Raw genomic sequence first — 115343 nt, 5'->3', positions numbered from 1 at the left:
TCAACTCTGTTTCAGACCTGAACGAATCCGATTACGAGTGCATTAGAGAAATCGAAAAAGTTCTGATAGCACATAATAAGACCGAACGATTTTCTCTTCAGCTTTTGCATAAGCATTTCGAACTGCAAGAAGGCGAAGTATGTCTGGAACAAACAAATGAAAAACAGAGAACTCAAACGGTACAGGTCATTCAAGAATCTGACATACCGGATGATGTAGATTCAATTGAAACTGAGTGGTACTTTGGTAACAACCCTTCATCTACACGCTGTGCAAGAAAGTGTGTCAAATTTTCGGGCGGCGCGCACTATGATGAACACGTTTTTGGAAATAAATAACGCTTAATCTGCACCATACTATATCAAAGCTCATAGTCAATGAGCTTCATCTGACAAAAAGTAGCACCATGGAAAGTAAACCCATAGGTTTGATTTTTCAATGCACTAGGTGAACTCTCCATGTACCTCCATTGCGCTATTCCATAACTAGAACACTCAAATTGTTTGGCAAGTTCACCACTTGAGCAAACACAGCTTTTTTATAAGAAGGCTTTCATTACAATTCTTTACATAAAAGGGATAGAAGATAGATTTTTTTAGAGACCAAAGCGCTCACTCTGAGTAGAATATCGCCAATTTTTTATCCTTAACAAGTAAATTAATGAACAAATTAAAATCTTTATTCATTATTACAATCGCCCTGTTGATCAGTGCGTGTAATACAATCTACGTGCCTCCTATTGATGACTATCAACCTAAAAATCAACCCAAAGTAGCTTTGGTTATCGACGTGAGTGATGAGCTAACGCATACACATATCGGTACGACTATTTTCAACAACTTCACAAAACAATATGAAGTTGACGTAAAAATGAAGCAGCATATTTTTGAGACCCTAAAAAAGAAACTCGAAGAAGGCGCAAATGCTGAGGTTGTGTTATTGGACAGCACGTTAAGCAACCAGCGAGCTTCTAGCGGTTTTGTATTTATCAAAGATAAACAATGGCAATTTAATCCAAGTCTCGAGGCTGAAAGAAATGAGTTAACGGCCAAAGGCATAGATGTCGTAATTTCAATTACCGAAACACAAACGCTAGTCGATATGAACTGCACTCAATATGGTTGTACAAACTTTTATGCTGAAGGACACGGTTTATACACGCGCAGCTTTTTTGGCTTAGACAACTACTATGCCGCGGCAAGTTATGACGTGTCTGCAGAGTTTATCTCACAACCAATTGATATGGGCGTTATGAAGAGCATGCTCGATCTTCACTCAATGCATGGCAGAGTGACAAAATTAGATTTAGCAGACCCAGCAGATCATCAATCACTTGATAAAGCATTTTTTGAGCCTGTTCAAAATGGTCTCACCGGGTATTTCGAAAACTTGGGTAGCATCATTAATAAGTACCTGAGTGGCGAATTTGAGACCTCCAAAAAGAAATAAAACCTCATAAAGATGAGAATACATGCACTGTGTATTCTCATCGTCATAAAATAAAGAGGTGGCGCAAATTAAGCTTTTGCGTCACCCTCTTTAAACACCTAAAATTAAAATTAAATAAAACACCTAAATGTCCGCATACAGTTACAAAAGGGCTAATTATGAGAGTTCTGATACTAATTATGTTCATGACAGGCTTGAGTGCTTGTAACTTAACGACCAAAAATACTGGTGGGAAGATCCCAAAAGAATATAAAGCAACAGACATATCAATTCATATCAAAGAGTACAACCCACACGACCTTTCACTAAAACTGGCTGACAGGCACATCGAAAATAGTTCATTTGTAGTAAGTAATTACTCTTCAGTACCTGATTATGAGCCAGGGCTCATTGGCGGATTAGGTGTCGTCATGCTCGACTCCCACTATGAACTACACTTGCCAAAAACACTCGAATCTCGATTAGCCGATAACTTCGCGCTATCAACGACTCTTTTTAATCAAATGCAAAAGATGAAAGTGCCGAGTAAGGTCACGTCACTCGCTCCCATTGAATCATCTGGCCTAAATCTCATACTCGAACCATATGCCTTAATTTCAGTCAATCAATCAAGGTTAATCTTTAGTCCACAACTTATCGCCTCTTTATATGATCAAAAAGGTAAATTCGTATGGCGGAACTTCTATGGTTTCAAAGGCAAGTCAATCGAGATGAAAAACACATGGAAGGACGCTGAATTGCAGTCATACTTCAATGATGCCTATAAGCAAATCGCGACTGAACTAAAAGCGCACATACAAGGGAAAGAATACCACCGAGATATGCTTGGATTAGACAAAAAGCTAGAAATTGAAATCAATTTCGAACATGAACATGAAAAATAAACTGTTGTAGTAAGTACGGTGAAAAAGGCTGCGCCAACGATTTCATGGCAATCAATAACGCAGCCTTTACTTAAATCTGTTGATGCAGTTATCAGTGATGTAATTATCTTAAGCTCATTTTTTATCAATTAAGATATTGATAACTAGGTCTTCACTGGAGGCTCACCGCTTAAAAAACGACCATCATTTCTTTTTTACGTACGGTACAACACCTTAATGATATGCCAACCAAATTTGGTTTTGACCAGCTGCGGAACAAGGACTTCGCAAGAGAAGCAGACTTTATCAAACTGAGGTACCATAGTACCGCGCCTAAACTCACCCAAATCTCCACCCTTTTTTCCTGACGGACAGGTTGAGTGCTTCTTTGCCAAGGTTTGAAACTTAGCCCCTTTTTTTAATTGTTTTAGAATATCTTCCGCTTGCTCTTTATGCTTTACCAAGATGTGTAAAGCATGTGCTGTACTAGCCATATGACCTTCTACTCGCTGTCTACATTATCAATTGCAATAATACACCAAAGCCCAATGAATAAAGAGTCGATAACTACCAAGTAATAAAAAACTATCACCGCACACAGTGTTTATGCTGATCTAACTGCTATCAACGTCGTATAACACAAACAATCACAGTTATTCACTCTACAACGCGCCCTTAATACACTGTATTCTGGTGATATGAGTGTAAATAGTGATTAGAGAAATTAAAAATCTTAACTTAGCGATACATGACCTATAAGACGATTAAGCCATGCGAATACGCCATAAACGCTGTACACACTGCAAACAAAATAAAGAGGTTATGTATCGATGTCGCTACGACAACAATATCCAATGGCACTTTATTTGTGGGCCCTGCTTGCTGATCATTAAAAAAGAATTTGCTCAAACATATCAATACGGCGGTACTTGGAAAGCTCGTAAAAAATAGCCAACAATCTGAAGTAACACATATTTCATGGTTACATTAATAAAAGTAAGAGGTTCAGTACTACGTGCTGTTCTGCTCGCAATGCGTGTTGTATTGATTGCTTAATGGTATTTGAAGAAACTCAGCTGTTCAGAACTCTTCACGCCTACAGCACATGGATCCTGACGTTCGTCAGGACGACGAAAACGCATATCAATCACGTCAATAACACTGGACCCTGATGTTCATCAGGGTGACGAAAGCGTATATCAATCATGTCTATAACACCGGTTCCTGATGTTAATCAGGACGACGAAAGCGCATATCAATCATGTCTATAACATCGGTTCCTGATGTTCATCAGGACGACGAAAGCGGATACCAATCACGTCAATAACACTGGACCCTGATGTTCATCAAGACGACGAAAGCGCATATCAATCATGTCTATAACACCGGTTCCTGATGTTAATCAGGACGACGAAAGCGCATATCAATCATGTCTATAACATCGGTTCCTGATGTTCATCAGGACGACGAAAGCGTATATTTATCACGTCTAAAACACTGGATCCTAACATTCGTCAGGATGACGGGGCGGATACCAATCACGTCCAATAACACTGGACCCTGATGTTCATCAAGACGACGAAAGCGCATATCAATCATGTCAATAACACCGGTTCCTGATGTTAATCAGGACGACGAAAGCGCATATCAATCATGTCTATAACATCGGTTCCTGATGTTCATCAGGACGACGAAAGCATATATCAAAAGTACTCAATTGATAAAACTTTTCACAGCAAAATCTTGCATATTCTGGAGGAAACGGAGTAAGACTAACGGTGTTTTAATATCACCATTAGTCCAAATATTAGGCTTTTGACCTTAGGATAAATATTCGACCTATTTACCGATATTACAAATATAACAACTTGCTAGTCGAGTATGATCGATATATATACCACCACCTACTTGAGGCGTAGCACCCGCAGGAAGTGCTGCTCTATCTTTAGAAAGGTTTTTAATTTGTTTGCTTTTTAGTTTTAATTTCATTTCAATTTCCTTTTTATTATTTATTTTGCAGCAAAACAGTAACACCTGTTTTATTTTTAATCAACAAAACAAATGAACAACATGTAAAGATTGAAATATTACTCTTAAGACATGCACCACCTTACAAAGATGTCGACACAGTCAAATTGCAAAATTAACAACAAAATTTAGATTTAAAACCTCTTTTTAAATCACAGCTAGAGAATACATAATATGAACACCCTATACTCAAAGGTACCACTCCAACAGTTGAAATAAAAAAATCTATAATCTATTCGACATTTGATAACTACATAAAAAATCAAAATAAAACTTCTAACACATTAAGTTTCATCGCGTATTTCACATTCAAATCACATACAAAGTGATACCTTTAGACATTAATATAAATATAAGTATAAAAATGACAAAATATTACCTAACCCTGCTCTTAACCTTTTTGATTTGGCCTTTCACACATGTAAAAGCACAAGACAACAACACATTCAGACAACAAATTGAACAAACCATTCAAGAGCAAAAAATTGCAGGAATCACTTGGACCCTGTTAAATGAAGGGCAGATTCAAATTGGTAGCACCGGTTTGGCAAATATCGAGAAAGGCTTTGTAATGCACGACAGTCAAAAAATGCAAATTGGATCTGTAACAAAAGCCGTTTTGGCTGTGGGCATTCTACAATTAGTCAGTGAAGGAAAATTGTCTTTAGATACCCAAATAAGGACATTGCTCCCTGAGCTTGCCATTAAGAACCCTTGGCGAGATAACTCCCCAATATTAGTAAGGCACCTACTAAATCATACTTCAGGGTTAGATAGTGTGCGCATGTGGCAGTACCTAAATACTCAGGTCACGCCAGATACACCGCTTATTAACGCATTTAATAACGGCGATAAAAGTCTACTCACAGCTAGATTCAAACCGGGCTCACAAGAATCTTATTCGAATATGGGTTACCAACTTTTGGCAATGATCATAGAAAGTATCACAAATACACGCTATGAAACCTACCTTGATGAACACTTACTAAAACCGTTAGGCATGCATGACAGCACGTTTACTTTCCAAACACAAAGTGCAATACCAACCCCAACAAGCTTAGCAATGGGGTATCATGATTTAATGACAGCGCAAGCGTCTCCACCATTTTTATTAAGAGGTGCAGGCCAATTTACAACCACCGCGACTGATATGGGTAAATTTATGGCCCTTATACTCGCTGGCGGAACTGTGCATGGTAAAACATTTATTTTACCGGAGTTACTCCCTTTACTTGCGGGTGCTCATGAAACAAATGCGCATAAAGCTGGCCTTAAAATAGGTCATGGACTGGTGTTTTCAAATCGAGACCGTCACGGAGTCATGGGGCACTGTAGGCCAGGAACAACGTTTGGTTTTAGGGCGCATATGTGTGTATTTCCCGACGAAAACAAAGCATTTTTTTACGCGCTTAACACTGATAGTGAAACTGCAAACTATGCTCATTTTGATAAACTTTTTATCGATCAGCTTAAAGTCAAACCCGCTAACATCACTGAGGCAGTCAAAGAGGCTATGCCCCTAAAAGACAAAACGGGGATCTATTTTTTAGCGCCTAACAGTATGGCAGAATTCGCATTTGTTGACTGGATAACCAATTTTGTATGGCTTAGTCAAACAAAAAACAGCTTGGTTATTCACAGTTTACAAAGTAAAGACAAAGTCATTGTTCCTGTAGGCATGCAACTATTTAGAGACATCACTCGCAGCAATGCCACTTATGTTTTTTATCAAAATGATGAAAATCAGCCAATGCTTAGTTATGGTCATAGAACATATCAAAAAGGCAGCGTACTCAACTTAGTACTCGTTTGGTCTAGCATACTACTCGGTCTCATAGGCTTAATGGGCTTATTGCTTGTGGGCATCGCCACCATGATTAGAGATAAGCATAATAGATATGCCAATATAAAACCGAGCTTTTATAATTTAATTATGCTTGCCTTACCCATTACTTTATATACACAACAAAGCTTTATGCAATTTGGAGAGCTCACAGCAGCGTCATTCTGCCTTGCGATAATCTCTGGGTTATTACCTCTTAGTCTTATTTGGTCGGCTTACAAAACCAAAGCGTTTCTAAAACAAAACAAAATATACTGGCTTGATATGGCATGCTTGATCTGTGCTTTACAATTTTGCATTGTGTTATTGCTTAATCAACAGCTACCAATCATTTTCTGGCAATAGGGTCGTTGTTAGTTCGAGACTAACTCAAACGCCCCACACCTAATGACTTGGCAATAATAGCTAAGTTACTTTAAGCCCCGATTTAATCGGGGTACTTATCCATAATGACCTGTACGTCATCAATATGCTCAATAAACACATCCACTAACTGAGGGTCAAAGTGCCGCCCTTTCTCTTTGACCAACAGGGCCAAGACTTCATCCATGCTCCATGCATCTTTATAACATCGTTTATGCGATAAAGCGTCGAACACATCCACCAAGGCCACTATCCGGCCGTATATATGAATGTCTTCACCAGACAAACCATTGGGATAACCAGACCCATCAAACTTCTCATGATGTTCTCCCGCCACAATGGCAGCTGCCTTTAACGTTGGGCGTTTTGAGCGAGAAAAAATCTCCTGACCGACAGACACATGGGTTTTCATAATGTGCCACTGCTCATCATCTAGTTTGCCGGGTTTTAGTAAAACGGAGTCGGGGATCGCCACTTTACCGACATCATGCATTGGAGCTGCCATAAATAACTCTTGAGCTTGCGCATTTGGCAGCCCTATCCATAAAGCAAGTGCTCTCGATAAATGGGCAACCCGTTTAACATGATTGGCCGCTTCTTTTGAGCGACTTTCGACGACTTCCCCTAGCGTTTCAATAATTTCAGATTGGGTATCATATATTTCCTTATCTAGCTCCAAATTATCAAAAGCCACGGTGATATTGTTAGAGAAAAGCTCAAGGAGTTTGGTATCTAGCTCATCGATGGCGGTGATCCCTTGTAAGTAAATAAGATTTTCTTCTGCGTTATACGTCTTAAAATACCCCACAAAGCAGTCATGTTCGATGAGCGATTTTTGTTGCTCGCAGGCTTTTTCCAGTAGAGCCAATATATGCTCAGGTAAATCAAGATAATCTGCTGTGTTAAAACCGTACTCTCCATTGCCCGCAAGATATTCAAAGCGCCCTTGCGACTTTCGCACAGCAAAGTTATTACTCTGTGCTGATGGTTTGTTTGCGTGTAATAGCGTCGATATTTGTACCAATAGGCCGCTGGCAAACTCACGCAAGCTCCGAATACGAAATAAACTGGTAGTCGAGTCGATTACCTGCTCCAATCCTTGGCGGTGAGTTTCGAGCTTCTTTCTTGCAGTTTCAATATCTTGAATATCTCTATATCCTCTCAACCCGGTATAGACCACCGTAAAAAGCTTGTCGCTACTGAGGTGAGTTTTATCTTTGTAATCATTAATATCATAATTCACAATGACGGTTCTTTCGGGTGCCTGGCCGGGCTGTCCCGTTCTTAAAATAATGCGTGTCAGGTGATTATTTAGCACCTTCCTAATAAACTCTGCGACCTGTAACCCTGCATCATCCGTCTCCATGACCACATCGAGTAATACCAGCGCAATATCACCGTGCTCTGCCATGACTTTTTTCGCCTCCTCACCAGAATAGGCGCTGACAAAATCAATGGACTTACCGTCAAACTCAAAATCACTCAGGGTAATTTTAGTGACTGTATGAACATCCGGCTCATCATCAACAATCAGGACTTTCCATGCACCTTGCTTTTCAACTTTAGGTTTTTTGGACTTTTTAAACAGTGCCATTTGATTCACCTATGCATGCAGGTTGTACGTTTATCGGAACTTTGATCGTAAATGTGGTGCCGCAATTGAGGGTTGAATCGACAGAGATAGCGCCCTGCATTTTTTGCGTCACAATATTAAAAATAATATTCATACCTAATCCAGACCCGCCGTTTCCTCGATTAGTCGTATAAAATGGGTCAAAGACCTTTTTCTTGGCTGTTTCTGTCATGCCTTTGCCATCATCGGAAAACAAAACCACCAAGTCTTGTCCGTCTTGCGTAAATGTAATCACCACTTCTCCATGTACTTGTGGCTCATAGGCATGGATCAACGTATTTTGAATTAAATTAGTAAAAATCTGCGCCCATGACCCGGGGAAGTTTTTAATCAAAAAAACTTCCCGCTCCGTATCGATACGAAACGCGATGTTGGATTGCTTTAACTGACTATTTAAGCTGGTCATGGTGTCTTTTAAATACTGCACAATATCAAACTCTCTGACCTCTTCAGCGGATTGGTCCACCGCAACAAGCTTAAAACTCCTTACTAAATTTGCAGCCCGCTCTAGGCTACTTTCTATGGTATTGGTCAGCGCGGTAGAGTCTTTAATAAACTTTACAAAGTCATCTTCTTCTAACTCGCCCTGCTCGTACTTTTTGTGTAAATTTTCTAGGGTACTCTTGAAGTGAGAAACCCCTGTTAAACTGGTTCCAACTGGCGTATTGATTTCGTGCGCTACACCTGCGACCAGTCCACCCAAGGACGCCATTTTCTCAGATTCAATCAATTGATTTTGCGCTTTTTTAAGCTCATCTAATGATGTTTTTAATGCCGCCTCTGATTGATGGCGCACCTCAATTTCATTTTTCAACTGTGCTTGCTGTGCATGTAATTGGTCAACCGATTGCTGCAACTCTAAGGTGCGTTCACTGACGATTTTTTCGAGGTTTTTATTAAGGCTATCGAGTTGCTCAAACGAGCTGGCTGTTTTGTGCATCATATCGTTCAATGCACTTTGCAACATGCCCAGCTCATCATTTGGATTCTGAGCAATATTGATATGGGAGCTTTTCATGTCATCAGCTTTAATATTGCTGGCTTGGAACGCGAGTTTGCCCAAAGGTGCAGACAACAACTTCCGAAAGACAATGGTCACTAACACAAAGATGGCTGCGGTTTTTATCAAGGCATTAATTATCAGTAAAAATATACCTGATTGCATGCTGTCATAAATATAGCCTTCATCAGCGTATAATTTGACCGTGCCGATTTTATTTTCCATCCCACCTGATTTCATCATCAGCGGAAACTGATAAAAAGCCTGAGGATCGGTATTAATCGCTCTGTCGGGGATATCACCTCTGGTCAGGATAAACTTTTTATCGTCTTGCAGGACAATACCTGCAATATGAGGCAAGTTGATAATGCTTTGCGCTGTGATGTCTAATTGTGTGTAGTCTAAATTCCACAGATCAGAGGCCAGAATATTGCCAAAAGTACTCTCAGATGCTTTTAACACTGCCTGCGATTCTTTTTTTGTATTTATGAAATCAATGTACAAATGCACGCAAGTAACAACTGCGGTGAGTAGTAGATAAATTGATAAAACAATACTAAGAAGTCTGATTGAAATAGAGTTTTTTACCATGCACTCGCGCTCTACGCGCCAAAAAGTAACTCGACATAGTTAAAATTAGTTGTAATTTTTGAAAATCACAAGCAAGGCACCAGCAAGTGCTCAAAAGTAAATAATCAGATGAACACCCCGTAATTTCAAAAGATGCACTACGCTAATAGTATTGGGTAACAACAATGAGAGACCAATGTACAAGCTCATACTTATTTGGTTATTGCTGGTAAGCTACGCATCTATTGCCACTGAGACAATACGCGTTCGGGGCAGCCAGTCTGAGCATGATAGTACTCACAATTACTATGTTGGGCTCATTGAACTGGCTTTCGATAAACTAAAAAAACCAATTCAGATTCAATTTTCACCTTATATGGTGCAAGACAGAGCACTCTTTGAACTACAGTCTAATCGGTTAATTGACTTGTACTGGGCAGGTACCAATCAGCAACGAGAATCTGAGTTGGGCGTGGTGCCTATCCCCCTGATTAAAGGACTGCTCGGATATCGCGTGTTTACTATCCATCAAGATAATGAACAGTTATTTTCTCAAATCAAATCTATCAAATCGCTAAAAAATATGACTTTGTGCCAGGGGCAACACTGGCCTGATACAGACATCATGCTGGCCGCTGGCCTGAGCGTGATCACCAATGTTGTATATGAGAACATGTTTAAGCAAGTCTATGCCGATAGATGTAAAGCCTTTCCAAGAGGGATCAACGAGGCCTTCTCGGAAGTAGAAAGCCGACAAAAAATCATGCCCAAGTTAATGGTCTTTGATGAGGTTATTTTGCACTATCGGTTCCCTATGTATTTTTTTACCCACAAAGATAACACGCAACTTATTAATGACTTACAATCGGGCTTGATGCTGGCAATCAAAGATGGCAGCTTTGATAAATATATGCAAACTCACCCTACGACTCAGCACCTATTCCCTCTGAGCAAATGGGACAATAAAACGATATTAACCATAGATAACCCGTTTTTATCTCAATCAACACCGGTTGATGACAAAGCGCTGTGGATAGAATTGGGTAAAAAACAGTCGCGGTAAGCAAGCGGTATGCGCTTTAAAGGTGAGCGCAGGGGTGGATTAGCTATGTACGTAAGCCAAAAAGAGCATATCCTGAATGCATAGTTTAGCGGTATGCGCCTCTTAAAATACTCAGCAACGGTGTCATGATATCAACTCTGCGCATACCATCTATACAGTAAATTGCTCACATATTGATAGACATTGGACAATACTTGGCATACTCAAAGAAGCGAATTAGGTCCTAATGACTGGGTATTGTTAATTCCCACAAGGGATAGATGCGCAATACCCAGCAAAAAATTGACACCTTAGGCGGCATTTATCTCGAATAAAAATATTTTGCCTACTACTTTCAAAGGCTAGCAAAGCAATTTTGTGTAACTTAATAAGTTTGGTTTGAAAAATGCATTAAAAATTTACTAAGTACAAACTTGCTATTGAGTGATGTCACCACCATGAATGAAAGCACAAATACCGTGTATGTTTTGAGCGGCTACGCAAAATACTCGACCACAGATCAAAGTAAATACAAACTCGGCAATAAACACTCTATCGGTCTACTCACCACCGATAAAAACTACGAAGAGAATATCCATACCCTTAAAAACTTTATTAAAAATTTAGGGTGGGACTCCATCACATTTTGTATGGTTGAGGAAGTTGACGACATCAATACCTTGTCCAATGATGTTTTAATATCGAGCTTTCAGCGCGCCCAAAAGAACGGTCAATCTTTAGTCGTCAATGACCACCCGATTACTGTGCATTAGTGCAAAATACATCTTAATTCGTGCAAAGAGTTTATGACTGCGAGCGCAGCAAGGACATTCTCTTTGCGCAAGGTGAAATGAGCCGTTTTAACCAAAATCTAAATATGACTCTCTATAACCCAAAAGACCAAAGCAATTGATTTTTATATTCATTGCTCTCTTTTCACCAATAGTGCTTACCGTATAGCAATTTTGCTGATTAATAAAAAATAGAACCAAATGAATGTTAATATATGATTATTATGGATAAATTTTCTATCCATTTTCTATTTAGCTAAAAATAGGTTTTAAATAAGACCCAATTAACATTGGCATTTAAGATGCTGTAAAACTAAAACAGGGCCTCTTATTTATGAAACTTAAAACACTCACACATGTTATTTCTCTTATGTTGATAACAGGTTGCACAACACAAATAGAACGCATAGAAAACCCTGAACTTCAAAAGAATAAAAAAGGCGCTTATACCAACTTATTCCCAAGTCATTTTACCGATAATGGTCCCCACCATATCAATGATGATTTAGATCTCCTTAAGCCTGAAGAAAAAAAGGTGATTGAAAGAGCATTTTTAGACCCAGTCCCTTCGCATAAATACAGTAAGAGCTATGGTTACAACTTCAATGATTTAGTGTATTCAAATATTAAAATTAGCCCAAATAGAAGGGGTGAATTAACTTGGTTAGGCCATGCCAGCTTTTTAATCCAACAAATGAATAATGACGCCTTAGTTACCGATCCAGTGTTTCACGAATTCGATGGCTTTTTAGGTTGGCTTGGACAGCAATTGAGCACCTCATTTGTTCGACTAGGAGAAGCCCCTGTCAACGCTAAAGAGCTGGATTTTGTATCTGGCGTGCTGATCTCTCATGACCACTTTGATCACTTAAGTAACACCACGCTTAATGAATTCAGTAAAAATACACAATTATATTTGCCTTTGGACAGTGCCAGCGATATTGATTACGAAAATGGGCCAATAACCGAAATGGACTGGTACACTCATACTCAACACAATAAAACACAAGTGCACTTTTTACCAAGTAACCATAACTCCTCTAGAGGAATGTTTGATACCGATCACAGCTTGTGGGGGAGCTGGATGCTAGATGATGGAAAATACAAAGTATATTTTGCTGGTGATACCGGTTACAGCGATGTATTCAAAGATATACGAAAAAAAATGGGCCCAATGGACGTTTGCTTGATGCCAATCGTCGCCTATCATGAAAGTAAAAGGCGGGTACACATGTCACCAGAAGATGCTATAAAAGCTGCCGATGATTTAGGCTGTAAGGTATTTATTCCATGGGGCTATGGCACATGGACTTTAGGGTGTGAACATGTCCATGAACCTCTTAGAAGACTCGCGTTGGCAGCAGAGCAAACGCCACCCAACTTCATTATAAAAACGCTAAAAATGGGTGAAAGCGTTAACTACCACACCCTACTTAACACAGCCAAAAATTAATTAAAAACCGTCATATTTTGATGACTTAGTAAACCTCTAAGTCATCAAAATACCCAACTTCACTCAGCTCAATACGGTGTTTCTCAATCCAAAATTGTGAGGCATGTATTTTGATATAATTTTGATATTCAATGACTTTAAGTTCATTCATATACGGCTTCATTTGATAAAGTAACAGAGCACTATGTAGGGCGTTATTATGCTCATAGCTTAATCTCGCACTATCAAATGCCTGCTTCGCAGCTTGTATTGCTCCGCTGAAATCTTGCTGTGCTCGTAATACCCTCGCTTTTTGGTTAAGGTTAAAGCTACTTTCTGGCTGCGTTTTGAAAAGACCAATGGCCTCTTTCCACCTCTTTTGTTCAATATACCAAGACAGTAAATCTTCAATACTGCTTTCATAAATCCACTGATATTTGGCAAGCTTTTTTAGACCAAGTAATTTTAAAAAATAAGATTCCGCTTCAACCTTATTCGGTGAAAATAACGCCAAGTGATAATGAATAACCGCAAAGTGTGCTTGTTCAATTTCATGCGCGATCAACAGCGATTTAGCAGTATTTAAGTATTGATAACGATTTACCAAGTCGCCTAGTTTATGAGATAAAATCGACCCCGTCGTTTGCGCTTTAACCTCTGACAATACATCATCACTTTGCCTCGCATGCTCACTCGCGTTACTAATATGATGTTGTAGCTGGCTAGTATTATGCTGCGCATAAGCCAACCACGCCAAGGCTAACTCTATATTATGAGCAACCTTTGAATAGGGCGTTTCAACTAATAATGCCAATGCTTGTTTATAGTATCGTTCGGCATGTTGGTAAGCCTGTTGCTGATGAAAAATGCCGCCTTTAAGGTATAAAGCTAATGCAGTATAGGGTGAACTTTTTTGCAGCTTGGATTCAATAAGCAGCTTTTCAATCAATGCCCTAGCAACATCAAAGTTTTGATGGGTTATTTCTTGCTTTATCAAATGGTAAATAACTGATAAATCATCTGGTTGGTGCTCTAAAAGCAATTGTAGTTTTGCCGCCAATAATGCTGAGTTGGGCTCATTGAGGTATCCCGATTTTTGTACATTAACAATGGTTTTATCAAGAGCATTCGTCATTAACGCTTCATTTTTTGCAAAAATATAACCGTGCCACTCACGCTCTGCACCCAGCAACTTATATTCAACCACCATTTGCTCATCTAATTGCGATACATACCCGGATAGTAATATTGCTGTATTCTTGATCTGGGCCTGCTCTCTAACCTTATCCGAATAGCGAAATACAGCGTCTGTATCTATAGTAGCTAAATCACGATCATCGCTTTGAAAAGCCTTATTGCGAGTGAGCAAAGTGTCAATACGATCAACTTGTAACTCATCCAAAGCATCTGAAAATGAAAAGGGAATAACGTAAACCTGACCTTTCGATTGCTTATTAGAAAGAGAATCGTCAGAAGAAAATCCAAAAAACAAAACAAAAATAATAACTAAGAGCAACGTAATAACAGAATAAAGATAATATGACGATGTATACCATTTATTCATTAACTGAACTGGGGCTTTTTCCTCACTTTTCAGTTCCTTGGGCTCAAATGACAACTGCCACACGTAACCCTTTTTAGAAAATGTTGTTATCGCATCATTTCCAAAAACACGGCGAAGATGACTAATATTTTGAAAAACAACCTGTTCAGAAACAACCTGTTCGCCCCAAACCTCATCGAGGATCCTGTCTTTACTTAGAATTTTATCTTTATTTTTAATAAATAAAGCTAATAACTTAGCTTCATTACTTTTTAAATCTATCGGCTTATCGTTGTGGTAGAGCGTAAAAGTATCATCATCAAAATAATACTTTTCAAAATAATAGTGCATAAGTAATCATTATTTTTATCGTATATGACTTATCAAAAAGGCAGGAAGTACCCTGTGGACTCCGCATTATTAACAATCAAACAATAAATTACTAGGATAATTATTAAGTTAGTAGTGATTATTAAATTAGTGGTAGAGAGAAAAGTAAACCTTAAAAACAAAGATCCTGATCTGCGTCAGTATGACAAATTATGAATGCATAACCTATAAAGGGCGTCAGGCCCCTTTGTTCACATCTCGTATTGCTTCAAAATCGCGAGCATATCATCTGGAATGGCCGCTTTTTGCCCTGTTTTCATATTAAACATCACCACAGTGGCATACCCCGTAGTGCAGACTACTTGCTGCGACTCACTAAATGCCTCATAGCGCATAGTAAAACGGTCTTCTTTGATGTCAGTAATGTATGAGCCAATATAAAGAGTGTCAGGGAAAGTAACAGGTCGTTTGTATTGCGCGTAGGTATCACGTAGAACAGGACTATGACTGGGCTCAGATAAAATAGAGAGCAACCCGGTTTGCTTTAAAAAATCAATCCGCGCGGTTTCAAAATAACGGAAATACGACACGTTATTCACATGCCCCAACGCATCCATTTCACCCCAAACCACATTAATTTTCGTGTTAATTGCAAACTTTTCGAAAAACTCCTGCATGATCTTGCCTCAAATTATGATTATTTAATTCGAGAGTAGCAACTCATCGTACCAGCCGCAAGATGAATACGTGCAAAGGGTTAATGACTGCGAGCGCAGCGAGGACATTCTCTTTGCGCAAGGTGAAATGAGCCATTTTAGCCACACTTACTACTTTAAACGGTCTTGTGCGGAGCAAGATTACTTTTGCGCAAGGTGAAATGAGCTATTTTAACCACAGCCTAATTGCAGCGACCAATCTCAGCCCCCTCACTCTCCCTTCTCCAAATACCTATTTGCATGCCTTAAACTGTGTAAATCATCAAAGCGAACGCCATGTTTTGCCATCACTGGACGTATTTTTTGACTGATCACTTGTCGAATATAAAAGGGCTGGTTTGGCACAAAATGATGAATGGTATGTGTGCGACCAAAATCAAAACAAAATAATTGAAACGGTAAAAACCAGCGGCTGGTGATCACATGGGTTTGCTCCAATACATTTGTCACACCACCATAATAATGCATAGAAGAAGTGAGCAGGTTCAGTGATGCTGAGCGGAGCATATTCGGTAATATCAGTACCACCATTAAAAACTCAGCCACCGCCACTAGCTCTACTCCCCATGCTGGCAAGGTGAATGACATCACAAATTGCAGCGTATAATAAGCTAGCATCCCATACAAAACCCCAAAGTAAGCAATTGCTAACGGCGCGCCAGCATTAAAGACTCGAAAAAACTTAAAGCCACGAATTTCTTTACTAAAGCGCTTTGAATTTATAAGCAGCCCTAACAGGGCATCGAGGATAACCACAGCCCGTAAAAAAGGCGATTGAATGCCATTGCCCACCAAACGCTCTTCTAAGTCCTGCGAAGTACCAGACACTTTATGATGGTGCAGATGTATCTTCCTGCGATACCAAGGGTTCACCGTGTTTGGCCGTATCAGCCACACACTTAACATCATAAAATTATGTACAAACGGGCGCTGGCTAAAATACTGCTTGTGGAGCAAATCATGCTCAAGCTCATGAGCAATGGAGGTGATCAAAGCCACTAAAATAATGCACACCCACGCCGGTATTGCCGCAACATAATACAGCGTCGCAACGCCCATGAATGCACACAATGACAACAGCAAAATGACTATGGCAATACCGTTTTGCCATTTAAGAATAGGGTAACGCGCCCTAAGCGCTGCCTCTTCAGCTTTTATCGCCGTCACGATTGCATTGATGTTCTGCTTCGCAGTTAATTTTGACATGAATAGCTGTGCTAAATGGTTGATACCAAGATGATACATTAAATGGGGGGTGATGGGATCAGAGTGAGTGGGTGAGTATGTGGGGTGTTATTTAAAGACTATATTGGGTGATGATAGAGGAAATAGATCAATCTGAACTCTGCGATGCTTAGGGCTTATATTCTTTACGATGTTACAATAAAGTAGGCACAAGAATAGTGCTTAGATAATTTGAAGCTGTTCAAAGTAAATGAATGAAAGTTAAACCAAATGTTCAACTATTAAGAGAGGTAAGGAATGCAAACTCTATTAAACCAAAAAGACTGCAAACAGATTAGCGGAGGTGGTCCTTACAGACCAGCAAAACCAAAAGTTCAGGCAATCGTTAAGGTTAGGTAATTATTTCTCAACCTTAAATTAAAGGCATCATTGTAAATGATGCTTCATTTACTCAAACTATCTACCCCGCCGCCATGTCTGCGCAGCGATCTGACTACAAACTCCATCTGTTTTTTCTTAATCCAAAATAATTAGGAAAAATTTTAAACAACTACTCTTGTATTATTTTTTAACCACCCTTATATATTAGTAAGCTCATTTTGCAGTAGAGCTATTCCTTTAAAAATCAACCTACAGGAGTAGTTTATGGCAGATATTGTCAAAGTAAAAAAAGCATTCAACTTATTCTCTTCCAACCTTGGTAAAGAACTTCAAATCGCGACTTTGGAAAGCCTTACGGGTTGGAAGAAGAGCACAATCAACACATACTTTAATAAAAAATGGAAAGGCCAGATTCTGACAAGAGAAAGACCTGGCGTATTTAAAGTAGTCATGGATGCTAAAATGAACTTTGATAATTTCTTCGACTTGCACACACAAGTTGATAAAGGAGTTAGGTAAGCACAAATCTATGAGGTCAGCGTTGTTGGTCAATAATGTGGTTTAAGCTTAATGACCTCATTCAAATATTCACCATATGTGTTTTCGGGCTTTGTCATTTTAATTGGCATCGAGTAGTTTTGAAGGGGTTAGAATATTCTAGCCCTTTTGTTCAAAGGCTTCTGTTAACACTCAAACTGCTCTTAAACTGATAGCTATAATAAATATGGATCCTGACATTCGTTAGGATGACGAGGGGCAGATTGCAGTTGAAACCTAGAGCATCTAATTAGGGTAAGAATCATCTATATCCCAACCCAAGCAAACAAACCTACAGACTACTCCACTCCCCCTTCTATCACGCCTGAAAATAAGCAATTGATGAGTAATGCGCTCGCATGGATGCGAGCCAAGCCACGCTGGCACATGGATGAGCCTTCGTGGCGGTTACGTTCACATCAATTGATTATTTGAAGAAACAGCGTGATAGTTAGGGCGCCGAGGGGTTCCAAGGGGAGGCCGGCGTCAGCCGCCCCTTGGTTGTCGTCGCCAACGCGACAAAATGTTTAATTGGAGGCTGCTGTCGACATATAAGCTGTTGTTAAACTGATTGCACTTGCACACATGGATCCTGACGTTCGTCAGGGTCACGAGGGTAAGATTGCACCTGAACCCAGCATCTCTGCAAAATGGATCCTGACCTCCGTCAGGATGACGAGGGCGAGATTGCACCTGAACCCAGCATCTCTGCAAAATGGATCCTGACCTTCGTCAGGATGACGAGGGGCAGATTGCAGTTGAAACCTAGAGCATCTCATCAAGGTAAGAATCATCTATATCCCAACTAAAGCAAAAAAATCTACAGACAACGCCCACTCCCTCTTCTATCACGCCTGAAAATAAGCAATTGATGAGTAATGTGCTCGCATGGATGCGAGCCAAGCCACTCTGGCACATGGATGTGCCAGAGTGGCGGTTACGTTCACATCAATTGATTATTTGAAGAAACAGCGTGATAACGGGGCGCCGAGGGGTTCCAAGACGAAGGTCGCACCCGAGAGGCCAGCGTCAGCCGCCCCTTGGTTGTCGTCGCCAACGCGACAAAATGTATAGTTGGAGGTTGCTATTACCAACAAATGCATGATTAAAACTAACAGCACAGAAAAATAGGTCCTGACGTTCGTCAGGATGACGAAGGCGAGATTGCAGCTGAACCCAGCATCTCCGCAAAATGAGTCCTGACGTTCGTCAGGATGGCAAGGGCAAGATTGCACCTGAATCCAGCATCTCTGCAAAATGGATCCTGACCTTCGTCAGGATGACAAGGGCAAGATTGCACCTGAATCCAGCATCTCTGCAAAATGGATCCTAACCTCCGTCAGGATTGTGAAAATAAGAACCCCAAAACCCGCCCACAAAAAAACCGCCTTAATCTCTTAAGGCGGTTTTCAAATTAAAATCCATGTCAGGATTTCTCCCGACAATCAGATATCAATTACTCTGCATATGTCTCAACAGCTGGACATGAACAGATCAGGTTACGGTCACCGTATACGTCATCGATACGGGTTACCGTTGGCCAGAACTTGTCTTTTGCAACAGCAGGTACAGGGAATGCAGCATAGAAACGGTCATATGCACGCTCCCACTCGTTTCCTAATACGTCAGCTTGTGTGTGCGGAGCAAATACAAGTGGGTTGTTCTCTACAGACCACTCGCCAGACTCAACCTTTGCAATCTCTTTACGGATTGAAATCATCGCTTCGATAAAGCGGTCGATTTCAACCTTAGACTCAGACTCAGTAGGCTCAATCATTAACGTGCCTGCAACTGGGAATGACATCGTTGGTGCGTGGAAACCGTAGTCCATAAGACGCTTAGCTACATCCATTTCAGTGATGCCAGATGCATCTTTAAGTGGACGTAAGTCAACGATACACTCGTGCGCAACACGGTCGTTACGGCCGCGATATAGCACTGGGTAGTGGTCCGCTAGTTTCGCCGTTAGGTAGTTCGCGTTAACAATCGCAATTTCAGTCGCTTGCTTAAGACCTTCGCTGCCCATCATCGCGATGTATGCCCATGAGATAGGTAAAATCGCCGCTGAGCCGTAAGGTGCAGCAGATACCGCGCCGTTGCCTTCTGTTGTGCCCGCAACATTGATAACGCTGTGGTTAGGCATAAATGGGGCAAGGTGCGATTTAACACCGATAGGACCAACACCAGGACCGCCACCACCGTGTGGGATACAGAATGTTTTGTGTAGGTTTAAGTGCGATACGTCAGAGCCGATGAAGCCAGGGCTTGTCACACCTACTTGCGCGTTCATGTTCGCGCCGTCCATGTATACTTGACCGCCATGCTGGTGAACGATGTCACATACTTCACGGATAGTCTCTTCGTATACACCGTGTGTAGACGGGTAAGTAACCATGATACAAGATAGGTTCTCAGACACTTCTTCTGCTTTCGCACGTAAGTCGTCAAGGTCGATGTTACCTTTGTCATCACAGCCAACAACCACAACTTTCATGCTTGCCATTTGCGCTGACGCAGGGTTAGTACCGTGCGCAGAGCTTGGGATCAAACAGACATTACGGTGCGCGTCGCCACGTGATTCATGGTATTTACGAATCGCGATAAGACCCGCGTACTCGCCTTGTGCACCTGAGTTTGGCTGTAGTGATACTGCATCGTAGCCTGTGATATCTACAAGCCAGTCGTGCAGCTCAGTCATCATCGTTTGATAACCTTGTGCTTGCTCAAGTGGACAGAATGGGTGAAGCTCAGCGAATTCAGGCCAGGTTACTGGGATCATCTCCGCTGTCGCGTTTAGCTTCATAGTACAAGAGCCCAAAGAGATCATTGAGTGGTTCAATGCTAAATCTTTGTTCTCTAAACGCTTGATGTAACGCAGCATTTCAGTTTCGCTGTGATACTCATTAAAGTTTGGATGGGTTAGGATCTCGTCATCACGTACCAAGCTTGCTGGGATACCTGTGATGTCGTTTGCCGCAACCTCTGCGTCAAGCGCAGCCACATCAAGACCGTGGCCTTCGCCAAGGATGATGTCAAATAATTCTGTGATGTCAGCGCGTGTCGTTGTCTCATTCAGTGCAATTGAGTACTCGCCTGCGTGGTTAATTGCAAAGTTCACTTCATTTGCAACAGCACGTGCAACGACTGCGTTTTTGTCTGCATCTTCAGCCACAACTGTGATGGTATCAAACCAAGTGTCGTGCTTCAGTGCAACGCCTTTTGACTTAAGGCCAGTCGCCAAGATGCTTGCAAAGCGGTTGATGCGCTGTGCAATAGTTTTAAGACCTTGAGGACCGTGGTACACCGCGTAGAATGCAGCCATGTTAGCCAGCAATACCTGCGCTGTACAAATGTTTGAGTTCGCTTTTTCACGACGGATGTGCTGCTCACGCGTCTGCATCGCCATACGCAGTGCATCGTTACCTAAACGGTCTTTAGAAACACCAATGATACGACCAGGTAGTGAACGCTTGTACTTGTCGCGTGTTGCGAAGAAGGCTGCGTGTGGGCCACCGTAACCCATAGGTACACCAAAGCGCTGTGCTGAACCAAGTACCACATCTGCGCCTAGTTTACCTGGGGCTTTTAATAGCATTAAGCTCATGATGTCTGCAGCAACACAGGCAATCGCTTTTTTGTCTTGTACTTGTGCGATTAGGTCAGTGACATCAACCACTTCACCTGATGTTGACGGGTACTGGAATAGTGCACCGAAGATTTCGTGATTTACCACATCGCTTGCAGGTGCGACAACTACGTCAAAACCAAACTGTTCAGCACGTGTGCTGACTACGTCAATCGTTTGAGTGTGTACGTCATCTGCAATGAAGAAAGTATTTGCTTTTTTCGCTTTTGCTACACGCTTAGATAGGGCCATTGCCTCTGCCGCTGCGGTAGACTCATCAAGCAAAGATGCACTTGCCAAGTCTAGGCCTGTGACATCCATAGTTAGAGTTTGGAAGTTAAGAAGAGACTCCAAACGCCCCTGTGCGATCTCTGGCTGGTAAGGCGTATACGCTGTGTACCAACCTGGGTTTTCTAACACATTACGTAAAATGACATTAGGTACGTGTGTTGGGTGATAACCTTGGCCAATGTATGATTTAAATACTTTGTTTTGACCAGCTACTGACTTTAGGTAGCTCAGCGTTTCAACTTCTGTACGGCTTTCACCAATCTTAAGACCTGTTTCTAAACGAATAGAGTCAGGTACCGTTTGACCGATCAGCTCTTCAACACTTGATACTCCAAGCTCAGCAAGCATTTCGCTTACTTGTGCGGCATTCGGGCCGATATGGCGACGAATAAAGTCTTGCTTTTGCTCTAACTGTTCAAGAGATTTGGCGTTTGACATTAGTCCAGATTCCTATGATCCAAATAAAATGGGTGTTCCTGCATTGATGCCTAGCAATGTTGCCAGACAAAGGCCTTGGTAACGCAGTCACAAATAATGCTTTGAGAGTAAACCAAACCAAAGCGGTTTGATTTAACAACAAAAGCCCCAAAAAATGGGGCTTTTAGTCATTCAACGAATTAGTCTTCGTCGATTGAATTTGAATAACCTTCAGCGTCAAGTAGGTTTTCAAGCTCAGACTCGTCAGACGCCTTCACTTTGAATAACCAACCGTCACCGTATGGGTCGTTGTTTACAGACTCAGGAGAGTCTTCTAGCTCTTCGTTGATTTCAACGATAGTACCAGTGATTGGTGCGTAGATATCAGAAGCCGCTTTTACAGACTCAGCAACTGCACAATCTTCGCCAGCATCTACTTCGTCATCCACGTCAGGTAGGTCAACAAATACCATGTCGCCTAGAAGTTCTTGTGCATGCTCAGTAATACCTACAGTGAATACACCGTCGCCTTCAGCGCGAACCCATTCGTGTGAAGATGCGTATTTTAACTCGCTAGGAATGTTGCTCATTTTTTGTTCCTTTGGTCGTTTTAATTGGGCAACCGCCCATTATTCTACTCGTTACAATGATTTTAGATCACTGACTGACCGTTGCGTACGAAGCAAGGCTTCACTACTTTAACGTCTACCAGCTTTTTGCGCATTTCAACTTGTGCCGTTTCCCCAGTTGAACGAGGTACACGTGCCAATGCTACGCTGAAACCTAAAGTCGGAGAGAATGTACCAGAAGTGATAACACCTTCGCCACCTTCTACGATAACTTTAGAGCCACCGCGTAAAACGCCTTTGCTCTCAAGCACCAAGCCAACTAGCTTATCAGTGCTCTTGTCAGCACGTTGTTGCTCAACCACTTTACGACCGATGAAGTCACGATCTTCTGGTTCCCAAGCAATGGTCCAAGCCATGTTAGCAGCCAGTGGAGATACAGTTTCATCCATATCAGAGCCGTACAAGTTCATGCCTGCTTCTAAACGTAGCGTATCACGTGCACCTAAGCCAGCCGGACGCACGCCCGCGTCTAGCAGTTGCTGCCAAAGCTCAGCAGCATCGTCGTTATGCACAACAATCTCGTAGCCAGCTTCGCCAGTGTAACCTGTTGTTGCAATAAATAGTTTTCCAGCTTGCGCACCAAAGAATGGCTTCATACCTTCAACAGCAGCACGCTGCTCGTCGTTTAAGATAGTTGCTGTTTTTTCTTTTGCATTTGGACCTTGAACGGCAATCATCGCGTACTCTGGACGCTCAGTCACTGTCACGTCAAAATCAGCCGCGACTGCGCCGATGTGCGCAAGATCTTTTTCGCGCGTTGCTGAGTTAACAACTAAACGATAATCTGTTTCTGTGAAGAAGTAGATGATAAGGTCGTCAATTACGCCGCCTTGCTCATTCAACATGCCTGTGTAAAGCGCTTTACCTGCAACCGTTAGCTTAGCAACATCGTTTGCCACTAGCTTGCGTAAAAACGCCTGTGCGTCAGCACCTTTTACATCAACAATGGTCATGTGAGATACGTCGAACATACCTGCATCTTGACGCACTGCGTGGTGCTCTTCGATTTGTGAGCCATAGTTGATTGGCATTTCCCAACCGTGGAAATCAACCATTTTAGCGCCAGCTTCTAGGTGCTTAGCATGTAGTACTGTTTTAGAAGTCATACTTGTCCTTCACTTTTTTGGTTTATGTAAGCAAGTTAAGTTGCTCACATATAATCGAGCACATAGTCTCGATGGGGTTAATCATGAGCTGATAATCAGCTCAAATGCACGGAATTAGTTAATGCAAAAACCTGCATCGCTTAACTTCTTTTGCCATAGTGATAGTGGCTCTGGCTGCGCGATGAGTTGATGCTGCTGCACACCGTCTTGCAATAGCGTGGTGATGAATACATCGCCACTTTGCTTGCCATAGCAAGCCTGCAGATCAGAAATACCTAAGCCCGGTGTGAGCGAAAAATGGGTTAACAATGACTCAAATGCTGCCGCACCACTGAGTTGTGCAATGGCCAAATCATCACGGCGCATCAATTCGATGTCATAGTCCTGCTCATGTTGGTCAACCAGCGCTTGCAATGTATGTGCTGCGTCTTGGTCCAAAATGAAGCGATAAGCGGTTTCACTAAAGTAATAAACTGCATAACGATGGCCATTTGCAAACGACCCTTGAATGCCTAAACCCGGTGCAATTAACTTGTTTAAGTTAATGTCAAGCTCTTGATTAAGAAAAGGAGTTGTTTCAAAGCCACTAAAATCCAATACCACCTGACCGGCCAATGCTCTGTAGGCATTTGCAGCAGGTACCGTCCCTTGACGATGCTTGGCAAAAATTATTGGAGAAAACGTCATACAACCACCTTAGTGAAATGAAGATAGGCAAAAGTATAGGGGGGGTGAATGGCAACAACAAATTGTAATTATTTATCAATTGATAAATAATATTAATGTATTCGAGTTTTATAAATAGCTTTTTTAAATATGAAGAACTTATCAATTGATGGCCTACGGACACTCGTCACGGTTGTAGAGGTCGGAGGTTTTGCCAAAGCAGGCGAACTACTGGGCTTATCGCAACCCGCGGTGAGTTTACAGATCCGCCGCTTAGAAGACTTGCTTGGCTGTAAGCTGTTTAAAAAGCAGGGTCAGCGCCAAGTGCTCAATCAATATGGCGAGCTACTACTGCCCCAAGCCAAACAAATGCTGCAATACAATGATGCTATTTTACAGCAGTTTACGTCTGAAAGTGTCACAGGACGTATACGCCTTGGGATCCCCAGTGAATTTGCCGCACGCATTCTGCCCGCTATTATTGGTGACTTTGTCTCTCTTTACCCTGATGTAGCGTTAGAGGTAAAGTCCAGACTAAGTAAGCATTTACTTTCAGTATCAAGGCAAGATCAATTTGACTTGGTATTGGCACTCAATGAAGAGCTTGAGTCTGTTAGTCACCCAATCTTTATGCGTGACCAACTGGTCTGGGTCGGTGACTTAAACCTCGCAAAAAAAGAAGTCATCACGTTAGTGGCTGCACCGGAGGGCTGTATTTACCGTCGCCGTGCCATCGAAGCGCTACAGCAAAGCGGGCGTTCTTTTCGCATCGTCTACAGCAATGCCGATTTAACCGGATTAACCGCTGCACTCAAAGAGGGCTTAGGGATCACTGTGCTGGCAAAAAATACCGTACCTGGAGAGCTGACCTATCAAGAACATACTCCAGAGCTGCCAAAACTTGGGGAGATTGGGATTAGCTTAATTAAAAATACTCAGGAGTCTGCCCATGCGGTGAACAAACTCGCTGAGTTTATCGCGCTACGTTTAGCGTAACGCTAGTGCCCGACCGCTTGCTTTACAAATAAGCTTTTTATTGGGCCTAGGTTATCCACTAGGCTCAACCCTAAGCCGCGGATCAGTTTTTTAGCTGGGTGTGCGCCCTCAAATAAATCTTTTAAGCCCTGCATCATGGCGATGTGCTTTTGCGCATCAAGCTTACGCGCGCGCTCATATTCTCGCAGCACTTTATGTACGGCGAACTCTTGGCTTTGCTCACCGAGTGCTTTAATCAAGTGCGCGGCATCTTTTAAACCTAAATTCATGCCAAGCCCTGCCAGTGGATGAATGGTGTGTGCTGCGTCGCCCATTAACACCACACGGCCTTTAAGCCACTGCTGGGCATAGCGCATGGTCAGCGGAAATACCGCTCGCTCACTTTGCACTTCACACAATCCACATTGCATATCGATGGCTGCAGATAAAGATTTATTAAACTCACTGGGACTTTGCGCCATTAACTGCTCAGCATGCTCAGGCGAGGTAGACCACACAATAGAATGCATATGCGCTTCAGCCAGTGGCAAAAACGCCAATGGACCCGTTGGTAAAAAGACCTGACGTGCAGTACTCTGATGCGTGCAATCCGTTTTTACTGTCGCCACAATGGCATGGTGATCGTAATCCCAAAAGCTCAACGGCATATCAAATAACCTGCGTACACCTGAGTTCGCACCATCTGCTGCCACCAGCAATTTACTCATCACGGGCATGCCTGAGTCCATCGTTATCAACACATCCGTTTCAGTTTGATGAATGGTCTGATAACGGCTATCAAACGCCAAAGTGACATGGTCAAAGGTCTGCAATTTATTGTAGAGCGCGTAGCGGATCCCATCGTTTTCGATGATATGACCAAGTTGTGGCAGCTGCAAAGACTGCGCATCAAAGGCGATTTTACCAAAACTATCTGCATCTCTGACATCCATCGCGGTATAAGGCGTAGCGCGGCTGGCAAAAATATCCTGCCATACATCGAGTGATTCAAATAACTGCTGACTGGCCAAACTAATTGCGCTAACGCGCATACTGTAGTCCTCAGCCATAGGCTTCGGGGCATTACCCGCATCTAGCACCATCACCGATATATCTTGTTGTGCTAACCCAAGTGCCAACGTTAAACCGACACAGCCACCGCCAACAATACATACTTGCACTTGCTGCATGAGAGCTCCTTTTATTGCACTCGACCCATTAGCTGTCTGGCCAATGGTGCTTTTAAAGTAGGGAAAAGACTGATCATCATCAAACCGCAGCTGCGTCCAAACGCCACACTGCGCGACTCATTGGAAAAGAGCCGTACCAAACCATCGGTGAGCGTCATCACCCGACCAATATCGTGATCTCTGGCAACCTTATACGCCTGCGTAAATGCATGATTGCCCCATGTTACAATGTCCGAGGCCTGTAGTTGCGATACTAGACATTGAATGTCACGCATGCCCAAGTTGAAGCCTTGCCCAGCGATGGGGTGAATGGCGTGCGCGGCATTACCAATGACCACTACGCGGTGATGCACAACACTGGAGATCCGTCCGTGTACTAAGGGATAGCGACTGCGCTTTCCGACAGCTTCAAACACACCACCTCGATAGCCAAACTCTTGCTGCAATCTTGCTAGAAAGGCGGTGTCATCAAGTGCGAGTACCTCTTCCAATGCACCTTTGTTCATGCACCATGCAACTGAGAAGCGGTCGTCACTCATAGGCAACAGTGCAATGGGTCCTTGTGATGTAAAACGCTCAAACGCTTGTCCTTGATGACCCGGTGACACTTTTACATTGGCAATTAATGCCCCTTGCTCATAAGGGAAACTATCAAATTCTAAATTTAATAAATTCCGCGTAGGCGAGTGCGCACCATCGGCTATCACCAAGAGTTTTGCTTGCAAAACAGGTGATTGCTCCGCATCGAGTTCAACTTCAACATGTTCGGTGTGCTGCGTTAGTGATTGTACCTTAGCAGGGCAAAACAAGGTGATATCTTGGCTTTGTAATTGCTGATGCAAAAACTGTCCGTATGGGTTTACCTCCACGACATAGCCTAGCGCATCGACTTGATATTCCTCTGGCGTGATGGACGCTTTACCAAAGTGCCCTCTATCAGAGACATTAACTTGCGAGATCCGTTCGCTAAAAGGCCATGTTTTATTGAACAGATTCAATTTGCTCAAGTAATCAACCGATTGCTCAGCCAGCGCGATGCTGCGATCGTCAAAGCTCGGGTGGCTGTGTGCCTTTGGGGCAAACGCTTCCACCACCGCAATACGGCAATTGGGGATTTGTTTTTTTATACTGACGGCAGCAGTGGCACCCGCCATGCCACCGCCGACGATAAGGACGTCGAATTGTTGCAAGCCTGATACTCCCAAATCTTGCAGTTAGGCTTTTTGCATCAGTGCTTCAATCTCAGCGATAGATTTTGGCACATCAACAGTTAAGTTTTCATGGCCATCTTGAGTGATCAGTAAATCATCCTCAATGCGCACACCAATGCCTTTGTATTTTTCTGGTACTTCAGCATCTTCGTCAAAATATAAACCCGGCTCTATAGTCAACACCATGCCCGCCTCAAACGGTCTGTCTGCCTCATCCAGTTTATATTCACCGACATCATGTACGTCTAAACCAAGCCAGTGGCCCACTCCGTGCATATAAAATGCCTTGCACGCTTGTGTTTCTATTAGCTCTTCTAAAGTGCCAGAGAGAATGCCAAGCTCAATCAAGCCTTCTGTTAATACACGCACAACCTGCTTATTGGCTTTAACCAGCGTGCCGCCGGGCTTCACTTCTTCAAATGCAGCCAACTGAGATTTTAATACCAGATTATAAATCTCTGTCTGTGCTTCACTAAACTGTCCGCTGACAGGAAAAGTACGTGTAATATCCGCAGCATACCCTTCCAATTCACAGCCTGAGTCGATCAAGATCAAATCGCCCTGCGTTAATATGTCGCTGTTTTCGGTGTAGTGTAATATGTTGGCGTTATTGCCTGAGCCAACAATGGTGCCATACGCTGGGTATCTCGCTCCATTCATCGCGTAGTGGTGATGAATTTCAGCTTCTAATTGATACTCAGTGGCGTCTGCCTTGGCAAACTGCATCGCGCGAATATGCGCTTGTGCACTGATCTTTGCGGCTTTGCGCATTACAGCGATTTCGTCTGCGGATTTAAACAAACGCATTTCATGTACGAGCGGACGAATATCTTTAATGGTCTCAGGGGCTCTATACCCTTTTTTAGGTGCGCCGCGCAGCGTGCTCAGTAAACGCCACACTTTATCATCAAAATCTGGATAAGTACCTTGGCCAAAATACAGTGTCGCGGTGCCATTCACTAAATTTAGCAGCTCATCATCAAGCTCTGTCAGTGCATGAGTATCATCCATGGCAAACAAGGTTTTCGCTTGCTCAAAACCGACACGTCTACCGTGCCAAATTTCAGCCAACTTATCTTTGTTACGACAAAACAAGGTGCTCAGCCCCTTACCTGCTTTATCTTTGCTCAGCACCAGTACCGCATCCGGCTCTTTAAAGCCGGTTAAGTAAAAGAAGTCACTGTCTTGGCGAAATGGAAACTCGGTATCACGACTACGTGTAATTTCAGCCGCCGCCGGAATAATGGCCACTGAGTTATTATCTAGGTTGTTTAGTAGTCGCGCGCGACGTGCTACAAACTCTTCATTTTTTATCATAATTAATGCACTGTTTTTGATGTCGCGCCATTTCCTTGCTCTCGGCCCATCTCCGCAAAGCATAATAGCGCAGAAACTCGAATATACTCGACCACTTCATGAAATGCTTGCTGGTCTTCCTCTGTATCATCGAAATGCGTATCAAGGCGAGTGATCTCGCTGAAGTCGCTGATCACTTCTTTTACATCAGCTGACAGCTTGCCGTAATCTTTTTGCTTTAAGCCAAATCCAAGTAAAAACCCAGATACCCAAGATACTAAGGCATTAGCTTGATCAATAAGGGCTTCATCATCATTTGGTAAGTACACTTCAAAGGTGTGTTCAGGATCATTAAAGCGCTCTACCACAAGCTTGTATAACTCAGCTAAAAAGTCTTTAAGTTCAACGCCAAATGCTTGGCCATCGTTGAATACGTCGCTGAGTAAACCTAGGTATTCTTTATCATCAATACTCAATCCACAGGCTAAAATACCGCTGATGGTGCCATGCACTTCTGCCGGTGCGACAAAGATGCCGTGTTTTTCGAGTAATAACTGGGCTTGTTGGTAATCTTTTAATTCGATCATAAGGCTTAATTCTCATTCACTTGATAAGGTTAATGCTACCACTCGAAGTATAGCAACTACAATGCATTGTCTTATTCTGTAGGAAAAAACCCCGCAATTGAGGGGGGTCAGAAGCACTAGTAATTTACCCGACAAGCAACATTAGGTTCTTGCCTGTATGGAAAAAAAGCAAAACCTGCACAGACAATGCTCAGAAGATGGATTTGCCGGTAAATAAGCAAGATTTTTTCATTTTAAGGTTTAAGCATTCGATGTTGTCTTATATACTAAAGTTGTTCCCTAGCTCGCTGGACCGTGGATTATGTCCCTGAGCCGATAAACTTTTTTTAGGAATGCAGTTTATCCACTTTTGCGCAAGCTTGGCATGTACCGAGAAGCCTACGGTGGGTTGTTGCTTTCCGCCTTGAACCTTAGGGTTCAAGGACTTATATCCGCATCCACGCAGCCGGGGACACCTACCATACTATCAAAGTAATCTACTTACCCTTTGCGTTTACCCAATTTAGAATAATAAAAAACCCACAGAACACAGTCCTATGGGCTTATTATATATGCTGTTTAGTTATCTCTTAAATTGTCGATTTGCGCTTCACAGGCTGTGCATACATAGACAAAACAAACTCTTTTAGCTCATTTGGCAATGTTTCAATACTTTGATTGAAACGTGCAGTTTCTTCGGTGCTGCTGTTTGTTTTATCACCCGCTGCGAGGTAATTACTTGAATGCAGATAGTAATTATCAATGATCTGCTTATCGATGATCTGCGCCAGCTCCTCAGGGGTTTCAAAATCATCTTCGATCGGCGTACCAAACGCGACATGTACATTCCCTTTGTCTGCACTAAAACCATCAATAATACTCTTGATGTCTTCCCCTTCCTCTTTTTGATATTCACCAAATTGCTGTTTATGGTAAAGCTCTTTTGCTTTAGCTAACGCACATGGTTCATATTGATAAGAGATCGAAACGGGGACTACTTTGAGTTTACGAACATAATCAGCAAAAGGCTCTTTCAAACGTCGACCTTGTAACTGCAACATTTTCAACAGCGCAGGATCGGTATAATCAATGCCGTCTTTTGCTCGGCCTTCTTTTTGGGCAATCCAAATTGAATTACCTGATTGCAGTGAATCATAAATATAGCCAGATAGCTGAGATAACGCTTTGAGCATTTCTTTTGGCGCTTTTGCTGAACGCTTCACAATAAAGCTCTTATTTAAACGCATGAGCTCTGTAATGTAAGGCACTTGCAACAAGTTATCACCAATGGCAATACGCACCGTTGGCAAATTGTTTTGGTGTAGGCCCCAGTTCACTAACGCAGGATCGAGTACAATATCTCGGTGATTTGAAATAAACAAATACGCGGCATCTTTGTCTAAACGTTCTAGTCCTGAATACGTGACTTTCGATGTCGTACGCTCAACCAGCATAGACAGATATTGCGCCACCTCATTTTGTACGGCCTCTACATTATTGACCGTTTTCCATTTAGACTTTAATTTTGCTTTTACCAAAGGCCTGCTGATGGCAGAGAAGGCTGCCAGCCACTTTGGTAAGTTATGCTCAGCAATTACATCTAAAAACTGCTCATCGGCCAATAACCTCGCTAGGGCTGCGGGCACTTCATCATCATTATATGGTCTGATATCTGCGTATTTATCCACTAAATTACTCTTACTGATCTAGGCGTGTGACAAAAAAACGGCTCATTCTATCTCGCTCTTTATTCGGATGCTAAGAATATCAAGTCTGACCACACCAAGTGGTGTAACGTTCCTTCATATCAATTGCAAACAAGCGCAGCATTAGCACCACCAACAATAGCGCCATGAGCTGACTAACCCAGCTTGGTAACACTTGATGCTCATGCCCTGCCATGGCTGACACTTCAAAGCCAAAATGAGAGACTAGGTAATCCGTTAAAAAGCCAAACACTATAGCGACACCTATCACAGCTGTGATATAGGCTGCAACAGCGCGACGTCCCAGCTCTTTTGCAACCACCCCAATGGTGGCCACATTGGTTGCAGGACCTGCCAACATAAACACGAGCACCGCACCAGGTGATACTCCTGCTAAGAGTAAACCCGCAGCTATCGGTGTTGAGGCAGTAGCACAAATGTACATAGGAATACTGATCAAAATAACCACTATCATGGCCAAAATGCCATCTCCCCACTGTGCTAGAAACGCGGTTGGCACAAATGTTTGGACTAATGCAGCGAAGAATATACCAATTAAAAGCCAAACCATAGTATCAGATAACAGCTTGTTACAACTAAATTTAAGTGCCTGCCAAAGCTTGTTTGTAAGGCGGCTCTGACTAGAGGCATTTGAAGCGCAGCAAGTGCTTACTTCTGGTTTTTCTTTTTTATTGTCAGATGCACAACAGCTCGACTGTTCGCTTGCAAGTGCTGGGGCATCTTGTTTATTAGCTTGCATCACCTGCTCTGAACCACCGCATGAAGATGATGTCGCCTTGGCAACAACTGATTCTGTACTACAACAAGCAGTGCTTTTCTCATTTGGCGCCTCAGACTTTGTAGCACATGTTGACGCAGGCACTGGAGGCGCTTTACTACAACACGTAGCATGATTAGTAGGCGCATTTTCTGATATGCCTTTATCAGCCTCAACCTGATGCTCTCGTCCCACTAACAACCCTGCCGTAATTGCACTGGTGACTGCAGCGATGGGCCTGATAATGGCCATAAATGGTCCAAGTAACGCATAAGATACCGAAATAGAATCTACGCCAGTTTCAGGTGTCGACACCAAAAATGCGGTAGTGGCACTTTTAGATCCTCCTGCTCGTCTCAGTCCTATCGCAGCCGGAATGACACCACAAGAACACAGTGGCATCGGCGCACCAATGAGCGCCGCTTTTATGGTGGTCCACAACCCTTCTTTACCTAAGTGACGCTGTAAAAAGTCTTTAGGAATAAACACATTCAACAGCCCAGCCAACAATAACCCTAACATTAACCAAGGTGCTGAAATGACAAATAACTGCCAAAAATTACTGATGAGTGTCATCTAAATCCTCCAATGCAGTCAAAATTGAGCATGTATTTGCTGGTTCATCACCACCACAACATTGATCGGCTAATAATGTTAATGAACGTTCAAACATGCTCAACTCTGCTATCTTCTCTCTAACCCAATCTCGTTTTTGCAGCGTGAGTATCTTAACCTCTTCACAGCTGTGCATTTGCTTTTCAATTTTAATACTTAATAATTCTTGAATATCTTTGAGATTGAACCCAACTTCCTTTGCTCTCACAATAAAGCGCATTCTTTCTACCGCTTGTTTATCATATAGACGATATCCCGCAGCACTTCTTTCACTCGCCGCCAATATTCCCTGCTGCTCATAGTACCTTAATGTATCGGTAGACACTTCTAGAAGCTTGGCAAGCTGTCCGATTCGAAACATTGTCATTGCTTTCCACCCAATAGTACAAACCCTTCAACCAATCTGTATACCATCATATTTACCCACAACCATATTAGGTAAAATATAAACACTAAAAGTGATACACTGGCTTTCGCAAATTTGCTGAACGAACACAAATGAACTCTGCAAATGGTGTTGTGAATAAGATATTTTTAATTTTCCGCATTAAAAAAGACCCTAAAATCTATCATCACCGTTTCGTCAAATTCATCACTAATACTGAGTATAAACCTTGGAGTTTACTCCAAAGTCAATAACGAGATAAAAATATGAATATTGTTGTTTTAGATGCCGCGACCTTAGCTGGCGTCGACCTTTCTCCACTTCATGCTTTTGGGACAGTGACCACCTACGAACACACGACGCCCAATGAAGTCGACAGCCGTATTCAGCAGGCCAATATTGTTATTTCGAATAAAGTACAGTTATCAGCTGTGCACTTTGCTACCGCCACAGAGTTGAAGCTAATTTGTGTCGCAGCGACGGGCACCAATAATATCGACTTAGTCGCAGCAAAAGATGCAGGCATTGCTGTTACTAATGTCGCTGGCTACTCTACACCTTCTGTCGTGCAACACACGTTTACATTGCTTGGTAATTTGATGAGTAATATACATAGATACGCGGCAGACACACAGCAAGGTGCTTGGCAGAAAAGTCCGATGTTTTGTCGTCTAGACTACAGTATTAATGATATTGCAGATAAAAAGTTTGTGATTGTCGGGTATGGTAACCTCGGTCAAGCAACCGCGAAAGTCGCAGAGGCATTCGGTGCCAAGGTCATTATTGCAGAGCGCCCCAACAGCAAGGCAACACGCAGCGGGCGAGTAGCTTTCGAAGAGGCAATGCAAATCGCAGATATCGTCTCCATACATTGCCCACTGACACCACAAACCGAAAACCTGTTTAACGCGCATACACTGGCGCTTTTACCTAAGCATGCCATTTTAATTAATACAGCACGTGGCGGCATTGTGAATGAGCAAGCTTTGGCTGATGCTCTTGCAACCAAGCAAATCGCAGCTGCAGGCGTTGACGTACTATCCATTGAGCCGGCCACAAGTGATAATCCGCTTGTCACTTATAAAGGTGACAATTTAATGCTAACACCACACACAGCTTGGGCAAGTTATGAGTCTATCACTCGTTTAATTCAGGGTATCGCAGACAATATCACCAGTTATCTGAACGGCAGACAGCATAACCGCGTCGTATAACACATAAATACTTTCCTAAATAAGGCCACAGATCAACACTGTGGCTTTATTCACTACATTTTCTTCATTATTATTACTTTTTAGTGATAAAGCGTACTACCTCAAATTCTAAAAATCATAACTCACTGATTTTAAAAAACAAAAAATTGGCAAAGCAATTGCAGAGTTAAACCAAGTAAAAAATATAATTAAACTTGATGGTTACCCTAACCATCGGGTCATGAGGATAACAGAATGAAGAAACTACTCGTTGCTACTGCGCTTTTAAGCACTACATTATTGTCTGGTTGTATTGTGGCAGTCTCTGATGGAGAAGTACGCCACCACAGCAGTTGGACAAGCACTCACCAAGAAAACAGAGAAAAAATCAGTAAACTTGAGCTTGGCACAAGCTATAAAGCAGTGACCAGTAAGTTTGGCACACCTGATTTTAATGAAGCGGTCTCTAAAAACGGCCATACCTATCAAGTGCTTTATTTTGCCACAAACAGAAAACACTCTGATGGTCAAATTACCAAAGATGAGTGCACACCATTAGTATTTAAAGATGATCAGCTTATTGGATTTGGCCAAGCCGCTGTAGATAGTTATTTATAAACAGATTTGACATACTTCCCTGCTAAAGCCGCATACCGCGGCTTTTTTTATTCAGCGATTCACTAAAACGACACGCTCTTGCTGATGATGCGCTTGCAATAGAGCTTCGTCGGCTAACTCCAAGCTGTCATTTTGATCGCCAGAAAAATCCTCTTGTACATGCACAACCCCTATACTGATGGTGACATGTGCGCAGATCGGTGAGCTCGGATGTGGAATAGACAATGCATCAACAGCCTGATGCATCGCCGATGCCAATGACATAGCTTGATCTGCATTGCGCTTATTTATCAATGCAACAAATCGCACACCATCGTATCTTGCCACAAATCCGTCTACTTTTTGCGTCATGCTCTCCAGCACTTTTGCAACTTTAACCAAACATTCATCTCCAGCACTAAACCCACAGCTATCGTTGTACTCCTTAAAATAGTCGATATCTACGAGCAAAACTGACAATGGGACTTGCTGGTCACGACTTTGGTACCATAGTTGAGCCAGTGTCTCGTCCAGCGCTCTGCGGTTCGGTACTTCGGTCAGGCCATCAATATTTGCCAAGCGCTCCAATAAGTCATTTTTTTGCTTGATCGCTAAATGTATTTTCACACGCGCTTTAACGATATTTGGGCTAAATGGTTTCACAATGTAATCTACCGCGCCGAGCAGTAGCCCTCTTGCTTCATCTTGGTAGCTGTTGCTTGCAGAGATAACAATCACGGGAATTTGGTAACAGCTCGGATCAGCCTTAAGTTGCAGTAAAAAATCAAGCCCTTCATCATCAGGCATGAGGATATCAACAATGATCAAATCAATATGTGTTTGTAGCAGCCGCTCAAAAGCCTTATCGCTGTTAGCACAGCTAATTACCAAGTGCTCATCAGATAAGGTGTTTTCTAGAACCACCCGATTTAAAGGATCACCATCTAAGACTAAAATATTGGCCGACTTTTGCATTTAACTTCCTTTTGTTTCCAATAAAATAAACTGCTTAGCTTGCTCTATGAGTGAAATCAACCCATCTCTTAAAGCGTTGTTCAATGAGGTATCAGCTGTACGTTCAGCAGATGTACTAGCCACCTTTTTAATGCGGGAATTTGCTTCAACTATCTTGGCATAATCCGCCAATCGCGCGAGCCCTATTCCACCCGATGCCCCTTTGATACTGTGTGCAATTTCAGCCAACTGAAGATTACTTTGTACGCCACTCAGATCGCTCACATATTCATCACATAGTTTAGCAAACTTCTCCAACATTGTTTTTACTAAGGTTGGATTGTTCATCAGTTGTGCCAAGGCAAAGGCTTTATCAAAAACACTCAGCTGCTGAGTCACATAAGGTTGCAATGCACTGCACAAATTCTCAGGAGAAATCGGCTTTACAAGAAATGCGTTTACACCATGAGCAAATGCTTTTTCCTTTTCATGTTCATGGGCATTTGCTGTTAAAGCGACGATAGGTAAAACCTCTTTATTTAACTCTGAACGGAGCAATTTAGTTGCTTGATAGCCATCAATATGCGGCATATAAATATCCATTAACACCATATCCGGCTTTAGTTTCTGACATATCTGTAAAATATCTTGCGCGCTTGGAAGGGCGACAACCACTGCACCATGTTGCTCCAACACCGTTTTTGAAATATCCAAGTTCAATGCATTGTCATCCACGACTAAACAAAGCGCATTTGCTAAACGTTCATTGCTCTGAACTTCAGTCACTCGCTGCTCAAGTGGAGATAAACATAACGACTGATAAAAAGTATGCTGTGGGATTTTTAAAATATTGAGCGATGTCGCCTGTGCAAGCCCGTTTGATAAATCACTCGGTACCACCAGCCCTGAGCAGTTTGAATGTTCTGTATCGCTATAGTGGTGGCATAAATAACTCAGCTCTTCTGTGTCATCACAAGCAACATAAGTAAAATTGTCTAACTGCTCTAATGCTTCACCAAAATTGGCAAAGTGCGTAATGTGATAATCGCTCAGATAATCTGGCAAAGAGGCTGTAGACACCAAACAGATTTTGTTTTTAACCGCGACTTGAGGCCTATTTTGTGTTCGTAGCATCAACTCAAATTCAAAAGTACTGCCCCCGCCCTCTTCACTGTGGATCTCTATTTTCCCTCCCAGTAAAGTGACTTGCTGTTTGACTATCGCAAGACCTAAGCCGATCCCTTCATATTCTCGTGAGCTTGACTCATTGCCTTGCGTAAACGCATCAAATAGTCGTGCTTGGTCATCTTCTTTAATCCCAGGACCCGTATCAAAGACGCAGAAAGAGAGCCACTGCTCCCCATCTTTGCTCCATTTAGAAGCCAAACGTAATCCTACTTCTCCACGATGTGTAAACTTGACAGCATTACCTAATAAGTTCACCAAGATTTGTTTAATTCGTGCTTCATCACCAATGAACTCAGGCCATACATCTGGTGCTACTTGCAGAGTTAAATTCAACTTTTTCGCATCACTCAAAGGCTGAATAAGTGCACTTAAGCTATTAATTAAGTTCAATATCGTAAATGGCTTATTACGTATCTTTGCCCGCCCACTCTCCAGACGAGCAAAGCTCAATATGTCACTCAACATCGTCAATAATTGCTTCGCTGCGGTCTCTATGTGCGTCAACTTTTCGCTATCTTGCGTACGAGTCAAAGCTGGCTTTAAAATGCCAACTAAACCCAATATGGCGTTTAATGGTGTGCGGATCTCGTGGCTAATATTGGCAATAAAGCGGCTTTTTGCGCGATTTGCTCTCTCCGCCTCTATTTTGGCTTTTGTAAGCGCCGTCACATTTTGCACATGGATAACAAAATACTTTGGCAACTTTTTCTTGTCCCATACCAGTGACACACTTAGCTGCAACCAGAGCGAAGACTCACTTTGCGATAGACTTAATACTTTGACGCCTTTACGCTCCTCAAGAAGCTGGTTTAATACAGTATTGAGCGTATCAAGCTCATCTTGGGCAAAAAGCGCACTTAAATGCTGGCCGGCTTCCACACCATTCAATAGCTTTCGTACAGCACGATTAAATTCTAAAATAATACACTCTGTAGATACCAATAGGATCCCATTTGGCGCATGTTTAATTGCCGCTTTAAAATTCTGCTCTGAGGCACGCAGCGCTATCATGGCTTGCTGTTGTTCACTGATATCACGTGCTATCCCTAAACTCCCGATCCGGCTTCCCTGATCATCAAATAATGGGGATACGCTCACCAAATAAGCTTTACCATCAAAATCTAAGATTTCAGTTAATGGAATACTATGTCGCTCCATAGCTTGTTCAAGCTCTAGTAGCTCCAAATATTTTTGGCTAATTTCTTGATGTTCTTTAGCAACTAGCTCACTTTGCGGTACATCAATAAACCGCTCAAACGCATGATTACAACCAATGAATGAACCATCAATATTTTTGAAATAGATGAGATCTGGCACCGAGTTTAGTACCGTGTTAAGCAGCGCGGCTTGACGTTCTTTCGCTTCAAAACTACGTGACAGTGCTTTTCTTTGCCGCTGAACTTGTTCGTCTAAACGCGCATTATGAGTTTCCATTTGCTCAAACAGCGTCTGCCTTTGCACTACCACTTGTTTTATCTCTTTAAACCAAGGTTGCCAATCATTTGGTACTGGATAATTTAGCGTATTAGACTCAGCTAAATCTTGCTTTGTCAGATAATGTACGAAGTGTTTGAGCGGACGAATAAATATTTGCCCGTTTAACCATAAAAATGAGAAAAAAGTAAATACAATAAAGAGCGCTAAAAAGCCAAGCTCAACCAATACTTCATGCAGTACTGTGGCAATAAACGCATCTTCTGATTGCTGAAATCTCAGTCGGTACGGTGCATTCTGAATTTCACCAACCAGTTCAACGCCATCGCGCCAAGGACGCGCACGTTCAGGAGCATTCGGCTTAGTTAAAACCACTGGTTGACTGCTTTGCACGAGGACCTGCTCATTGATATCAACAAGCGCGAGCGTCCCTGCGTCAAAAGTGAGCTTATCTAATAAAGCAATGACCTTATCTGCATTATAAATCAATATAATATGAGACTTTCCCCCACTATTGACCGGCTGAGCAATGCTAAAGTAGGTATTGCCAAATAATCTGGCTTGTTTACTGTCCGGATTCGCTAACCCCCCTTTTCTTGGGCTGAACCGCCCCTCAACGATGGCGGTTAAAAGGTGGCTTTGTGTCTCATCGCGACGTTTGACGAATGCAAACCCATGTTCATTAAAATAAGCCACCGCTTCCAACTCGGTGATCAATGCCAATGCTGTATCAAAACTAGGCCCTAAAGCCATGACATGCAACCAATGCTCTAACACGTTTGGAGATGCTTTATATGTGCCGAGTCCGACTAATTCACCACCTTGATCGGGTAAGCGGTGATAATAATAGCCTAACTGCTGCTGAACTTGTCGTTGTACGTCGCGAGGTAATTGATACTTAATCGGGATATCTAATCCCCGCTTAATACTACCAATCACAGTACTGGCTGCGCTGGCTGCTTGATCTACTTGTGCCAAAACGGCTGTAAACTGCACCTGATAGACAGCGTATTGTCGTTCTAGCTTAATATTAAATAAATGAAAGCACAGTACTACGGCAAGGATCAAAGGAATTAATAACGCAACACAGATAGATTTTCGATAAGTTTTGAGTGGCTGAAACTCTGACATAATGTCCATTCAATGGCCTGTTTTGGTTCTTTCCATCTTTTTTTCAAAGGTTAGCGAGCGGAGTTCAGATAAGCAAGTGATTCACATCGCAACCCTCTATTTGTATATGAAAAAACCAGTGTATACCCGATACACTGGTTGGCCTTGATCAGCTATGTATTACAAATTTTCTTCAGCAAATGATGCTAAACGACTTCTTACCACACCATTGAGGTTAATTGTTGCACTGCCTTCGAAGTCTTTAAAACGCTCCACAATATAAGTAAGTCCCGAGGTCACAGGTGTTAAGTAATTACTGTCTATTTGTGCCAAGTTTCCAGTACAGATAAGCTTGGTCCCTTCACCACATCGCGTAATAATGGTCTTAAGCTGTGAAGCCGTTAAGTTTTGACTTTCGTCTAAAATCACCACTGCATTTTGAATGCTACGACCACGCATAAAGTTAACTGACTTGAACTGGATATTGGCCTTTTCCATTATATAATTGCGACTTGAAATCGGACTTTCATCATGTTTGTGCAATACCTCAAGCGTATCGGTAATTGCCGCTAACCAAGGCGCCATTTTCTCTTCCTCGGTGCCCGGTAAAAAGCCGATGCTTTCCGCGATTTCTGGGGTATTTCTGGTCACAATCACCTTATCATATATCCCCTTTTCTATAATCATTTCTAGCGCACTGGCTAATGCCAATAGCGTTTTACCGCAACCAGCAGGACCTGTTAATACCACTAGCTCGATATTGGGATCTAATAGAGCATCCAATGCCATCCCTTGATAAACATTTTTAGGTTTCACCCCCCATGCCTGTTGATGCAGTAATCGTTCGACACTAATGTCTTTTAACGTCACATGCGCTTCATCATAGCCAACCACACGTGCCGCAAAGTGCTCACCGTCATCTAGTAAGTATTCGTTGTAAAATACTTCTGGCATCCGAGATTTAGGTACTTTGTGTAAACTGTATCTACCTTGCTGCTCTGTTTGGCACTCACCCACACTTGTCCAAAAGTCTCCCTCAAATTTGTTGTAACCAGAGGTTAATAAGTTAATGTCATCAATCAACTGATCTGTTCGATAGTCTTCCACAAACTTCAACCCCACCCCCTTTGCTTTGAGGCGCATATTAATGTCTTTGGTTACCAGAGTTACTTTTTTTTCTGTGTATTGTTTTTGAAGTTGTAGCGCACAGTTGATAATACTGTGGTCGTTTTCATTGCCAGGCAACCCAGAAATACTGTCGGGGTATAAATGGTCATTGACAATAATAAGCTTACCACTGCTGGCTGGTTTATTAGGATCTCGCTGTACTTTCGGTAAATCAACACCTTCTAACATTTGCTCTGGGGTCGCATCGGTCAGTACATCATCTAAACTGCGAATCGCCACACGCGCATCTCGGCTCACATCACGTTTTCTATCTTTGATGTGGTCAAGTTCTTCTAACACAGTCATGGGGATCACAACATCATGTTCTTGGAAGGAAAGGTAAGCGAGGGGTTCGTGAAGTAAAACGTTAGTATCTAATACATAAATTTTCCGGTCGAGGTCATCTTTTCCCATAGTGCATTCCTATTCGTCTGCAATTTCTATGATTGAACTGTGTATTGCTCGCCACACAATACATCGCTCTCACTTAATTTTAGTCTATTTGTCACAAAAGTCGTTTTCATGACAAAAAACCTTTTGCTTAAATGTCCCCATTTATTTCCAAAGTCACTCTATTGGCACTTTTTAAAATCATTCAATTCGTATATTTTATCTCCAACAATAGCGATGTTTGACTATGCTTAATAGCCACTATTGCACAATAAAAAACAATCAACGGTGAACAAACAGCAATTATGAAACAGTTATCTTGTAAAACCTGCGCAACACCTCGCGGTAAGGCACATTTATTGTGTTTTTACAATCTTGAACAAGGCTTTGCTTCTCGGTAACATAGCCGCCTTTTTTCTGCGAAGATGAGAAAACCATGAATTTTTCCTTAGGTCAGCGCTGGATAAGCGATACCGAATCAGATTTGGGTTTAGGGGCCATTGTCGCCTTAGAAGGTAGGCAAGTAACCATTCTGTTTCCCGCCAGTGGAGAAAACCGCGTTTATTCTGTACAAGAAGCACCGGTGACTCGAGTAGCATTTAATCCTGGGGATGTGATCCGCAGTGTTGAAGAATGGGAAATGCGTGTAGAGAGCATCGAAGAGCAAGGGGATCTGCTTTGCTATCATGGTGTTCGTCTAGACACAGAAGAAACGGTCAGCCTAAAAGAAACCTTTTTAGATCATTTCATTAAGTTTAATAAGCCACAGGACAGACTATTTGCAGGTCAAGTGGATAGATTTGATCGCTATACACTACGTTACCAAACATGGCAGCATCAATTTAACCGTCAACAATCTCATCTCAAAGGCTTGATCGGTCAACGTGCCAGCTTAATTCCGCACCAGTTGTATATCGCTGATGAAGTTGGGCAACGTTTTGCACCGCGTGTTTTACTGTCTGATGAAGTGGGCTTGGGTAAAACCATCGAAGCCGGTATGATCTTGCATCAGCAGATCCTGACAGGACGTGCTAGCCGAGTGCTAATTGCAGTACCAGAAAGCTTGCAACATCAGTGGTTAGTAGAGATGTTGCGCCGTTTCAACTTACGTTTCTCCATCTTTGATGAAGAGCGCTGTGATGAAGCTTTTGCAGATTCACCCAATGTGTTTGAAACCGAGCAGTTGGTTTTGGTCAGTCTTGAATTTATCACCAAAAAACGTCGCTGGTTTGAACAAGCAACGCTTGCAGATTGGGATCTGCTTGTCGTTGATGAAGCGCACCACCTTACCGTGGAAAAAGATAAGCCAAGTACTGAATATCAGCGTATTGCTGAACTTAGCCAAGATATCCCGGGCCTCATCTTATTGACCGCGACGCCTGATCAATTAGGCCATCGTAGTCATTTTGCCCGTTTACAGTTATTAGACCCTGATAGATTCTATGACTATGATGCGTTTGTTGCAGAAGAAAGTAATTATAAAGAAATTGCCGATGCGGCGAATCAACTGCTGCAAGATGCGCAGTTAGATGACAAAGCCACAGCGACCATTACTGAGCTTCTAAAAGAAACTGATATCTCAGAACTTCTTAAACGTGTTGCTGCAAAAGAGCAAGAGGCAAAACAAGAGCTATTAGGCATGTTACTTGACCGTCATGGTACAGGCCGTATCTTGTTCCGTAATAGCCGCAGTGGTATTGATGGTTACCCTGGTCGTAAAGTGCATGCACATCCAGTTGACATGCCAAAGCAATACAAAACGGCGATGTCGGTACTTGGAAGTATGGGCGGCATACAAACTGCTGAAAAAAGCGCATTACGCGCCTTATTCCCTGAAAAAATCTTCCAAGAGTTTGAAGGCGAAAGCGCCAGCTGGACCCAGTTTGATCCGCGCGTTAATTGGTTAATTGAGAAGCTGAAAGAACTAAAGCACGAAAAAGTACTTTTGATCTGTGCCGAAGCACAAACAGCAATAAGTCTTGAGCAAACCTTACGCGAGCGTGAAGGTATTCGTTCAGCGGTCTTCCATGAAGGCATGTCAATTATCGAACGAGACCGTGCAGCCGCTTACTTCGCTGACGAATATGACAGTGCACAGGTGCTGTTATGTTCTGAAATAGGCTCTGAAGGTCGTAACTTCCAATTTTCACACCATCTGGTGCTGTTCGATCTACCACTGAATCCAGACTTGTTAGAGCAACGTATCGGTCGACTTGATCGTATTGGTCAGCAGCATGACGTGAATATTCATGTGCCTTACTTTGCGAATACCGCACAGGAAGTATTACTGCGTTGGTATAACGAGGCATTGGATGCATTTGAAACCACCAGCACGACCGGTCAGCTACTATACAAAGAGTTCTCTGAAGATTTACTTGAATTTATCGCTGCACATAACTGTGATGAAGAAGAGCTTGATCCTTTACTTGAGCAAGTGGCTAAGCAAAACACAGTGCTGCGAGCAAAAATGGAGCAAGGTCGAGACAGACTACTTGAACTACACTCGAGCGGCCAAGGCCGTGCAGAGCAAATAGTCAGTGAAATTGAAACGCTTGATGATGACGTTATCTTGCCAACTTATATGATTAATGTGTTTGATATTTTTGGTGTGAACCAAGAAGACAAAGGCGAAAACACCATTATTCTGAAGCCTACAGAGCACATGCTAAATCCATCATTCCCGAGCTTAAAGGACGATGGAATTACAGTGACATTTGATCGCTCCACCTCATTATCTCAAGAAGATGCGCAATTTGTCAGTTGGGATCACCCGATGGTAGAAGGCGTCATGGACATGATCTGTGATGATGATTTTGGCTGTGCATCTGTGGCGTTACTGAAAAACAACAAACTGCCTGTCGGTACGTTCTTTGTTGAGCTGATTTATGTGGCAGAAACCTCTGCACCTAAAGCGCTGCAAGTGGGCCGCTTCTTACCACCGACACCGATTCGTGTATTAATGGATAAAGCAGGCAATAATCTGGCTGAAAACGTCGCCTTTGACGCATTTAATCAGCAACTGTCTGCTGTCGGCCGTCAAACAGCCAGCAAGCTAGCCAACGCATTACAATCAGGGATCCACCCGCTTATTGCCAAGGCGACAGATATTGCAAATCAGCAATTAGATACGTTGCAAAGTCAGGCTCAAGCAGATATGCAAACCCGCTTAGACGAAGAGCAAACTCGTCTAAATGCACTTAAAGCGATTAATCCAAACATCCGTGAGGAAGAGATTAAAGTGTTTGATAAGCAAAAAGCACAGCTCAGTGAGCACATCTCTAAAGCACAGGTAAAACTGGATGCGATCCGTTTAATTGTGGTTGCTAACCAGTAATTACTCTTTTTTAAGTATGCAATAAAAAGACATTTTTATTGCATACTTACTATTCTATCACTACTTTTTCTGATTTTTAATTATTAATTTCATATTATATTCTTAGTTCTTGTAAATATATCTCCTCCTTGATAGCGTGGTTAAGATTTAATCAATCAAGGAAACGATAATGAAAATAAAAAAAGTAAATCTCCTCTTGGCGCTGAATATCTTTTTGTTAACGATAATCTGCACAAAGTTATACGCTTCGAACATACCTTCCCCACAAGGCAACTATTTTTTAATTGGTACTGACGTTGACCAAGTCTACAAATTGAACTTCAAGCCTAATAACCAAGTCATTGTGGCTGATGATTTTAAAGTTTCTGCCCAGTGGCAATGGCAGTCCCAGCAACAGATAATGGCAGACTTCTCTCAGCCGCAAACTCGATATCAAATACCGATGTCAGAGAATGAGACTCATATTCACCAATTAATAGGGCTGAGCTTTAATCCCAACACGCAAGAACCCAATGAATACACACAGCATATGCAAGTTTGGCATAAAGAAGCACAAATGGTTGTACAGACCTATACACTCCCAAGCCAAGGAGTTTTAGTAAAACAACGACAACTGAAAAAGTGGCAGACACAGCTGGTCGATACAACTTGGGAAATCGCTAATATTGATGAAGTCACACATGCAGACACACCTTGGTTTAGAGGTAATAGCTCAGTTTCAGTGACTTTTCATGAAAACGGTAAAGGTACAGTCAATCATTGGGATGACACACAAAGTGACTTAACATGGAAACTGAAAGGAAAAAAACTTGTTCTTCACTACCATCACAACGAACAAAACGTGAAATTGGTTATTCGCGTATTAGAGAATATTGATGATATTGGACTGCGCTTTGTTGCAAAACAGGTAAATAAAAAATCCAAGCAAGCAAAGTGGATCACTGGCTACATGATTGAAAAGCAGGATATTGCACTCACTTACGAACAAATTGTTGGCCAATGGCGCAAGTCTAATGGTCGCTTTCATGACTACTACTCAGACCAAATTGCAGTTGCGAGCGTTGCCAACACAGCCTCAAAATGGAAGCTCAACCACCTAAATCAACTTGTTAGAGAAAAGCTAGATCATCCAGAGCAAGGAACTGTACTTAATTGTCCCGACAATAGCTGTTATGTTAGTTGTGAATTCTTTTATGAGCTGCTCGCTAAAAAAGGCAATACACTCTACATTGCTTACCATTATAATTCAGAGTTTTATCCACAAGGCCCGTTAAAATTTCAAGGTAAATGGATACTAAAAGTTGAGTATGACGAAGCATTTGGCATAAAAGATTTTTCTAGAAATATCTTTTCAGTCACGACTATGAACTTAGAGTACCAAGGTCAAAGCCACCCATATCTATTTAGTCGTTTACCAGACGAGAACGGTGATCTAGTTAATCAAGTGACCTCACCGGAAGGTACAGGCACCTTTTCCTTTATAGAAGGTAAATTACACACATTCATTAACCAACAGGAAAGCATTTTTGAGATAACGCAATTTGAGAGAGATGGACTTTCAGTCTGTCAATATCAACCGGGTGAAAATTGTTCAATAGGTAAACAAGCGATATTCAAATTTACTCATGAGGCAGGGCCATACCCAGTTGCTCAATAACTAAGTGGGGCGTTACTTGCCCCTTTTTTAACTTAAAACCACTAAAGCGATTATCGATTGCAATCCTAAGCAAATGGCATTAGTCCAAATAATTGCAGGACGTTTAAACCTCAAACCGTACAGTAACCAAAACAGAAATACGACGACATAGCCAAATAAAAAGCTCATCGATAAAGTACTCTCACCATCACGATTCAACTCACTCAGTAGTTGACCAAGTAACGCAAATGCGCCAATACCACCAAATAATACACCTGCCATATCCCAATAACGCTCATCACTCATCAAAAAGTGTGTCCAAGTGACTCTCAACATGCTTGCCTCCCTAGCAAAAGCCTCGCATTCCAGTTTGTATAGTCATTTATTCTGGCAACAATATTGGGATGTGATAGCTGACAGAACCGTCCGACTACCACCACGTCACACCCGGCAGATAATGCTCCTTGTACGCCAGCATCTGAGTCTTCAAACACCACACATTCTCGACAGGGCAAGCCCAGCTTATTTGCAGCCGCGGTGAAAGGCTCTGGATCTGGTTTACCTTGTTGGACGTCTTCCGCCCCGATTAAATGCGTGGGTATAGGTAGGTGGCATGTTTGCATCCTCTTCAATGCATTATCACGATCCGCTGAAGTCGCTAACGCCCACGGTAAGTTCAACTGCTGTAAATGAGTCAGGAAGGCCTGTGCCCCTGTAATCTCTTCAACATACTTCGCAAAAGCAGCCTCAGCACCTTCCAAGTGCTTAACTTCCTGATGAAGATCTAAATGTGGCAAGTATTGCTTTACATAATCTTCGAAGCGGACTCCCCGGCCATCTATTAATACTTGCTCAATATCGAGTTGATGCATTTTACACCAAGGTGCAATGGCTTTGGCAATGGCGGTATCAGAATCGACAAGTGTGCCATCCATATCAAAAATAGCACCTTTATACTTAGACAAATTACAGTAAGACTCCATATTTCCCTCCTTAAAAACAGGCAATAAAATGCAAATAGAAACTTAAAAGCGCAAAAAAATGCAATATCATGCAAATAATACGCTTGCGATCCCGATAAGATCAAGTAAAATTCGGCAAAAAAACGCAGGAACATGCAAAATGCTATTGGCGGAACGACATCAATTGATCTTAGAACAACTTAATCTGCATGGCAGGATCACATCTGTGGAGTTGGCTAAATCACTGGCTGTTAGTGAAGACACGATCAGGCGAGATCTCAACAAGCTAGGTGAATTAAAACTGTTAAACCGTGTTCATGGCGGTGCTTTGGTGATGCAAGAAGAGACACCTGATTATTTTGACCGATTAAACACGCCAGATCCCTCAAAAAAGCGCTTTTTGGAACCCGCACTTAATATGCTAGAAGCGGGACAAACCATCGTCATAGATTCTGGCGAAACGTGCCGCTACCTCGCACAAAATTTACCCGCTAATTTACCTTTAACCGTTGTCACAGGCTGCCCACTCATTGTTCAGGATCTCATGCAACAACCTCAGGTAAACGTGATCCAAATTGGCGGTAAAATGTTTAAACCAGCTATGCGTACCGTGGGCCACAGTGCAATTGAAATGCTCAAACAGATCCGCTTTGATATTGTTTTTATGGGGATCTGTGCATTTCACGCCAAACACGGTTTTTGCGTCAACTACCTTGAAGAAGCTGAAGTATTACGTGCAACCATTGAACAAGCCGATCGCACCGTTTTAATGGGCCCCCATGATAAACTTGATAAAACCAAAACCTACCAGATTGTGCCTGCACATAAGATAAATCACGTGATAACAGATGAGGGGATACGCCAAGATGTACAAACAAGTATCCAATCACTTGGAATTGAATTAACCATTGTACCAAGCAGCTAGGGTTTACTTGGCCTTTTGATCGTAGCCAGTTAGAATACGCACGTTTTCGATCAAATTTGGAATTTTGCAGTGCTCTTAAATTACAACCCACCAACCGATCCCTACCTTGGCCTCTTATATCAGGATGAGCATATGTTGGTGATCAACAAACCAAGTGGCTTGTTGACAGTACCTGGCAAAGATCCAAAACATGCGGACAGCGTCATTAACCGCATCAACCGTGTTTTTCCAACCGCAAAAATCGTGCACCGTTTAGATATGGCGACATCAGGCATATTGTGTTTAGCAATGCACAAAGAAGCACATCGGTTTTTAAGTATTCAATTTCAAGACAGACTAACCAAGAAGCGTTATGTCGCACGGGTACATGGCAAACTAGAGCGCACAGAAGGTTCAGTTGACCTGCCACTCATCTGTGATTGGCCTAATCGCCCCAAGCAAAAAGTCTGTCATGAGGCTGGCAAGCCATCACTGACCCACTATGAAGTACTTGAATACGAGCCACATGCAACACGTGTTTCACTTACGCCCATTACTGGTCGCTCGCACCAACTGCGGGTGCATATGCAATCACTGGGTCATGTTATTCTAGGTGATAGGCTATATGCGACAGGTCATGCCCTCAAAGCCGCAGAGCGTTTGCAGCTACATGCACAAATGTTGGAGATCTGCCACCCAGTCAGTGGCGAGATGATGCAATTTAATGCGCCAGATCCTTTTTAGGCTCTGGCACATTTCCCTATTTTTGATTAAACAGATCTAATGCACTGGCCGTCATGGCACGTACCCCAGTTTTTAAAGCCAATGGATAATCTGGCGCAAACTTACTTGAATGCAATGAAGGCAAACTAGTGCCCTGTTTTTGCGCATCAGCATATGCTTGTGGCTCTACGCCCCCTAACCAAAAAATGGTGATTGGAATATTATCATCTGTACGCCCGTAAAGACCAAAATCTTCACCCGCCATCACAGGTTCTGCTTTCACCACATTCTCAGCACCCAACTCATTTTTAATACTCGCTGTTACCGCATTAGCAAGAGCAGGTGCATTATAAGTTGATGGAATGCTCTCCGACTCGTGCACATGCACAACCGGTGCTTGTTCTGGTGGCAACCCTGCGCTTAAAGCCACGCCTTTGGTAAGGCGTTTTAATGCTGCTATCTGCTGATCTCTCACTTCTCTGTCGTAAGATCGTAACGTCAACTGTAACTTCACTTCGTTAGAAATAATATTGTGCTTGGATCCACCATGAATAGATCCCACCGTGATCACCGAAGGTTTAAGCGGTGAGACCTCTCGACTGGTAATGGTCTGGATCCCGAGAACAATGCGTGACGCTAACACGATGGGATCAATTGTTGTATGGGGATAGGCACCATGACCACCTTGACCCTTAACCGTTATATCTACGGAATCAACATTGGCTAAGGCATAACCTGGGGAGATCGCAACTTTTCCCGCAGGTAATGATGCACTAACATGCAAGCCAAGCACATGATCAGGCTTAGCAAATTTGCTAAACAAACCTTCTTTTAACATTGCTTTAGCCCCAGCACCTACCTCTTCTGCTGGCTGCGCCACCATCATTAATGTGCCTTGCCACTGTTGTTTGCGTTTGACTAGTTGCTCAGCCGCGCCAATGAAGCTGGTCATATGAATATCATGCCCACAGCCATGCATCACCCCCACCAGATTATTGTTAGCATCTTTAACTCGGATTTTTGAGGCATAAGGCTTTCCAGTTTGCTCAATAATCGGCAATCCATCCGTATCTGCTCGGATCATTACCGTAGGCCCATCCCCATTTTTCATTAAACCAACGACTCCGTAGCCACCCACTCGTTCGGTGACTTCAAAGCCCAATGCTGTGAGCTCGTCAGCTAACCGTGCGCCGGTTTGCTTTTCTTGCATTGAAAGCTCAGGGTTTTGATGTAGGTGTAAATACAAGGCTTCTAATTTAGGAAGCGACTGACTAATTGTGGATTCTAAATTACTGGCAACCGCTTGATGTGCGCAGCACAAAAACGCCATTGATGTGAGCAATGTTTTCATAACGTTATTATTATTCAATTGAAAAAGTCGTTCCAGCTTGTAAGCAATTGGTGATAAATGCAACTATTTATGCCGCTCATTTTGACCAAAAATGATCATAATCTGTGTACTTTTACGCTTTCATTTTGATGTGCCTTTGCTAAGCTTAAACTCTACACAAGGGGTTTTTATACTGTGAAAACAATAAATATCAAAGAGTTGCAACCTGGTATGTTTGTTGTTGGTGTGATCAAGCAAGCCGGACATATACGCGTCAAAAATCAGGGTTGGGTGAGAGATGAAAAAGGGATCAATAACCTGATCCATTCAGGTGTATTAGAAGTCGAAATCGATCCTGACAAAACTTTAGATCAATCCCAGCCTGAACCTGAAGTAACCGACGAAGTGACCACAACCGCCAAACCTGATCCTTGGCATAAAGCCGTACCCGTTGAAGCCGAACTTGGCCAAGCCGTCAAAATGTATGAGCAAGCCAAGCAACTACAAGAAAAGGCTTTCTCTGATATCAAAGAGGGTCGAAAAGTAAATATCGCAGAATTCAAAGAAACCGCCTCTGGGTTTATTGATTCTGTCTTTAGAAATCAAGATGCGCTTGCCTGTATCGCGCGGATCCGAGAAAAAGATGGCTATCTTTTAGAGCATTCTCTAAACGTCTCTATTTTGATGAGCATATTTGCCAAACACCTTGGTTTTGAACGTGCACTCATAGAAGAACTTGCGACCGGTGCACTTTTACATGATATTGGAAAAATTAAGATCCCTGACGAAATACTGCAAAAACCAGACAAGCTCAGTGAAAATGAATTCGCTATCATGCGTGAACACGCTAAATACAGTCACGATATTGTTAAAGACAGCGGCTTGGGTGAAATCGCTGCAGAAATCGCGGGCTTTCATCATGAACGCCTTGATGGTACAGGCTACCCTTACGCTAAACAAGGGGATGAATTGTCACAATATGTGCGTATGATTTCGATTGTCGATGTCTATGATGCCCTAACCGCAGATAGAGTCTACAAGGTAGGTATGACGCCCATAAAAGCATTTAAAAAGCTCAAAGCTGGTTGCCCTGATCAATTTGATGGCGATCTACTTAACCAGTTTATACACTGTATTGGCATGTATCCGGTCGGCACCTTAGTTAAGCTTAAAAGTCATCGAGTGGGTATCGTTGCAGCCAGCAATCCAACTTCTCCTCTGCAGCCTGTAGTAAAAGTATTTTATAACGCAAAAAACATGTTTCATGTCGAAGTGAGAGATGTCGATTTGAGTGATAAACGCATCGACGATGAATTAGAGGCTGCTGTCAAACCTGAAGAGTTTGGTTTAGATTTAATTAAATTTTTCCGCCACTCTATGCTCCCTTAGCGCCCGAAAGCGCTAAGTTCTAATAATGCCTGTTATGGGATCCAATCCTGCATAGCATTCAAGGTAAACTCAATACCATCAAAATCAAATAAAGCTTGCTCTGGCGTGATTTCTACAATCGTCAAAGCCCCCAAGTTATCTCCCTCATACAACTCGCGATTATTCACTTTTATCCAGCGCTTATCAGGCTCTGTGGCATAAATATGGGCTTGATATCGCAAAGATGGAATACTGTTTTGCAATTTAGGCGGCAAGAGCTCAACAGGTGTTGCTTGTGCAGTCTCTTTACTACTAGAAACCACATCACCTTCTTCATCGGAATCTATGGTAAAGGTAGGACGAGTCTCTTCGACAGCCGCTGCAAACGCTTTTTTTAATTCATCTGATACACCCGCAAGCTCATTATCTTGACGGCTTTGTGGCTGATTAAATTGGTTTGCTTGCTGCGTACCTGTGTATTGCTGAGGCATAGCCGAATTATAAACTTGTCCAGAGTTTGGCGCAGTGAATGACTGCTGTGGATAGGTCATATTCGGCTGAGCAAATTGCCCTGTTGCCGCAAACTGCTGAGTTTGTGGCATCTGGTTTTGTATTGGCACATTCACAATTTGGCCCTGACTATTTACGGGGACCAGCTGCTGAGAATACACAGCACGGCCACTGGCATCAAAGCCCACTTGTACTGACATCCACTGATAATGGATTTGATTTTGCACCATAGGCTGCTGCATTAACACTGGCTGCTGTAATTGATTTGTCATAACAGGCGCATTGGCAACAATATTACTGTTTGCAGGTACACTGTGTGTGGCTATAGATTGTGTAGTTTCAGGCTCTACCTGAATACTGTCAGACGTACTTGTGACAACTTGTGTCTCTGTAACACCTGTATTTGTCTCAACCTCAGGCGCAGCCTCAACAGCCACTTGCGCCTGTTCATTATCGGCTGATTGTACTGATTGACCAAGAAAATACCCTGCGCTCAGTGCACAAACACTGATAAGTCCACCGCCTAAGCCCAAGCTCAGCCGTTTATAAAATGCGACCTGTGCAGATTGACGTGCTTGTACATACTCTTGCTCAGATTTAGATTGTTGTTGTGATTGTTTTAATGCATTAACAAGATAAGACATGACACACCATTAAAAAATATAGGAAAGACCAAAACCGCAGGCAAACATTGCGGCCACCCACCCCGACACTAACATCGGCACATTGAGCTTTTTGGTTTGTTGTTCAGGGATCAAATTAAGTGGCAACGCTTCTTTTGCAGCTTGTTGCGCTATGTGTTTGGTTACTTCTTGCTGCTGAGCAGAATAAGCCCCCAATAAGCACCTATCTGCTAATAGATTAATCAGTCTTGGGATCCCTGCGGTCACTTGGTGAATATAAGCAATCGACTCATTGCTAAAGAGGTGATTTTGGCAGCCAGCTTTATTGAGGCGATGCTTGATATAAGAAAATACTTGAGACTCTGTCAGCGGAAGTAAGTGGTACCTCGCCGTGATCCGTTGCGCTAACTGGCGCAGCTCATTGCGTTGCAATAACTGCTGAAGTTCAGGCTGACCAACCAACACAATCTGCAATAGCTTTTTATGATCCGTCTCTAAATTGGTTAATAAACGAAGCTGCTCTAAGACTTCTGCAGCCAAGTGCTGCGCTTCATCAATAATCAGCATGGTGTGCCCACCTTGCTCATGATTGTCTAACAAACGTTTTTTGATCACATCGGTCAATGACTTGAGCGTTGCATCTTTCGCATCATACTCAATATCTAGTTCATCACAAATACTGGCTAACAATTCCATTTCTGACAACGCTGGGTTTAACACAAATGCGACCTGAGTTGACTCAGGTAACTGCGCTAACATACTGCGCGTCACCGTGGTTTTACCTGTACCCACTTCCCCTGTCAATAATACAAAGCCGCCCGCATCACCAAGTCCATATGTTAAATGTGCCAACGCTTCTTTGTGGCGATCACTTAAAAATAGAAACTCTGGATTTGGCGCAATTGAAAACGGTTTTTCCGTTAAACCAAAATAGCGTAAATACACGATCTGTCTCTTTATTGTTAGAATGCTGCCTATAATGGCAAAAAATCACTTTAAGTTAAAACATTGTTTGCTTAATCAACACTGAATTTTTCACAAATTTGGGAACAAACATTTTAAACTCAAGGTGATAGTGTCATAGTAAAACATGAAATAATGATGTATTGGGATAACTATGAAGGTGTATTTGGTCGGTGGTGCCGTGCGAGATGAGCTACTCGGCAGACCTATTTTAGAGCGAGACTATGTCGTCGTGGGCGCAACAATCAGGGATATGCTAAAACTAGGCTATCAACAAGTTGGCAAAGACTTTCCTGTGTTCTTACACCCTGAGAGTAAAGATGAGCATGCCTTAGCCCGCACTGAGCGCAAACAAGGGCAAGGCTATACCGGCTTTATTTGTGATTTTGCACCAACCATTACCCTAGAAGATGATCTGATCCGCCGTGATTTGACCGTCAATGCCATAGCGCAGGATGATCATGGAAACTTGATCGATCCCTATCAGGGGAAAAGAGATCTGGACAATAAGATCTTGCGCCATGTCAGTGATGCCTTCAGCGAAGATCCTCTGAGGATCTTACGTGTTGCACGATTCGCCGCACGCTATCACTATCTCGGGTTTACCATTGCCGATGAAACTATGCAGTTGATGGCTGCGATGGTTCAAGCTGGCGAGCTTAAAACCCTCACCAAAGAGCGTGTATGGATGGAAATAGAGAAGTCACTTAAAGATGGGGCTATCCATATTTTTGCCAATGTCCTTGCAGATCTAGATGCGCTGCCATTTGTTACACCTTGGCAAACCAAGTGGGATCAAAGCACCGCAAAGACATTAGCGGATCAGCTCAAACGCTTAGATCCAAACAACGACACCTATTTGCGATCTGCGTTTAGTCTTTGGCAGTATCAAGCGGATCTGAGCGAGTATCTTCTCGAGCAAGATCATAAGATCCCAAAAGCCTATGCCGATAGCTTACGTGACTTACAAGCGAGCTTGCCATTACTGCAATCCAGTGAATGGCAAGCGGACACCGTCATGACCATTCTAAATCAACTCGATGCATGGCGTCGCCCAGAGCGACTAAGCGTATTTATTAGCACGGCACGTGTCATAGATGACAACTGCGCCGCCAAGACCGTTGAACTCAACAAAGCATATAAAGCAGCCAGTAATGTTAAAGCACAAGAGGTCATCGAATTGGGCGCCAAAGGGCCGGAAATTAAAATAGAAATGGATAAGCTGAAATTAAAACGTATTAAGGCCCTTCTCAATCATTAACCATCGCTGAGATAGCCTTATTTAGGCTAACTCAACTCTCCATTTTTCAATTAGTTGCCTAATGGCTGTTTTTTGCGTAAAAATAGCCACCATCTGTCGTATTAAGGAAAAGTGATGTCAGCAGAGGCACTTAGGCGTATTGAGCAAGAAAAACAAGAAAAAACAGGTAGGCTAAATTTAAATGGTCTTGGCTTAACAGCGTTGCCTGAGGAATTATTTGAACTGGTCTGGTTAAAAGAGTTGTGTTTAGGGGTTGAGTTCGCTCATGAGTTAAAGCACAACCAGGGAACATTTATCTCACGCGCATTGTTTGACGATTTAAAGCACCATGATATGTCTGACGGAGAATCCTCATTTGATGAACTGCCAGAGCAAATACAACATTTATCTCAGCTAGAAGTTCTGATTGCGGAGCACTGCTTCGAGGCTGTGAACCTCAGTTTAATCTCAGAGCTCACGTCACTGCGTGTTTTAGTACTGGGAGACTCAAAGTTATTAAGCCAATACGAATCGGTGCAATTGCCTAATCTGGCAGTGCTGTCACTTGTTCGCAACTCCTTTTTTAATTCAGCCATGTTATGCCAGCTTACTGAGCTAAGATATTTAGATTTGTGCGGCAATGTAGACATTCAATTGACACACCTGCAACATCGACACCATTTAGAGTGGCTTGAACTTTCACATCTCGATGAATTAGACCTTAGTGAGTTATCAGGCAGTCATAATTTACAATACCTAAAATTGTCTGATTGCCCGAAGCTTAAGTCCAATTTTCCCTATTTGCCACGATTACGATGTCTCATACAGGAAGACTGCCAATTCGAGCAAACACAGCAAAGTTGGAATTTACCGTCAATAGAAATACTCGAATTAGATGATTGTGCTATTGATAGCCTTGATATGTTGCGTGAATTAACAACCCTGATACACCTTGACATCTCACACAACCCTATTGAAAACCTAAGTTCATTGGAGAACTTGACAAATGTGCGCACGTTAGACCTAACAAGCTGTACCATTGAGAATATATCCCCTATTTATGAACTTAACCGTATTCAAAAATTAAAGTTGTCCGATAACCTCATCTCTGATTTGACAGGCATAGAGCAACTACAAAACCTAAAATATCTTGACTTAGATGACAATAATATTTGTGATATCACACCGCTTGCAAAGCTTACCGACCTAGAACGCCTATACCTAGAGAGTAATCTCATAAAAGATATCACGCCAATTGGGAAAATTAAAAAGCTAGAAAGCCTCAGAGTCGGTAAGAACCATTTTTTAAAAGAGCATGATTTAACCCTAGAGCCATGGGACAACCACCTAGATGCCATTAAAAACTTACTGCTGCAAACCACAGAAAGCCACAGTCAAATAAAGCTGCCTTGCAAGGTATTATTTTTAGGCAACCACAGTGCTGGTAAATCGAGCTTGGCGAATTATTTGCAGAAGCAAAGCCTCACTGAAAAGACCCAATCGACCCATATTCTCTCCATTCAGCACTATACCTGTGTAGATAATCGCGCAGCGTCACAGCAAGCGACACAAAACTCACTGCCTGATGCCATTTTTTATGACTTTGGTGGCCAAGATTATTACCATGGCGTGTATCGGGTATTTATGCAGCAAAAAGCCCTCACTTGCTTACTGTGGAAGCAAGACTGCAATGGCAATCATCAAGTAAAAGATAGCCGTGGCTATGAGACTCAGCATTTCTCACTGGAGTATTGGCTTGCTCAGTGGCGCGGTATGACAGCACCTGATCGCAAGGTAGAGACGCCTTTATTGTTAGTGCAAACCCATGCTGACCAAGACCCAAAACAGTTAGTCACCTCTGAACCACAATCTCTGACCCAGCACCAGTTTTATATCTCCCTAAATGGCAAGGGGGACACATCTGTCAATCAGGCCAGCCTAAACTACTTACACACCACATTAGACACATTTATCGAGCAAAGCCGCCGCACGGTAAAAGGAGATAAATGGTATCAAGACTTTATCGCATATGTGTTGGACCGACAGCAAAAACGCACAAGCAATGCCCATACGTATTCCTTGTTGGGCAATTTGGTTAAGCATTATCAAGCCGGCTCTGATAATGACAAACTGCACCTGCAAACAGAGCTGAAAAAATGGCACGATCAAGGGCTAGTTTTGTACTACCCCAGTATCAATGCAAACAAGGTGTGGCTTAATCCGCAAGCCCTGACTCAGTTTATCCATAATCACATTTTAAGCCTTAAAACATTTGAAAACTCTCAGGGAAGGATACGTAAAAAACAATTCGATAAACTAATAAAACAACATAAAATCGATAAAGACGTTGTCGAACTGCTCAAAAAAGAAAAAGTCATCTTTGACCATACACACACCGATGAAATCATCATCCCTAACTATCTCCCACTGGCCAAAGAAGAGGGTGACCACTATGCACTGTTTACCTTTGGTATGGAGTATGCTAGTGCCTTTACTTTAAAGTTTGCGCAATTTATCCCCATGGGGCTCATCAACCAACTCATTTGTTACTTTGGCCCCTTACCCGAAAGCAAATTGTTTTGGCGCAACCAGTTACTGTTTACCTTAGGTGTCAACAAAAATGACGATGGGACAAAAAACACAGATCACGCCAGCAAGGTGCTGATAAAAGTAGAGTACCATCCACATATTGAAATCAAGGTCTATATCAGTGGCCACAACAAGGTACGCTCGCAGCATATTCGCTATCTGTATTTTGTGATTATGGCTATGTATTGGGATTTGGATATTCAAACAGATCTCAAGCGCTTTGATAGTTTGTTTAAGCAACTTAAGCAAGGTAATAGCAAAAAGCGCACACTTGAACTCGATGAAGTGACACAACAACAATTCGAACACATTAAAACCGTTTTTGAAACGCCACCTAAAGACTTACAACTATCTTTGGATAACCGTTACTTTGTGCCAGTAACTGAGCTCGCTGAGCACTCCAATTCTACGCAAATCTCGGCCATCGATACGCAAAAAAATGCAACAAAAAACTTAGATGTAGAACCCTTTCAACCATTTACACTAAAAGGACTGAATAAAGTGCTCAAAGTATTTATATCTTATTGCCACGATGACATCGCACAGCGTCAAGAGCTTGAGTTATACCTCACCAACTTAGTGCGCAATAAACAGATTGAGATTTGGCAAGATGGCTTAATTCAACCTGGGGACGTATGGCACACAGAGATTGTCACGGCCCTTGAGGAAGCCGATGTGGTGATTATGCTTATCAGCCAAGCCTTTATTGCATCAGGCTATGTGCATGATGTCGAAGTGCCCAAAGCACTTAAAAACTTACAAGACGGTAGCACTAAGATCTTTCCAGTATTATTGAAAGACTGTGACTTCGCCGACTGGCATGTGTGGCCAGAAAAAATTCATACCAACTTAGAAAACAAAGAAGCTGTCGCTATGTCGCAATATCAGTTCTTTCCGCAAGACGAACGCAATCGCTTAAAGCCCATCAATCAATGGGATTACCCTGAGCAAGCATGGACAGGGCTAACTCAGGCATTAAAACAATTAATCAAAGACTTAAATAACGCATAGTCAGCATAAATAACCGCAATGGCAGCCCAGCCTTCGTTGGGCTGATGATTTTACAGTGCACTGTGTACGTATCTTGCTTAACTTAAGCGCTAAACTAACTGGAGTAAGGATACGAGATGAAAATTGATAGTGTATATGCCCCCTACACACCAACGAGACATACAGTTAAGACAAAAGCACAACACGGCAACTCACTGCCGCAAAACACCACACAACCGCCAAGCAGTGTAAAAGCCATTGATATGAACAATATCGGCATCAATGAGCTCAATGCATTAATTCAGACAACAGGTGACGATAGACTGCTGTTCAGACTCCCTCATGACACCTTTAAATTGGTTAATGGTGAACTGCAAGGTTCTGGAAGTAGTAATTTTTTAGCACAAATTGAAAACGAAATCGCCTTTGAGCAAAGCAGAGGGAAGCTAGAAAGCTTTCTAGCGGTGCTAAAAGAGTATCAAGGCTATCCGCTGCAATCGAATCTCACAGTAACCGTCTGACCAATACTAAGTAGATCGATTGTAAGCAGCTGAACGTATTTATCAATATCTTGGCGTTAATTTTACACAATGATAAAGCTGCTCTAATAAACAAAAAAACCCGACAATTGCCGGGTTTTTTCAATTCAAAAAGAAGTGTGAATTACTTCTTCTTAACCGCTTTTTTATTTGGCAGGTCAGTGATTGAACCTTCGAAAATTTCAGCAGCAAGACCGATTGACTCGTTCAGTGTTGGGTGAGCGTGGATAGTTAGTGCAACGTCTTCTGCGTCTGCACCCATCTCTACCGCTAGGCCGATTTCACCAAGCATTTCACCTGCGTTGATACCAACCATTGCACCACCGATAACACGGCCTGACTCTTTATCAAAGATAAGCTTAGTTTGACCTTCAGTACGTGCTGAAGCAATTGCACGGCCAGATGCTGCCCACGGGAATACCGCAGTTTCAATCTTAAGACCTTGCTCTTTCGCTTCTTTCTCAGTTACACCAACCCATGCAATTTCTGGATCTGTGTAAGCGATTGAAGGGATACACTTAGGATCGAAGTAGTGCTTCTTACCAGAGATAACCTCTGCAGCAACGTGTGCTTCGTGTACCGCTTTGTGCGCAAGCATAGGCTGACCAACGATGTCACCAATCGCAAAGATGTGATCAACGTTTGTTTTCATTTGCTTGTCAGTGTTGATGAAGCCACGCTCGTCAACAGCAACGCCAGCTTTGTCAGCGTCAAGTAGCTTACCGTTTGGTGTACGACCAACAGCAACCAATACTTTGTCGTAACGTACTTGGCCTTCAGGTGCTTGCTTACCTTCGAATGAAACGTAGATACCGTCTTCTTTCGCTTCAACAGCAACTACTTTCGTAGAAAGCATTACGTTGAACTTGTTCTTAACGTACTTCTGGTAAACCTTGATGATGTCTTTGTCAGCAGCAGGTACTAGCTGATCAGCAAATTCAACAACGTCGATATCAGAACCTAGCGCACGGTAAACAGTACCCATCTCAAGACCGATGATACCACCACCTAGTACAAGTAGTTTGCCAGGGACGTCTTTAAGCTCAAGTGCACCTGTTGAATCAATGATACGCTCATCTTGTGGGATGAACGGAAGGCTGACTGGTTGTGAACCTGCTGCGATGATTGCATTGTCAAACGTCACAGTCTTAGTGCCGTCAGCGCCTTCAACAGCGATGGTGTTAGAACCTGTGAATTTACCGTAACCGTTAACTACGTTAACTTTACGCATTTTAGACATACCAGCTAGGCCGCCAGTAAGTTGACCGATTACAGACTCTTTCCAAGTACGGATTTTGTCTAAATCGATTTGTGGAGCACCGAAAGTAACACCGTGAGAAGCCATTTCAGCTGCATCGTCGATAACCTTAGCGACGTGAAGAAGTGCTTTTGAAGGAATACAACCTACGTTCAAGCAAACACCACCTAGGGTATCGCGAGATTCAATCAATGTAACATCTAAACCTAGGTCTGCTGCACGGAATGCTGCAGAGTAACCACCAGGACCACCGCCTAGTACAACAACTTGAGTTTTGATTTCGTTGCTCATGTTATTACCTTAACTATTATTCGAACGGGACTCTACTCAACTGAGTATCCGCACCCAATTTGCCTGCCGGTCGCCAAATTAGGGCAAATCCAACAGAGAGAGTTTTTTGTGCGCGAAAGTGTATCATTCGCACTCACTAATGTCCCGTCCAATTATCAGACAGGACACTAAAAATACAACAAAACCGCACAACTTAGGTTGGGCGGTTTTGATTCTTCTTACATTACTAGCTGACGAATATCGCTCAGGTAGTTTGCAAGTGTCACAGTAAAGCGTGCTGCAAGCGCCCCGTCAATTACACGGTGGTCGTATGAACAGCTTAGCGGCACCATTAAGCGCGGCTCAAACTCTTTACCATTCCATTTCGGCTTCATCTCAGACTTAGACACACCTAAGATAGCCACTTCTGGTGCATTCACGATTGGCGTGAATGACGTGCCACCGATACCACCAAGGCTTGAGATTGTGAAACAACCGCCTTGCATGTCAGCAGCAGTCAACTTGCCGTCACGTGCTTTCTTAGAGACTTCCATCAGCTCGCGAGAAAGCTCAATGATGCCTTTTTTGTTCACGTCTTTGAATACAGGAACAACCAAACCGTTTGGCGTATCAACCGCCACACCGATGTTCACGTATTTCTTCAGAATTAGGCTCTCACCGTCTTCTGATAATGAAGAATTAAACGTTGGGAACTCTTCAAGTGCTTTTGCAGCCGCTTTCATTACGAAGACCAATGGCGTGATTTTCACACCCATTTTCTTCTTCTCAGCTAGCACATTTTGCTCTTTACGGAATGCTTCAAGCGTTGTGATGTCTGCTTCGTCAAACTGTGTAACGTGAGGGATTTGTACCCAGTTACGGTGTAGGTTTGCGCCAGAGATCTTTTGAATGCGAGATAGCTTCTTCTCTTCAACTTCACCAAACTTGCTGAAGTCTACTTTCGGCCAAGGAATTAGACCAAGCTCGCCACCACCAGTGTTGCCACCTTTAGATAGCTGACCTGATTCAACTTGCTTCACTAACTCTTTCACATAGTTTTGAACGTCTTCTTTAACAACACGGTTCTTACGACCGGTTGCTTTAACGCGCGCTAGGTTTACACCAAACTCACGTGCTAGACGGCGCACAACTGGTGATGCGTGTGCGTACTGATCGTTCGCAACAAATTCATCTTTTTGTGCAGATGCAGGGGCAGCTGCCGGAGCAGGTTTTGCTGCAGTAGCCGTGGCTGGCGCAGCTGTTGGTGCTGGTGTAGCTACAGGAGCTGCTGCCGCAGGTGCACTGCCCGCTGTTTCAAATACGAAGATTAAAGATCCTGTCGATACTTTATCGCCAGCGTTTACTTTAATCTCTTTCACAGTACCTGCAAATGGTGCCGGTACTTCCATAGAAGCCTTGTCGCCCTCTACAGTGATAAGAGATTGCTCTTCTTCGATTGAATCACCGACTGATACCATGATTTCAGTGACTTCAACTTCGTCACCGCCGATATCTGGTACATGTACTTCTTTCGCTTCTGCTACCGCAGCTGGTGCTGCCGCTGGTGCTGCCGCTGGTGCAGGTGCTGCTTCAACAGGTGCCGCTGCTGGCGCACTGCCTGCAACTTCAAATACGAATACCAAAGAGCCTGTTGATACTTTACCGCCAACTTCAACTTTGATTTCTTTCACCGTACCTGCAAATGGTGCTGGTACTTCCATAGAAGCCTTATCGCCTTCTACGTTCAAGATTGACTGGTCAGCTTCAACTGCGTCGCCCACAGCAACCATGATCTCAGTCACTTCAACTTCGTCGCCACCGATATCTGGTACGTGTACTTCTTTAAGCTCTGCCGCAGCTGGTGCCGCAGGTGCTGGCGCTGCAGAAGGAGCCGCTGGCGCTTCTGCCGCAGCAGGCGCTTCTGCACCAGCTGCGTCAAAAATCATAATCAAAGAACCTGTTGAAACTTTATCACCTTCAACAACTTTGATTTCTTTAACAGTACCCGCAGCTGCTGCTGGTACTTCCATTGAAGCCTTATCGCCTTCAACTGTGATCAATGACTGATCCACTTCAACCGTGTCACCTACGCTTACTAGGAGCTCGGTTACTTCAACCTCATCGGCACCAATATCTGGAACATGAATTTCAATTGACATGTTTTTGCCTCTTATGCGTAAAGTGGGTTAGCTTTTGTTGTGTCGATATCAAATTTCTTGATAGCGTCAGCAACAACTGATTTTTCAACCTTGCCCTGTTGAGCAAGTTCGTTAAGTGCAGCAACAACTACATAACCTGCGTTCACTTCGAAGTGACGACGTAGGTTTTCACGGCTGTCTGAACGACCGTAACCGTCAGTACCTAGTACCTTGTAAGAGCTGCTTGGCATGAATGCACGTACTTGATCTGCATAGTTCTTCATGTAGTCAGTCGCTGCAATCGCAGGAGACTCACCAAGTACAGTTGCAATGTAAGGTACTTTTGCATCCGCTTCTGGGTTAAGCATGTTGAAACGCTCAGCATCTTGACCGTCACGAGCTAGCTCATTGAATGACGTCACAGAGAATACATCTGAACCAATGCCGTACTCTTCGCTTAGGATCTCACCCGCTTTACGTACTTCATTCAAGATTGTGCCTGAACCCATAAGTTGTACGTGTGCTTTCTCACCTGCGTTTGACTCAAGCTTGTAGATACCTTTACGGATACCTTCTTCAGCGCCTTCAGGCATTGCTGGCTGGTGATAGTTTTCGTTCATCAGCGTTAGGTAGTAGAACACGTTTTCTTGCTCTGGACCGTACATACGACGAATACCATCTTGCAAGATAACCGCCACTTCAAATACGAACGTTGGGTCGTAAGAAATACAGTTAGGAATCGTGCCTGCTTGAATGTGCGAGTGGCCATCTTCGTGCTGTAGACCTTCACCGTTTAGCGTTGTACGACCAGCTGTAGCACCTAATAGGAAACCACGTGCTTGTTGGTCACCTGCCATCCACGCCATGTCGCCAACACGTTGGAAACCGAACATAGAGTAGTAGATGTAGAATGGGATCATCGGTAGGTCATTTGTGCTGTATGACGTTGCAGCAGCAACCCATGAAGACATTGCACCTAGCTCGTTAATACCTTCTTGCAGTACCTGACCTGACGTTGCTTCTTTGTAGTAAGAAACGATGTCGCGATCTTGAGGTGTGTAGTTCTGACCGTGTGGGTTATAAATACCGATTTGACGGAATAGACCTTCCATACCGAAAGTACGCGCTTCATCCGCAATGATTGGTACGATGTTTTTGCCAACACCCTTGTCTTTTAACAAGATGTTTAGCGCACGTACGTAACCCATTGTCGTTGAGATATCACGCTTTTGCTCTTCAAGTAGCGGCTTAAACTGCTCCAATTTTGGTAGCTCAAGTGCTTGTGTGAAGTTAGGTAGACGCTGTGGCGTGTAACCGTGTAGCGCTTTACGGCGTGCGTGCAGGTATTCGTACTCTGCAGAGCCTTCTTTAAGCGTAAGGTAAGGTAAGTTTGCAATTTCTTCGTCAGAAACCAGATCTTCTAGACCTAAACGTGAACGCAAGTGCTCAACGCTAGACATGTCCATTTTCTTAACTTGGTGCGCAATGTTTTTACCTTCCGCAGCTTCACCCATGCCATAACCTTTTACCGTTTTAGCTAGGATAACTGTTGGACGACCTTTCTCATCTTGCGCCGCTTTATAAGCTGCGTAAAGTTTAGATGTATCATGACCACCACGCTTAAGTGCAAAGATTTCATCATCTGTCATGTCAGCAACGAGTGCTGCAGTCTCTGGGTAACGACCAAAGAAGTGCTCACGTACATACGCGCCATCTTTCGCTTTGTATGTCTGGTAGTCACCATCGATTGTTTCGTTCATTAGCTGAAGAAGCTTACCAGTTGTGTCTTTCGCTAATAGCGTATCCCAACCAGAACCCCAAACAACTTTGATCACGTTCCAACCAGCACCTTTAAATAGGCCTTCAAGTTCTTGAATGATCTTACCGTTACCCATTACTGGGCCGTCAAGACGCTGTAGGTTACAGTTGATCAGGTAACATAGGTTATCTAGCTTCTCACGCGCTGCAAATGAGATTGCACCACGTGATTCTGGCTCATCCATCTCACCATCACCAAGGAACGCGTATACGCGCTGCTCGTTAGTCTCTTTAAGACCACGACCTTCTAAGTATTTAAGGAAACGAGCTTGATAGATTGATGCGATTGGACCAAGACCCATAGATACTGTTGGGAATTGCCAGAACTCAGGCATCAATTTAGGGTGAGGGTATGAAGAAATACCTTTGCCATCTACTTCTTGACGGAAGTTATCTAACTGCTCTTCAGTTAAACGACCTTCAAGGAACGCACGTGCATAGATACCTGGTGAAATATGACCTTGGTAATAGACTAAATCACCACCGTCTTTCTCGTTTGGCGCACGGAAGAAGTGGTTGAAACACATTTCATAAAATGCTGCTGAAGACTGGTAAGACGCCATATGGCCGCCTAACTCTAGGTCTTTTTTAGACGCACGAAGTACGATCATGATCGCATTCCAACGCACGATAGAGCGGATACGGCGTTCAATCGTGGTATCACCAGGGTAAGCTGGTTCTTGGCCTGCAGGAATGGTATTTACATAGTTTGTAGTAATACCTGTAGGCATATCCACGCCATCTAGGCGGGCTTGCTCTAGCACTTGCTCAAGTAAGAATTGCGCACGTTCTACGCCTTCTTCTTTCACAACTGATTCAAGCGCTTGTAACCACTCTTGGGTTTCTAACGCGTCAACGTCAAACTTATTGACTTCAGACATATGGAGTGTTCCTTATGTTTTAAATGCAAATTTATTCAATGCGCCAATGACGCAATCAAGCATAATTGCTCGATTTTGCTTAAAAGACCGAATTTACCTAACTTATTGCTGCTTAGTGCGACGCAGGCTCCGTTCAATACGAGAACGTTCTCTACCCGCTTCAAGTAATGCTTCTTCGATGAAGGCTAAGTGTGCGTTACTCGCAAGCCTTGCCTTTTCCGGATCCCCTTGGATCACGGCATCCATCAGTACCGCTCGATGCTGTGCAAGCTGCTCACTCACATCTGATTTTTGCACCAACACGGTTAAGTTCTGCAATACATTTTGCTCAAGTAACGTTTGCATTCCTCTCACTAAATGCAGTAACACCACATTATGTGACGCTTCTGCTACAGTGAAATGAAACGCATTGATTGCTTTGGCTTTTAGGGCTAAATCATCCCCTACCTCAGCAATGTTGTCGTAGCTTTGCTTTACTTTATCCATATCATTGTCTGTGCCTCGAAGCGCTGCATAATACGCAGCGATGCCTTCAAGGGCATGACGGAATTCAAGCAAGTCAAACTGAGACTCAGGGTGTTTACTAATCAAGTCGAAAAGTGGATCAGTTAGCCCTTCCTCTAGCTGGTTTTTAACGTACGTACCGCCACCTTGGCGACGCGTCACTAACCCTTTGGCTTCGAGTTTTTGAATCGCCTCTCTTAACGACGGGCGGGATACTTCAAACTGCTTGGCAAGCTCTCGTTCGGGAGGTAGCTTTTCACCGGGAAGCAATGATCCTTCTAAAATCATGTTTTCCAATTGCTCTAAAATCACATCCGAGAGTTTCGCAGCTTTAATCTTCAAAGACATTGATAACACGCCAGTTTGGGTTATATCCACCAGCTAAGTATGAAGCCCCTACATTACTTGTAAGTCTTTAAAACTTAGCAATATTTACTTAATCATTTAGTATATTGTGACCAGCAAGGTAAATTGGTCATACCAAATTTGGACAATAAGTTATCAAAATCAAGCTCGGCTGTCAAAATTACACCTTTTCATCGCTTTTAATATCCTTTTTTTGACATCCATTCAGATTAAACTTTATACAATTAAAATTGATTGCAAAGAAAAATAAAAATGGTCAGACCAGAGTGATTCCGATGATTAATGCGCAGACACGTATTTGAAGGGATGAAAAAGTATTAAAGTAGTTATCTAAAAGGAAGCTAGACCTTGCATAGTAACAAGCAAGTAGCTTCCTCGCTTAAATTAAATTACTTAACGCCGACGTCACATGCCTCAATACCACTACACACGTAATCGCTGATACCGCCAGCGATTACTTTGGTTTTTTGTGCAGAAATCACTTTATCGTTGTTAAGTGTTTTTAAGTTCTTTTTATTTAGCTTGATTTTCATTGTCACTTTCCTTTTCACTATTGTTATGTTTATAGATCTATTTATACATGAATATGACTCATGCCACTTTGATTATGGCTAATACTCTCTAGGCAAAGGTACTGTCATAAAATGCAGTAGTTGCAATAATGACCCTTCGCAAATAGCGGCATCTGCCTGCTCTACCACTTTGGGCTTACCGTGAATGGCTACACCTAAATCTGCCGCTGCCATCATCACTAAATCATTCGCCCCATCACCGATGGCAATCACTTGTCCAGTATCCACGGTGTAGCGCTCACGTAAAGCGTTCAACACTTCCGCTTTTTTCTCAGCATCAACGATATCTCCGATAACACGGCCAGTTAGCCTTTGAGCATCAATTTCTAATGTGTTGGCATAGACGTGATCCAACGACAACCTCTCTTGCAGCGCCTCTGCAAACCAGGTAAACCCGCCCGATGCGATAGCTAACCGCCAATTTTTCGTCTTTAGCACCTCACACAGCTGCTTAATCCCCATCATCAGTGGCAAATCATCTTTAAGTGGTGAAATAAGACTTAATTCGATACCTTGTAACTTTGCTACCCGTTTGTGTAGACTCTCACTAAAAGCTAACTTACCTGCCATTGCTTCCGCGGTAACTGAAGCTACCTCGTCATACACATCTGCTAAACGCGCAATTTCATCAATACATTCAATTTCAATTGCAGTGGAGTCCATATCCATTACCAATAACCCTGGTATATCTAGTTGCGGCAAATTAGGTAGTATAGCCCCTTGGCAGCCTAGCTTTTTTGCAGCATGACGAATATCTGATTTAGGTAACTCACCAGCAGGTAGCCCTGCTTTGATGGCCACACCAATAGGTAAATCAGGATGGGCTTGATAGGCACAGACGGTATGCGGCACGATATGCATTAATGTCAAAGCGTCTAGAAACGCCTTTAGAGTAGTGCCAGCCAAGCGCGCACCAAATAGAACAATATACTGTGCGGTCTTCTCTGTTAACACCTCCCCTTTCTCAGCTTGGGCATTTTCAAATTCATACCACTTTGATAAGGTAAGTTGATCTTCAACAGGGCGGACATCAAGTTGGTCGACATCTATCATATTTTGCATTGGCATTGAGCGCTCCTCATATGGGTATACGCTCTTTTTAACATCTAATGAAAATAATGTCAGCCAACAAGCTGTAACTATGAAAAATACGCAAGCAAATAGTTTTTTAAAATCTTCAAAAAGTAAACGACTGCTGAGGCTCATTATTGCGGCTGGCTGTTTACTTGCACTACTGTGGATAGCCACCAATACCAGCTTTCGCTCTCATCAGTTACTACATACCAACGCCAATCACACAGGACAAAGCCTTATCAAGCAATTTGCACTTAATGCGGCAGAGCCACTGATACGCATGGATACACCTAGACTCAGAACGCTCAGTAATCATTTAGCCAGTGATGAGTACGTGCTATCAGTCGCAATCTATAATCAAAAAGGGCAATTTATTATTGGTAATGATGGCATAACACAAGCCCCCGATTTTACCGGACTACCTGAAGGTCTCGCGGGGATCAATCCAAGTAAAGATGCCATTGTGAGTAAAATTGAAGATAATGAGCGCACGATAGGCTTTGTTAGTATCGAGTACCTGACAGACGCGGCGATGAGTGAGAGTCACAAACACTTCCATCAGTTAGGACGTATCGTGCTGTTGATGCTCATTATTGTTGGCGTTTTTACTTGGCAAATTGGCCGAGCGCTGACACGTCGCGATGTTAAAAAGCACATTATCAGAGACGAACAACAGCAGGATATAAACGATCAGGAATAAGCTTGCATCACCCAGAGTTCTAACAACAACTCTATCAGCCCAATGCAATTAAATCGAAAACACACGACATGACGTCGCGTACAATGCTTGGGCGATTTCATCCTCGGATTCGTTTCTCAACTGGCACACCTGAGCAAAAATATCTATCAAACGCACGGGGACATTTATCTGCCCTTGGAAACCAAAAACCGGCATTGAAGGCGCATCCGTTTCTAATACAAAACTTGAAAGCGGTAAACGACTCACAACCTCTCGGGTTTTTTTGGCTCGTGGATAAGTAATAGTACCACCCAACCCCAACTTAAAACCTAACTTTAAGTAATACTGGGCTTGTTGCAGTGAACCTGAGAATGCGTGGATCACACCACCGAATTGAGGCGGAGTTTGCTTAAAAGCCTGTGCAATTAAATGATGACTTTGACGATGATGTACAATCATCGGCAAACCCAAGCGATTCGCTAATACTATATGGGATTTAAATAGTGCTTGTTGTAGCTCTAGATCATCGCACTGACTATCGATCCCACATTCCCCGATGGCTACCAACTGCTCGCTATTTTGTTCAGCTAAATCAGCCAAGAGTGCCATTTCGTCACGACTGTGAGCGGTGAGAAAGTAAGGGTGCAAACCAAATGAAATATGGCAACTAGGGTGCTTTTGCGAAAACGCTAATAGACTTTTGCTTTGTGCCAATGATATACCAGGCACCACAAACTGTGTTATGCCAGACGCTAGAGCATCTGACATATATTTCGTTAAGTTATCGGCAAGTTCATCAAAGTCTAAGTGACAATGACTGTCGATAAAGCGCATTTACGGATTTAAACGCTCAATAGACCAATTATCATCAGCTTGCTTCACATACATAAAGCGATCATGTAAGCGATGCTCCCCTCCTTGCCAAAACTCTATTTTATGTGGCACAACACAGTATCCGCCCCAAAAATCTGGTAGGGGAATATCCCCCTTGGCAAACTTACTTTTCATGCCTTCAAATGTTTGCATTAATGCCTGTCTAGATGACACTGGTCGCGATTGCTGAGACGCCCACGCTGCCAGCTGACTCTCTTTGGGACGTGACAAAAAGTACTTAGCAACAGCCGCTGTACTTAATGGTTTTGCTTCACCATAAACAATTACTTGACGTTCAATCGCATGCCACGGAAAGTGTAAAGAGATTTTATTATTTGCGGACAAGTCCTGCGCTTTTTTAGAACCTGTATTGGTAAAAAAGACAAACCCATTTTGATCTAGGTTTTTCAGCAGCACAATACGTTGAGAAGGCTGTCCATCTTTATCAACCGTTGCGACCACCATCGCGGTTGGATCTGCACTAAACTTTGCCTCAACCGCTTGTTTCAACCAAATCTCAAATTGCTCAATGGGGTTATCTTGCAACGTTTCTCGGCGCAACCCACCTTGTACATATTCTCTGCGGATGTCATCTAATTTCATCTTGGCGATTCCTTAGCATTTTTAAACAACTTCACTCTGTCACCAAAAGGAGTGATATGTAAATAAAAAGCCGCCTTGATTGGCGGCTTTTATCGCATTAAAAGTATTCGAACTTACATTTGTTCCATTACTTCAATGCCCAATAAATCTAAGCCGGTGTGAAGTGTTTTAGCCACTAAATTACATAGGACTAAGCGACTATCACGCGCTTGCTCTGAAACATCATCTTTCAAAATAGGACAAGCCTCGTAGAAAGACATATATAAGCTCGCAAGCTCATATAGGTAACCACATAATACGTGTGGTGTCGCCTCATTGATCATCAGATCAAGCACTTCTTCTAGTTGTAAAAGCTTCAATGCAAGTGCTTTTTCTTGCGGCTCTGTAATAACGATATTACCAGCTAAAGTATGACTATCAACATTCGCCTTACGGAAGATACTCTTGACACGTGTGTAAGCATATTGAAGGTAAGGAGCCGTTGCGCCTTCAAAGCTCAACATTGTATCCCAGTTAAAGATATAATCGCTGGTGCGATGCTTTGATAAATCAGCATATTTGACCGCACCAATACCTACTTTACGGGCGATCTCTGCACGTGCTTCTTCAGATAACTCTGATGCGCGTTCAGCCAATTTATCCGATGCACGACCAACGGCTTCATCTAGCAAGTCTGCCAATTTAATGGTGCCACCAGTACGAGTTTTAAATGGTTTACCATCATCTCCCATCATGGTGCCAAACAAACTTGGTTCGTAGCTGGTTTTTTCTTTTAGTAAGCCCGCTTTGCGTGCCGTGATCTCAACCTGATTAAAGTGTAGGCCCTGACGCGCATCAACAAAAATCAAAATACGGTCTACACCTAGTTCATTAGAGCGATAATCACACGCAGCTAAATCAGTTGTAGAATATAAGAAACCACCACCTGATTTTTGTACGATGAAGACAGAAGGCTCACCATCTTTATTCGCTAATTCATCAAGGAATACCACTTGTGCACCTTGGTCTTCTACCGCAATGCCTTTTTCTTTGAGCAGTTCGATTACACCATTAAGACGTGCGTTATATGCACTCTCAGCTTTGATGTCTTCACGGCCAAGAGTTACATTCAGCTTTTTGTAGACTTCTTCAGAGTGTTTTACTGATGTATCGATAAAAAGCTGCCACAATTTTTCACAGTGCGCATCACCACCTTGTAATTTAACAACGTAATCACGTGCTTTATCCGCGAAACCTTCCTCATCATCAAAACGTTTTTTCGCATCGCGATAGAAACTTTCTAAATCTGCCAGTGCCACCGCCTCAAGATCAATACCTTGCTCAAGTAAGTCCTCAAGGTGTGCGATCAACATGCCAAACTGCGTGCCCCAGTCTCCCATATGGTTTTGGCGGATCACCTTGTCACCACGGAATTCAAGTGCACGTACAACAGCGTCACCAATAATCGTTGAACGCAGGTGACCAACGTGCATTTCTTTTGCAAGGTTTGGAGAAGAGTAATCAACAACAACCTTATGCGGTTCCTTGTGCTCAGCGACACCTAGCTTAGCGTCTTGATTTGCCGCTTCTAAGCTTGAGGATAAAAACTCAGGCTTTAAGTGAATATTGATAAAACCTGGGCCAGCAATTTCAGTTTTTGCAGCAACATCGTCGATATCTAAGTTATCAATGATCTTCTGTGCAACTTCTCGCGGATTCGTTTTGAGTGCTTTTGCAGCGCCCATTGCGCCATTGATTTGGTAATCACCAAATTGCGGGCGAGTAGATTGTGTAACCGCTGGATTTGTACCTTCTGGAATGCCCGCAGCTTGCATCGCTGCATTGGCTTTTTCAATTAATAAAGTTTTAATATTCATTTGTTATCCTGTGACCCTTGCCAGCCATCAAACCAGCAAGGTTAAATTCAATTTAAGCGCTTATTAGTGTTCACGTGTATGGTGGAACTTAACATCAGGATAGCGTTCCATTGATAAGTTTAAATTTACACGGCTAGGTGCAATGTAAGTTAAGTTATCACCACCATCAAGGGCCAAGTTTGCTTCACATTTGCGTTTAAACTCAGCCATCTTTTTATCGTCGTCGCACGTTACCCAACGGGCTGTTTGTACCGCCACGCTTTCGTAAATTGCATCTACGTTATATTCAGCTTTCAGGCGTGCTACAACCACATCAAACTGAAGCACACCGACGGCACCTACGATTAAGCTGTTATTTTGTAGTGGTCTAAATACCTGTACCGCACCTTCTTCTGACAGCTGTACTAAACCTTTTAGCAACTGCTTTTGCTTCAGCGGATCTTTTAAACGAATGCTACGGAATAATTCCGGTGCGAAATTTGGAATACCACTGAATTTCAGCTTCTCACCTTGCGTGAAGGTATCACCGATTTGGATTGTACCGTGATTATGCAAGCCAATGATGTCACCCGCATAGGCCTCTTGAGCACGCTCACGGTCACCCGCCATAAAGGTTACTGCGTCGGAGATACTGACTTTTTTGCCAATACGTACATGGTCCATCTTCATGCCTTGCGTATATTTACCTGATACAATTCGCATAAAGGCAATACGGTCACGGTGTTTGGGGTCCATATTCGCTTGAATTTTAAATACGAAGCCTGAGAACTTTTCTTCTTCAGCTTTTACTTCACGCTCTTCAGTTTGACGTGGCATTGGCGTTGGCGCCCACTCTGTTAAACCGTCAAGCATATGGTCAACACCAAAGTTACCTAATGCTGTACCAAAGTAAACAGGTGTTAGCTCACCCGATAAAAACAACTCATGATCAAACTCATTTGATGCACCGATCACCAGCTCTAGCTCTTCACGAAGCTGCTCCGCTAACTCATCACCGATTTCGGCGTCTAGATCTGGATTGTCTAACCCCTTAATGATGCGTTTTTCCTGGATGGTATGACCATGGCCCGTTGCATATAAAATCGTTTCATCACGATGAATGTGGTACACGCCTTTAAACTCTTTACCGCAGCCGATTGGCCAAGTGATAGGCGCACACATGATATTTAGTTCTGTTTCGACTTCGTCCATCACTTCCATTGGGTCGCGGATGTCACGGTCAAGTTTGTTCATGAAAGTCACGATTGGCGTGTCACGTAAGCGAGTAACTTCCATTAATTTACGTGTTCTATCCTCAACACCTTTTGCCGCGTCGATTACCATTAGACATGAGTCAACAGCAGTCAGTGTACGATAAGTATCTTCAGAGAAGTCTTCGTGTCCCGGAGTATCTAGTAGGTTTACCAATGCATCATTATACGGGAACTGCATTACCGAGGTAGTTACCGATATACCACGCTCTTTTTCCATTTCCATCCAGTCAGATTTTGCGTGTTGATTTGAACCACGACCTTTTACCGTACCGGCTTTTTGTAACGCCTTTCCGAATAAAAGTACTTTCTCTGTAATGGTGGTTTTACCCGCATCCGGGTGAGAAATAATGGCAAAAGTACGGCGAAGCGATACTTCTTGCTGGATACTGTTGTTTGACATTGAAAACTCTACTTTTGGCTTATCTGAGTGTGACTATTAACTGATAACACTCGGCTGTGAACACATATCCGCATATTGTCTCTGATCCTGACTATTTAAACAACTTATCGGCGTATAATTTGCGGATAAACTACCACATTCTTTACATTCAGGTGCAACGCCCCAATATCACGAGTTTAATCCCTATGCATGCCATACCGCTATCTTCTGTCACATTGGCTCTTTACACTGCTGGTAAAAAGCCACTATACAATTTTGCTTAAATTGTTAGGATAAGCGCTATCAACCAATAATAAAAAAAACAACCATGACACCAAAACTATTTTTAATCCCGAAACCAAAACCAAATGCAACACTTCGCCTCTTTTGTTTTCCATACGCAGGTGGTTCACCGAGTATTTTTATGTCATGGCTTAGCAAACTACCTGAGCATATTGAAATTGTACTGGTTCAGCTTCCGGGGCGTAGCGCTCGATTAATGGAAGTGCCTTATAACAAAATGAACCAAATTATTGATGAACTTATGCAATATAGTGATTTCATCACAGAAAAGCCTTGCGTGTTCTTTGGTCATAGTTTGGGCAGTCGAGTTGCCTATGAGTTGGCACTGACACTGCATAGAAGTCGCCAAGTATTGCCGCTTAAATTGATTGCATCGGGCAGTCGAGCTCCCTACCTTAAAGGAAATAAGGAACCTATATATCATTTACCAGAAGCAGAGTTTATCGCAGAGCTGCGCGACCTCAATGGCACACCCAAAGAAGTATTAGATAATGCGGAACTGATGGAGCTGTTCCTGCCACTGCTCAGAGCAGATTTCGAAATTGCCGATTGTTATCAAGCTGAAGAATATCCATTACCCATCCCCATTAATGTATTATTTGGCCACGATGATATTGAAGTTACACCATCAATGGTTGATGCTTGGCAGAACTTATCTGCTTTACCTATTACCAAACATGCTTTTAATGGGGGGCATTTCTTTATCAATACACATAGTCAACAAGTAATAGATACCGTTTCACAGCTTATCAATACGAATTAATTTTTACTTTTCTAATTGGCCCTTAGGGGCCTTTATTCCCCCACTCCGAATTTGTGCATGATCCCCCTCAATGTAAACTAACTTTAACCCTAAGTCATAGACATGGGTACGGATTAACAACTACTATATAGTTAATGGTTCACATTCACTTTATAAATGTAACCACATACAAATCTAATAAAAGACCAATTGCTAAGTCATCTGACGCATTCAAAGCAAAAGTCTGTACTATCTCATTGATAAAAAGGAAGACAACAAAGTGAGAAACGTATTTGTTTTATCTATGCTGGCACTGGCTCTCAGTGGCTGTAAAAGCTTGGTAGAGAAAGGAGACAATTTATTCCAAGCAGGTATGTATTCCCAGTCAGCTGAATATTACGAACGAGCACTCAAAGAAGACCCACATGATATTGAAGCGCAAAAAGGCTTAATGCAAGCGCGCAATAAGATATTAGATAAAGGCTTAATTGATGTACGCATGCTGCGCTTAGGTGGCAACCCTACTGGCGCTGCGCTCAGGCTGGAGTCTCTACTGCGAAATCAAATCGAATGGCAAATAGAACCATTCGGCCCCATTGCAAATACACAAAATGAAGAAATCGACTATACAACACAGTGGTTAAAAGCTCGCGCGGCACAATTGGGCCAGTCACGTTTTCCTGATCAATTTCGCTTTTTCGAGCATCGCTATGCTTTTCTTATTAGCAACGCACAGTTACATAGCCAATTTTCAACTTACAGAGCCGCTTTGCAGAATAAAGCACATGCTCAGTGCTCCCGCATGTCTACCAAGGTGAATGATGAACGATTTTTTTTGCGTCAGTTTACAGAAAAATACTGTATGGCATGGGATCTACCACAGAGTTTAGAATCGATTTCTCACGACTCAAGTCGCTATTCGAGCATTGAACTCACCCCTCGATTTAAAGTGAATTTACATCGTACCAGCCGACAAGCTAATTCACTCCACACATCCTCTACTAAACTAAAAAAAATATTCAGAGAGAGCCTGTGGTACAGCCCTGTTGGTGAAAAAACATTTAAGCTCAATTTTGATGCCAGTCTTGAACACATTAGAAATGCAAAACTAGTAAGTAGACAAACACATTTTACGCTGACAGAAGAAAAGCAAAGCAAAGTTGACCCTTCTAACACACTCGATATAGAAGTGAAAAAAGCCTATAGCTACCCCGTGACTGAGTTCACTGAACAATTTAGCATTGATGCAAAATATGCAGGGACAGTCGCTCAACAGCAAATAGAATTTCGTGTTGATGACAGTCAAACGCACTATACTCAAAGCCACCAAGCCGACTTCCCACAACTCAATATAAAACCCGTAAAAGCAACCTTTTTGGATGTGGATGCTAAGCTGGATAAGCAGCTAGATATATTGCAGCTAGATTTTAAAACACAACTAGCGCGTATTTGGACCGAAACGCATTGCAATGGTTTAATCGGTACTCAATATGGTGAATATATTTTACGCTGTGGCAAAATAGCGCCAGACAATGAATTTGTAAATAGTTGGTTTAAAAAGCAGTTTGGTTTAAATTACCAAGAAATGGCGGCACTTTACGCACTTTAACTTCCTTTATCAGCAAGGCAATATGGCTGAACAATTGGATTGCCTTGCGCGTAAAATGGCGACGGCTTACCTTTTCGTAGTAATCGCCACAGTGCTATTTTCATTATAAGCTGAGCGGCGACTTGTTTATGTGACCAAGATCCTTTCACTTCATAAGGGATCTCTCCATTTGCAAACTTACAAAAAACACTACCGGAAGGTCGACCAACACACGCATCTAAGTCTTCTTCAATACAACAATCTAACAAACCAACCAACGGCCAACGCGCACTCAAAGTATTCCCCAAAGGCGTATTACAACATTTTGCAAACCAGCGATGAACACCGCCTAAAGTAACCGTCAAACAAGCGATGTTGCTTTTTCCTTGAGTAAAGATGAGCTGGGAAGCGCTCACTTGAAAAACATCAGAGCCACCATACGCATTTAATACATTTGACTGCTTTAGGTGATTCACAAATGCCTGACAATCATCGCAATAACACACCACCCGATTGTGAAACAGTTTATTACCGTAAGAAACTTGTCCACGTACTTTGCCACATTGACATTTAATGTGTAAACACTGCTCCATAACAACTCTCCTATTAATGATTACATTGCACAAGCGAACTGTGACTATTAATCTTCTTATCCTAGCATTGCACAATCAGACAATAAAACGCATGTCACACTTGGCCTAACTACTACTTCATGCTAGTTTGCTGCAAAACAAAATAAATTTGGGAATTACTATGCCAAAGGCCAGTGAAATAAAAAAACATGCTGCGATTGAATACAACGGTCGCGTAATGATCGTACGTGATATTGAACGTTCAGTACCTCAAGGTCGTGCTGGGGGAAGCCTTTACCGTATGCGTATGTACGATGTTGTCAACAATGGTAAAGTAGATGAAACATTTAAAGCCGAAGAAATGCTTAAACTTGCCGATTTAACTCGTCGTCCTGCAATGTTTTCATATATTGATGGTGAAGAATATGTCTTTATGGATGAAGAAGACTACACGCCTTACCACCTAAACAAAGAAGCTATTTCTGAACAGGTTTTATTTATCAACGAAGATACTAAAGGCCTGTCGGTAGTCGTTGTAGAGGGCAGCCCTGTATCTATCGATTTACCTTCAAGTGTCGAGCTTGTAATTGAAGACACAGCGCCGTCTATTAAAGGAGCTTCTGCCAGTGCACGTACTAAACCAGCAACGCTGACGACTGGTCTAATCGTCCAAGTGCCTGAACATATTTCAACCGGTGATAAAATTAAAATCAACACCACCGAAGTTAAATTTATGAGTCGTGCAGACAGCTAATCTAGCCTATCAAAACAGCCGGTTATCCCGGCTTTTTTATTGCTCCCCCCAAACATAATCAATACTTTTTTCTGTTTTATATATTATCAGCTGTAATTAATACTTTGAATTGGTGTTATTTTGTGCCAATAATAAATGGAACGTTCCAAATAAAAACAATCAAGATAATGGGAGTTAATCATGAAACGGTTTGCACTTTGTGCTTTAGCACTGGCTATCCAATCAACATCTATACATGCGCACTCAGGACATACACACCAAACTATACAAACAACAACACTGAGCGAATGGCAGGATAAAACTAGCTACAAAAAAGGTCACCGAGTAACACATCAAGGCGCAATTTATCAAGCAAACTGGTGGACAGAGGGTGATACACCAGCTATTAATAAATCTGGTGCTTGGCAGTTTGTACAGTTCATTAATAGTGAACTCAGTACACCTAACCCTTGGCTACATGCACAGGTTTATACAAAAGGACATATAGTTGCATTTAAAGGAGAGTTGTATAAAGCCAAATGGTGGACGCTCAACGAAGATCCTAATGTAAGCCAAGTATGGGAAAAAGTTGCGCATGATAAGAAGAACGATCCAATTTCACAGATGAGCCTGATAGGCAACAGCATTACATTAAGTGAGCAAAAAGCAGAATCCCCCGCTGGTGAAGCGCTCAATAATGCATTTGATGGCGATCCCCGTACAAAATACGTCACTCTTAAGCCACAAGGCTGGATACAAGTATCCCTTGAGCAGCCGCAAAGCCTTACCAAATATCAATTGACCTCTGCAAATGATGCACCAGGCAGAGATCCACACAATTGGACATTACAAGGCTCTAATGATGGTGAAAACTGGCAAACCATTGACACACAAAATGGCCAAGCTTTTGACAAGCGTTTTGAACAAAAAACTTACATCGTTGACAATGCAAAACCTTATCAGCACTACCGCTTTGATCTGACTCACAAAGGCACTGATGACTGGGGATATGATTTACTTCAAATCGCCGAAATAGACTTATTTACTAACACTCAACTTCCGATTGCTGGCATCAACAGCGAGACCAGTACTGTTTTTGTTGGAGAAATATTAGAGCTAAAAGATGCGAGTCTCAACCAACCAAATAGCTTTGAATGGCAATTTGAGCAAGGAACTCCGGCCACTAGCTTGGCACAAAACCCAGTGGTCACGTTTGACACCCCAGGTGTCAAAAATATCGAACTGGTGTCTTATAACTGGCATGGCCAAAGTGAAGTCGTGAGCCAAAAAGTGAAGGTTGTCGATCCTGCTAATCCATGGCAAGGCTTCGCCTACCCTGAAATTAAATTTGCCCATGAGGATACAGAAAGTGCAGGCTATAAACGTATCCATCGCCTGTTCCCTGATTTAGAAAAAACCATCAATGATGTGACGCTAAAAGTAAACCAGTATCTTTATAAGCACTATGGTGAATCCCCTGAGTTTGACTCAGTGACCTTTAGTCTAAAATGGATGGATACCCTGGCATATCGCGCCGGTTCTGGACGCAATATGGAGATTGCATTTAGTACCAAATACATCACTGAATCTTTAGCGAATGCAACTGACGAAGAGGTCATTTACGAACTATTAGGGGTATTCTGGCATGAGCTGGTGCATGGCTATCAACACTTTCCAACTGGACATATGGCTGATGGCAATGAAACACATGCAATTGTTGAAGGGATAGCTGACCTTGTGCGGATCCGAGCTGGTTTCCATGCGACAAGAAACCCTTCCCCGTCCAAAAATTGGTTAGGTGGTTACACCAACACAGGGTTTTTCTTATCTTGGATCCAAGATAACTATGACGATGACTTTACATATAAAATCAATCAAATGGTACTTACTAGCCAACGTGAAGGTTGGGAATGGACACTAGTAGAAGCGCTCAAACGCATCTTAAATCAAGATATTAATGTGCTGTGGCAAAAATACCAAGCAACTCTAGGAGCAGCGCCAGAAGCACCTGCTATCCCAGAAGATCAAATTAGCTTAGTGCAGCTAGGAACAGACATCACGGCATCCACAGAGCCTGCTGATCCTATCTATGATATTGCTAAAGCAATCGATGGAGACCGTTACACAAAATATCTAACGATAAACGATCAATCAGACATCACATTCTCTACACATGGAACTGGTCAATTAGTTGCTTATCGCTTAACCGTGGGTGATAACCAACCGAGTCGAGATCCAAGCAATTGGACGCTATTGGGTTCACAAGATGGGCACTCTTGGCAGGAAATTGATGTGCAGTCTAACCAAGTATTTGACCAAAGGCTGGAAACACGCGAGTTTTCACTTGCAGCGACGCAGCACTACCAACATTTCCGCTTTAATTTTTTAAATAGTGGCCAGCAAAGCAATGGTGAGTCTTTATTTCAAATTGCTGAGATAGATTTATTAGCTGACAAAAACACAGTCATGCTTCCAATCACACTTGAAAATTTTGTATTGCTCGGTGGGCAAGCCAGTGCGGAGCACGAAGGCTTTAGCCAATGGGGAGAAGGTTATCAAAGCGCTTTTGATGGCAATTTTGACAACAAATATGTCGCGTTAACGGACAAAGGCTGGTTACAGTTTATAGCCGAACAAGCGCACACGTTAAGCGCCTATAGTATTACCAGTGGTAATGATGCGCCTGAACGCGATCCATCCAGTTGGACATTGCTAGGTTCTAATGACGGTATACAATGGCATGCGATAGATGCTCGGGAGTCGGAGCTCTTTACCGCCCGAAATCAGACTCGGACTTTTCGAGTTGATAACACAGCGGCCTACACACACTATCGTATTGAGCTGACCCATACAGCGACCGATGCTAACGGCAACAACCTGCTGCAACTTTCTGAAATAGGATTATATCGCGCGAAATAAAAACCTATGTCGGGCAATGTGGTAACACTTTGCCCTCCTTAAATTACTGTCACTTCAAAATCAATCACAGCCACCCTTAAACAACCCGAACATAGCTCGAGATAGCGCAAATACTTGAGAAATTATGCAAGCCATCATATGATCCTTAATTGCACAATGAATGGACCTTTAGACGGACTGTAACAGGCATATATGGATATCGGGATAGATGAAAACCAGTAAGCTCAGTATCAGGTTACTTTGGTATATCACACCATTGGTAATTTTACCTTTGCTTTTTCTTGGTGGCTTTACACTCACCAATGTAACCAGTTCAACACAAAAACAAGCAAAGCTCATTGTTGGTCGCTTCGTTGAACAGCAACAGCAAAAAATGTTTAATTACATGGAGATATATCAATCTACAACGAAGCTGCTTTCAACCTCTCCCGTACTCAGTGATTTCTTGCTAGCGCCGCCTGATGATAAACAGCTCAAAACACAGCGCCTCGGTGCATTGATGGATGTTTTCGCGAGTTACAGTGAAGCCTACCCAGATATTTTAAGCATCAACCTCGTCGATGCAGACGGTAATAGCCATGCCTTTTATTCCAGCAATTTAAGCTTTGCTCCAGACGCCTATCCATTTTTTGACCAAGTTCTTAAAAGCAATTTACGTCAGCAACAATACATGCTGCCAGCCAAAGAAGGTGGAACACAGCTCTACTTTGTACAGCAAATCTATAGCGTCAACTTTCACCTAAAAAGGCCACAACGACAAGGCTATATTATCGTTCGAGTTGCGCCATCAATTATAAGTAGCAGTATTCTCGAAGCCCCTTATGACAACACTTTAAACTTATTAGTATCTGCACAAGGTGAGGTGCTTTTTTCATCTGATGGTCAATTCTCATCTAGTTACCTCAGCGCTGAAGAAATGGCTCAGGTGAGTTCATTAGCCGATAGAGGCAAATTAGACTCCATCGTTTTACCCTCTGTGGATGGACTTAAGCGCATGACTTACAGTGCACAGCTCAGCGGTGGTTATTATTATATTTCAACGATTCCCAAAAGCATTCTTTATCAATCAGGTAAGGCGATCAGTCTTATCACTGCCCTGATAGTTATTCTGTCCGTTGTCACCTTACCTGTGTTGATATTTATTGTTGTGCGTAACCTACTACTTACGCCAATTGAATTGCTCGGGGAAGCCAGCCATCGGGTTGGTGATGGCGATTTATCAGTATTTTTGCCAGCCCATGACGACGATGAAGTGGGCACGCTATTTGATGACTTTAACCACATGGTAAAGCAGATCCGAGACTTCCAAGGCGAATTAGAAGACTATAAGCTTCACCTCGAAGAAAAAGTAGAAAGCCGAACACGTGCATTGGAAGAAATGAATAGCCAGCTGGAAGTAGCGATTACTGAAGCAGAGCAAGCTAACCAACTGAAAAGCCGTTTCTTAGCTAACATGAGCCATGAAATTCGTACCCCTTTGACTGCAATTATGGGATTTACAGAGCAACTTTTGCACAATCCTGGAGCCAAAAATGCGGACTTACATTTAGACACTATTTTACGTAACTCAAAGCACTTATTAGAACTGATCAATAACATTCTCGACCTATCAAAGATTGAAGCCGAAAAGCTCGAGGTGGAACAAAATGCCATTGAATTTTTACCACTATTAAAAGATATTGAATCTATTATTCAACCACTTGCTGAGGAAAAGCAGCTTGAGTTAACACTGGATTATGCATTCCCATTACCCAAAGCGCTCAATAGTGATGAGACACGCCTAAAACAAATCCTACTGAATATTGCCAGTAACGCCGTTAAATTTACTGAACAAGGATTTATTTCCATTGGGATTAATTTTAACCCACAACAAGACCAATTTATCTTTGTCATTAAAGATACAGGAATTGGTATGTCAGAAAGTGAAATGGAAAGGGTATTTAAACCATTTGAGCAAGCAGATACCACCACAACACGACGATTTGGCGGCACCGGACTTGGGTTATGTATTTCTAAAAACCTAGCACAATTACTCGGTGGAGATGTACAGGTTAGCAGTGAGCAAGGGAATGGTAGCACCTTTACCATTGCTATTTCGGCTAACCACTGCAACCTGGGTATCGAGTGGATTGATTGTGACACCTATATTCAAAATCAAACAAGCAGCGCTCAAAAACTGACAGAGACGCAGTTAGAAGCCACTATATTGCTCGCCGAAGATAATAAAGATAACCAAGAGTTAATTTCATTATTATTAAGCTCTTGGGGCCTTAAACCTGATATTGCAAATAATGGTGCAGAAGCGGTAGAAATGTCACTGATCAATGATTACGACTTAATTTTGATGGATATGCAAATGCCAGTAATGGGGGGTCTAGAAGCAACTGAAATGCTCAGACACGCCGCCTATGATGGGCCGATTGTCGCATTAACTGCTAATATCATGAAAAATGACATTGATACCTATTTGGCTGCCGGGTGTAACGCCACACTTGGCAAGCCCATCGATAGAGAAAAGCTCGGCACGGTGCTACTCGAGTTTCTTGAGCTCGCCAGTGACAATGCCTCGAAGTGGAATAACCTTCTAAAAAGCGAAAAGTTCCTACAAATCAGTCAGAACTATTTAGAAAAACTACCGGAGCAACTCGAGCTCGTAGAATCACTGTATGAGAATCAGGAGTGGGACTCTTTACGTGCACTTGCTCATAGTTTAAAAGGTAGTGCCGGCTGCTTTGGCTTTAGTAATATTCATAGTGCTGCGGGTGAGCTGGAAACGAGCTTACAAGAAAACAACAAAGCACAATGGCAATATACTACTCTACAACTCACCCAAGCAATTCAATATACATTAGATAATGAAGATGTTCAGCTACAAGCTGCGAGATGAGCTAGTTATGTGTTTTGAGATTCTGTAAATTGCATTCCCATTAGAATCGCGTCTTCTTTGCCAGTCTCAGTCGGGTAGTAGTTTTTTCTCCTACCCATCACACTCAAACCAACTTTGTCATATAGCGCGATCGCAGACTGGTTAGATGCTCTGACTTCCAAAAACAAGTTTTCAGCCTGTTCATCCACACACTGTTTTATCAATGCATGCATCAGTTCGGTCGCAATGCCTTTCCCTTGATGGTGTGGGTGTACGCAAATATTCATTAGGGTGTAGTCTGGTCCAGCTCGTTCAGCAATAAAATACCCGATCAGCCCAGCTTCACTATCACGACAAACATTAAAATAACGACCACCGATGCATGAAGAGAGCGTTTTTTCGCTCCATGGGTGGCTGTGGCAAGCGTTTTCAATCTCCATGACTTGGTCAATCGGAAATTGCGCCAATGCCTCACTACGCAGATACAGCATGATATATCACCCGCCATAATTGTTGCTTTTGCTCTGTGCTTAATACTGAGTCAGGTAAGGTCAACGTGTTCCCTTGCAGGGAAATAGACTCACCCGACATAACAACTAAATTATCGATATTAATCGCTAAAGCGATATCTTCAGCGAGACGCACCGGTAAAATCAAAGGTACAGAGGTATTTTGCACGCTTTCTGTATCAGCATGTGTATTGTATTTTGCTTTCAGCTTAAGTGGTGTTAAACCAAGTAATTGAGCATGTATAGGATGCATGATAAAAATACTTTTTTACTGAGTCTAAATGGTCGAAGTAAAAGATTCAATTACGTGGGTAAAGTAAGAAGTGGCAGGGGCGGCAGGACTCGAACCCGCAACCATCGGTTTTGGAGACCGCTGTTCTACCAATTGGAACTACGCCCCTGCAATGTCGACGCATTATAAAGAGCTTTTAGAAAAGGTAAAGAGGAAAAATACATTTTTTTGTTTGTTTGCACTTTTTATAAACAAAAAGGCGAATATTTATTATATTCGCCTTTTTTTCATTCAATTAGCTTGTGCTAATTATCATTATTCCCACTCGATAGTCGCAGGTGGTTTGCCTGAGATATCGTAAACAACGCGAGAAATACCATCAATTTCATTAATGATACGGTTTGATACCAGACCTAAGAAGTCATATGGTAAATGTGACCAACGCGCCGTCATGAAGTCAATTGTTTCTACACAGCGTAATGATACAACCCAGTCGTATTTACGTGCATCACCCATTACGCCTACCGATTTAACCGGAAGGAATACAGTGAATGCTTGAGATACTTTGTGGTAGATGTCTGCTTTATGAAGCTCTTCAATGAAGATAGCATCTGCACGACGCAGTAGATCACAGTATTCTTTCTTGATTTCACCAAGTACACGCACACCTAAACCAGGACCTGGGAATGGGTGACGGTAAAGCATGTCGTAAGGTAAACCTAACTCAAGGCCAATCTTACGTACTTCATCTTTAAACAGCTCACGAAGTGGTTCGACGAGACCCATTTCCATATCGTCAGGTAGACCACCTACATTATGGTGAGACTTGATCACGTGCGCCTTACCTGTTTTAGATGCCGCTGACTCGATGACGTCTGGGTAAATCGTACCTTGCGCTAACCATTTAGCATTTTTCAACTTTTTAGATTCAGCATCGAATACGTCAATGAACGTATGACCAATTGCTTTACGCTTATCTTCAGGATCTGAAAGACCAGCTAGATCATTTAGGAACTGCTCTTCAGCATCCACTTTGATGATATTCAGGCCGAACTTATCGCCAAACATTTCCATTACTTGCTGACCTTCGTTTAAACGAAGTAAACCGTTATCAACAAATACACACGTTAATCTCTTACCAATCGCACGGTGAATAAGCATGGCCACAACAGATGAATCAACACCGCCTGAAAGGCCTAGGATAACTTCGTCATCGCCGACTTTCTCTTTGATACGCTCAACCGCATCTTCAATGATCTGCGAAGGTGTCCAAAGTTTCTCACAGCCACAGATATCAATCGCAAAACGCTCTAACAAACGAGTACCTTGCTGCGTGTGTGTCACTTCTGGGTGGAATTGCACACCATAGAAACGTTTTTCTTCCCAAGACATTGCCGCGTGTGGACACGTATCCGTTTTTGCACTTGTTACAAATGTGTCAGGGACTTCAACTACTTTATCGCCGTGGCTCATCCATACGTCAAGATGACCAATGCCATCTTCAATGTGATCTTCAATCGCTTCGAATAAGGCACAGTTGCCAACTTTTTCAACTTTTGCGTAACCAAACTCTTTCTTATCAGAGCTATGTACTTTACCACCAAGCTGCATCGCCATTGTTTGCATGCCGTAACATACACCAAGTACAGGTACACCTGCCTCGAACACATACTCTGGTGCTCTTGGGCTATTTTCTTCTGTGGTTGACTCTGGACCACCAGACAGGATGATACCCTGAGGGTTGAATTCACGGATCTGCTCTTCCGTTACATCCCACGCCCAAAGTTCACAGTAAACGCCAATCTCACGTACACGACGTGCAATTAACTGCGTGTATTGAGAACCGAAGTCTAAGATCAAAATACGGGAATCATGGATGTCTTTGCTCATTGATAATCTCGTTAGTTAGGAAACGATAAAATTAGTAAAGCACAGCTAACCTGCTTTACCAGAATTAAAAAGGGCTAGCTGCTGCTAGCCCTGACAATTTTGCGGGCTCAACGCACGTTGGCCGGCTTAACCTAAGCGATAGTTAGGCGCTTCTTTGGTAATTTGTACATCGTGTACGTGAGATTCACCCATACCTGCTGATGTAACACGTACAAACTCAGGTTTGATGTTCAGTTCAGCGATTGTTGCACAACCTGTTAAGCCCATTGCACTGCGTATACCACCAATTTGCTGGTGAATGATCGCAGCAATTGGGCCCTTGTATGCAACGCGGCCTTCAATGCCTTCTGGCACAAGCTTGTCTGCTTGGTTGCTCTTCTGGAAGTAACGGTCTGAAGAACCTTCTTTTTGGTTCATCGCACCTAGAGAGCCCATACCACGGTAAGACTTGTAGTAACGGCCTTGATACAGTTCAACTTCACCCGGTGACTCTTCAGTACCAGCAAGCATTGAACCAACCATAACGCACGCTGCACCAGCTACAAGGGCTTTAACAATGTCACCAGAATAGCGAATACCGCCATCGGCAATGACTGGAATATCACGATCTTTTAGCGCTTCAACAGCATCTGAAATCGCAGTGATTTGTGGTACACCACACCCTGTAACAATACGTGTTGTACAAATTGAGCCTGGGCCAATACCTACTTTAACAGCATTTGCACCAGCATCAGCAAGGGCAAGGGCACCTGCGCCTGTTGCAACGTTACCCGCAACAATTTGTAGCTCAGGGTAAGCTGCACGCGTGGCTTTAACGCGGTCAATTACGCCTTGAGAATGGCCATGAGATGTGTCAATTAATAAGATATCCACACCAGCCTCAACCAATGCAGCAATACGCTCATCAGTACCGGCGCCAACACCCACAGCAGCACCAACACGTAAACGACCTTGTGCGTCTTTACATGCGTTCGGCTTTTCTTGTGCTTTTTGATAATCTTTAACAGTGATCATGCCTTTCAGTGCGAAAGCATCGTCAACCACTAAGATTTTCTCAATGCGGTGCTCGTGCATAAGACCAAGGATCTCTTCACGACCTGCGCCCTCTTTCACAGTCACTAAGTCTGCTTTTTTCGTCATCACTGACGAAACTGGCTTATCTAACTGAGTTTCAAAACGCATATCACGACTTGTCACAATGCCTTCTAACTGGTTATCAGCACCCACTACTGGGAAGCCTGAAAACCCTTTTTCTTCAGCAAGGGCAATTGTTTCAGCAATTGTTTTGTCAGCTGTCACTGTGACTGGGAAAGTAACAATACCTGCTTCGTAAGTTTTTACTTTACGAACATTGTCGGCTTGCTCTTCGATGGTCATGTTTTTGTGAATAAAGCCAATGCCGCCTTCTTGCGCTAGGGCAATCGCTAAGCGTGCTTCAGTAACTGTGTCCATTGACGCAGAAACAAGTGGCAGGTTAAGCTCGATATCGCGTGTCAGACGAGTTTTAAGACTCGCTGTGTGCGGTAGAACAGTTGAATGAGCGGGTACTAGTAGTACGTCGTCAAAAGTAAGGGCTTCTTTTGCAATTCTTAGCATGTGTGCGGCTTCTCTCAAGTGAATTCTGAGTATAAGGAATTGCGTGCGCATTTTATCAGCGTTCCTTATGTGAGTAAACAAAATTTAGCAAAAAATGTGCTAAAGTGTCTGTGAATTTTTTATGGAGCTCGGTATGTCGTTGCCACAAAACAACAAAGTTTATACAGTTTCGCGTCTAAATCGCGAAATTCGCGGTTTATTAGAACAAGGTTTCGCTTCTCTAGAATTGACGGGTGAAATTTCAAACTTTGTCGCCCCTGCATCTGGGCATTGGTACTTTTCTTTAAAAGATGAAAAAGCCCAAGTAAAAGCAGCAATGTGGCGAGGGAACAATAGATATTGTAAATACCGCCCTGAAAATGGCGCACAAGTACAAGTCAAAGCACGAGTCTCTGTTTACGAACCTCGTGGTGATTATCAACTCATTGTTGAGCAAATGGCACCCGCGGGCGAAGGCTTACTCAAGCAACAATTTGAAGCGTTGCAAATGCAGCTGGCGGCAGAAGGCCTATTCAACAGCTTCCATAAAAAGTCACTCCCACAGCAAATCAATCGTATTGGTGTTGTGACCTCAGCAACGGGTGCAGCTATCAAAGACATCCTATCGGTTTTGAAACGCCGCGCCCCACAATTAGAGGTCACCATTTATCCGACACTTGTACAAGGAACAGGTGCTGGCGCACAGATCGCTGAGAAAATAGCACTGGCAGATAAACGTAATGAAGTTGATATACTTATTGTTGGTCGCGGTGGAGGCTCGCTGGAGGACCTGTGGTGCTTTAACGAGGAGGTCGTCGCCCGTGCTATTTTTGCCTGCAACCTCCCTATTATAAGTGCTGTAGGCCATGAAATAGATACTACCATCAGTGATTACGTCGCTGATTTGCGCGCCCCCACCCCCTCAGCTGCCGCAGAGTTGGTGAGCCCCGATAGCAACGAACTCATCGGTTATGTGAAAGATAGAAAACAGCGTCTAACTCACGCCTTAAAACGCAAGTTATATGATGAACAACAACATATTGCGCGCTTGCAGCAACGTTTAAGCTTACAGCATCCGCAAAATCAATTGATGCAACAAGTCCAACGAGTCGATGAACTACAGCAACGCTTAATCAGAGCACTACAATATCAACAGCAAAAACAGCATCACAAAGTCAATGTACTAGAACATGCCTTACTCAAATTCCATCCTGAGAAGCGTTTGAATACCGCCAAAGCTAAGCTTGAAAGGCTAACATCAACACTTCACAACACGATGACCCAACAAAATACTAACCAGAAAAATCAGTTGGCTGTCTTAGCGGCAAGACTCGATAGCGTGAGTCCATTAGCCGTTCTATCTCGTGGTTATAGTATCACTCAAAAAGCCAACCATGTTGTAACTTCGATATCAGACGTACAAACAGGTGATGCACTCGTTACCCAATTAGTCGATGGGCAGGTGCACACTAAGGTAACAAACATTACAAAACCCAAAGAGTAAGTTAGTATTCACCACCTAGCTCACTACTTGTTTTTAAACTGAGGTGAATTTGCATTGTGCCTTTGTTTTGCACTGCCGTTACGGTTTTAAATTGCTTCATCCAAGGCATACGTAACAAAGCAGTGTGTACCTGTTGCCAATTCGCAACACCGGAGTGTGGTTGAGCGGTAAAATTCAATTGGCAAACATGTTGCTTACATTGAGAGGTAAGCAAAGTGATGTCATCATGTAACTGGGCTTCGTATAAAAAGTCTTCAGTAAACAACTCCACTTCAGACGCCCACACTTCGTCCCGACTTTGCTGTGCAAAAATCGCCTTTAATCGGTGAGCTACATTAAAAGTCGGCGTAACCGGCCCAGAATTAGATTGAAGCGCAGACAGCTGTGCTTTTAACCTTGCGTTGTCTTCTTTTAAGCGCTGGTTGAGAGCAACAAGCGCCTCACTGTGATGGGTATCGCTAGAAGATAAGTGCACACCTTCATTCACTTCTTGCTCAATAGGCAACCCCTTTAAAGGTCGCTCGTGATTTATTACAGATTGGGGACTCGATGACAAAGTTGATACATCGTCCACGTGTGGCGAGACCGAACGAATGCTATGTATCTCATACAGACCGCATGTCAATAACATACCTGCAATAAATGCACACAGCAAAGAGGTCCGGTGTCGCATCCGCAAGCAAACGCTCTAGAGCATTGCACTCGTATGGGAGTCATTGATACGACTAATGGCATCGTCTAAGAAGTTCTGATCCATACTCTCAGCAGGACATGGACAATTTGGTTTGCCGACGACTTTGGCTGGTACTCCCACCACAGTAGTATGCGGCGCGACGGCCTTAAGTACTACTGAGCCTGCACCAATGCGCGCTCCTTCTCCGACTTCAATGTTACCCAGTACTTTTACACCTGCTCCAATTAACACACCCGCACGTATCTTAGGGTGTCGATCACCTTGCTCATTACCTGTACCGCCAAGCGTGACCGATTGTAATATGGAAACGTTATCTTCAATCACCGCGGTTTCACCGATAACTATACCAGTCGCATGGTCAAGCATAATACCATGGCCGACTTTACAAGCAGGATGGATGTCAACGCCAAAAACTTCAGAGGTGCGGCTTTGAATAAAACGGGCGAGCTCTTTGCGCTGTTGTCGCCATAGGCAGTATGCGAGACGGTGTGCTTGTAATGCATGGAAACCCTTCAAGTTTAAAATCACGTTAAGATAACTATCGGCAGCAGGGTCTCGATCTTTAACAGCTTTGATATCATGGGCGACATGCGTCAGCATTCGGTCACAATCAACGAAGGCCTGATCAAACAATTCTCGTATGGTAAATGCAGACACGACAGCGTCTGACAGCTTATTTGCAACAATGAAACTCAGCGCCGACCCCAGACATTCATGGTTGAGTACACTCGAATATACGTGACTGGCGAGCAGGGGCTCTTTTTGAACCAGCTCTTGTGCTTCTTCTCTCAATTGTTGCCAAATTTCGTGTCTCATAATTTTTACATGCCTGTCATTTACTCACATTTCTTATCTTAGCGCGCATCACCATTTGATAGCACTAGCAAGTGTCGAATTTCTAGTTATTAATTATAACCTAAGGTTCCTATAATGGTGTTTTTTTAACGCATATGCAACTTAATAGGTACAAATAAAAACGCCCCGCAAAAGCGAGGCGTTTAAAAGGTCCACACAGTTTCAAGATTTATTTAAATAAATCCTGTGCAGGGATCACTTCAATGTTTTTAGCAGGTACTGCTAGCTTGTAGCTTTCTATGACCTTATCTTCATCAAGTAAAGCCTGTGGTTTGCTGACATTGTATTTAAGTGGTGACACGGTTTCGTTAGCCAGACGCTGCTTCATGTCTTCTCCATCACCGGTGACAAACACATAATGCATATTCTCTGTTTGAAGGTTTTCGCGGATCACGCGGTTGACATCTTCTAAACTCAAACTCGCTAGCTGTGAACGTACCAAGCTTACAAACTCATCGGTGTTATAAAATTGACTGTCCAGTGCATAGCCAAGCTGTCTATCCTGACTCGCGACTAATTGAGGCACGTAATTATTTAAGAAGTTACGTGTTGCTTCAAAATCTTTTTCACTCATCCCCTGCTTAATCATTTTATCCAGCTCATACACCGCGACACGAGTAGCAAAATGCGCATCATTGTTTGAGCGAAGTGGACGTAACCAAACTTGGAAGATCTGCTCAGAGCGACCTAAGTTCGCATCAGGCATAGTTTGGTACATACCGCGTGGGAAGTATTCTATGTAAGCATAATCGCCATAGTTCATACCGCGAGTTTGACGAATTCGGTCAAATAGGAAAGCGCCTGAATTACGGTGCTCACCAAAGTATGAACGCACTAACCAAAGCGCTGTCCAATCTTTGCTACTGCGTACCGTATCAATGGGGAAACCAAATGACACCGCCGTTGATTTAGCGCTTTTCTCGACTACGGTCGCATGAACCCCTTCTAGTGCAGGCGCATCAGCAACATTTAAACGCTTTTCTTCACCCTTTGGTAAACGCGTTAAGTCTTGTATCAATTTCGCCTTCAAATCATCATTTAGCGCACCTGTTAAACCTAGATTTAACTTCGCTTGAGTGAACTGGCTGTGATAGAAATCCTTCACATCTTGCAATGTGAGCGCTTCTAAATCTGTCAAATCACCTAGATTGAGGCTTTCATAGGCATGGCCTTGATATAGCTTGTGATAAAGCACCTCTTTACCCAGCTCTTCATCATTGGACGACTTTAAGTCTGAATTAATGTTATCAATCAGCTCTTTTTTCAAGCGACTAAAGTCATCTTCTCTAAAACCAGGATTAAGAAGTTGCTCTCCAACTAATGCATACCACTGCTGTGCATTGTCTTTATGCACACGACCACGCAGTGCAATCATCTCTTTGTCTACTTGGTGAGCAAAGCTACCCGCTAGCGGGTACATGGCTTTTTGGATTTCTTTATATGACTTGGTGGCACTGCCCCCTTTAGCAAGCATTGCGGCGGTCAAAGCAGCAACCCCTTTTTTCCCCACCGGATCAGCAGCCGCACCCGTGTAAAATAACCAGTTCACATCAACTAGCGGTGAATTAGACGTTTTATCTAGTACGGTAAAGTGTTGCTCTGTCGGCTGGTTTAGCTTAGCTGTTAGTGCGTTAAGATCCACTTCTTTATCAAAACCAGTGATCTCAGCTTTTGCTGACATCGTTACGGTATTTCGTCCAGAGTCAACGAAGTACTTATTAGCAACTCGGCGGATATCCTCAGGAGTCACAGTGTCTGCCGTTGCATACATTTGATTGATGACCTCAGGGTCACGCTCAAAATGTACATAGCTTGCCAACATCGATGCGATTGCCTTTGACGAATCTAGCTCATTGGCAAAGCTATAACGCTTATTTGATTTCAGTGCCGCTAGCTTACCTTCATCCACCAATTCAGCACGCGCTGTCGCGTAAGTACGGTTAACCGCATCTCGAACAGTAACTAAGTCTTGTTCGTTTTCTACTTTAACGAACACATGTAAAAGACCTGGATCTTTTGTTTCCGCATTGTATGTGATCAACTGTGTCGCAATTTGCTTATCAACCACCAGCTCTTGGTATAGCTTTGAATTTTTCGAGAAATAAAGCTCTGAAATCAAATCTACTGCTGCACGATCTTTTTTCGTCGGCTCCCATGCTGGCCCTTTGTATGACACTAACAACCAATGGCCCGGTTGACCTTCATTGACGACATGCTGGTATCTTGCTGCTTGCTGTTTTGGTTCAGCAGGGATCTCTGCCTGATATTCACCACGTTTCCACTCACCCCAGTGTTTTTTTACCATATCCACTGTCGCTTTAGGCTCTACGTCACCCACAATGATAATGGTTGCATATTCAGGTTTGTAAAAGCGCTCGAAGAATAAATCCGCATAAGCCATTTGATCCGGCATCGCCTCAATGTCTTCAAAAAAGCCCATCGTAGTGTGCTTATAGGTGTGCTCATCAAAGGCATTCTCACGTACAGCCCCAAGCAACTTCCGTAAAGGATTGGCATTGTTTTTAAGGTATTCACCTTTTACCGTCAGCGCTTCTGTGCGAAATTGCTCTTCACTGAAGTGCAGGTTTTGGAAAATATCAGATTGGATTTCAAGGACTTTATCTAAGTGCTCTTTTGAAAAGCTCAGATAATAATTGGTGTAATCATTCGTCGTATAGGCGCGATTATCCACCCCTGAATTTTTAATAATATCTTTGTAAATCACTTCCGGATATTTTTTTGAACCTTTAAACATCATGTGCTCAAAAAAATGTGCAAAGCCAGTTTTGCCGTCTTCTATTTCATTACGCGACCCCACTGAAACCGGGATCTGTAAAGACACCACATCAGGGTAGTCTGTTTTAACCACCATGACACGTAAGCCGTTATCAAGCTCTTCGAGTACGTAATCATGCGCAAATACTTTGTTAGCAACGGTGTCGACATCAGCCACAGCACTGTTCGGTTGGCCATGGGTGTTATTCATATTATTTGCAGCACACCCCGTGAGTGCCAAGGTGACGGCAAGGCTGGTTGCCAGAAGCTTAAATTTCATATGCATCCCTAATGTTTATCGTTTTTTGTCTCTGTATGCCTGTGCACAACACAGGTTTATCTCCTGATTATGCCTTAAAGTCAGTAGAAATCTTGTATATATCGACAAATAACGTAAAAACCTCCCCATAAGCTAACGAAACATTGTGCACCATAATTTGCTTAAATTTCAGTCCTTATGAAAAAAAGTCATATTTAATGAAGTAAATTCAATAAAAAAATCTATCTAGACGTCTAAATGGCTGCTATATTTACTCCATAATGATGAATGAGCGGGAATGAGGACATGGCTTTAACGCTACAAGAGAAAATATTAGACCCTAACCAAGGGGTATATTTGATTGGTACAACTCCACCAAAGCTGGGGACAGACAGTGAGCAGCTGCAAACAATTGCAACTAAACTTTTAGATCGATTGCATGAGATTGAGTATGATGGCGTAGTTATTTACGACATTCAGGATGAAAGTAGCCGTACACAAGTACCTAGGCCTTTTCCTTTTAAACAAACTGTCGATCCTTGTGAGTACAGTAAGTTGGTTCGCGACTTGTCTAAGCTTGACGTGATCACCTATAAAAGCGTCGCACAGCGTGACAGAGAAGAGTTCACACAATGGCTATCTAAGACCAAACAAGACTTTGGTTTGAACAATCTCGTATTAGTTGGTAGCCCCTCTTCCAGCGGCGACATCAAATTAGGTCTGCCTGAGGCTTATCAGACTCTAAATGAGCATTCACAAGACTTTTTCTTGGGCGGTGTTACGATTGCAGAACGACATGCGAATAAACGTAATGAACATGAAAGGCTCATCGATAAAACCACCAAGGGCTGTGAGTATTTTATCTCTCAAGCAGTCTATGATGCACAAGCGACCATTGATTTATTAACCAGTTATGCACGCACTTGTCGTCAACAAGGCATCGAGCCAAAACGAATTATTTTGACTTTCACTCCCTGTGGTGGACAAAAAACGTTAGAGTTCATGGAGTGGCTAGGTATTTCAGTGCCAGAAGCAACAAGGTGGCGCATGCTAGATGCTAACAACACACTTAATGAATCAATCAAGATTTGCCGTGAGAATTTAGATCTCATTTTACGCAGTTGTGCGCATTTAGACATTCCTCTGGGGCTAAACATCGAAAGTTTAACCAACCGTAAAGAAGAAATTGATGCTTCTATTAATTTATATCGCCTGCTCAAAGCGACCATGGAATTAAAGTTAGCTGAAAAGCAAATCGCGTAATCTTTACAAAACACCATTCATCAATTGAAAAGCCCCGATGTGGGGCTTTTTTACTATTTAAATTAGCATTAAATGGGTGATCCTGGCGGCATAGCGAGCGGCGCATAATTTGCGGGCCACTTCCCTTCTTTCAAGAAGTATTGAATATGCTCACCTAGATAAACCGCAAATGTATCAGCTTTACTTGGACTCGAAAATAGCGACTGCTCATTTGAATCTTGAGCGATTTGTCGCAAATAATAACGCAGCTGCGCTTGCACCTCAGGCGCAACCTTATCACTCGCGCTCAAATCTGCCATTCTGTATGCCGTCAAATACTGTACACGCTGATTTAGCTTTTTAGCCATGGTTGATTTTGGGTTAACCTCAAAGACATGCGCATGAACTTGAGACAGTACTTCATCACTCCCCAAATTGGCGTTGTTACGAGCATACTGTTGTGCAACACGGTTTAAACGCTCAGCATTGAGCAGTAGCTTTAAGGTATGTTGCGTCGCCATTTCAGGTAATGCCATAGCATCTAACGTCAAACCAGTTCGACCATGTACACTTTCGCGATTTCTCGACTCACCATAGGCCTTGGGCGGGATCACTGCCAATATAGGCTCTGGAATCGTCAAAGACTCAGGGGACAAGGTTTCAAGTAACGACTGTAGTGCATCAATTTGCTGCGCTTTCGCAACGACCTGTGCACCTTTTACTTTACCTTCACCGCGTACTTCATAATCATAATCTACACCGCCGACCAACTTTACAACAGACTCTACCTGATACCTGTGGAATAAATATAAAGGTACCAACTTTTCTTCTAACTGTGATAAAGCCACCCCTGTTTTGATGTTATTAAGACCAAATTGACCTAGTGCTTGCTTGCGAATTCCCATGACACGACGCAGCTCTGTGATCGGGTCTTCGCCATTATCCCATAAATGGGCTGTCGGGTGAGCGCCGCCTTGCGGTCTTGCATCTGCATCTGAGATATAATCTAACCCCATTTCATTAGTCTGATTAATCACTTGCGCTAATGCCTGCGCTTCATCCGTAGCACGAAAGTCACCATAACCATATTTAACGGCTTGAATATCCCATGCTCCCATACCAGATGCATAGCCCTTACTCACATCAAGCTGTCCATTATTGGTAAATTGCACTAGCGGATGTGGATAATCCATCACGGATGCTCGTCCATCTGCAGATCCAGCAAAGTTATGGGCAATGCCTAGTGTATGGCCGATTTCATGCGCACTGAGCTGACGAATGCGATCCAACGCCATATCATGTAGCTTTTGAGTTACCTCATCTCCCTGCATAAAAGGCGCAGCAAGTGCTTCTGCAATAAGGATATCTTGGCGTACTCTCAACGACCCTAATGTCACATGGCCTTTGATAATTTCACCGGTTAACGGATTAATAATGGAAGCACCGTAAGACCAACCACGAGTGGCTCTGTGAACCCATTGGATCACGTTATAGCGCACATCCATCGGATCTGCGTGCTCGGGCAACATTTTCACTTCAAATGCGCCTTTATAACCTGCCGCTTCAAATGCATCATCCCACCAGCGAGCACCATCAAGGAGTGCTGTTTTAACAGGCTCCGGCACACCAGGATCTAAATAATATACAATCGGTTTAACCGGCTCGGATACTTGCGCAGTCGGGTCTTTTTTCTCCAAGCGATGTCGCGGAATATAACGGACATACATCGATCCACCTAACGGTGCCGAGTAATCTTTATGTTCTATACTCCAAAATCCAGACTGAGGATGAAACTTACGCGGTTGGTAATTATCGTCAGGTAACGCAATCAGTGAATGGCGCTGATGCACAGTAATAGCGTATGGATCAGCCACAGCTTGACGCACATATTTACCTGGATTTGCGCCTTTAAACGTCAATATGGCCTCTAGCTCTGTATTTTGTACAAAGGCTTTTGAGCGTTCAGGGTATACCGCACTGCGACTCGTATCTAGGCTGTAACTACCTTGCTCAGTGGCTTTTAAGCGACGTGATACGCCATGTACATCAGACAATAAGTAAGGTGTATAATCAATTAAAACGCTATCGCTATCTTCTGCAACCACCTTAAAACCATGCAAAATACTTGATGCAAATGCCTCTTTGACACTTTGCTTCTCAGCATGGTTGTCTGCACTGGCTCGATAATACGTATTGTTAGCGCGCAGCATCACTTTGTTACCAAAACGCTCAAACTGCACTAAGTGAGTGCCACCTAACTGACCTCTATCCAAGCCAATGTCATTTGACCCGACACCGTAAGGTAAACTGTGCTGTAGTAAAAAAGGCTGTGCAAATTTATCTACATCTAAGTAAATTTTCCCGCTACTGTGATCTGCATAAAATGAGTAAAACCCTGGGAAATGGTTAAACTTATCAGTAAATTCGTCAATAGACTTAATTGCTGCCTGCGCATGCGTTATCATAGGCAGCAACAAAGCCGAAACGAGATAAGGGGTAAAACGTCTCTTCATCATAATTTTGTCTTTGTTATTTTCATGTTTTGTGATTGTTTTTTGGCTAGTATATAAAATTGTATACAAAAAACAGTGATTCAAGACGAAATTCAGCGCAGTTCGCAGTGCCTCTCTCACATTAAAACCACTGCGACCCGACAAACGTTATCAGGATTTAAAATATGCGTAGATTACCGCCGGTGTTATTTGAAGATGGATGCTCTAGAGAATTAGTGTCTCTGATCCGTACTCTTTTGGCAGCCTGTAAAGAGATTTCATTCCGAGTAGGACAAGGTGCACTATCAGGTGTATTAGGTTCAACCCTAGATGAAAACATCCAAGGTGAGACCCAGAAAAAATTAGACGTCTTATCGAATCAGTTAATCAAAGACATCTTGCTAGAATCTGGTTACGTCAAAGCAATTGCTTCTGAAGAAGAAGATTACACCGTCGCAGGCGATCCAAACGCCAAATATATCGTGTCATTTGATCCGCTAGACGGCTCTTCTAACACAGACATTAACTCATTAGTGGGTACCATATTTTCAATCATGGAAGCCCCTGAAGGCTCAGATGCAGCAGATCCAGCTATTTTTATGCAGCCAGGTAAAAACCAAGTTGCAGCAGGGTATGTACTTTATGGTCCTTCAACAACGTTAGCACTAACTACAGGTAAAGGGACACGTATTTTTACCCTAGACAAGACACATGGCAGCTTCTTATTAACTGAAGATTTCGCCAAAATCCCTGAAGATACGCAAGAATTTGCCATCAATGCATCCAATCAGCGCCATTGGCAACCAGCAATGAAAGACTACATTGCCGACGTATTGGCTGGCACTGACGGCCCTAGAGGTAAGAATTTCAATATGCGCTGGATAGCAGCCATGGTTGGCGACGTGCATCGTGTACTGTGTCGTGGAGGTCTATTTACCTACCCTGCGGATACTAAAAACCCAGAGAAACCTTACAAACTAAGATTACTGTATGAAGCAAACCCGATGGCAATGCTTGTTGAGCAAGCGGGTGGCTTAGCACACACCGGTGAACAACGTATTCTAGACATTGAGCCAAATGCAATCCACCAGCGCGTGGCGGTGATCCTTGGTTCAAAAAATGAAGTCGAAACTTGCTTAAAGTACCACAAGTAAGTTAAATCTTGAGGTCAATCTAGCAGTGCTAATAAGCGTGTTAGTTTGACCTTGTCTATTCCCCCCATAATATCTGGGTCGGACAATGCATAAAGGCTGCCCTCTAAATCTCCAACTAAATATTCTTCACGCTGCAATAAGACACTTGCCCATAACTCCAAATCTGACATGCTGATCTGCTCTTCTATAACGCGTTGTAATACCTGCTTAAAAGTCGACACCGATAAACTATAAATACCAACCTGTTGCTCAGCACTGAGCATGATTGAGATTGCATCATCTCGATGTGTGCCAAACTCGGCAAAACTGGCAACTGCTTCTAAATAATTCACTATACTCTCTCTGAATTGAGCTAACTCGCCTTGGCGATATCGTTTTGAGCACCATTCATATACGCTATCAATTGTGCTTGATTTACCTCATCTATCGCAACATCAGCAACGGTTTGTCCCTCGAATAATATCACTGCACGATCGCACAATGCATCAACTTGCCGTAAATTATGGCTAATTAATACAATGGCAATCCCTTGCGAACTCAGTAGACGGATTAATGATACTAAACGTGCGCATTGCTCTGCCCCCAGTGCTGCTGTCGGTTCATCCATGATAATAATATCAGCCCCTGCATACACGGCCCGAATAATAGCAACAGCCTGCTTTTGGCCACCCGATAATGAATTGACTGGCGAGTGAATATCAGCCAATGTCACCCCCAATCGCTGTAATAGCTTTTGCGCTTTTCTTAACATCGTTTTTTTATCTAGCCAGCCCAGAGCTCGCAATAATCGATTTCGATGCATTACTTCACGGTTTAAAAATAAATTTTCGACGACACTGAGCGCTTGCACCAACGCTAAATCTTGGTGAACGACAGCCACTCCCGCATTTTGAGAATCACGAGGTGAGCTTAAGCTCATCCTCTTTTGAGCGATTTCTATATGTCCACTGTCTGGTTGAGTTAGCCCTGCAAGTATTTTTACAAGTGTCGACTTTCCTGCCCCATTGTCCCCCAGCAAAGCAACAACTTCTCCTCGATTAATCGTAAAATTAACCCCTCTAAGCACATCAAAGCCATCATAGCTTTTACATAATTCACTGACTTTTAGTACGATTTGATCTAAAGCAGAGCGTTTCATCACTTTTTCACCTGTGTAGTCATAGCAACAGCAATAATTAAAATAGCTCCCTTTACCATCACCTGCTCATTACTTGAAAAACCACTGAGGATCAGTGCATTGTTAATGGCACCAATTAACCATACCCCCAACACAACCCCAAAGATATTCACACGCCCACCAAGCAAATTCCCCCCTCCAATGGCCACCGCAGCAATCACCACCATTAGGTCAGATTCACCAATTGAGTATCTTGCACTTTGCATTCTTGCCCCATACAGTACCCCTGCGCAGGCACAAAACACGCCACATAAAGTCATTGCTGTAATTCGTATTCTCGAAACCTTGAGACCCATACGATATGCAGCTGATTGATCTGTGCCCACAGCGATTAAATGGGATCCAAAGCGTAATTTAGTCAGCACAATTTGGGCAAAGAACGCTCCGCTCCCTACCCACAATATGAAGCTAGGCACGCCAAATAAAGCACCATGACCAAACAATTCGATAAATTGCGTATTTACAATAGGTATGGATTGCAGCCCAGAAAACTGCCTTGCGATACCGGTCAGTAACCCAAGCACACCCAAAGTTATAATGAATGGGTGAACCGTCAGATACTCACACAGATAGCCATTAAATGCGCCAATGGCGGCCCCTAGTAATATCGCAACAAAAACGGCGATAATGACACCATAAATTGGCAATAACCACGCAGCGACCAAACCGCATAGCGCCACAATAGCGCCAATTGATAAATCAATACGCCCAATAGACAAAGCAAAGCTCAACCCTATCGCCATCACGATAATAGGCGCGGTTTGCACTAAAATATTCAGCAAATTTATACTCGTAAAAAAGGCCGTATCCGATAGTGTAATAGCAAAAACGAGCAGGAAAAATGCAAACGCATAGTACACTAATGAGTATCTATTTAACTTACTGAACATCATCACCTCTATCGAACAATGAACTCACTGATGGAGACTGTGTCAGCGCTGTTTGCAAGATGACGGGAAGCGGGGTTTGAAATGCAAGGTGCCATGAGGCCTCGATATTTTGGCGAGTGACTAAGTTATAACTGACCTGAGTATATTTTGGCGTGGCCACTCCAATCGCTGCACTCGCGCCAATTCTGGCCATGCGGGTACCGATTTCAAAAGGGCGGTCTGACACCGTGCCATACATACTGCCATGTAATGCCATATCAATCAGGTTATTAGTGCCAAGGTCATGGGTGATTACTTTAATGTCCTTACGATTCGCAATCCTTAATGCCTCAATAACCCCTTCTGCAGCAGCATCCCAAGATACGTAAATCGCTTTAATACTGGGGTTTTGGATAATCATTGCTGCTGTCAGCTGCGCTGTTTGGCTTTTTTTAACAAACCCCTTTTTTACACTCAGTTGTATTTCACTATATTGTTTAAGCGCCTGTACAAACGCATCATCTCGTTGGTTGGTAATGTAGTAATCTGCGTCATGATAAATCATCCCTACCTCTCCTCGGGCAACGATGGCTTGAGCAAGCAATTTTGCAGCGGCTTGCCCCATCCCCTCAATATCAACGCCCACTAAGCCGGCATAGTCTGCGCCATGATTAAAACCAATAATGGGGTTACTCAGCAGTACCAACTGCGACCCTGCTTTACTTAGACGCAAATAACTTGGTTTTGAACTTAACCCATCAATGCTCAGTGACAACACAATGTCAGGTTGTAATACTGCTAAGGTCTCTAAATCACTTATCTGCTTAACGGGATCATAATGCGCTTCAGTCACTGCCAGTAACTCTATGCCCAAACGCTGAAATTCTTTTTTTGCGCCCAAAGTGACCGCGTTTATCCAAGGGCTAGAACCATGCCATGCCATAACGGCGGTAAGTTTTGCCTTTTGTACTTGAGTTTCTTGCTTTTGAGATAAGAGATATTCGGTACTCCCTTGAGCCACCGCCACTGGAGTCATGGCAATAGCACACATCCAAATGGCGATTAACTGCCAACGTAAATACTGGCCCCAGCCATTCGACATTAGGTCGCGGCACTTCATCGAATAGTTCCTTTAATGAAAACCTGAATACGTACATTTGATCAGCACTCTAATGTTTGTCAAATAGTTTTACTTCACCTCCAACAGATGAGATGTCGGCATACGCCTTTTAAACTATTCGAAAATAATGCCATGTGTAATAAGATAGGCACTCTGAAACATGATATCTATATGCATAAACTAAAAAGGGTACACAGTGAAAGGGTCAAACGCTAAACAAAATAAAGCCGTTAACTTACGTTTAGTTTTGACGCAGATTGTCACACTTGGTCCCATTTCACGTGCAGACATTGCACGAAATACATTACTGACCAAACAAACAATTACTAACATGGTCGAAGAGCTGATCGCGATAAACCTCGTTGAAGAAATGGGTATAAAGCGCTCCGAAGGGGCTGGTAAGCCTTCTAAAATGCTGTGTTTAAATAAACATGCCGCGTTTACGTGCGCAATCCGTATTACCCCAGAACTATTAGAGCTGGGGTTGTATTATCTGAATGGCGAATGCCATAGTAAAATAACTAAACAACTCACTTCCCCACTCAGAGCGACAGACATTGGGCATGTTTTGGAGCAGTTCATTGCAACAAATAATGTCAGTATGCAGACCATATTAGCTATCGGTCTTTCTATTAATAACAGTCAAGGCGATGCAATATCTCAACATCAGCTCAACCAAACATTACAAGCTCAGCTGAGTGAGCGACTTCATTTACCAATCGCTTTAGAAACGACTGCATCAGCATGTGCTGCATATCAAATGTTATTCGGAGAAGCAAAAACCGTACATAACTTTGTATATATTCATATAGGTAACAAAGTGGAAGCTGCTGTTGTTTATGACAGGCAAATTATGCTTGGTCAAAACGGCTTAACTGGCGCGATAGGTGATATGTTTGTCACTCCTGAACACAATGACAAAACGGGAGAATGGGGCACACTCAATGAGTTCTCATCTGTAGATTCCTTAGCAACTTTTATTGCAAATAGCCCGGATTCCACTATTCCAATCAGTGCACTAGACCCATCAAAGCATCTACAATGTGCAACCTGGATAAACCAGGCCACTGAGCCACTTCGAATTGCTATTCATACTCTGGAATCTTTACTAAATACCCAAACTATTATTATAGGCAGTGACCTCAGTGAAACATGCTTGGATAAGCTGATCTGCTCACTCAGACCTTTTATTCCCTCAATTGCGCAACTTGGCAAGCGAGATATTGTCAGGCTTATTAAAGTGCCAAATATCAATAGCGTCGCTTTATCTGGCGTCGCCACATTACCTTTACATGCAGCGTTGAGTAATAAGAATATGCAAACACTTTACATACCCAAGCTTTTTCAAGGCACTCCATTGCAAGAGAGTGTTTTTCTGCGCCAAGATTAATACTATTAATCGTATTTAACATCTTGTCGTGATTGGAACATTTTCCAATCCTCCCCACTCACTCCAGGAACCATCATATACCTGTAAATGGGCGTAACCACACTCATTTGCAACCAAAGCTAAAATACAGGCGGTGACCCCTGAGCCACAACTAAATTGTAAGGTAGTTTCATGTGAAATAGCACCTAGTGCTTCCAATTGTCTTGCAATCTCCTCAATAGGCCGTAACAACCCCTGTTCTGTGAGCAAACTGCTATACGGTAAGTTCACGCTATTTGGAATATGACCCTGACGCTTCCCCGAGCGCGGTTCGGCACCTTGTCCTGCAAAGCGTTTTCCCCCTCTGGCATCAATGAGCAAAGTATCTGGACAATCGATACCAGACAAAACTGCATTTTTGTCTATAAAATAGCGTTTTTGTGGGTGTGCTTTAAAATCACCTAATGTCTGGGCACATGCATACTCAGTCACTGTATCTAAGCCACAGAACTGCCAGTACTTTAATCCGCCATCTAAGACAAAGACTTGGTCAAATCCCATTGATTTGAACATCCACCAAGCTCTTGCTGCGCTAAACAAACCTTTATCATCATAGACAACAATGGTATCGGTATTATTAATACCGAGTTGGCGCACTTCAGCTTGAAACACGTTCGATGAACACATCATGTTAGGTAAGGCACTTCCATGATCACTAAAGGTATGACTAATATCAAAACGTAACGCACCAGGAATAATTGCTGTCGGTTGGTAAACACCTTGTTCGCCTGGCTTTATTATTCCAGCATCAAGAATAACCACATCTTGACGATTTTCATAAACCCATTGACTACTTTTTAAGTTTTTTGCCATTTTTGAACACTTATTTAATTAGTTCCGGTTAAATTCTAATAAAGCAAACGCTATACTAGGGAGCTTTAATGTATATCACAAATATAATGTATGGGTAGTAAAGTCATTGTTTCAGGTCAAGTAAGCGGCGCTATTTTAGCCGTATTACCTAAATTTATTGGGGATGCAATTAATACCCTGCCAGCTCTGGAACTATTACAAAACCTGTATCCAACACAACGCATATACGTTTTAGGCAGGCCATTTATGGCCAGCTTATTTTCTCGTGCAGATCATTATGGCGTAGAATTCATACCCGACAAACGCCATTATTATGATGCACCACACAATATTCTTAGCATGTCTCGCATACTTAAAGGCTATAATATCTCAGCAGCCGTATTGTTCAGGGGCTCGCTACGCGACGCACTTTTAATGAAGCTAGCTGGCATAAAAACTATCATAGGTTATGCACAAAATGCTAGAAGCCCTTTATTGAGCCATGCATTAAAACTCAACCCATGTGAACATTATATTTATCGTTACTGCCAGCTGGTTAATGAACCTCATGGCAAGCCCTTTGAAACATTTAATAAACCTACACTCACCCCCCAAAAATTAGAGCAGCCACTAAAAGGTAAGCTAAAAATAGCGCTTTACCTTGGTGGAACAATAAAAGGACATCGGTGTTACCCCCATGATTTATCACTCGCGCTACTCAAACGATTAAGTGCATATCAAGATATACACCTCTATTTGTTAGGGGATAGCGCAGAGCGAGATGAGATGGAAACGCTCACACAAGAATTAGTTAAGCAAAATAAGTCAGTGACGAATTTAGCGGGACGTATGACGCTGGATATATTAGTCGACACAATTGGTAATATGGATGCAATGATCTCGATTGATTCGGGGCCGATGCATATTGCAGCTGCGTGTAACACCCCCTGTGTTGCCATCATTGGTCAAGGTACATCTCCGTGGTCTATCGTCGCGCCAAAACAGCAGAACTTAATCGCACTTCATCACCAATCAATGTCACTGTCTGAATCACAAATGATAAGAGACATTTCGCCGCAAGCTATCAGCCAAGCACTATTTGAACTTATCAAATAAGCCTTTAGTCCCTTAAACCGCTTTATGATATTGACCTAGCCATTGTGTGAAATCATCCGCCTTTAAAGGCCGACTTAAATAATAGCCTTGTGCATAGTCGCATTTCATTTCTTCCAAGAGCTTCAATGACTCTACATCTTCTACGCCTTCAGCAACGACAGAAAACCCAAGTTGATGCCCTAAACTGATTGTTGATCGGACAATACATTGATCTTGATGTGAACCCGCCAACTTTAAAATAAAGACCTTATCGAGTTTCAATTCATCAATGGGTAGCATTTTAAGGCGCCCCAAAGAGGTCTGCCCAACACCATAGTCATCCAGCGAAATATGCACCCCAATTTCTTTGAGTGCAATCAGCGCGGCTATCCCTTTCTCTTCATTTTCGATCATATCCCGCTCTGTCAGTTCAATCGTGATCAGGTTTGCGGGTACGGAGTAAGCATTTAACATGGCCTGCAAATGAGGTATGAAATCGATATCTGCGATATCTTGGGCTGACACATTGATCGCCGCTTTCATCGTTAAGCCTTGCGCTGTCCACACTGATATTTGCGATACAACTGTTTTCAACACCCATTGTGTCAAATCAACAATTAATCCTGATTGCTCTGCGAGATCAATAAATAGCTCTGGTGACACCCAATCTCCATTAGTACGTTTCCAACGGATCAAAGATTCAACCTTATCAACTACACCTGTGCGCATATTCAACTTAGGCTGATAGGTCATAAAAAGCTGGCCATCGTCTGCAACCAATGCTTGCTTTAATTCGTCAACAATTTCCAACCGCTCTAAATAAGCCTCGTCTTCTCCCGTTTGATAGAAATACACATCCTCAACGCCGTGTGAAGCATTGTCAGCAGCAATTAAAGCCCGTCGGATACTGTCGTCAGCATTGTCAGCTTGTTCTGGAATATGCACGACACCAACACTAAAACGTAAGTTGATATCAAAGTTATGCACTGTATAACTGGGATTTAGCTTATTTAAGAAGTTGTCTACGCATTGCTCCATAGTCGAGTCTGGCTTTGCCAAAAGAACAGTTAAAAATTCATCACCACCAAGTCTTACATTCAGCCCTTCAAAGTCAGCTGTCACCTGCTCTATTCGCTCTGCAACCGCTTGTATACAACTATCACCTATACGAGGCCCCAACTTATCATTGATGTGTCTCAATCCCTTAATATCTAACACCAACAAGTAGTAGACTTGCTCTGTCGAAAACAAGGCATCTAGGATAGGTAAAGCTGAGGTGCGATTGTAAAAACCAGTCAGTACATCGTGACTGGCTTGAAAGCGAATTTTCTTCTCACGGGCTTGAATGTCATCGCCCATCTCATGAAAAGCATCCACCAGTTGGCAAATCTCTTTGGTCGGGCGTGTTTCATGCACTTGTGCATTATAATCACCTTTTGCAAATCGCCTTGCCATTACCGTGAGCTGTTGCAATGGCGTTGCTAAATTTCGCGCCAAAAAACCACTGGTGACAAAACCGAATAGCATGGTAATACATGAGAGAAAAACAATAGTAAGTACGAGCTGGTCAAACTCCTCATACTCAGCGCGCAAATCAGCACTGAGGACTAAGCTAACTGGTACTTTAGTCAATGATGGGAGTGCCACTTCTGCATTTACATACAAAGGGTATTCGCCTAACCAACGATTGATTTTCTGCTCATGAAGGTAGGCAAATAAGTCACGGTCTTCTGGCAATTGAATAGAGCTGGCTTTCATTCGCTCACCCTGACTGATAAAACTCATCTCCATGCCTGTTAGGCCTTTTAATTGCTGTGCAATTGGTTCATCAACCACAAAACCGACAATCGTAAATGCAATAGTTCTAGGTGCTTTGACCGGTAGAATAATGGCTTGATATAGTTTTTTATCCAACACCACAAAAGCCGAACGCTCCTCATGAGCCAATAGCTCCTTTACTAAAGGTCTCATATCTTGCGGTAATTCTAGTTGATTCTGGTTAGTGGAAATCAGCTTACCCCGCATATCCAATAACAGCATCAGCTCAGCATTGATCCTTTGGCTATGATTGAACAAGACACTGCTGATTGTAGACGCATCTCTCGTTGCAACAGCTTGTTTAAAACCAAAGTCCTGAGTCAATACGGAAGCAGCAGTCACCAATAGTCTTTCACGAGCAACTAAATATTGCTGGTAGACGCTTTGCGCTTTTTGGATATCTTGTTGAACTTGACGTTCTTTAAACTCACTCGTCGACCACCAAAAACCGGCAAGACTGGCCACAGCGGTTATCAGTACGAGACCGACACACAGTACAATTATTCGGTTTTTAAAACTTGTGCCCATAATGTTCCTTTACCATACCCATGAGTAGATAATTCAAACAAAATAAACCTACCCCAAGGATTTGAATTATCTAACGCTCTCATCGCTACACAGAGATGGCTAACCCAATTTACAGACCGTTATATTTGATAATATCTTTCATTTAATTCATCACTTGCTACTGTTCTGAATGTGTTTGACGTAAATAAAACAACCTTGTTTTTAAAATATAGCTGAACGCTACAATTTCGTATGTACCGTATGTGCAGAAAAATAGGACTTAGCCACATAAGATTATTTTATCATCTTAAGTAAAAGTGACTTAGAAAAGAAAAGCAAGGAATTGCACGACGAATGCCTAACAATCACTTAAGCAGCTGATTGTTAGACACATTTTTAAAGCTAATTAGTCTATGAGACCATATTGCTCATCAAGAATAGAGATTACCTCTGCACGAGGGTCTTGAGGGATAACAAGCCCATTACCCACAATTTTACTCGCAATGCCAACATAAGTGTTAGACACAGACATCATAACTTCTTGCGGTAATTTGTATGATTGCGCTAAAGACTCTCTTTCAGGCATGCGATCTTTATTCAGTAACACGTCACTGTCAGGGACATTGTTGATGAGTAATTGGCGGAAACCTTCTTTCGAGTTTTCAACAATCTTACCATCTCGATAGGCTGGTCCATCCCAAATACGAGAAGAGTCAGGCGTCCCAACTTCATCAATATAAATCAATCGAGTTTCACCATCTGAATCTTCCACATATCCAAACTCAAACTTAGTATCGACGAAGATCTGATCCAGCTTATTCAGCTCTTTGGAAATCAGATTAAAGCCATCACTTAATAACTGCTCATAACGTGTGACATCTTCTGCGGATTTAAAGTTAAATGCATCAAGATTATCAGTGATGTTTTTACGCGTAATATTTACGTCATCTACTTCTGGCACATCTTCCACACCGGAGATGATGCCTTTGGTCGAAGGCGTTATTAGCACTTCTTCTAATTTCTGATGAGCCTGCAAGCCTTCAGGTAGCTGAATACCACAAAAATCCCGAATGCCTTTGCTGTAATCACGCCACATGCTGCCTGTAATGTATTGTCTGGCGATTGCCTCCACTCGAACGGTACTTGCTTTGCGAACGATCCACACGTATGGGTGAGGGATATCAACAATATGATTACCTGCAAGGCCTGCTTCATCAAATAATTTAAACCAGTGGGCTGCGACACTATTTAACGCGATACCTTTACCTGGCACACCATTTAAACCATTTTCACCTTGCCAAATACAGTCGAATGCAGAAATTCGGTCAGAAATAACCATGATCGCAAGCTCTGTTCCTTTAGGAACATCATAGCCTTTTTCTTCGATTAATCTGGCGCTGTCTTGATCGGTTAACCAGTAAACCGAACGTACTTTACCACTATGAACTGCACCTTTAGTGCGAATTGGTAGATCGTCATTGACGTCTAGAACTTTGTAGCTACTCATTGTATCTCCATAGAGAACGGCTGCATCTTGCTAAAGGACGCATAATACAGAGGGGGTTAGAGGGTGGTATGATAATCGAGCACAACGAAAATCACAATTGTTTAACGCATTACAGGACCAACCTAGCGAAACTTAGTTTAGTCTAGACAAATTCTAAGATAACATGACTGAAACTCGGTACTCAGAGATGGTTACATGATCCAAATATCAGATCTCACGTTTAGCTGGCCGGGCCAATCTACCCCGACGCTAAAAATCAATCACCTACATATAGAAAAAGGCGAGCAGCTATTTTTACACGGCCCTAGTGGCAGTGGTAAATCAACCTTACTGGGCCTACTCGCAGGCATTCATACTGCGCAACATGGCGAAATTAAAATTTTGAATGAAAATCTTGCTGCACTGAATGATGCCAAAAGAGATAAATTTAGAGCTGACCATATTGGTACTATTTTCCAGAATTTTAATTTACTTCCTTATTTAAGCCCTATCGATAATGTTTTACTGGGGTGCAACTTTTCAAAACGCCGGCAAGCTAATTTAAAAACGATCAATACCACAGCTGAGGCACAGGCCATAAAACTACTCAATGAATTAGGCATTGATGAAGGGACTCAATATCGCTCTGTGAATGAGCTAAGTATAGGTCAACAACAGCGAGTGGCAGCAGCACGCGCTTTCATCGGTCAACCTGAGCTTATTATTGCCGATGAACCGACCTCTGCTTTAGATGCAGATAATAGAGATATCTTTATTAAACAACTTTTTGAACAAGCCGACCAGTATCAAGCAACCATCTTATTTGTTAGCCATGATGCTAGCCTAGCCTCTTTATTTGATAGAAAAATCAGCTTGAAGGACATAAATGGAGCGAGCCTATGACATTAATTAACCTCGCCTTTAAAAGTATCATCAATCGAAAAGCCAGTGTTCTACTTACATTATTTACCATTGCGATTAGTGTCATGTTGCTGCTGTCGATAGAACGTGTCAGGCAAGAGGCAAAGCAGAGCTTCAGTAGCACAATCTCTGGCACAGATTTAATTGTTGGAGCGCGCACCGGAGATATTCAACTTTTGCTATCGAGTGTTTTCAGAATCGGCCATGCTAATAACGGTTTATCTTGGCAAAGCTATGAATATATCAAAGCGCAAAAAGGTGTGGCATGGACAATCCCAATTAGTTTAGGCGATAGCCATAAAGGCTTTTCTGTACTGGGTAGTGACGAAAACTATTTCGAACATTATCGCTATGGTAGCAAACAAACACTCAGCTTTGAGCACGGCCGGCCTTATCACAATGCTCAAGAAGTCGTCTTAGGCAGTGAAGTGGCAAAACAGCTCCATTATCACCTAGGCCAAGAAATTGTGGTCGCACATGGCATGGGAAACACCAGCTTTCATCATCATGATGACAACCCATTAGTGATTGTTGGTATCTTAAAGCCGACAGGGACACCGGTGGATAAAACATTACATGTCCCGCTAAAGGCAATTGAGCAGATGCATGGTCCAAAACACACAGGTACACACATCATCGGGCGAAAAAGCCATAATGATGCTCACGACCACGACCACGACCACGACCACGACCACGACCACGACCACGACCACGACCATCATAGCCATAATTATGAGGCTTTGAACAGTCAACCTGGTGACTTGGTCGGTAAACCAAAGCAAATCACCGCATTTTTAATGGGCTTTGACTCCCCACTATACACATTGCAAGTCCGTCGCAATATCAATACCTATCAGCCGGAGGCACTCTCAGCCATTATGCCAGGTGTCACTTTAAGAGAGCTGTGGGGCATGCTTGATATTGTCGAGAAAATCTTAATGCTTTTTTCAGGTGTCGTTGTTTTGATAAGCTTACTTGGTATGTTGACAACCTTGTTGTCCTCCCTTAATCAACGCCGTAGAGAGCTTGCAATTCTTAGATCGGTCGGGGCACGGCCACACCACATATTTGCTTTAATGACCAGTGAAGCCGTTCTTATCACTGCACTCGGGTGTATGGTAGGCCTTGCATTATTTTACTCGCTCATTTTAATCGGTAAAGGCGTATTACAAGCCCAGTTTGGCATTTCTATCACATTATCCATGCTTAGTAGCTATGAACTGCTCTTGCTAGGCGTTATTATGGTCTCAGGTACATTTATCGGCGCAATTCCTGCCGTTCGTGCATATTTTTACTCACTCAATGATGGCATGAGTATCAAAGTTTAAGAGGTTTTTATGTTTTCAACTCGAATAGCACCTTGGTTCATTCTAATAGTGACGGTGCTTATGTCTTTATCAATTAATGCGGCACCACCCAAAGAGATTTTTTGGGACGATTTAATTCCTGAAGGCCATGAACAGATCAGCAACCAAGACGCCGCAAGTCATGATGGCGATGATAAGAACTGGGTACAACCCGACTTAGACGCACCGGTTGTAAAAGCACTAGATGGTAAAAACGTAAGCTTGCCTGGTTTCGTTGTGCCTTTAGAAGGAAATAGCGAAGTCATCACTGAATTTTTACTCGTACCTTACTTTGGCGCATGTATCCATGTTCCACCACCTCCGCCTAATCAAATCGTGCATGTAAAAATCAAAAATGGCGTGCCTATTGATAGTTTATATGATGCGATAACGGTAACTGGTACTATCAAAGTAGAGAGCCATAAAAGTGAGCTAGCCCAAACAGGGTACACAATGAAAGCGGTTGGTGTCGCACCGTTCGAACTTTAACTTTTCAAAGAGGAAGTAAGAATACTTCCTCTTTGAAATGGCAAAACCTCATAGTTGACCCCCAACACCATACACACTGCTTATTCAAATTGACTTGTCCATTTTGCTTCCCTTTCTTTTGATAGTGACTTTGCACTGCGTTGGTTGACTAAAAAGCGCTGATAAAGGTAAATTCAAACTTTTTTAGTAAGGTTAAATGAGTTGTTTTAACCAAAGATATTCTACGTACCACTCTAACACGGTCACTGGGATAAAACAGGCAAAAATGGATCCTGAAACGAACTCAGTACGACATGGGGAAACATATAACGAAAGCGCGCAGCGCTGCCATTTTTTTGCGCAAGGTGGTTAACGTGCAAAAGGCTAGCGACAATGAACGCAGTGAGTACGCTCTTTTTGCGCAAGGTGAATATCGTGCGCAAGGTTAGAGACAACGAACACGGTGAGTACGCTCTTTTCACGCAAGGTGAAGTGAGGCGTTTTAACCAAAGGTAATCATAACACAGCACTCAACCTATCCGTCATCCTGAACTTGTATATGGACTCCACTTGTTTGACAACATGTTTTTTAAAATTAAAGATGCTTGCGTATATACGGTTTCTTTTGAGAGCGCTACTCTCTAACCTTTGATTTATTCACACCTTCTGTCCTAAACGCTTCGTTTGTGTATTCTCACTTCAAGTTCAGACAGGTTTTCAGAAGGTTGGTCCTACCTTTTAATTACATTGTTGTCGAACTCTTTTTAAAATGTTTTTAAATCATTGCGGGTTGGTAATTCGTACCTTGTTTTAGCATTGCCCAAGCAGTTCTGATATTTTTATTCACCAGCGCAATACAAGCTCGCTTTACACCTGAACGAGCAACTAACCTTAACAGCCATTGTTGCTTCAATGTCTTGGGCTTTTCCGGCAGGTTAGAAATGTATGACAATACCCCCAAAAATAAACAGGACTTTAGCTGTTTATCTCCAGCACATTTATCAATCCCCAGCATCACAGTTTTACCGCCACTGCTAAATTGTTTTGGGGTGACGCCTAAATATACTGAAGCACATCGTCCATTTTTAAAATGCTTCGTTTGACTCAAACTGGCGATTAGCCCCGCTGCGCCTAAAACACCTACACCTTCAAGCGCAATAACACGTTGGCATTGCTCATTTTGAGAAACAAGCAGCTCTAGGTTTTTAGTAACATCATTTAGGGATTGCTCTATGTGCTGGTACTGAGCTTTTAAGACACTAAGTAATGGCAATAATACCTCTGGTAAATCATTACGCTCAGTTAAAACCCTTTTCAATGCTTTCTTGGAGCGAGGAATAGTGATGCCATATTCATAAAATAGGGCCCTAATATGATTACCGAGTTGTGTCAGCTGTTTATCTAAAAATTTACGACTCACAGTGAGCGTTTGGAGAATTTGCTGTTCTATATTTTTTACTGGAGAAAAGGACATATTTGGTTGTATAGCAGCAATCGCAATCCCGATAGCATCATTGGCATCTGTTTTTTGTTTGCTTATATAAGGCTTAACATGTTTCGGAGACATCCCTCTCACTTCATGACCATAGGATTGCGCAACCCGTCCCCAATAATGAAAGCTGCCACATCCCTCCATTGCCACAATGCTAGGGGAAGAGTTAGCGAGTATTTGGCGAACTTTAGATGGAGACTGTGCTTTATTAAAAACAATTTCGCCATGTTTAGAGACTTTTGCGACTTGGATAATATTTTTTGCCAGATCGAGTGCAATCACGTTACGGTTATTCATATATGGACTCCTTTGTTTTGGTCGACACCACATTACACTGTATGTGAGATGTGGTGGAGTCCATATATCGCTTCAGGGTCTATGGTGCAAAAGGTTAGCGACAGCGAACGCAGTGAGCACGCTCTTTTTGCGCAAGGTGAAGTGACCCATTTTAACAAGAGATAATCAATCCCCCCCTATAAGCGGGGCAACCAACACAAAACAAGCAAAGCATGGATCCTGAAACCAGTTCAGGACGACGTAGTGAAACAGGTTAATGACAACGAACGCAGTGAGTACGCTCTTTTTGCGCAAGGTGATTATCGTGCAAAAGGTTAGCGACAACGAACGAAGTGAGAGCGCTCTTTTTGCGCAAGGTGAAGTAACCCATTTTAACAAGAGATAATCAATACACCCCTATAAGCGCAGCAGCCGAGTAAAAACTAACAAAGTCTGGATCCTGAAACGAGTTCAGGACGACATGGTGAAAAAGGTTAATGGCAACGAACGCAGTGAGAGCGCTCTTTTTGCGCAAGGTGATTATCGTGCAAAAGGTTAGCGACAGCGAACGCAGTGAGAGCGCTCTTTTTGCGCAAGGTGAAATAAGCGAGTTTAACCGCTGCTAAGGGACTTAAATACAAAAAACCCGCTGCATTTCTGCAACGGGTTTCTTTTATTTGGCGCTTGGCGATGTCCTACTTTCACATGGGAAACCCCACACTATCATCGGCGCTATTTCGTTTCACTACTGAGTTCGGCATGGGATCAGGTGGTTCCAAAATGCTATTTTCACCAAGCAAATTCTTTGCTTTTAGTTTTTATTATTTATTTTTTTAAATTGGGCCCTGGCAATGTCCTACTTTCACATGGGAAACCCCACACTATCATCGGCGCTATTTCGTTTCACTACTGAGTTCGGCATGGGGTCAGGTGGTTCCAAAATGCTATGTTTACCAGGAAATTCTGTGTGCAAGATGTTTAAAACACCTTACTAAAATCTGGAAGCGTAATTAAATTCTTATCGTCTACTTTCTATTCTTAACTTCTAACAAGCTTAAAACCACTTTGGCGTTGTATGGTTAAGCCTCACGGGTAATTAGTACGAGTTAGCTCAATGCCTCACAGCACTTCCACATCTCGCCTATCAACGTTGTAGTCTTCAACGGCCCTTCAGTTAACTCTAAGTTAAAGTGAGAACTCATCTCGAGGCTCGCTTCCCGCTTAGATGCTTTCAGCGGTTATCGATTCCGAACGTAGCTACCGGGCAATGCTATTGGCATAACAACCCGAACACCAGCGGTTCGTCCACTCCGGTCCTCTCGTACTAGGAGCAGCCCCTCTCAATTCTCAAACGCCCACGGCAGATAGGGACCGAACTGTCTCACGACGTTCTAAACCCAGCTCGCGTACCACTTTAAATGGCGAACAGCCATACCCTTGGGACCGACTTCAGCCCCAGGATGTGATGAGCCGACATCGAGGTGCCAAACACCGCCGTCGATATGAACTCTTGGGCGGTATCAGCCTGTTATCCCCGGAGTACCTTTTATCCGTTGAGCGATGGCCCTTCCATTCAGAACCACCGGATCACTATGACCTACTTTCGTACCTGCTCGACGTGTCTGTCTCGCAGTTAAGCTGGCTTCTACCATTACACTAACCGTACGATGTCCGACCGTACTTAGCCAACCTTCGTGCTCCTCCGTTACTCTTTGGGAGGAGACCGCCCCAGTCAAACTACCCACCAGGCACTGTCCTCAATCCCGATTAGGGACCTAAGTTAGAACATCAACACTACAAGGGTGGTATTTCAAGGTCGGCTCCACACAATCTAGCGACTGTGCTTCAAAGCCTCCCACCTATCCTACACATGTAGGGTCAATGTTCAGTGCCAAGCTGTAGTAAAGGTTCACGGGGTCTTTCCGTCTAGCCGCGGGTACACAGCATCTTCACTGCGATTTCAATTTCACTGAGTCTCGGGTGGAGACAGCGTGGCCATGGTTACACCATTCGTGCAGGTCGGAACTTACCCGACAAGGAATTTCGCTACCTTAGGACCGTTATAGTTACGGCCGCCGTTTACCGGGGCTTCGATCAAGAGCTTCGACATAAGTCTAACCCCATCAATTAACCTTCCGGCACCGGGCAGGTGTCACACCGTATACGTCATCTTACGATTTTGCACAGTGCTGTGTTTTTAATAAACAGTCCCA

General features: G+C 42.8%; 87 protein-coding genes, 1 tRNA gene, 3 rRNA genes and 1 other RNA gene (2 of these 92 cut by a window edge). 35 read left to right on the top strand and 57 right to left on the bottom strand.

Annotated elements, in window-relative coordinates:
- The 3 genes from S4054249_RS02655 to S4054249_RS02645 all read left to right on the top strand — a co-directional run.
- Positions 1-338 carry the 3' portion of a hypothetical protein gene (locus S4054249_RS02655; RefSeq protein ID WP_046356320.1) on the top strand. The gene continues 49 nt to the left of window position 1, outside the view, so the window shows 338 of its 387 coding nt (coding positions 50-387); its start codon lies beyond the left edge, outside the window; the stop codon is at positions 336-338.
- Between the two features lie 322 nt (positions 339-660).
- Positions 661-1449, top strand: coding sequence for a hypothetical protein (locus S4054249_RS02650; RefSeq protein WP_046356319.1), 789 nt, complete (start codon positions 661-663; stop codon positions 1447-1449).
- A gap of 158 nt (positions 1450-1607) precedes the next feature.
- A complete protein-coding gene (locus S4054249_RS02645) occupies positions 1608-2333 on the top strand; it encodes a hypothetical protein (protein WP_046356318.1) in 726 nt (241 codons plus the stop codon).
- 194 nt (positions 2334-2527) lie between these two features.
- Here S4054249_RS02645 and ppiC read toward each other — a convergent pair whose 3' ends face one another.
- Together ppiC and S4054249_RS26480 are read right to left on the bottom strand one after the other, a co-directional pair.
- Positions 2528-2806: a peptidylprolyl isomerase PpiC gene (gene ppiC, locus S4054249_RS02640; protein WP_046356317.1), complete on the bottom strand. Its 279-nt coding sequence runs from the start codon at positions 2804-2806 to the stop codon at positions 2528-2530.
- A gap of 1345 nt (positions 2807-4151) precedes the next feature.
- Positions 4152-4301, bottom strand: a complete 150-nt coding sequence (locus S4054249_RS26480; protein ID WP_155401382.1) for a hypothetical protein — start codon at positions 4299-4301, stop codon at positions 4152-4154.
- Between the two features lie 403 nt (positions 4302-4704).
- Here S4054249_RS26480 and S4054249_RS02635 point away from each other — a divergent pair, with 403 nt between their 5' ends.
- Positions 4705-6528, top strand: coding sequence for a serine hydrolase domain-containing protein (locus S4054249_RS02635; protein ID WP_046356316.1), 1824 nt, complete (start codon positions 4705-4707; stop codon positions 6526-6528).
- Between the two features lie 82 nt (positions 6529-6610).
- Here S4054249_RS02635 and S4054249_RS02630 read toward each other — a convergent pair whose 3' ends face one another.
- Together S4054249_RS02630 and S4054249_RS02625 are read right to left on the bottom strand one after the other, a co-directional pair.
- Positions 6611-8140: a DUF3369 domain-containing protein gene (locus S4054249_RS02630; RefSeq protein ID WP_046356315.1), complete on the bottom strand. Its 1530-nt coding sequence runs from the start codon at positions 8138-8140 to the stop codon at positions 6611-6613.
- Positions 8127-9641 carry an ATP-binding protein gene (locus S4054249_RS02625; protein ID WP_167354828.1) on the bottom strand — a complete coding sequence of 505 codons (1515 nt, stop codon included), beginning with the start codon at positions 9639-9641 and terminating at the stop codon, positions 8127-8129. Before S4054249_RS02625 ends, S4054249_RS02630 begins: the two co-directional genes overlap by 14 nt.
- Positions 9642-9945: 304 nt before the next feature.
- Here S4054249_RS02625 and S4054249_RS02620 point away from each other — a divergent pair, with 304 nt between their 5' ends.
- From S4054249_RS02620 to S4054249_RS02610, 3 genes are all read left to right on the top strand, one after another.
- The gene (locus S4054249_RS02620; RefSeq protein ID WP_046356313.1) at positions 9946-10812 is read left to right on the top strand and encodes a hypothetical protein; all 867 of its coding nucleotides are present in this window, start codon (positions 9946-9948) and stop codon (positions 10810-10812) included.
- Positions 10813-11249: 437 nt separating this feature from the next.
- Complete coding sequence (locus S4054249_RS02615) at positions 11250-11564, top strand: hypothetical protein (protein WP_039612040.1); 315 nt, start codon at positions 11250-11252, stop codon at positions 11562-11564.
- A gap of 352 nt (positions 11565-11916) precedes the next feature.
- Positions 11917-13035 (top strand): MBL fold metallo-hydrolase, encoded by a 1119-nt coding sequence (locus S4054249_RS02610; protein WP_052960978.1) that lies wholly within the window; start codon positions 11917-11919, stop codon positions 13033-13035.
- 25 nt (positions 13036-13060) lie between these two features.
- Here S4054249_RS02610 and S4054249_RS02605 read toward each other — a convergent pair whose 3' ends face one another.
- The 3 genes from S4054249_RS02605 to S4054249_RS02595 all read right to left on the bottom strand — a co-directional run bounded on the left by S4054249_RS02605 (position 13061) and on the right by S4054249_RS02595 (position 16809).
- Positions 13061-14908, bottom strand: a complete 1848-nt coding sequence (locus tag S4054249_RS02605) for a winged helix-turn-helix domain-containing protein (RefSeq protein WP_052960977.1) — start codon at positions 14906-14908, stop codon at positions 13061-13063.
- 230 nt (positions 14909-15138) lie between these two features.
- Entirely contained in the window at positions 15139-15564 is a 426-nt protein-coding gene (locus S4054249_RS02600) for an acyl-CoA thioesterase (RefSeq protein ID WP_046356312.1), read from the bottom strand.
- A gap of 249 nt (positions 15565-15813) precedes the next feature.
- Complete coding sequence (locus S4054249_RS02595) at positions 15814-16809, bottom strand: fatty acid desaturase (protein ID WP_046356311.1); 996 nt, start codon at positions 16807-16809, stop codon at positions 15814-15816.
- A gap of 624 nt (positions 16810-17433) precedes the next feature.
- Between S4054249_RS02595 and S4054249_RS02590 the strand changes: the two genes are divergently transcribed.
- Positions 17434-17688 carry a hypothetical protein gene (locus S4054249_RS02590; protein ID WP_046356310.1) on the top strand — a complete coding sequence of 85 codons (255 nt, stop codon included), beginning with the start codon at positions 17434-17436 and terminating at the stop codon, positions 17686-17688.
- A 1474-nt stretch (positions 17689-19162) separates the two neighbouring features.
- Here S4054249_RS02590 and gcvP read toward each other — a convergent pair.
- The 4 genes from gcvP to S4054249_RS02570 all read right to left on the bottom strand — a co-directional run bounded on the left by gcvP (position 19163) and on the right by S4054249_RS02570 (position 24461).
- Positions 19163-22060 carry an aminomethyl-transferring glycine dehydrogenase gene (gene gcvP, locus S4054249_RS02585; protein ID WP_046355904.1) on the bottom strand — a complete coding sequence of 966 codons (2898 nt, stop codon included), beginning with the start codon at positions 22058-22060 and terminating at the stop codon, positions 19163-19165.
- A 179-nt stretch (positions 22061-22239) separates the two neighbouring features.
- Positions 22240-22629: a glycine cleavage system protein GcvH gene (gene gcvH / locus S4054249_RS02580; protein WP_046355903.1), complete on the bottom strand. Its 390-nt coding sequence runs from the start codon at positions 22627-22629 to the stop codon at positions 22240-22242.
- Positions 22630-22691: 62 nt separating this feature from the next.
- A complete protein-coding gene (gcvT, locus tag S4054249_RS02575) occupies positions 22692-23774 on the bottom strand; it encodes a glycine cleavage system aminomethyltransferase GcvT (RefSeq protein WP_046355902.1) in 1083 nt (360 codons plus the stop codon).
- Between the two features lie 114 nt (positions 23775-23888).
- On the bottom strand, positions 23889-24461 hold the full coding sequence (locus S4054249_RS02570; RefSeq protein WP_046355901.1) for a hypothetical protein: 573 nt from the start codon (positions 24459-24461) through the stop codon (positions 23889-23891).
- Positions 24462-24590: 129 nt separating this feature from the next.
- Between S4054249_RS02570 and S4054249_RS02565 the strand changes: the two genes are divergently transcribed.
- Positions 24591-25436, top strand: a complete 846-nt coding sequence (locus S4054249_RS02565; protein WP_046355900.1) for a LysR family transcriptional regulator — start codon at positions 24591-24593, stop codon at positions 25434-25436.
- Positions 25437-25438: 2 nt separating this feature from the next.
- Here the strand turns inward: S4054249_RS02565 and S4054249_RS02560 are convergent, their stop codons facing one another.
- The 4 genes from S4054249_RS02560 to S4054249_RS02545 are packed head-to-tail and all read right to left on the bottom strand — an operon-like array spanning position 25439 to position 29699.
- The gene (locus tag S4054249_RS02560) at positions 25439-26605 is read right to left on the bottom strand and encodes an FAD-dependent monooxygenase (RefSeq protein ID WP_046355899.1); all 1167 of its coding nucleotides are present in this window, start codon (positions 26603-26605) and stop codon (positions 25439-25441) included.
- Between the two features lie 11 nt (positions 26606-26616).
- Positions 26617-27795: a 2-octaprenyl-6-methoxyphenyl hydroxylase gene (gene ubiH / locus S4054249_RS02555; protein WP_046355898.1), complete on the bottom strand. Its 1179-nt coding sequence runs from the start codon at positions 27793-27795 to the stop codon at positions 26617-26619.
- Positions 27796-27819: 24 nt separating this feature from the next.
- Positions 27820-29133 (bottom strand): Xaa-Pro aminopeptidase, encoded by a 1314-nt coding sequence (gene pepP, locus S4054249_RS02550; protein WP_046355897.1) that lies wholly within the window; start codon positions 29131-29133, stop codon positions 27820-27822.
- A 2-nt stretch (positions 29134-29135) separates the two neighbouring features.
- Entirely contained in the window at positions 29136-29699 is a 564-nt protein-coding gene (locus tag S4054249_RS02545; RefSeq protein ID WP_046355896.1) for a UPF0149 family protein, read from the bottom strand.
- Between the two features lie 273 nt (positions 29700-29972).
- Here S4054249_RS02545 and ssrS point away from each other — a divergent pair.
- Positions 29973-30155: non-coding RNA, 6S RNA (gene ssrS, locus S4054249_RS02540), on the top strand.
- Between the two features lie 113 nt (positions 30156-30268).
- Here ssrS and S4054249_RS02535 read toward each other — a convergent pair.
- From S4054249_RS02535 to zntR, 3 genes are all read right to left on the bottom strand, one after another.
- Positions 30269-31366 (bottom strand): 1-acyl-sn-glycerol-3-phosphate acyltransferase, encoded by a 1098-nt coding sequence (locus S4054249_RS02535; RefSeq protein ID WP_046355895.1) that lies wholly within the window; start codon positions 31364-31366, stop codon positions 30269-30271.
- A gap of 79 nt (positions 31367-31445) precedes the next feature.
- Positions 31446-32738, bottom strand: coding sequence for an SO_0444 family Cu/Zn efflux transporter (locus tag S4054249_RS02530; protein ID WP_046355894.1), 1293 nt, complete (start codon positions 32736-32738; stop codon positions 31446-31448).
- Positions 32722-33138 (bottom strand): Zn(2+)-responsive transcriptional regulator, encoded by a 417-nt coding sequence (zntR, locus tag S4054249_RS02525; protein WP_046355893.1) that lies wholly within the window; start codon positions 33136-33138, stop codon positions 32722-32724. Before zntR ends, S4054249_RS02530 begins: the two co-directional genes overlap by 17 nt.
- Positions 33139-33428: 290 nt before the next feature.
- Here zntR and S4054249_RS02520 point away from each other — a divergent pair, with 290 nt between their 5' ends.
- Complete coding sequence (locus S4054249_RS02520; RefSeq protein ID WP_046355892.1) at positions 33429-34376, top strand: D-2-hydroxyacid dehydrogenase; 948 nt, start codon at positions 33429-33431, stop codon at positions 34374-34376.
- 234 nt (positions 34377-34610) lie between these two features.
- Positions 34611-34973: a DUF3192 domain-containing protein gene (locus S4054249_RS02515; RefSeq protein WP_046355891.1), complete on the top strand. Its 363-nt coding sequence runs from the start codon at positions 34611-34613 to the stop codon at positions 34971-34973.
- 51 nt (positions 34974-35024) lie between these two features.
- Here the strand turns inward: S4054249_RS02515 and S4054249_RS02510 are convergent, their stop codons facing one another.
- From S4054249_RS02510 to S4054249_RS02500, 3 genes are all read right to left on the bottom strand, one after another.
- Complete coding sequence (locus S4054249_RS02510) at positions 35025-35927, bottom strand: diguanylate cyclase domain-containing protein (protein WP_046355890.1); 903 nt, start codon at positions 35925-35927, stop codon at positions 35025-35027.
- The gene (locus S4054249_RS02505) at positions 35928-39659 is read right to left on the bottom strand and encodes an ATP-binding protein (protein ID WP_167354827.1); all 3732 of its coding nucleotides are present in this window, start codon (positions 39657-39659) and stop codon (positions 35928-35930) included.
- 159 nt (positions 39660-39818) lie between these two features.
- The gene (locus S4054249_RS02500; RefSeq protein WP_046355888.1) at positions 39819-41219 is read right to left on the bottom strand and encodes a PhoH family protein; all 1401 of its coding nucleotides are present in this window, start codon (positions 41217-41219) and stop codon (positions 39819-39821) included.
- Between the two features lie 412 nt (positions 41220-41631).
- Here S4054249_RS02500 and rapA point away from each other — a divergent pair, with 412 nt between their 5' ends.
- Together rapA and S4054249_RS02490 are read left to right on the top strand one after the other, a co-directional pair.
- A complete protein-coding gene (rapA, locus tag S4054249_RS02495) occupies positions 41632-44529 on the top strand; it encodes an RNA polymerase-associated protein RapA (RefSeq protein ID WP_046355887.1) in 2898 nt (965 codons plus the stop codon).
- 169 nt (positions 44530-44698) lie between these two features.
- Positions 44699-46186, top strand: a complete 1488-nt coding sequence (locus S4054249_RS02490; RefSeq protein ID WP_046355886.1) for a hypothetical protein — start codon at positions 44699-44701, stop codon at positions 46184-46186.
- A gap of 27 nt (positions 46187-46213) precedes the next feature.
- Here S4054249_RS02490 and S4054249_RS02485 read toward each other — a convergent pair whose 3' ends face one another.
- Entirely contained in the window at positions 46214-46501 is a 288-nt protein-coding gene (locus S4054249_RS02485) for a hypothetical protein (protein WP_046355885.1), read from the bottom strand.
- The gene (locus S4054249_RS02480; RefSeq protein ID WP_046355884.1) at positions 46495-47148 is read right to left on the bottom strand and encodes an HAD-IA family hydrolase; all 654 of its coding nucleotides are present in this window, start codon (positions 47146-47148) and stop codon (positions 46495-46497) included. Before S4054249_RS02480 ends, S4054249_RS02485 begins: the two co-directional genes overlap by 7 nt.
- 58 nt (positions 47149-47206) lie before the next feature.
- Between S4054249_RS02480 and S4054249_RS02475 the strand changes: the two genes are divergently transcribed.
- Both S4054249_RS02475 and rluA read left to right on the top strand, forming a co-directional pair.
- The gene (locus S4054249_RS02475) at positions 47207-48052 is read left to right on the top strand and encodes a DeoR/GlpR family DNA-binding transcription regulator (RefSeq protein WP_235611265.1); all 846 of its coding nucleotides are present in this window, start codon (positions 47207-47209) and stop codon (positions 48050-48052) included.
- A 69-nt stretch (positions 48053-48121) separates the two neighbouring features.
- Positions 48122-48775, top strand: coding sequence for a bifunctional tRNA pseudouridine(32) synthase/23S rRNA pseudouridine(746) synthase RluA (gene rluA / locus S4054249_RS02470; protein WP_046355883.1), 654 nt, complete (start codon positions 48122-48124; stop codon positions 48773-48775).
- A gap of 16 nt (positions 48776-48791) precedes the next feature.
- Here rluA and S4054249_RS02465 read toward each other — a convergent pair whose 3' ends face one another.
- Entirely contained in the window at positions 48792-50105 is a 1314-nt protein-coding gene (locus S4054249_RS02465; protein ID WP_046355905.1) for an amidohydrolase, read from the bottom strand.
- A gap of 174 nt (positions 50106-50279) precedes the next feature.
- Here S4054249_RS02465 and S4054249_RS02460 point away from each other — a divergent pair, with 174 nt between their 5' ends.
- Positions 50280-51473 carry an HD-GYP domain-containing protein gene (locus tag S4054249_RS02460; RefSeq protein ID WP_046355882.1) on the top strand — a complete coding sequence of 398 codons (1194 nt, stop codon included), beginning with the start codon at positions 50280-50282 and terminating at the stop codon, positions 51471-51473.
- Between the two features lie 32 nt (positions 51474-51505).
- On the opposite strand, the gene S4054249_RS02455 is transcribed toward S4054249_RS02460, so the two are convergent.
- A complete protein-coding gene (locus S4054249_RS02455; RefSeq protein ID WP_046355881.1) occupies positions 51506-52606 on the bottom strand; it encodes a general secretion pathway protein GspB in 1101 nt (366 codons plus the stop codon).
- Positions 52607-52615: 9 nt separating this feature from the next.
- Positions 52616-53530, bottom strand: coding sequence for an ExeA family protein (locus S4054249_RS02450; RefSeq protein ID WP_046355880.1), 915 nt, complete (start codon positions 53528-53530; stop codon positions 52616-52618).
- Positions 53531-53702: 172 nt separating this feature from the next.
- Between S4054249_RS02450 and S4054249_RS02445 the strand changes: the two genes are divergently transcribed.
- From S4054249_RS02445 to S4054249_RS02435, 3 genes are all read left to right on the top strand, one after another.
- Positions 53703-54809, top strand: a complete 1107-nt coding sequence (locus S4054249_RS02445; protein WP_046355879.1) for a tRNA nucleotidyltransferase — start codon at positions 53703-53705, stop codon at positions 54807-54809.
- A 114-nt stretch (positions 54810-54923) separates the two neighbouring features.
- Positions 54924-58388: a leucine-rich repeat domain-containing protein gene (locus S4054249_RS02440; protein ID WP_046355878.1), complete on the top strand. Its 3465-nt coding sequence runs from the start codon at positions 54924-54926 to the stop codon at positions 58386-58388.
- Positions 58389-58504: 116 nt separating this feature from the next.
- Positions 58505-58888 (top strand): hypothetical protein, encoded by a 384-nt coding sequence (locus S4054249_RS02435; RefSeq protein WP_046355877.1) that lies wholly within the window; start codon positions 58505-58507, stop codon positions 58886-58888.
- Positions 58889-59030: 142 nt separating this feature from the next.
- Here S4054249_RS02435 and lpdA read toward each other — a convergent pair whose 3' ends face one another.
- The 6 genes from lpdA to serB form a co-directional block, all read right to left on the bottom strand.
- Positions 59031-60455, bottom strand: coding sequence for a dihydrolipoyl dehydrogenase (gene lpdA / locus S4054249_RS02430; RefSeq protein ID WP_023400801.1), 1425 nt, complete (start codon positions 60453-60455; stop codon positions 59031-59033).
- 218 nt (positions 60456-60673) lie between these two features.
- Complete coding sequence (gene aceF / locus S4054249_RS02425; protein WP_063881436.1) at positions 60674-62593, bottom strand: pyruvate dehydrogenase complex dihydrolipoyllysine-residue acetyltransferase; 1920 nt, start codon at positions 62591-62593, stop codon at positions 60674-60676.
- Between the two features lie 11 nt (positions 62594-62604).
- The gene (gene aceE / locus S4054249_RS02420; protein WP_046357448.1) at positions 62605-65271 is read right to left on the bottom strand and encodes a pyruvate dehydrogenase (acetyl-transferring), homodimeric type; all 2667 of its coding nucleotides are present in this window, start codon (positions 65269-65271) and stop codon (positions 62605-62607) included.
- 102 nt (positions 65272-65373) lie between these two features.
- Positions 65374-66123, bottom strand: coding sequence for a pyruvate dehydrogenase complex transcriptional repressor PdhR (pdhR, locus tag S4054249_RS02415; protein WP_039612079.1), 750 nt, complete (start codon positions 66121-66123; stop codon positions 65374-65376).
- Between the two features lie 407 nt (positions 66124-66530).
- Positions 66531-66674, bottom strand: coding sequence for a hypothetical protein (locus S4054249_RS26475; protein ID WP_155401405.1), 144 nt, complete (start codon positions 66672-66674; stop codon positions 66531-66533).
- A 78-nt stretch (positions 66675-66752) separates the two neighbouring features.
- Positions 66753-67775, bottom strand: coding sequence for a phosphoserine phosphatase SerB (gene serB / locus S4054249_RS02410; RefSeq protein ID WP_046357456.1), 1023 nt, complete (start codon positions 67773-67775; stop codon positions 66753-66755).
- A gap of 79 nt (positions 67776-67854) precedes the next feature.
- Here serB and S4054249_RS02405 point away from each other — a divergent pair, with 79 nt between their 5' ends.
- Entirely contained in the window at positions 67855-68487 is a 633-nt protein-coding gene (locus S4054249_RS02405; protein WP_046357447.1) for an AhpA/YtjB family protein, read from the top strand.
- A gap of 48 nt (positions 68488-68535) precedes the next feature.
- On the opposite strand, the gene S4054249_RS02400 is transcribed toward S4054249_RS02405, so the two are convergent.
- The 4 genes from S4054249_RS02400 to prfC form a co-directional block, all read right to left on the bottom strand.
- The gene (locus S4054249_RS02400; RefSeq protein WP_046357446.1) at positions 68536-69300 is read right to left on the bottom strand and encodes a TatD family hydrolase; all 765 of its coding nucleotides are present in this window, start codon (positions 69298-69300) and stop codon (positions 68536-68538) included.
- Positions 69301-69942: a pyridoxamine 5'-phosphate oxidase gene (gene pdxH, locus S4054249_RS02395; protein WP_046357445.1), complete on the bottom strand. Its 642-nt coding sequence runs from the start codon at positions 69940-69942 to the stop codon at positions 69301-69303.
- A 113-nt stretch (positions 69943-70055) separates the two neighbouring features.
- Complete coding sequence (argS, locus tag S4054249_RS02390) at positions 70056-71798, bottom strand: arginine--tRNA ligase (RefSeq protein ID WP_046357444.1); 1743 nt, start codon at positions 71796-71798, stop codon at positions 70056-70058.
- Positions 71799-71861: 63 nt separating this feature from the next.
- On the bottom strand, positions 71862-73451 hold the full coding sequence (prfC, locus tag S4054249_RS02385; RefSeq protein WP_046357443.1) for a peptide chain release factor 3: 1590 nt from the start codon (positions 73449-73451) through the stop codon (positions 71862-71864).
- A 307-nt stretch (positions 73452-73758) separates the two neighbouring features.
- Here prfC and S4054249_RS02380 point away from each other — a divergent pair, with 307 nt between their 5' ends.
- A complete protein-coding gene (locus S4054249_RS02380; protein ID WP_046357442.1) occupies positions 73759-74496 on the top strand; it encodes a thioesterase II family protein in 738 nt (245 codons plus the stop codon).
- Between the two features lie 259 nt (positions 74497-74755).
- On the top strand, positions 74756-76084 hold the full coding sequence (locus tag S4054249_RS02375; RefSeq protein ID WP_145924970.1) for a tetratricopeptide repeat protein: 1329 nt from the start codon (positions 74756-74758) through the stop codon (positions 76082-76084).
- Here the strand turns inward: S4054249_RS02375 and S4054249_RS02370 are convergent.
- On the bottom strand, positions 76081-76656 hold the full coding sequence (locus S4054249_RS02370) for a DUF6151 family protein (protein WP_052961075.1): 576 nt from the start codon (positions 76654-76656) through the stop codon (positions 76081-76083). The genes S4054249_RS02375 and S4054249_RS02370 overlap by 4 nt on opposite strands.
- A 160-nt stretch (positions 76657-76816) precedes the next feature.
- Here S4054249_RS02370 and efpL point away from each other — a divergent pair, with 160 nt between their 5' ends.
- The 3 genes from efpL (at position 76817) to S4054249_RS02355 (ending at position 83174) form a co-directional block, all read left to right on the top strand.
- Positions 76817-77389 (top strand): elongation factor P-like protein EfpL, encoded by a 573-nt coding sequence (efpL, locus tag S4054249_RS02365; protein WP_046357440.1) that lies wholly within the window; start codon positions 76817-76819, stop codon positions 77387-77389.
- A gap of 180 nt (positions 77390-77569) precedes the next feature.
- Positions 77570-80287 (top strand): basic secretory protein-like protein, encoded by a 2718-nt coding sequence (locus S4054249_RS02360; protein WP_052961074.1) that lies wholly within the window; start codon positions 77570-77572, stop codon positions 80285-80287.
- Between the two features lie 208 nt (positions 80288-80495).
- Positions 80496-83174, top strand: coding sequence for a hybrid sensor histidine kinase/response regulator (locus tag S4054249_RS02355; protein ID WP_046357439.1), 2679 nt, complete (start codon positions 80496-80498; stop codon positions 83172-83174).
- 5 nt (positions 83175-83179) lie between these two features.
- On the opposite strand, the gene rimI is transcribed toward S4054249_RS02355, so the two are convergent.
- The 5 genes from rimI to guaB all read right to left on the bottom strand — a co-directional run bounded on the left by rimI (position 83180) and on the right by guaB (position 87380).
- Positions 83180-83644: a ribosomal protein S18-alanine N-acetyltransferase gene (gene rimI, locus S4054249_RS02350; RefSeq protein WP_080928426.1), complete on the bottom strand. Its 465-nt coding sequence runs from the start codon at positions 83642-83644 to the stop codon at positions 83180-83182.
- Positions 83628-83915, bottom strand: a complete 288-nt coding sequence (locus tag S4054249_RS02345; protein WP_046357438.1) for a hypothetical protein — start codon at positions 83913-83915, stop codon at positions 83628-83630. The genes rimI and S4054249_RS02345 overlap by 17 nt, the downstream gene beginning before the upstream one ends.
- A 71-nt stretch (positions 83916-83986) precedes the next feature.
- A tRNA-Trp gene (locus S4054249_RS02340) sits at positions 83987-84063 on the bottom strand.
- A 146-nt stretch (positions 84064-84209) separates the two neighbouring features.
- Positions 84210-85784, bottom strand: a complete 1575-nt coding sequence (guaA, locus tag S4054249_RS02335) for a glutamine-hydrolyzing GMP synthase (RefSeq protein ID WP_046357437.1) — start codon at positions 85782-85784, stop codon at positions 84210-84212.
- Between the two features lie 126 nt (positions 85785-85910).
- On the bottom strand, positions 85911-87380 hold the full coding sequence (guaB, locus tag S4054249_RS02330; protein WP_046357452.1) for an IMP dehydrogenase: 1470 nt from the start codon (positions 87378-87380) through the stop codon (positions 85911-85913).
- Between the two features lie 133 nt (positions 87381-87513).
- On the opposite strand from guaB, the gene xseA reads away from it, so the two are divergent.
- Positions 87514-88863, top strand: a complete 1350-nt coding sequence (gene xseA, locus S4054249_RS02325) for an exodeoxyribonuclease VII large subunit (protein ID WP_046357436.1) — start codon at positions 87514-87516, stop codon at positions 88861-88863.
- Position 88864: 1 nt separating this feature from the next.
- Here xseA and S4054249_RS02320 read toward each other — a convergent pair whose 3' ends face one another.
- The 3 genes from S4054249_RS02320 to S4054249_RS02310 all read right to left on the bottom strand — a co-directional run bounded on the left by S4054249_RS02320 (position 88865) and on the right by S4054249_RS02310 (position 93467).
- Positions 88865-89536: a hypothetical protein gene (locus S4054249_RS02320; protein WP_145924969.1), complete on the bottom strand. Its 672-nt coding sequence runs from the start codon at positions 89534-89536 to the stop codon at positions 88865-88867.
- A 15-nt stretch (positions 89537-89551) separates the two neighbouring features.
- Positions 89552-90373, bottom strand: coding sequence for a serine O-acetyltransferase (gene cysE, locus S4054249_RS02315; protein ID WP_046357434.1), 822 nt, complete (start codon positions 90371-90373; stop codon positions 89552-89554).
- Positions 90374-90581: 208 nt separating this feature from the next.
- Positions 90582-93467, bottom strand: coding sequence for a M16 family metallopeptidase (locus tag S4054249_RS02310; protein ID WP_046357433.1), 2886 nt, complete (start codon positions 93465-93467; stop codon positions 90582-90584).
- Between the two features lie 285 nt (positions 93468-93752).
- Between S4054249_RS02310 and S4054249_RS02305 the strand changes: the two genes are divergently transcribed.
- A complete protein-coding gene (locus S4054249_RS02305; protein WP_046357432.1) occupies positions 93753-94709 on the top strand; it encodes a methylenetetrahydrofolate reductase in 957 nt (318 codons plus the stop codon).
- A gap of 68 nt (positions 94710-94777) precedes the next feature.
- Here the strand turns inward: S4054249_RS02305 and S4054249_RS02300 are convergent, their stop codons facing one another.
- Positions 94778-97204, bottom strand: a complete 2427-nt coding sequence (locus S4054249_RS02300) for a zinc-dependent metalloprotease (RefSeq protein ID WP_046357451.1) — start codon at positions 97202-97204, stop codon at positions 94778-94780.
- A 161-nt stretch (positions 97205-97365) separates the two neighbouring features.
- Between S4054249_RS02300 and S4054249_RS02295 the strand changes: the two genes are divergently transcribed.
- Positions 97366-98334, top strand: a complete 969-nt coding sequence (locus S4054249_RS02295) for a class 1 fructose-bisphosphatase (protein WP_046357431.1) — start codon at positions 97366-97368, stop codon at positions 98332-98334.
- Between the two features lie 14 nt (positions 98335-98348).
- Here the strand turns inward: S4054249_RS02295 and S4054249_RS02290 are convergent, their stop codons facing one another.
- The 4 genes from S4054249_RS02290 to S4054249_RS02275 all read right to left on the bottom strand — a co-directional run bounded on the left by S4054249_RS02290 (position 98349) and on the right by S4054249_RS02275 (position 101500).
- Positions 98349-98666 carry a hypothetical protein gene (locus S4054249_RS02290; RefSeq protein WP_046357430.1) on the bottom strand — a complete coding sequence of 106 codons (318 nt, stop codon included), beginning with the start codon at positions 98664-98666 and terminating at the stop codon, positions 98349-98351.
- A gap of 20 nt (positions 98667-98686) precedes the next feature.
- Complete coding sequence (locus S4054249_RS02285; RefSeq protein WP_046357429.1) at positions 98687-99472, bottom strand: ATP-binding cassette domain-containing protein; 786 nt, start codon at positions 99470-99472, stop codon at positions 98687-98689.
- Positions 99472-100293 carry an ABC transporter permease gene (locus tag S4054249_RS02280; protein WP_230851785.1) on the bottom strand — a complete coding sequence of 274 codons (822 nt, stop codon included), beginning with the start codon at positions 100291-100293 and terminating at the stop codon, positions 99472-99474. The genes S4054249_RS02285 and S4054249_RS02280 overlap by 1 nt, the downstream gene beginning before the upstream one ends.
- A 97-nt stretch (positions 100294-100390) precedes the next feature.
- Complete coding sequence (locus tag S4054249_RS02275; protein ID WP_145924968.1) at positions 100391-101500, bottom strand: substrate-binding domain-containing protein; 1110 nt, start codon at positions 101498-101500, stop codon at positions 100391-100393.
- Between the two features lie 196 nt (positions 101501-101696).
- Between S4054249_RS02275 and S4054249_RS02270 the strand changes: the two genes are divergently transcribed.
- Positions 101697-102890, top strand: a complete 1194-nt coding sequence (locus S4054249_RS02270) for an ROK family transcriptional regulator (RefSeq protein ID WP_046357427.1) — start codon at positions 101697-101699, stop codon at positions 102888-102890.
- Positions 102891-102905: 15 nt separating this feature from the next.
- Here S4054249_RS02270 and S4054249_RS02265 read toward each other — a convergent pair whose 3' ends face one another.
- Positions 102906-103742 carry a sulfurtransferase gene (locus tag S4054249_RS02265; protein ID WP_046357426.1) on the bottom strand — a complete coding sequence of 279 codons (837 nt, stop codon included), beginning with the start codon at positions 103740-103742 and terminating at the stop codon, positions 102906-102908.
- A gap of 90 nt (positions 103743-103832) precedes the next feature.
- On the opposite strand from S4054249_RS02265, the gene S4054249_RS02260 reads away from it, so the two are divergent.
- Positions 103833-104837 carry a glycosyltransferase family 9 protein gene (locus tag S4054249_RS02260; protein ID WP_046357425.1) on the top strand — a complete coding sequence of 335 codons (1005 nt, stop codon included), beginning with the start codon at positions 103833-103835 and terminating at the stop codon, positions 104835-104837.
- Positions 104838-104849: 12 nt separating this feature from the next.
- Here S4054249_RS02260 and S4054249_RS02255 read toward each other — a convergent pair whose 3' ends face one another.
- Both S4054249_RS02255 and S4054249_RS02250 read right to left on the bottom strand, forming a co-directional pair.
- Complete coding sequence (locus tag S4054249_RS02255) at positions 104850-107162, bottom strand: bifunctional diguanylate cyclase/phosphodiesterase (RefSeq protein WP_046357424.1); 2313 nt, start codon at positions 107160-107162, stop codon at positions 104850-104852.
- A gap of 385 nt (positions 107163-107547) precedes the next feature.
- Entirely contained in the window at positions 107548-108648 is a 1101-nt protein-coding gene (locus S4054249_RS02250) for a phosphoribosylaminoimidazolesuccinocarboxamide synthase (protein WP_046357423.1), read from the bottom strand.
- A gap of 195 nt (positions 108649-108843) precedes the next feature.
- Here S4054249_RS02250 and S4054249_RS02245 point away from each other — a divergent pair, with 195 nt between their 5' ends.
- From S4054249_RS02245 to S4054249_RS27125, 4 genes are all read left to right on the top strand, one after another.
- Complete coding sequence (locus tag S4054249_RS02245; protein WP_046357422.1) at positions 108844-109530, top strand: ABC transporter ATP-binding protein; 687 nt, start codon at positions 108844-108846, stop codon at positions 109528-109530.
- Positions 109527-110876, top strand: coding sequence for an ABC transporter permease (locus S4054249_RS02240; protein WP_046357421.1), 1350 nt, complete (start codon positions 109527-109529; stop codon positions 110874-110876). Before S4054249_RS02245 ends, S4054249_RS02240 begins: the two co-directional genes overlap by 4 nt.
- A 60-nt stretch (positions 110877-110936) precedes the next feature.
- On the top strand, positions 110937-111383 hold the full coding sequence (locus S4054249_RS02235; RefSeq protein ID WP_230851904.1) for a DUF3299 domain-containing protein: 447 nt from the start codon (positions 110937-110939) through the stop codon (positions 111381-111383).
- Positions 111384-111755: 372 nt separating this feature from the next.
- Positions 111756-111878, top strand: a complete 123-nt coding sequence (locus S4054249_RS27125) for a hypothetical protein (protein WP_256370540.1) — start codon at positions 111756-111758, stop codon at positions 111876-111878.
- Positions 111879-112137: 259 nt separating this feature from the next.
- Here the strand turns inward: S4054249_RS27125 and S4054249_RS02230 are convergent, their stop codons facing one another.
- The 4 genes from S4054249_RS02230 to S4054249_RS02215 form a co-directional block, all read right to left on the bottom strand.
- Positions 112138-113151: an IS110 family transposase gene (locus tag S4054249_RS02230; protein WP_069949041.1), complete on the bottom strand. Its 1014-nt coding sequence runs from the start codon at positions 113149-113151 to the stop codon at positions 112138-112140.
- Between the two features lie 661 nt (positions 113152-113812).
- Positions 113813-113927, bottom strand: a 5S ribosomal RNA gene (gene rrf, locus S4054249_RS02225).
- 46 nt (positions 113928-113973) lie between these two features.
- Positions 113974-114088 (bottom strand): 5S ribosomal RNA (gene rrf / locus S4054249_RS02220).
- A gap of 117 nt (positions 114089-114205) precedes the next feature.
- Positions 114206-115343, bottom strand: a 23S ribosomal RNA gene (locus S4054249_RS02215); it runs 1745 nt beyond the window's last position.

The sequence above is a fragment of the Pseudoalteromonas luteoviolacea genome, from assembly GCF_001750165.1.
Classification (GTDB): domain Bacteria; phylum Pseudomonadota; class Gammaproteobacteria; order Enterobacterales; family Alteromonadaceae; genus Pseudoalteromonas; species Pseudoalteromonas luteoviolacea_G.
The sequence above is the reverse complement of the archived record's forward strand: the minus strand, read 5'-3'. Positions and strand labels throughout refer to the sequence as shown.

What these genes read in the sequence shown, in the direction of transcription:
- S4054249_RS02650 (WP_046356319.1), top strand. Translation starts at nt 661, where the DNA reads ATGAACAAATTAAAATCTTTATTCATTATTACAATCGCCCTGTTGATC.
- S4054249_RS02645 (WP_046356318.1), top strand. Translation starts at nt 1,608, where the DNA reads ATGAGAGTTCTGATACTAATTATGTTCATGACAGGCTTGAGTGCTTGT.
- ppiC (WP_046356317.1), bottom strand. Translation starts at nt 2,806, where the DNA reads ATGGCTAGTACAGCACATGCTTTACACATCTTGGTAAAGCATAAAGAG.
- S4054249_RS26480 (WP_155401382.1), bottom strand. Translation starts at nt 4,301, where the DNA reads ATGAAATTAAAACTAAAAAGCAAACAAATTAAAAACCTTTCTAAAGAT.
- S4054249_RS02635 (WP_046356316.1), top strand. Translation starts at nt 4,705, where the DNA reads ATGACAAAATATTACCTAACCCTGCTCTTAACCTTTTTGATTTGGCCT.
- S4054249_RS02630 (WP_046356315.1), bottom strand. Translation starts at nt 8,140, where the DNA reads ATGGCACTGTTTAAAAAGTCCAAAAAACCTAAAGTTGAAAAGCAAGGT.
- S4054249_RS02620 (WP_046356313.1), top strand. Translation starts at nt 9,946, where the DNA reads ATGTACAAGCTCATACTTATTTGGTTATTGCTGGTAAGCTACGCATCT.
- S4054249_RS02615 (WP_039612040.1), top strand. Translation starts at nt 11,250, where the DNA reads ATGAATGAAAGCACAAATACCGTGTATGTTTTGAGCGGCTACGCAAAA.
- S4054249_RS02610 (WP_052960978.1), top strand. Translation starts at nt 11,917, where the DNA reads ATGAAACTTAAAACACTCACACATGTTATTTCTCTTATGTTGATAACA.
- S4054249_RS02605 (WP_052960977.1), bottom strand. Translation starts at nt 14,908, where the DNA reads ATGCACTATTATTTTGAAAAGTATTATTTTGATGATGATACTTTTACG.
- S4054249_RS02600 (WP_046356312.1), bottom strand. Translation starts at nt 15,564, where the DNA reads ATGCAGGAGTTTTTCGAAAAGTTTGCAATTAACACGAAAATTAATGTG.
- S4054249_RS02595 (WP_046356311.1), bottom strand. Translation starts at nt 16,809, where the DNA reads ATGTCAAAATTAACTGCGAAGCAGAACATCAATGCAATCGTGACGGCG.
- S4054249_RS02590 (WP_046356310.1), top strand. Translation starts at nt 17,434, where the DNA reads ATGGCAGATATTGTCAAAGTAAAAAAAGCATTCAACTTATTCTCTTCC.
- gcvP (WP_046355904.1), bottom strand. Translation starts at nt 22,060, where the DNA reads ATGTCAAACGCCAAATCTCTTGAACAGTTAGAGCAAAAGCAAGACTTT.
- gcvH (WP_046355903.1), bottom strand. Translation starts at nt 22,629, where the DNA reads ATGAGCAACATTCCTAGCGAGTTAAAATACGCATCTTCACACGAATGG.
- gcvT (WP_046355902.1), bottom strand. Translation starts at nt 23,774, where the DNA reads ATGACTTCTAAAACAGTACTACATGCTAAGCACCTAGAAGCTGGCGCT.
- S4054249_RS02570 (WP_046355901.1), bottom strand. Translation starts at nt 24,461, where the DNA reads ATGACGTTTTCTCCAATAATTTTTGCCAAGCATCGTCAAGGGACGGTA.
- S4054249_RS02565 (WP_046355900.1), top strand. Translation starts at nt 24,591, where the DNA reads ATGAAGAACTTATCAATTGATGGCCTACGGACACTCGTCACGGTTGTA.
- S4054249_RS02560 (WP_046355899.1), bottom strand. Translation starts at nt 26,605, where the DNA reads ATGCAGCAAGTGCAAGTATGTATTGTTGGCGGTGGCTGTGTCGGTTTA.
- pepP (WP_046355897.1), bottom strand. Translation starts at nt 29,133, where the DNA reads ATGATAAAAAATGAAGAGTTTGTAGCACGTCGCGCGCGACTACTAAAC.
- S4054249_RS02545 (WP_046355896.1), bottom strand. Translation starts at nt 29,699, where the DNA reads ATGATCGAATTAAAAGATTACCAACAAGCCCAGTTATTACTCGAAAAA.
- S4054249_RS02530 (WP_046355894.1), bottom strand. Translation starts at nt 32,738, where the DNA reads ATGACACTCATCAGTAATTTTTGGCAGTTATTTGTCATTTCAGCACCT.
- zntR (WP_046355893.1), bottom strand. Translation starts at nt 33,138, where the DNA reads ATGTTTCGAATCGGACAGCTTGCCAAGCTTCTAGAAGTGTCTACCGAT.
- S4054249_RS02520 (WP_046355892.1), top strand. Translation starts at nt 33,429, where the DNA reads ATGAATATTGTTGTTTTAGATGCCGCGACCTTAGCTGGCGTCGACCTT.
- S4054249_RS02515 (WP_046355891.1), top strand. Translation starts at nt 34,611, where the DNA reads ATGAAGAAACTACTCGTTGCTACTGCGCTTTTAAGCACTACATTATTG.
- S4054249_RS02510 (WP_046355890.1), bottom strand. Translation starts at nt 35,927, where the DNA reads ATGCAAAAGTCGGCCAATATTTTAGTCTTAGATGGTGATCCTTTAAAT.
- S4054249_RS02505 (WP_167354827.1), bottom strand. Translation starts at nt 39,659, where the DNA reads ATGTCAGAGTTTCAGCCACTCAAAACTTATCGAAAATCTATCTGTGTT.
- S4054249_RS02500 (WP_046355888.1), bottom strand. Translation starts at nt 41,219, where the DNA reads ATGGGAAAAGATGACCTCGACCGGAAAATTTATGTATTAGATACTAAC.
- rapA (WP_046355887.1), top strand. Translation starts at nt 41,632, where the DNA reads ATGAATTTTTCCTTAGGTCAGCGCTGGATAAGCGATACCGAATCAGAT.
- S4054249_RS02490 (WP_046355886.1), top strand. Translation starts at nt 44,699, where the DNA reads ATGAAAATAAAAAAAGTAAATCTCCTCTTGGCGCTGAATATCTTTTTG.
- S4054249_RS02485 (WP_046355885.1), bottom strand. Translation starts at nt 46,501, where the DNA reads ATGTTGAGAGTCACTTGGACACACTTTTTGATGAGTGATGAGCGTTAT.
- S4054249_RS02480 (WP_046355884.1), bottom strand. Translation starts at nt 47,148, where the DNA reads ATGGAGTCTTACTGTAATTTGTCTAAGTATAAAGGTGCTATTTTTGAT.
- S4054249_RS02475 (WP_235611265.1), top strand. Translation starts at nt 47,207, where the DNA reads ATGCAATATCATGCAAATAATACGCTTGCGATCCCGATAAGATCAAGT.
- S4054249_RS02465 (WP_046355905.1), bottom strand. Translation starts at nt 50,105, where the DNA reads ATGAAAACATTGCTCACATCAATGGCGTTTTTGTGCTGCGCACATCAA.
- S4054249_RS02455 (WP_046355881.1), bottom strand. Translation starts at nt 52,606, where the DNA reads ATGTCTTATCTTGTTAATGCATTAAAACAATCACAACAACAATCTAAA.
- S4054249_RS02445 (WP_046355879.1), top strand. Translation starts at nt 53,703, where the DNA reads ATGAAGGTGTATTTGGTCGGTGGTGCCGTGCGAGATGAGCTACTCGGC.
- S4054249_RS02440 (WP_046355878.1), top strand. Translation starts at nt 54,924, where the DNA reads ATGTCAGCAGAGGCACTTAGGCGTATTGAGCAAGAAAAACAAGAAAAA.
- S4054249_RS02435 (WP_046355877.1), top strand. Translation starts at nt 58,505, where the DNA reads ATGAAAATTGATAGTGTATATGCCCCCTACACACCAACGAGACATACA.
- lpdA (WP_023400801.1), bottom strand. Translation starts at nt 60,455, where the DNA reads ATGAGCAACGAAATCAAAACTCAAGTTGTTGTACTAGGCGGTGGTCCT.
- aceF (WP_063881436.1), bottom strand. Translation starts at nt 62,593, where the DNA reads ATGTCAATTGAAATTCATGTTCCAGATATTGGTGCCGATGAGGTTGAA.
- aceE (WP_046357448.1), bottom strand. Translation starts at nt 65,271, where the DNA reads ATGTCTGAAGTCAATAAGTTTGACGTTGACGCGTTAGAAACCCAAGAG.
- pdhR (WP_039612079.1), bottom strand. Translation starts at nt 66,123, where the DNA reads ATGTCTTTGAAGATTAAAGCTGCGAAACTCTCGGATGTGATTTTAGAG.
- S4054249_RS26475 (WP_155401405.1), bottom strand. Translation starts at nt 66,674, where the DNA reads ATGAAAATCAAGCTAAATAAAAAGAACTTAAAAACACTTAACAACGAT.
- serB (WP_046357456.1), bottom strand. Translation starts at nt 67,775, where the DNA reads ATGCAAAATATGATAGATGTCGACCAACTTGATGTCCGCCCTGTTGAA.
- S4054249_RS02405 (WP_046357447.1), top strand. Translation starts at nt 67,855, where the DNA reads ATGAAAAATACGCAAGCAAATAGTTTTTTAAAATCTTCAAAAAGTAAA.
- S4054249_RS02400 (WP_046357446.1), bottom strand. Translation starts at nt 69,300, where the DNA reads ATGCGCTTTATCGACAGTCATTGTCACTTAGACTTTGATGAACTTGCC.
- pdxH (WP_046357445.1), bottom strand. Translation starts at nt 69,942, where the DNA reads ATGAAATTAGATGACATCCGCAGAGAATATGTACAAGGTGGGTTGCGC.
- argS (WP_046357444.1), bottom strand. Translation starts at nt 71,798, where the DNA reads ATGAATATTAAAACTTTATTAATTGAAAAAGCCAATGCAGCGATGCAA.
- prfC (WP_046357443.1), bottom strand. Translation starts at nt 73,451, where the DNA reads ATGTCAAACAACAGTATCCAGCAAGAAGTATCGCTTCGCCGTACTTTT.
- S4054249_RS02380 (WP_046357442.1), top strand. Translation starts at nt 73,759, where the DNA reads ATGACACCAAAACTATTTTTAATCCCGAAACCAAAACCAAATGCAACA.
- S4054249_RS02370 (WP_052961075.1), bottom strand. Translation starts at nt 76,656, where the DNA reads ATGGAGCAGTGTTTACACATTAAATGTCAATGTGGCAAAGTACGTGGA.
- efpL (WP_046357440.1), top strand. Translation starts at nt 76,817, where the DNA reads ATGCCAAAGGCCAGTGAAATAAAAAAACATGCTGCGATTGAATACAAC.
- S4054249_RS02360 (WP_052961074.1), top strand. Translation starts at nt 77,570, where the DNA reads ATGAAACGGTTTGCACTTTGTGCTTTAGCACTGGCTATCCAATCAACA.
- S4054249_RS02355 (WP_046357439.1), top strand. Translation starts at nt 80,496, where the DNA reads ATGAAAACCAGTAAGCTCAGTATCAGGTTACTTTGGTATATCACACCA.
- rimI (WP_080928426.1), bottom strand. Translation starts at nt 83,644, where the DNA reads ATGCTGTATCTGCGTAGTGAGGCATTGGCGCAATTTCCGATTGACCAA.
- S4054249_RS02345 (WP_046357438.1), bottom strand. Translation starts at nt 83,915, where the DNA reads ATGCATCCTATACATGCTCAATTACTTGGTTTAACACCACTTAAGCTG.
- guaA (WP_046357437.1), bottom strand. Translation starts at nt 85,784, where the DNA reads ATGAGCAAAGACATCCATGATTCCCGTATTTTGATCTTAGACTTCGGT.
- guaB (WP_046357452.1), bottom strand. Translation starts at nt 87,380, where the DNA reads ATGCTAAGAATTGCAAAAGAAGCCCTTACTTTTGACGACGTACTACTA.
- xseA (WP_046357436.1), top strand. Translation starts at nt 87,514, where the DNA reads ATGTCGTTGCCACAAAACAACAAAGTTTATACAGTTTCGCGTCTAAAT.
- S4054249_RS02320 (WP_145924969.1), bottom strand. Translation starts at nt 89,536, where the DNA reads ATGCGACACCGGACCTCTTTGCTGTGTGCATTTATTGCAGGTATGTTA.
- cysE (WP_046357434.1), bottom strand. Translation starts at nt 90,373, where the DNA reads ATGAGACACGAAATTTGGCAACAATTGAGAGAAGAAGCACAAGAGCTG.
- S4054249_RS02310 (WP_046357433.1), bottom strand. Translation starts at nt 93,467, where the DNA reads ATGAAATTTAAGCTTCTGGCAACCAGCCTTGCCGTCACCTTGGCACTC.
- S4054249_RS02305 (WP_046357432.1), top strand. Translation starts at nt 93,753, where the DNA reads ATGGCTTTAACGCTACAAGAGAAAATATTAGACCCTAACCAAGGGGTA.
- S4054249_RS02300 (WP_046357451.1), bottom strand. Translation starts at nt 97,204, where the DNA reads ATGATGAAGAGACGTTTTACCCCTTATCTCGTTTCGGCTTTGTTGCTG.
- S4054249_RS02295 (WP_046357431.1), top strand. Translation starts at nt 97,366, where the DNA reads ATGCGTAGATTACCGCCGGTGTTATTTGAAGATGGATGCTCTAGAGAA.
- S4054249_RS02285 (WP_046357429.1), bottom strand. Translation starts at nt 99,472, where the DNA reads ATGAAACGCTCTGCTTTAGATCAAATCGTACTAAAAGTCAGTGAATTA.
- S4054249_RS02275 (WP_145924968.1), bottom strand. Translation starts at nt 101,500, where the DNA reads ATGAAGTGCCGCGACCTAATGTCGAATGGCTGGGGCCAGTATTTACGT.
- S4054249_RS02265 (WP_046357426.1), bottom strand. Translation starts at nt 103,742, where the DNA reads ATGGCAAAAAACTTAAAAAGTAGTCAATGGGTTTATGAAAATCGTCAA.
- S4054249_RS02260 (WP_046357425.1), top strand. Translation starts at nt 103,833, where the DNA reads ATGGGTAGTAAAGTCATTGTTTCAGGTCAAGTAAGCGGCGCTATTTTA.
- S4054249_RS02255 (WP_046357424.1), bottom strand. Translation starts at nt 107,162, where the DNA reads ATGGGCACAAGTTTTAAAAACCGAATAATTGTACTGTGTGTCGGTCTC.
- S4054249_RS02250 (WP_046357423.1), bottom strand. Translation starts at nt 108,648, where the DNA reads ATGAGTAGCTACAAAGTTCTAGACGTCAATGACGATCTACCAATTCGC.
- S4054249_RS02245 (WP_046357422.1), top strand. Translation starts at nt 108,844, where the DNA reads ATGATCCAAATATCAGATCTCACGTTTAGCTGGCCGGGCCAATCTACC.
- S4054249_RS02240 (WP_046357421.1), top strand. Translation starts at nt 109,527, where the DNA reads ATGACATTAATTAACCTCGCCTTTAAAAGTATCATCAATCGAAAAGCC.
- S4054249_RS02235 (WP_230851904.1), top strand. Translation starts at nt 110,937, where the DNA reads ATGTCTTTATCAATTAATGCGGCACCACCCAAAGAGATTTTTTGGGAC.
- S4054249_RS27125 (WP_256370540.1), top strand. Translation starts at nt 111,756, where the DNA reads ATGAACGCAGTGAGTACGCTCTTTTTGCGCAAGGTGAATATCGTGCGC.
- S4054249_RS02230 (WP_069949041.1), bottom strand. Translation starts at nt 113,151, where the DNA reads ATGAATAACCGTAACGTGATTGCACTCGATCTGGCAAAAAATATTATC.